This is a genomic window from Hydrocarboniphaga daqingensis, assembly GCF_900129825.1.
Taxonomy (GTDB): Bacteria; Pseudomonadota; Gammaproteobacteria; order Nevskiales; family Nevskiaceae; genus Hydrocarboniphaga; species Hydrocarboniphaga daqingensis.
In genome coordinates this window covers 399,051-512,140 of sequence record NZ_FQWZ01000001.1, presented here as the reverse complement: position 1 = coordinate 512,140, position 113,090 = coordinate 399,051, and the positions used below count along the sequence as shown (strand labels likewise).

Sequence of the window (113,090 nt, the reverse complement as noted above, 5' to 3'; positions counted from 1 at the left end):
GGCTGATGCGTCCGTCCTGCGGCAGTCGCTTTTCGGCGATGTCGAGCTTGGCCATCACCTTGATGCGCGACACCAGCCGCGGTGCCAGCGCACGCGGTGGCGACATGATCTCGCGCAGCACGCCGTCCACGCGGAACCGGACCGTCAGCCGGTTTTCAAAGGTTTCGACGTGGATGTCGGAGGCGTTTTCCTTGATCGCCTCCACCAGCAGGCCGTTGATGAACTTGATCACCGGCGCGTCGTCGCTGGATTCCAGCAGGTCCTGGTTTTCCTGCAGCTGGTGGGCGATGGCGTTGAGGTCGGTGTCTTCCTCGTCGTTCAGGCCGTCCATCAAGCTGGCGGTGGCCGCGGTCTGGCCCTCGTAGGTGCGCGACAGCAGCGCATCGAACTCCGCGACCGTGACGTTACGCAGCCGCACCGGTCGACCGACGAAGCGTCGTGTTTCCTGCAGCGCATCAACTTGCGCACCAGGGCGCGCGGCAATGACCACGTGATCGCCAAGGTCCTCGGTGACGATCAGGCCATGGCGCTTGGCGAACGCGAACGGCGGCCGACGCAGCATCGGTTCCATCGGCGATCAGGGCTGCGGCAGCAACGGGATGGGCTGCGTCGGCGTCGGCACGTTGTCGGGCTGCGCTGCTGGCGCGCCACCGGGCAATGCACCGGGCGCCGGGCTCGCCGGTAGGCGATCACGTGAGGCGGCGTCGAAGCCGGGCATCACCGGGCGAGTGCCGCCGATCAGCGGGATCGAGCCTGCGGTTCCGGTCAGCTGCGCTTCGCGTGCTGATTCGTACTTGCGCCGGGTGTAGTAGTCGCCCTCGCCCTGGGTGCGAACAATGGCCGGACGGATGAAGACCATCAGATTGCGCTTGGTCCGCTGCACCGAGCGGAATTTGAACAGCGAGCCGAGCAGCGGAATGTCGCTGATGAACGGTACGCCGGTGCGGCTGTCGTTCAGCGAATCGTCGATCAGGCCGCCGAGCACCAGGATCTGGCCGTCCTCGACGGTGACCGTGTTGCTAAGCGTGCGCTTGTTGGTCACCAGGTCGACCGCCGAGGTGGCGTTGGCAGCCAGGCTGGAAATCTCAAGCTTCAGCTTGAGCTTGATCGTATTGCCCTGGTTGATCTGCGGCGTGATGCCGAGCGTCAGGCCCACATCCTTGCGCTCGATGGTCTGGAACGGATTGACCAGACCGTTGTTGGTGTTGGCGCCGGCATTGCTGAACGAGCCGGTCAGGAACGGGACTTCCTGGCCCACCGAAAACTCGGCTTCCTGGTTGTCGAGCGTGGTCAGCGATGGCTGCGACAGCACATTCGTATTGCCGTCGCCCTTGAGCGCCTTGAGCAGCAGCGCGAAGGTCGTGCCGCCGCTGCTGATCGCGCCGCCGCCAATGTTCAAGCCCTGACTGACCAGGCCGGCCGCTGCTTCGGCCGTGCTGCTGGCCTGGGTGGCGCCGGCGATCGCCGTCAACGTCGCCGAATTCAGGATGCCGGCGGCGGCGATGCGATTGCCGTTGTAGACGGCCCAATCGATGCCCAGCTGGCTGGTCTTGTCGGCGCTGACTTCGGCGATGATGCCGTCGACGATGACCTGCGAGCGACGCACGTCGAGCTGGGCGACGACGTCGCGGATCAGCCGCATCGTCTTGGGAGGCGCCGTGATGATCAGCGCATTGGTTTCCTTGTCGGCCAATACGCGCGCCCCGGTGGCGCTGCTGCCGCCGGCGGGCGCCGCGGCCGGGGCTGCGCCGGTCTTGCCGTCCTGACTGACCTGTTGGGCATAGCCCTCCAGGATCGGCGCCAGGTTTTCGGCGCTGCCGTAGTTCAAGTAAACAACCTGGGTCGCCCCGCCTTCACCCACCTCGATATCGAGCTGGCGGATGATGTCGAGCATCTTCTGTCGGTCGGTCTTGTCGCCGCCGACCAACACGCTGTTGGATCGCTCGTCGGCCAGCACGATGGCCGGCTTGACACTCGGGTCCTGCGACTTGTCGCCTGCGGTCAGTGCGGTCAGCGTGCGCACCACCTCGGCTGCACCGGCATTCTTCAGCTTGACGATCTCGATCTCGCGATCGCTGGATTGGTCGATCTGGCGGATCAGCTTTTCGAGGCGGACGACGTTGGCGGCGCGGTCGGAGATGATCAGCATGTTCGACGGCGCGTAGGCGGCGAGGTGACCCCACTGCGGGACCAACGGGCGCAGGATCGGAACCAGCTGTGCCGCCGATACATTCTCGATGTTGTAGACGTGGGTGACGACCTCGTCGATGGCCAGTCCGGCGCCGCCGGAGTTGAAGCCGCCACCGTCCTGCCGGGCGTTGGTTTCCGGAACGATCTTGATCGAATCGCCAGCCGGAATCGCCGCAAAGCCCTGTACCTGCAGCACTGCCAGAAAGGTTTCGTAGACGCCCGAGGCATCCATCGGGCTGGACGACACCACGGTGACCTTGCCCTTCACGCGCGGGTCGACGATGAAGTTCTTGCCGGTGACCTCGCTCACCGTCGCGATCAGCGTGCTGATGTCCGCGTCTTTCAGATTGAGCGTGACCTGCGCCCAAGCGGGCAGGGTTGCGCCCAGCGAGCCGAGCAGGAACAGCATCGCGGCGCGAAGGCGCCGCGCATGGATCAAAGGCGTCATGAGTGTGTTGCCAAGCCCCGAGAGCGAGTCGTTGTGCAAAATGGGTAAGGATCTAGTGCCGCAGTGCGGGCGCCTTGGGCGCAGTGTTGTCGGTCTGCTCCGACCGGTCAATTCAGATTGACGGTGATCGCCTGGGGCGTACCGCCGCGTTCGACCATGACCGTCAGCGAATTTGCCGAGCTGAGCTCGCCCAGCATCTGCAGCGCCCGGGCCGGATCATCGAGTCCGACGCCATTGATCGACGTCACCAAGTCGCCCGGCCGCAGCCCAGCGCCATTGAACACCGAGCGGTCGCGCCCCGGATAGATGCGGTAACCACGTTGCTGTCCGTCGATGTTGGCGGGCTGGATGCGGATGTAATCTGATGCTTTGCTCGGATCCGTCAGCAGCTTGTCGCGGATGCTGGTCAGCATTTGCGCCGTTTCGGAGGTGTTGACGGCCGGAGCCGCGCCGACCGAGGCCCCGGCGGGAAGTGGTGCGCCCGCCTTGTCCTTGTCGAGCCGTAGGGTTTCGAGCTGGCCATCGCGGGCCAGGATCACCCGGTCGGCAAAGATCGCTTGCAGATTCACACCCCGTACCACGTCGTCACCGACCGAATAGGGCTTCTCGGCACCGTCCTGGGTGCCAATCAAAGCACGCGACTGCTTGTCGCCATCGGCCGCCAAGATGCCCAGTAGCGTCAGGCTCAAGCGGGTGTCGGGCGCTTTGCCCATCTGGTCGAGTTCTTGATTGGCCGGGGCCTGGTAGTCCCCGAACAGATGCGCCGATGCCACCAATTCGGCGTTCGGGCCTTTGTCGGCTGTCGGACTATTGGCAGATCCGACGGCCGGTGGCGCCGGTTTCCAGGCAGCTGCCGGTGGCGTCGGCACCAGCAACCACATTGTGCGAGCCAGCAGCTGCGCCAACCACAGTGCCAACAGCACTTTTGCCAGTGCGGGCGCCAGTCGACCGTGGCGTTCGTAAGCCAGCGCGAGCCGGCGGGGGAGTTGTTCGGCCAAAGACGTCATAGGACATCATAACCTGCTGTTTGTTACCGACAACAGCGCCACTTGCCGGAACAAATGTGCCGCTGTGTTGCTCTGTTGTTGCGGTCGTTCAACGATATGTCCCAGGTTTGTTTCCAGCCGGCTCTGGACACGGTGTCGCAGGTATTGGAACGCGATCTATTGAATCAGGCGAGGTCGGGGCCACAATCATCCCAGATGGCTTGAGTCCAGTTGCTGCGCGGGCCCGTAAAAGGTGTCATACATCGGCGCAGGAGTACTCGGCAGTGCCGGGTTTCCAATGATGCCGGGTTGATCCGGCATCGTGTCCGTCACATCGTTCGTACCAACTCGTCTTTTGCAGGCACAGCGCTACACTAGGACCATGAGCCGCAGCAGCAACCCACAACGCGACGACCTTCGCGACCTCGCAGTCGAGGAAGCCAAGCCGCGTCTTCAGCAGCCGCCGATGTACAAGGTGGTGGTGGTCAACGACGACTTCACGCCGATGGAGTTCGTGGTCCAGGTTTTGCAGCAGTTTTTTCACCACACCCGGGAGGCGGCGGTGCAGATCATGCTCCACGTGCATACCAAGGGGCGCGGTACGGCCGGCATCTTTCCGGTCGAGATCGCCGAGACGAAGACAGCGCAGGTCAATGCCTACGCTCGCAAGCACCAGCACCCGTTGCTCACCGTCATGGAGAAAGCTTAATGCTCAGCGATGAACTCCAGAAAGCGCTGGACGCCGCCTTTCTGGCCGCTCGTGGTGAAGGTCATGAATTGCTGACGGTCGAGCATTTGTTGCTTGCCCTGCTGTCGGACACCAACGTGTCCGAAGTGCTGACCGGCGGAGGCGCCGATCTCGAGAAGCTCGAACAAGCGCTTCGCGATTACATCCGGCAGAACATCCATTCCAATCGCGACTCGGCCGATCAAATCGAGGTCCAGCCGACGCTGTCATTCCAGCGCGTGCTGCAACGCGCTATCTACCATGTGCAGGCGGCAGGCAAGAAGCAGGTCACCACGCTCAACGTGCTCGTGGCGCTGTTTGCCGAAAAAGACACGCATGCGGTCTACCTGCTGAACGAGCAGGGTGTGACGCGACTCGACGTGGTGAATTTCATCAGCCACGGCATCGCCAAGAACAACAGCCAGGCGCCGCAGCCGGCGCCCGAGGCGTCTCAGGACAACGAAGACAAGGAAGACGGCAAGGCTAACGGCAAAACGGCTTTGGAGCAGTACGCCGTTAACCTCAACGAGCGCGCCGCGCGTGGCCAGATTGATCCGCTGATCGGCCGCGAGCACGAGATCGAGCGCGTGATGCAGACGCTGTGCCGCCGGCGCAAGAACAATCCCTTGCTGGTCGGTGAAGCCGGCGTCGGCAAGACCGCCATTGCCGAAGGCTTGGCGTGGCTGATCATCGAGGATCGCGTGCCCGATCTGCTTCGCGGCAGCGTCGTATACAGCTTGGACCTCGGCAGTCTGATTGCCGGCACGAAGTATCGCGGCGACTTCGAAAAGCGCTTCAAGGCGGTCATGCAGGAGTTGACCACGCAGCCCGGTGCGATCGTGTTCATCGATGAGATTCACATGATCATTGGCGCCGGTGCGGCCAGCGGTGGTGTGATGGACGCGTCGAACCTGCTCAAGCCGCTGCTGAGCTCGGGCGAACTACGCTGCATGGGTTCGACCACGTATCAGGAGTACCGGGGCATCTTCGAGAAGGACCGCGCTTTGGCGCGTCGATTCCAAAAGATCGATGTGACCGAGCCGACGATCGACGACACGGTCAAGATTCTCGAAGGGCTGAAGCTCCGCTTCGAAGAGCACCATCACGTGCAGTTCACGCGCGGCGCACTGCGCTCGGCCGTGGAGCTGTCGGTACGTCACATCACCGACCGCCACCTGCCGGACAAGGCGATCGACGTGATCGACGAAGCCGCAGCGCGGTTGCGCCTGCTGCCCGAGTCCAAGCGTCGTAAGACCGTTCAGGTCCGCGACATCGAAGAGACCGTCGCCAAGATCGCGCGCATCCCTCCGAAGAGCGTGTCTTCCAACGACCGCGACAAGCTTGCGACGTTGGAGCGCGATCTGAAGCTGACGATTTACGGCCAGGACGCCGCCATCGAGCAGTTGGCTTCGAGCATCAAGCTGTCGCGCTCAGGCCTTGGCAATCCGGATAAGCCGATCGGCAACTTCTTGCTGGCAGGCCCCACCGGCGTCGGCAAGACCGAAGTCACCCGTCAGCTTGCGCTGCAGTTGGGAATCGAACTGATCCGTTTCGATATGTCGGAGTACATGGAGCGTCACACGGTCAGCCGCTTGATCGGTGCGCCTCCGGGCTATGTCGGGTTCGACCAGGGCGGCCTGCTGACCGAGGCGGTCATCAAGCAGCCGCATTGCGTCGTGCTGCTCGACGAAATCGAAAAGGCCCATCCGGACGTGTTCAATCTGCTGCTGCAGGTCATGGACCACGGCACGCTGACCGACAACAACGGGCGCAAGGCCGACTTCCGCAACGTGATCCTGATCATGACGACCAATGCCGGCGCCGAAGAATCGTCGCGGCGGTCGATCGGTTTGGTCGAGCACAATCACACGATCGACGCGATGGAGGTTATCCGCAAGATGTTCACGCCGGAGTTCCGCAACCGTCTGGACGCGATCATCCCGTTTGCGGCGCTGGGTCCGGCTGAAATCTCGCGGGTCGTCGACAAGTTCCTGGTGCAGCTAGAGGAGCAGCTGGCGGCCAAGGGCGTGCAGCTCGAGATCGATGAAGACGCCCGTGCCTGGCTCGGTACGCGCGGTTATGACCCCAAGATGGGCGCCCGCCCGATGGCGCGGACGATTCAGGACGCACTCAAGCGTCCGCTCGCCGAGGAACTGCTGTTCGGCAAGCTGGCACAAGGCGGCCGTGTCCATGTAACCGTCAAGAACGACAAGCTCGATTTCGAGCTGGAAGCCCGCGAGAAAGCCGCGCAACTCGAGCCGGTCTGAGTCCGCTCCGCCCAATAAAAAAGCCCGCAGTGCGGGCTTTTTTATTGGGTGCTTCGATTTGATCGCCGGGGGCTACTTGTCGCGGAACGTGATGCGGCCCTTGGTGAGATCGTATGGCGTCAACTGTACCGTGACTTTGTCACCGGTCAGGATGCGAATGTAGTTCTTGCGCATGCGCCCGGAAATATGGGCGGTGACGACATGGCCGTTGTCCAGCTTCACGCGGAACGTGGTGTTCGGCAGCGTTTCGGCGACCGTGCCGGGCATTTCAATATGATCTTCTTTCGCCATTAGCGAGGGGTACTCGGGCATGCAGGATAGCCCGATATTATCCGCGTTCCGGTTGACAACCGCAATCGTTTCGTATCACTCGTCCAAGATTTGCCAGCCTGCGGAGGTCAAAACCTCAAGTGGCTTGAAGTTGCGCTTGTACTCCATTTTCTGGCTGCCCGGCACCCAATATCCCAGGTAGACGTGGTCCATCCCCAGTTCGCGTGCTTGGTTGACCTGTACCAAGACCGCATAGGTGCCGAGACTGCGGTCCGGCAGTTCGGTGTCGAAGAACGTGTACACCGCCGACAGCGCCTTGGGCGTGCGATCGACGACGGCGCAGGCGATCAGCTCGCCGGCGAGCCGCATTTCCCAGAACTCGGCAGTACCCCAGCCGCAGTCTAGAAAGTTATGGAAGCCGGGCTTGTCTTCCGGGTTCATGCCGCCGCCCGAATGCCGGCCGCGCAGATAGCGACGGTACAGGTCGAACTGCTCGTCGGTCAGTTCCTGGCGGACCTGTAGTTCGAGGTCGGCGTTGATCTTCAGACAGCGGCGCTGGCTGCGGTTGGGGCGAAAATCGCGGACCGCGATTCGAGCCGGGATGCAGGCAGAGCAACCGCTGCAACGAGGGCGGTAGACATGGTCACCACCGCGCCGGAAACCCTGCGACAGCAGCATCTCGTATCGCTGCGGATTGAGTGTGAAATCCGGGTCGACGAACAGGCTGCGCGCCGTCCGTTGCGGCAGGTAGCCGCAAGGGTGTTCGGTGCTGAGATAGAGCCGGATTCGATCCATGCGGCATCTTAACGAGGTAGGTGCACGCGTGGGGCTGGAGCGGCGATGTCGAAGTGCCAAGTGCCGGTGCGGCCGGGACGAACCACGGCCGGGCGCAGCAGATTGAGAAAGCGCTCGCGCGTAACGTCGATCGCGCCCAGTGATCGCAGATGATCCGAAGCAACCTGGCAGTCCAGCACTTCGTAGCCCCAGGCCTGCAATTGCTCGCAAAGCCAGTACAGCGCGATCTTCGATGCGTCTGTCATGTGGGAGAACATCGACTCGCCAAAAAAGGCCTTGCCCAGTGCCACACCGTACAAGCCGCCGACCAACTGTCCCTCGTTCCACACTTCGACCGTGTGCGAATAGCCGCGTCGGTACAACTCCTGATACGCCTGTCGCATATCACTGCCGAGCCAGGTGCCGCGGCTGCGCAGCCTGGGGCCGGCGCAGGCATCCAGAACGTCGCGATAGGCCATGTCGAGCGTCACGGCGTAGTGACCGCGGCGCAGCGCCTTGCCCAGTGAGCGCGACACCTTCATGCCGCCGGGCATCAGCACCGCGCGTGGGTCCGGGCTCCACCACAGGATCGGCTCGTCCGGGTTGTACCAGGGAAAGATTCCCTGCGAGTAGGCGCGAATCAAGCGGGTGACCGACAAGTCGCCTCCGATCGCGAGCAGCCCGTTGGGGTCGCGCATCGCCAGATGCGGCGATGGGAAGTTCTGGTGCGGATCTCGAGGATCCAGCCAGTGCAGGCGGATCGGATTGTCCATGGCTCAGGCGGTTGCGACGGCCTCTTGGCGATAGGGACTATGGTGCATCAGTTCATCTTTGCGCGATGCGACTAGGCGACGTTCGCGCGCCAGGAAGTGTTCGACGGCATCCCGCAGTCGCTGATCCGCGATCCAGTGAAACGACTGAGTCAGTACGGGCGTGAAGCCGCGCGCCAGTTTGTGCTCGCCCTGGGTTCCGGCGTCGTAGCGACGCAGGCCCTGTTGCAGGCACAACTCGATGCCCTGGTAGTAGCAACACTCGAAATGGAGGCTGTGGTACTGCTCTGCGGCGCCCCAGTGCCGGCCGTACAGCGTGTCGCCGCCTTGCAACGTCAGCGCAGCGGCGACCAACCGGGTGCCGTGATAGCCGAGAATCACCCGAAACGGGCTGCCGGCACGGCGACCATAGTGCATCAGGAATTCAGGCGTCAGATAGGGCGCCTGTCCGCGTTCCTCATATGTGTTGGCATACAGCGCATAGACTTGCGACCACTCGGATTCGTCGATCTCGTCGCCGCGGCGCGTCTCGAAGCGCAGCCCGGCATCGGCGACCCGCCGGCGCTCGCGCAACATTTTCTTGCGCTTGTCGCTGGAAAAGCGCGCGGCAAAGCTGGCGAAGTCGGCGTCGCCGCGATTGAACCATTGGAACTGCACGTCGTTGCGCTCGAGCCATTGTTGGCCTTGATAAGCCGCAGCGTCGTCACCCGTGGCGAACAGCGCATGTGCCGAGGAAAACCGCCCGCCATCGGTCAGGCCAGCAAGACGGCGGATCAGCGCGTCGCGAGTTGCCGCATCCTGCGCTCCGATGCGAGGCCCCATCGACGGCGTAAACGGCACCGCATTGAGCAGCTTGGGATAGTAAGGCTGCCCTAGACGATGGCTGGCCTCGGCCCACGCGAAATCGAACACGAACTCGCCGTAGGAGTGCAGCTTGACGTACAGCACGACAGCGCCGACCAGCCGATCGTCCTGATAGGCGAGCAGGTGTTGGGGAATCCAGCCGGTTCGGTTGCCGACGCAGCCGTATTCCTCAAGCGCCAGCAGAAATGCATGCGACGTGAACGGATAGGCGCTATCGAACAGCCGGTCCCAGGCCGAGGCATCGACCTGGGACAGCGATTCAGCGGTGGCAAACCGCAGCGTGCTCAGCGGACGTGACGGTGTGAGGATTAGTGGAACGTCGGGCCCACGCTGGGGCGATCGCGCAACACCCATTGGATGACGGCGTCGTGCTCAAAGCCACTGATCTGCTCCTCGGGCGCTGCCGGGCCGGCTTCGAGCAGGCGGCCATCATGATCGAAGCGAATGCTGGCCCCCGCGCTCTGGATGCGGATCTCATTGCCACTATCCTCATCAAGGATCAATTGCAGATAGCGGACGCGCTTGGCGGCAAATTCCGGCATGCGGCCGGCACCGGCCGCGACCAGCGCTGCTTGCTCCGGCGGCAACTCGCGAATGCGTCCGTCACCGGTCAGAACGAAATGCCGCACGTAGTTGCTCATGTCGGTCCTCGTCTGGGCAAGCCCACCCAACAACGATGGCTTGCATATGGCTTGAAACAGGTCGATCGGAACCCGGGTGGAGCGTGACCCTCCCGTCCTGTCTCCTATCTGAAGCTGTTGCCGCTGAAATCAAGAGCTGCGGCGGGCATCGTGCCACGGTGTTCGAGGGGCGCCTTGCTATACTGACCTGCCGCGCTGCTGCTAACGCTGAAAATTCAATTGGTTAAAAGCAAATCCCAAGCCACGGATGATCTCGCCAACGCGGGTTGGCTGGAACGGCTGCCGCGTGAAACGGTCTTGCTGGCCTGTGCCGGGCTGACCTTGTTCCTGCTGGTTGCATTGATCAGCTTCAATGCCGACGACGCCGGTTGGTCATCGTCGGGTACCGGCGGGCCGGCACACAATCTGGTGGGTGGAGTCGGGGCCTGGATCGCCGACATTCTGCTGAGCTTGTTTGGTTACGTGGCGTTCTTCCTGCCTTGGGCAGTGTTCGTGCTGGGGCTGCGCTACTACCGTGGACGCCCGGCAGCCAGCGGCATCCAATGGCCTCTGCGCGCGATCGCCTGGCTGATCCTGTTGCCCAGCTTCGCGGGCCTGTGCGCACTGCATGTCGGCACATTCCCGTCATTTCCACCGCAAGGCTCGGGCGGTATCGCGGGCCAGGCACTGGGTAACTGGCTGGTGTCGATGCTCAACCCCGTGGGCGCCAGTCTGTTGTTGCTGACGCTGACGCTGTCCGGATTGCCAGTGGCCCTAATGTTCTCGTGGGTGTCCGTGCTCGACAGCGTCGGCGCCATGGTGCTGCGGTTGTGGGCGCTTCGGCCCGAGATCGAACCCGCTGCTGCCGATGACGAACTCGATGCCGACGCCGATGCAGTGCCGGTGCTGGCGGAAGCTTCACCGCGAGAGCCGCAGCAAAGCGCACGCGGCAAACGCAGCGCGCCGACCTTGGCAGCGTCGATGTCGCCCGTCGCGGCGACGGCCGCGGAGGCCGATGCGGAAGACGATGACCTGCCATGGCTGAAGCGGCGCAAGCCGCCTCAGGTCAATGCGCGGCAGACGCCATCGCTGGGGCGGCCCGAAACCCAGCTGGACCTGCTGCCGGCGGCCGACGACCTCGACGAGCCCGTGGCGCCGGTATTCACGCCGCCGATCGAAATCGCCGAACTCGACGTGCCGGAAACCTTCGACGATCCGCCGGCGATGCGGGCCAAGCCCAAGCCGACGCGCAAGCCAGCCGCTGCAAAGCCAGACGCGCCGGCGGTCCCGCAGTTCGACGGCGACCCGATTCCGCCGTTCAGCTTGCTCGATATGCCGCGGCCGACCGGCAAGCGCTACACGCCCGAGGAGCTGGAGCGCTTGTCGCGCGATGTCGAAAACCATCTGAAGGACTTCGGCATCAAGGCGCAGGTCGTCAACGCGATGCCGGGCCCGGTGATCACCCGCTTCGAGCTGCAACCAGCGCCGGGCGTCAAGGGCGCCCAGATCACCAACTTGTCGAACGACTTGGCGCGATCGCTGAGCGTGTCGCGCGTGCGCGTGATCGAGGTCATCGAAGGCAAGCCTTATGTCGGCCTAGAGATTCCCAACACCAAGCGCGAGATGGTCTGGCTGCGCGAGATTCTCGATTCGCCGGGCTACAAGAGCAGCAGTTCGCCGCTGACGATGGCGCTGGGCAAGGACATTGCGGGCAATCCGGTATCGGTCGACATGGCCAAGATGCCCCACTTGCTGGTGGCCGGTACCACCGGCGCGGGCAAGTCGGTGGCGATCAACGTGATGATCCTGTCGATGCTCTACAAGGCAACCAAGGAGCAGGTGCGGTTCATCTTCGTCGACCCGAAGATGCTGGAACTGTCGGTGTATGCCGACATCCCGCATCTGTTGACGCCGGTGGTCACCGACATGAAGGACGCCGCCAACGCGTTGCGCTGGTGCGTGGCCGAAATGGAGCGACGCTATCGGCTGATGACCGCGATGGGCGTACGCAACCTGGCGGGCCTGAATCGCAAGATCGAGGAGGCCGAAGCCGCCGGCGAACCGATTCTCGACCCGACCAAGAACGCGCCCCAGCTGTTCGACGACGAGGGTTTTGCGCCCACGCCGGTGTATCTGAAGAACATGCCGCACATCGTCATCGTCATCGACGAGCTGGCCGACATGATGATGGTGGTGGGCAAGAAGGTCGAAGAGCTGATCGCTCGCATCGCGCAGAAGGCACGCGCAGCCGGCATTCACTTGATCGTCGCCACGCAGCGACCCAGCGTCGACGTGATCACCGGTTTGATCAAGGCGAACATTCCGTCGCGCATCGCGTTCCAGGTGGCGTCGCGGATCGACAGCCGCACGATTCTCGACCAGCAGGGCGCCGAAACGCTATTGGGTCATGGCGACATGCTGTATCGCCCGATCGGTGCCTCGACGGTGGCGCGCGTCCACGGCGCATTCGTCGACGACCACGAGGTCCACAAAGTCGTCGCTTACCTCAAGCAGGTCGGCCAGCCTGACTACATCGAAGACATTTTGGCCGACGAAGCGCCGGTCAACGCGCCGGGCAGTGGCGGCGGTGAGGACAACCCGGAATCGGACGCTCTCTACGACCAGGCCGTCGCCATCGTGCTCGAAACCCGGAAGGCCAGCGTCAGCTGGGTGCAGCGTCGCCTCAAGATCGGTTACAACCGCGCCGCGCGCATGGTCGAGCAGATGGAGGCGGCCGGCATCGTCGGCCCCAGCGGTCCCGGCGGCAACCGCGAAATCCTGGTTCCCGGCGGGCGCGATTGAGGCGTCCGCTTTGCGAACGTTTCAGCGCCCCGCAGGTCCCTAGTACCCGTCACTCACGGCACTCTCATGCTCAAGTCTTTTTTTCGTCTTTCGTCGTCGCTGATCCTCGGGCTGGCGGCGGCCGCTGCGCAGGCCGGTAGCGGCGAGGACGAGTTGCGCCGGTTCATTGGTGACACGCGCACCGTCACCGCGCAGTTCAGTCAGGTTCAGATCAACGATCGCGGCGAGAAGCTGTCCAGCAGTTCCGGGCAGATGGTGCTGTCACGGCCGGGACGCTTTCGGTGGAGCTACATGCTCCCGTATGAGCAACTGATCGTCTGCGACGGCGAGAAAATCTGGATGTACGACCCCGACCTGTCGCAAGTGACGGTGCGACCGGCGGCCGACACCTTGACCGGAACACCGGCCGCGCTGCTGGCGCAGCGTTCGACGCTCACCGAAGAGTTCACCGTCAGCGATCTGGGCAAGCGCAATCAGGCGCAGGGCGTGCTGCTCAAGCCGCGCAATATCGACGGTGATTTTGAAGCCGTCGAGATGTGGCTGCATCAGGGCGCACCGGAACGCATGGTGTTCCGCGACCGACTCGGCAATCGCACCGAGGTCGCCTTCACCGACGTCAAGGTCAACGCCAAGGTCGACGAATCGCAGTTGCATTTCACGCCGCCGAAGAACACCGAAGTGGTCGAGTCGTCGGCGACCACGGCTCCGGCAGGCCCGCCCAGCAAGCCATGAGTCGCACGGCCGCGACGCGGTCGACGGCGCCGCTGGCCGAGCGTATGCGGCCACGGCAGCTCGACGAAGTCGTCGGTCAAGATCACTTGTTGGCGCCGGGCGCTCCGCTTCGGACCTTGCTGGAAGCCGGTCGGCCGCCGTCGATGGTGTTCTGGGGACCGCCGGGCGTCGGCAAGACGACACTGGCGCGGCTGGTGGCCCAGCACGTCGATGCGCAGTTCATCAGCCTGTCGGCGGTTCTGGCGGGCGTCAAAGAAATCCGCGAAACCACCGCGCAAGCACTCGCGGCGCTGCAAGGGCTGACGCCGCGCCGCACCGTGCTGTTCGTCGACGAAATCCACCGGTTCAACAAGGGCCAGCAGGATGCGCTGCTGCCGTATGTCGAAGACGGCACCGTGGTGCTGATCGGCGCCACCACCGAGAACCCGTCGTTCGAGCTGAATTCGGCGTTGCTGTCGCGGCTGCGCGTCTTCGTGCTGCGCGCACTCGACGAGCCGGCGATCGGCCTGCTGTTGCAGCGGGCGCTGGTCGAGCCGCTGCGCGGACTGAATGAAGCGGCGTCGCTGCTGCCGGAGCGCTGGCTGCAGCGCATGGCCGAAGCGGCCGATGGCGACGGCCGTCGCGCATTGATTCTGCTGGAGACGGCCGTCGAGTTGTGGCGCGCCGAGCGCAGTCGCGATGCCGGCGCCGAAGCCAGCGACGCACTGCTCGAAAAGCTGCTCGGCCGCGGCTTCCGCCGCTTCGACAAGCAGGGCGAAAATTTCTACGACCAGATTTCGGCGCTGCACAAGTCGGTGCGCGGCAGCGATCCCGACGCCGCGTTGTACTGGTTCGCCAGAATGCTCGACGGCGGCGTCGATGCCGGCTACCTGGCGCGCCGGCTGGTGCGGATGGCAGTCGAAGACATCGGCCTGGCCGATCCGCGCGCTCAAGCGCTGTGTCTGGAGTCCTGGGACAGCTACGAGCGTCTCGGCAGCCCGGAAGGTGAACTGGCGCTGGCGCAGGCCGTGGTGTACCTGGCCGTCGCGCCCAAGAGCAATGCGGTGTACACCGCCTATAAAGCGGCGCGCGCGCTGGTCGACCGCACCGGCTCGCTCGAGGTGCCGATGGCGATCCGCAATGCGCCGACCGGCTTGATGAAGGACCTTGGCTATGGCGATGGCTATCGCTACGACCACGACGAGGCCGACGCGCACGCCTCTGGTCAGCAATTCATGCCCGATGCCTTGATCGGCACCGAGTTCTATCAGCCGACGCCGCGCGGCCTGGAGGCCAAGATCGGCGAAAAGCTGGCGCGGCTGCGGCAAGGCCGGCGCTCCGGCTGAGCGCGGCGGCGCGGGGCGGGGCCGCTATACTTCGCGCCGGTTTTTTGTGATGGAAAATTCCCGATGCTGGACCCCAAGCGCTTGCGCGCCAATCCCGAGGCCGTTGCCCAACAGCTGCTGCGCCGCGGCTTCGTTTTCGACACCGCGCGCTTCGTCGAGCTGGAAGCAGCCCGCAAGCAGTTGCAGACGCAGACCGAGCAGTTACAGGCCGAGCGCAACGCGGGGTCCAAGCGGATCGGCATGGCCAAGTCCAAGGGCGAAGACGTGTCGCCGATCCTGGCCGACATGGACCGGATCAAGACCCAGCTCGGCGCCAACGAACAGGCACTGGCGACCTTGCAGGCCGACTTCGAGGACTTTCTGCTGCGGATTCCGAATATCCCGCAGGACGGCGTGCCGGACGGGCGCGACGAGAACGACAACGTCGAGCTGCGCCGCTGGGGTACGCCGCGTCCCGCCGCGGGTGCCAAGGATCACGCCGACTTGGGCGAGGCACTCGGGCAGATGGACTTCGCCGCGGCCGCCAAGCTGACGGGCGCGCGGTTCACCGTGCTGCGCGGCGCGCTGGCGCGGATGCACCGCGCGCTGACCCAGTTCATGCTCGACGTGCACACCCAGCAGCACGGCTACGAAGAGTTGTACGTGCCATACATCGTCAACGCGGCCAGCCTGCGCGGTACCGGGCAGCTGCCCAAGTTCGGTGACGACTTGTTCGCGCTGAAGATGGACGCAGGCAGCGATGCCGACTGGCGTTTGATCCCGACCGCCGAAGTGCCGGTGACCAACCTGCTGCGCGACGAAATCCTGGCCGGTGAGTCGCTGCCGCGCAAATGGGTGGCGCATACGCCTTGCTTCCGCGCCGAGGCCGGCGCAGCGGGCCGCGATACCAAGGGCATGATCCGTCAGCACCAGTTCGAGAAAGTCGAGTTGGTGCAGGCGGTCGCGCCGGAGCATTCGGCGGCAGCGCTCGAACAACTGACCGGCCACGCTGAGGCAATTCTGCAAAAGCTCGGGCTGCCGTATCGGGTGATGGCGCTGTGCGCTGGCGACATGGGCGCCACGGCCGCGCGCACCTACGACATCGAAGTCTGGTTGCCGTCGCAGGACCGCTATCGCGAGATCAGCTCCTGCTCCAACTTCGAGGACTTCCAGGCGCGCCGCATGCTCGGTCGCTATCGCACAGCGGCCGGCAAGATCGAGCTACTGCACACGCTCAACGGCTCCGGGCTCGCGGTGGGTCGCACGCTGGTTGCCGTGCTGGAGAACTACCAGCAGGCCGACGGCAGCATCGAAATTCCCGAAGCGCTGCGCCCGTACATGGGCGGACAGACGAGCATCGCCAGCGCCTGACCCGGTGCTGGCGACGTCGCTATTGGGCTAGCGGAGCGTGGCTGCCGGGACGCAGCCGCTTGCGCATCGCCAGCAAGTTCGGCTGGTAGCTGGCGCTGAAGTCGGCAAAGGCGCCGATGCAAAGCGCCGGGTCCTGATCGCCGCGCAGCTGGTAGCTGTCGAAACCGCAGTTCTGCAGCGACTGCAGTTGGTCGCGCACCACGGCCTGGCCGGCAGCGCGGAGCTCTCCACGATAGCCCAGGCGCGCTTTCAGCAACCGGGCCTGTGAATACGCACGGCCATCGGCAAACGATGGGAAATCGAGCACCAGCAGCGGATGCGACTGCAGCTGTGACGCGTGCGCCACCACGTCCAGCGTATTGGGTAGACGCAGGCCGATCTGCAGATCGCCGGTCGGAATCTGGCCGTCGAGCGACAGCCAGCGCGCCCAAGACAGAATCACCTGTCCCGACGCGGGTAGATCAGCGTCGTCGGCGATTTCGATCCAGCGGTTGTCGAGGACTTCGCCCGGACGGATCAGCGCGCTCATGCGGCCTCCGTCGCGTACAGCTCGGCCTTGAACGGCGCCATACCAATGCGGCGGTAGCAGGCGAGGAAGGTTTCGTCCTCGCTATTCCGCATCCGCAGGTAGACGTCGATGATCTTCTGGACGGCCGGGGCGATCTCGTCGCGCGAGAACGAGGGGCCGGTACGGTCGCCGAGGCTGGCGTCGTTTTCGGCCGAGCCGCCGAGCGTCACCTGGTACCACTCCTCGCCCTTCTTATCGACGCCCAGGATGCCGATATGGCCGACGCTATGGTGGCCGCAACCGTTCATGCAGCCCGACATCTTGACCTTGATCGGGCCGATGTCGTGTTGATCGTCGAGGTTGTCGAACAGGTCGAAGATGTCCTGGGCCACGCCGATCGAGCCGGCGTTGGCCAGCGAGCAGAAATCCAGGCCCGGGCAGCAGATCAGGTCGGTCAGCAGGCCGATGTTCGGCGTCGCCAGCCCGAGGTCGCGCAGGCTCTGCCATAGCGGATACAGATCACCCTGGCGCACATCGGCCAACACCAGATTCTGGTCGTGGGTCACCCGCACTTCGCCAAACGCATAGCGGTCGGCCAGTTCGGCCACCGCGTCCATTTGCGTGTCGGTCATGTCGCCGGGCGCGATGCCCTGCGCCTTCAGTGACACGAATGCGACCTTGTAGCCGGCCACGCGGTGCGGCTGCAAGTTGCGGCGCGCCCACGCGGCGAACGCGCTGTCGGCTGCCAGATGCGCATCGAAGCTGGTATCGGAAGCGGCGGACGGGTCGTAGTCGAACGTATCGAACCGCGCGCGCATCGCATCCAGGTCACCGGGCTGCAGACGCAGTTCGCTGTCCTTGATCTGTTCCCACTCGGCTTCGACCATCTGGCGGAATGCGGCCAGGCCGGTTTCCTTGACCAGAATCTTGATCCGCGCCTTGTAGATGTTGTCGCGCCGGCCGAGTCGGTTGTAAACGCGCAGCACCGCTTCGAAGTACGACAGCAGGTCGGCCTCTGGCAAGAACTCGCGCACCATCGGACCGATGATCGGCGTCCGGCCAAGCCCGCCGCCGACATAGATCGTGTAGCCGAGTTCGCCCGCGTCGTTGCGGACAATCTGCACGCCGATGTCATGCACGCGAATCGCCGCGCGATCGCCGCCAGCCGCCGAAAACGCGATCTTGAACTTGCGCGGCAACCAGTTGAATTCCGGGTGGAACGTGGCCCACTGGCGGGTCAGCTCGCAATACGGGCGCGGGTCGAGCAGCTCGTCGGCGGCCACACCGGCCAAGTGGTCACTGGTGACGTTACGGATGCAGTTGCCCGAAGTCTGGATCGCATGCATCTGCACCGACGCCAGATCGGCCAGGATGTCGGGCACCCGCTCCAGCGCCGGCCAGTTGAACTGGATGTTCTGACGCGTCGTGAAGTGGCCGTAATGCTTGTCGTAGGTCCGGGCGATGTGGCCCAGCATCCGCAGTTGGCGGCTCGACAGCAGGCCGTAGGGAATCGCGATCCGCAGCATCGGGGCAAATCGCTGCACATACAGGCCGTTACGCAGCCGGAGCGCGCGAAATTCGTCGGCTGGCAGCTCGCCGGCGAGGTAACGGCGAGTCTGGTCGCGAAACTGGATGACCCGCTCGTCGACGAGGGTCTGATCGTATTGGTCGTAACGGTACATCGTGCGATCCGGCGGCAAAGGCCACAAACAGAAAGGGGCGCAAGGCTATCAGCCTGCTGGGAGCGCCCCAAGCCGTGGCGCGATATAAGCTAAGAACTAAAGAGAATAAAACTCACAGCAGATGCATCGAATCGATGACCTCGCGCGCCTTTCGCGAGCGGTCCTCATGATCGGGGACCGCGGCCACCGCATCGATCAGGTCGGATGACAAGTGCGAAGCGAAGGTCTGCATGAACTCATACATATAGCCACGCAAGAACAAGCCGCGGCGAAAGCCGATGTGAGTCGTGCTCGGTTCGAACAGGTGATCGGCGCGCAAAGACACCAGATCGGCGTCCTCCTTGGGATCGTAGGCCATGTCGGCAACGATGCCGACGCCCAGCCCAAGCCGCACATAGGTCTTGATCACGTCGGCGTCGGCCGCGGTCAACACGACGTCGGGTCGCAGGCCGTGAGCGGCGAAGGCCTGGTCGAGCTTGGAACGCCCGGTAAAACCAAACGTGTAGGTCACCACCGGGTGATCGGCGATATCTTTCAATTGAAGCTTGCTGATCTGTGTCAGCGGATGTCCCGGCTTGACCAAGATGGTCCGGTTCCAGTGGTAGCAGGGCAGCATCACCAGTTGCTCGAAGTGCTCCAGCGCCTCGGTCGCGATGGCGAAGTCCACTTGGCCCTCAGCCGCCATTTTGGCGATTTGCTGGGGTGAGCCTTGATGCAAGTGCAGCGACACGCGCGGAAACCGGGCTTTGAATCGCTGTATTACCGGAGGCAGCGCGTAACGGGCCTGGGTGTGAGTGGTGGCGATCGATAGATCGCCCCGGTCGGTGTCGCGGAACTCCTCGGCGATGCTCTTGATGTTCTCGACCTCGTTGAGCACCCGGTCGGTGTACTCGAGGATGCGCTTGCCGGCCGGCGTGATCTCGGACAGATGCTTGCCATTGCGGACGAAGATGTCGACGCCCAGTTCCTCTTCCAGCATCCGGATCTGCTTGCTGACGCCAGGCTGGGAGGTGTACAGCGCGTCGGCCGCAGCAGTGACGTTGAGGCCGCGGCGCGCCACTTCGTGGATGTAGCTGAGTTGACGCAGTTTCATACAGTCACCGGTGCGGTCGTTGTTCGGGCGGGCTTCCGACGCGATCAATTTGCCATATACGCGTAAGGCTTAAAAAGACTAGTTGGTTATTCTCATATGTTGTCCGCTTTATTCGTTTGTGGAATTAAGTTATGCGATAACGGTCCACGCAGGTCTTAAGCGTCCTTGTTAGGGTGCGGTCCTCCGTTCCTACGTCACACGACATGGACTTTGCTTTCTCTCTGGCCGGCTTGGTCGTCGGCATCGCCGTGGGCGCTACGGGCGTTGGCGGCGGCTCCCTGATGACGCCGATCCTGATCCTCTTCTATGGCGTCAGCCCATCGGTGGCGGTCGGGTCCGACCTGATCTACGCCTCCATCAGCAAAGCCTTCGGCGTCGGGCTGCACAGCCGCAATGGCTCGCTCGATTGGAAACTGGTGGGGTGGATGTCGGCGGGTAGCGTTCCAGCCGCTCTGCTGACCTTGGTATTGCTGCATCAGTTGCCGGCCGGGCCGCAGGTCGACCAACTGATCAAGATGACGCTGTCGATCGCCATCGTGCTGACCGCGGCCTTCACGATCTTCCAGGAGCCGATCACCCGCCTGCTGCCGCGTCCTCCGGTGACGCTGGCCGGCGATGGATCATTTCGCGGTCAGCGCACGCTCACCGTCGTCTGTGGCGCGCTGATCGGAGCGCTGGTGACGATATCGTCGGTCGGTGCCGGCGTCATCGGCATGATGATGCTGTTGCTGCTCTACCCTCGGCACGAGCCGATCCGGCTGGTCGGCAGCGACCTGGCGCATGCCGTGCTGATCACCGCGATCGCCGGTGCCGGCCATGCCGGGCTGGGCAAGGTGGACTGGCCGATGCTGGCGTCGCTGCTGGTTGGCGCGCTGCCCGGCATCTACGTCGGAACGCGTATCGGTTTCCGGCTCAATCCCCGCGTACTCAAGCGGGTGATCTCGGCCCTGCTGATTTTTGTAGGCGCGACAATGCTTTGGAAAGCGCTGAGCTGACAGGCGTGGTTGCCGGGACTCGTTAGATGACAGTGTCGCGGCCGCTGTCATCTAACTGTCATAATCCGGTAATACGCTGTGAACCTGCCAGCGTCATGCTGATCGCGCAACATTTACCGCCCGGGTACGCAATGAAACTCAAGACTCTCGTCGCCGTCGTCACCGCATCGCTTGGTTGTGCTGTCGGTACGGCCACCGCGAAGATCGACCCGACGCTCCCGGACTACAAAGCGGCTTCCGGCGTATCCGGTAACTTCAGCAGTGTCGGATCCGACACGCTGAACAATCTGATGACCTTGTGGGCCGAGGAATACAAGCGCCTGTATCCGAACGTCAATATCCAGATCCAGGGTGCTGGCTCGTCGACCGCGCCGCCGGCATTGACCGAAGGCACGGCCAACTTCGGGCCGATGTCGCGACTGATGAAGGACCAGGAAATCCAGGCCTTCGAACAGAAGTACGGCTACAAGCCCACGGCCATCGGCGTGGCGATCGACGCGCTCGCCGTGTTCGTCAACAAGGACAACCCCGTCAAGGGCCTGAGCCTGTCGCAGGTCGATGCGATCTTTTCGGCCACTCGCAAGTGTGGCGGCGAAAAGGACATTGCCCGCTGGGGCGACCTCGGCCTCACCGGCGCATGGGTGCAGAAGCCGTTGCAGTTGTACGGTCGCAACTCGGTTTCAGGCACCTACGGTTATTTCAAGGAGCACGCCCTGTGCAAGGGTGACTTCAAGAACAACGTCAACGAACAGCCGGGCTCAGCCTCGGTCGTGCAGTCGGTTTCCACTGGCTTGAATGCGGTTGGCTATTCCGGCATCGGCTACAAGACCTCCGGCGTGCGCGCTCTACCGATCTCGTCCAAGGATGGCGGAGAGTTGGAAGAAGCGACCGAAGAAAATGCGGTTTCGGGCAAGTACCCGCTGGCGCGCGTGCTGTACGTCTACGTCAACAAGGCGCCGAACAAGCCATTGAGCCCGCTCGAGCGCGAATTCTTCCGCATGGTGCTCTCCAAGTCGGGCCAGAGTGTGGTTGAGAAGGACGGCTACATTGCCTTGCCGGCCAAGCTCGCTGCCAAGGAACTCGCGAAGCTCGACTAGGCCACGCCGGTGGGCGGCAGCGGCCGCCATCGACCAGCCGCTCAGCCGGCTGAGCGCCAGTCCGGTGCGACAGTGGTTCTGTCGCATCGGACTTTTGTCAGTCGGCGTTTTCGCGTAGAAAGCGCTGCGGAATAACCGGCTGCGGGCGCCCGCCCGTCACTTGATGCCGAACTGAGCTCATGACCCAAGTCTCCCCAGCCGAAGCCCCCGACCGGAAGCCGCGCTCCATTGTCGCCGGCAGTGCTGGCTATCAGCCGCGCTACCTCAAGGATCGGCTGGCCAAGATCGTGGTGCTGATCGGCGGCATCGGCGTCATCGCCGCTCTGCTGCTGATCTTTGTCTATCTGTTGACCGAAGTCGCGCCGCTGTTTGCTGGCGCGGCCTTCGAGGCGCGCCCGGCGATCACGGTCCCCGACGACGGCAGCCCGGCCTTGTATGTGGCGGCCGAAGAGCAGGGCGAAGTGGGTACCCGGATCGGACAATCCGGTGTTCTCAACTTTTTCGATCTTCACTCGGGCGCGCTGCGGGCACAGGTTGCGCTGCCGGTAGGAGGTATTGCACTGCAGCGTGTGGTCGACGTCGCGCCTGAGCGCTCGGTATTGGCCGGCGGACTGGTCGATGGGTCGGTGCTGATCTTCCAGCTCGACTACAAAGTGACCTATCCCGACGACAAGCGTTTGATTACTCCTAGCGTGGTTTATCCGCGTGGCGAGGCGCCGTTGCCCTTCATGCCGCAGGCGCCGGTTCATCTGGCCGTGAGAAGCAGCGACGACGCCTTGATGCTGGCCGGCGCTGACGCCGACGGCAATCTGTATCTGAAATCGTTCGAAGTCACGACCTCGCTGATGGGCGACAGTGAAGTCACCGAGTCGGCGGTGCAGAAGCTGCCGGCGCCGGTCAAGCCTGACCTGCTGCTGCTCGAACCTGAAATGCGCTGGCTGTATGCGATCGACAAAGCGGCCGGCAAGATCGCTTTCTACCGCGTCAATGGCAGCGAAGCACCCAAGCTGATCGAAGTCGCCGATGCCGACGCGCCGATCGTCGATGCTCACTACCTCGCGGGCGGCATCTCCATCATCGTGGCGCATCGCGACGGCCGCCTGTCGCAATGGTTCCCGGCGCGGCAGCAGGGCGGCGCCAATGAAGGCGAGACCTACCTTGCCCACGTGCGCGACTTCCAGCTGGAGAACGGCGCCACGCCGACCGCGATCGGTGCCGAGCCGCGTCGTCGCGGTTTTGCCGTGGGCGACGACCAGGGTCGCGTTTCGCTGTTCTACGCGACGTCGGGCCGCTTGATCCACCAGCAGAAGCTGCTCGACACGTCGGTGGCGGCCCTGGCATTCAATCCGCGTGCGCAGTTGTTGTTGGCCTTGGGCACCGACGGCCGACTCGTTGCGACCGATGTACACAACGAGCATCCGGAGATTTCGCTGAGCGCACTCTGGGGCAAGGTTTGGTACGAGAGCTACGACGAGCCCAAGTTGCTGTGGCAATCGTCATCGGCCAGCGCTGATTTCGAGCCCAAGTTCAGCATGGCACCGCTGGCGCTGGGCACGCTTAAGGGCGCGTTCTACGCAATGATCTTTGCCGTTCCGATCGCGGTCCTCGGCGCGATTTTCACCGCCAATTTCATGTCGCCCGAGATGCGTCAGGTGGTCAAGCCGGCGGTCGAAGTCCTCGCCGCACTGCCGTCGGTCATCCTCGGATTCCTTGCGGGCTTGTGGCTGGCGCCGTTCGTCGAAAGCAATCTACCGGGCATGTTCCTGGCGTTATTGCTGTTGCCTCTAGCGGTGCCGACCTTCGGGTATCTGTGGATGCGCGCACCACAGCGCGTGCGCCAGAGCGTGCCGATGGGCTGGGAAGCTGCTCTGCTGATGCCGGTGATTGCGCTGATCGTCTGGTTTTGTTTCCTTGTCGCCAAGCCGATCGAAGCGCTGGCCTTCGGCGGCAACATGCAGGCCTGGATGGACCATGTGCTGGGCATCGGTTACGACCAGCGCAATGCGCTGGTGGTCGGCATCGCGATGGGTGTGGCGGTGATTCCGGTAGTTTTCTCGATCGCCGAAGATGCGATCTTCTCGGTGCCCAAGCATCTGTCGCTCGGCTCACTGGCGCTGGGTGCGACGCCGTGGCAGACGCTGATCGGCGTCGTGCTGCCGACGGCAAGCCCCGGCATTTTCTCGGCGATCATGATCGGCTTGGGTCGCGCCGTCGGCGAGACGATGATTGTGCTGATGGCCACCGGCAACACGCCGGTCACCGACTTCAGTCTGTTCTCCGGCATGCGCACCTTGGCGGCCAACGTCGCCGTCGAAATGCCGGAATCCGAAGTCGGCAGCACCCACTTCCGCATGCTGTTCCTATCGGGCCTGGTGCTGTTCTTGTTCACGTTCTTCTTCAATACCGTGGCGGAAGTGGTGCGCTCGCGCCTGCGCCGCAAGTACAGCAGCCTCTAATCTGGCGACGACGACAACATGGCCACTGCCCAGCAGGAAATCGCCGCTGCAATGCCCAAGACGCTGGTCGCGCAGGACACGCGCGGCGTCAACGCTTACATCAAGTCGGGCGCGCCCTACGTGTGGGTTACGGCGGCCGCGATATCGGTTGCGTTCATCATTACGCTGGCGTTGCTGGTCCTGACGGCCACACGCGGTCTGCCGCACTTCTGGCCGGCCGATCTGGTGCAGGGCCGGTACCAGCAACCGGAGCGCGACGCCGAGTCGCTGCTGGTCGAGATTCGCAGCGCCGAAGAGATCACGACCGCGCGACTGCGTGATGCCGGCTTGGCCGTGACCGATGACAAGCCACTGCATCAGCGACTGCTGGTCAAGCAAGCCAATCGCGACGTCAACGGTGTCGATTTCCGCTACTTGTTGTCGGACTGGCTGGTCGAGCGTAGCGAGCCGGCCGACGCGGTCGTGCTGGAGCGCACCGAGTGGGGCAACTTCCACGGGTTTCTTGCCGGAATCGACGAGGACGGCAAGCCGGTCGATTCGGGTGCTGACCTGTGGGCGTTGTTCCAACAACGCGTCGACCGCGCCAACGAACTTCGATCCAAGCTTCGCGCGATCGAGAAAGGTCGGATTGGCAGCATCAATTACGCGATCGAGCGCGTCCGTCTCGACCAGCGCCGGCTGCAACTCGATGGCCGCACGCCCGAGAACGACCCGGCGGCCTATGCCGAGCTCGATCAGCGTCGCAAAGAGCAGGAGGCCGCTTATCAGGGACTGCGCGGTGAACTCGATCTGATCAAGGCCGAGTTGGCGCGTGACACGGTGCGAGTGCGCACCGTCGACGGTAGCGAGGTGACGCTGCCGCTGGCCAAGATCCTCGACGCCTATCGCCCTAATGCGATGAACTTGCTGCAGAAGACCGGCTACTTCTTCCACCGTCTGTGGAAGTTCGTCTCCGAGGAGCCGCGCGAAGCCAATACTGAAGGCGGCATCTTTCCCGCGATTTTCGGCACGGTTTTGATGGTGCTGCTGATGTCGGTCGTGGTGATGCCGTTCGGTGTGTTGGCTGCGTTGTACCTGCGCGAGTACGCCCGGCAGGGCGTGGTGACCCAGTCGATCCGTATCGCCGTCAACAATCTGGCTGGTGTGCCATCGATCGTCTACGGCATGTTCGGTTTGGGCTTCTTCGTCTACTTCGTCGGTGGCAACATCGACCGGGCCTTGTATTCCGAGTCGCTGCCGGCCCCGACGTTCGGTACGCCCGGCATTCTCTGGTCATCGCTGACGCTGGCACTGCTGACGCTGCCGGTGGTGATCGTGGCCACCGAAGAGGGTCTGGCGCGTATCCCGCGCTCGCTGCGCGAGGCCTCGCTGGCCCTGGGGGCGACCAAGGCTGAAACGCTGTGGCGCGTCGTGCTGCCGATGGCATCGCCGGCGATGATGACCGGACTGATTCTGGCGATCGCCCGAGCCGCCGGCGAAGTTGCGCCGCTGATGCTCGTCGGTGTCGTCAAGCTGGCACCGTCGCTGCCGCTGGACGGCGACTTTCCGTACCTGCATCTCGAGCGCAAGTTCATGCACTTGGGCTTCCACATCTACGACGTCGGCTTCCAGTCACCCAACGTTGAAGCGGCGCGCCCCTTGGTTTACGCCACGGCGTTTCTGCTGGTGTTGGTGATCCTGGCGCTGAACCTGACCGCCATCAGCATCCGCAACCGGCTGCGCGAACGCTACAAGGCCCTCGAGGGCTAGACACCCGGGGCTTTCGCGCCGAGGATTCAACTTGGACCATCAAACCATGACCAGCGTGCAAACCAAGACCCAGTTGAGCCACGGCATCGACATCTCGTCGATGGAGCGCTCGCAGACCCCGACGCGGATCGAAGACGAGTCGATCGCCATCGAAGTCGATGCGCTCAACCTGTACTACGGCCAGAAGCGCGCGCTGCATAACGTGTCGATGAAGATCCCGCACAAGAAGGTCACTGCCTTCATTGGCCCTTCGGGCTGCGGCAAGTCGACGCTGTTGCGCTGCTTCAACCGAATGAACGACCTGATCGACGGCTGCCATGTCGAAGGCGGCTTGCGGCTCGACGGCAAGAACATCTACGACCGCGACGTCGATATTGCGATGCTGCGTCGTCGCGTCGGCATGGTGTTCCAGAAGGCCAATCCGTTTCCGAAGTCGATCTACGAGAACGTGGCCTACGGCCTGCGCCTCGCGGGCATCAACAAGAAGCGCGTCATCGACGAAACCGTGGAGTGGGCACTCAAGGGTGCCGCGCTGTGGGATGAGGTCAAAGACCGCCTCGACGATTCGGCACTGGGATTGTCCGGTGGCCAGCAACAGCGTTTGGTGATCGCCCGTGCCATCGCCATTCAGCCTGACGTGATCCTGCTCGACGAGCCGTGCTCGGCGCTTGACCCGATCTCGACGCTGAAGGTCGAAGAGCTGATCACCGAGTTGAAGAACAACTACACGATCGTGATCGTCACCCACAACATGCAGCAGGCCGCTCGCGTCAGCGACTACACGGCATTCATGTATGTTGGTGATCTGATCGAGTTCGGCAACACCGACCAGTTGTTCACCAAGCCGACCAAGAAGCAGACCGAGGATTACATCACCGGTCGATACGGTTGAGTCGTTGCGGAATGTCCGGTGGACGTTCCGCAGTGGCGAAAGCCCGGCCAACGATGGCGGCTACAGAACGGCAATACACGCAGCGACTTCGCAGCTTGATGTTCCAAGGTAAGAGCGACAGATGAATACGACCGGATACAAGTCGCATATCTCCAGCCAGTTCAACGCTGAATTGGAAGACGTACGCCAGCGCGTGCTGGCAATGGGCGGCTTGGTCGAGCAACAGCTGATCGATGCGACCAAGGCGTTGATGGAACTCGACACCGAGTTGGCCGAAGTCGTGTTCCGCACTGACGACAAGGTCGATCAGCTGGAAATGTACATCGACGAGGAATGCTCGCGGATTCTGGCGCGTCGCCAGCCGACGGCGAGCGACCTGCGTCTGGTGCATGCGGTGATCAAGACGATCACCGACCTGGAACGCATTGGCGACGAGTCGCACAAGATCGCCAAGATGGCCCATGAGCTGTCCACGCAGGAGCGGATGTACGAGAACATGGTCGAGACGCAGCATCTGTCTCGGCAGGTCTCGCAGATGGTCCGTGGCGCGCTCGACGCGTTTGCGCGGATGGACGCCGACGCCGCACTGGCGGTGGTCCGCGAAGACGCCGTCATCGACCGCGAATACGAGGCGCTGTTGCGCCAGTGCATCACCTACATGATGGAAGAACCGCGCACGATCGGCCGGGTGATTGACTTGATCTGGGCGGTACGGGCCATCGAGCGCATCGGCGACCACGCCAAGAACATCGCCGAGTACGTGATCTACTTCGTCAAGGGCAAGGACGTTCGCCACACGCCGCTGGAGCAGGTCGAGCGCGAAGTGCGCGGCGAATAAGCGCCGTCGACGCCGACGTCGCCGGGGTTTAGCCGCCCTCCGACGTCCGCATCCGGCGCCAAGCCGGTATGATGGCGCGCCATATGGCGCCCCCTGCCCGAAAATCCCGTCTGGTCATTCCCCGTTCGTTCGTTTACGGGGCTGCTGCCGTCGTTCTGGTGCTCGGCAGCATCGGCCTGATCGTGTTCTCGTTCTACCTGGTGTCGCTCGACAAGGACATCCGCACGCGGTTCGCCGGCGTGCGCTGGGCCTTGCCGGCGCAGGTGTTCGCCGCTCCGCTGGAGCTTTATGCCGGGCTCAACCTCGACGCCGGCGACCTGAAGCACGAGCTGGAGCGCCTCGGCTACCGTGATTCGGGCAGCCTAGAAGGACCGGGCACGTTCAGCCTGAATCGTCAGGGCGCCGACATTTACGTCCGCGCGTTCCACTTCTGGGACGGCCCGCGCGCCGAAAACCGAATCAGCCTCAAGTTCGACGGCGCCGGTGTCGCCAGCGTTTCCGACGCCGACAGCGGCGAGTCGCGCGACATCGTCCGCATGGACCCGATGCTGATCGGCAGCATCTACCCGCAGCAGCAGGGCGAGGACCGCGTACTGGTCAAGCTCGAAGAAGTGCCCGAGCTGCTGCGCGACGGTCTGCTGGCCGTCGAGGATCGCGACTTTTACGACCACTTCGGCATCAGCATCCGCGGCGTATTGCGCGCGATGTTCGTCAACCTGCGTGCCGGCCATGCGGTGCAGGGCGCCAGCACGGTCACCCAGCAGCTGGTACGCAACTTCTTCCTGACGCTCGATAGGACCTGGACGCGCAAGTTCAACGAGATGTTCATGTCGATCCTGCTGGAGCGTCACTACAGCAAGGACGACATTCTCGAGGCCTACATCAACGAGATTTACCTGGGCCAGGACGGCAACCGGGCGATCCATGGCTTCGGACTGGCCAGCTGGTTCTATTTCAACAAGCCGCTGGGCGAGCTGCGCGACCACGAAGTCGCACTGCTGGTCGGCGTGGTCAAAGGCGCGTCGTACTACAACCCGCGTCGCAACCCGGTCCGCGCCAAAGACCGTCGTGATCTGGTGTTGCGCGTGTTCAAGGAACGCGGCCTGATCGACGAGGCCGAGATGCGCGCCGCCATCGAGCGGCCGCTGTCGGTGGCGGGCACCAAGCAGGGCGGGGTCGAGCGTTACCCGGCGTTCGTCGACTTGGTCAAGCGCCAGCTGCGCGGGCAGTACAAAGACTCCGATCTGACCGACGAGGGCCTGCGCATCTTCACGACGCTCGATCCGCGCTCGCAGGAGGCGCTGGAACGCAACATCGCGCAGGGGCTGGCCGAGATCGAGAAATCGCGCAAGCTGCCGGCCGGCACGCTGGAGTCGGCGGGCGTGGTCACCAGCGTCGGCGGGGGTGACGTGCTGGGCATCGTCGGCGGCCGCGACGTGCGCTACTCCGGGTTCAACCGGGCGCTGGATTCACGGCGGTCGATCGGCTCGCTGGCCAAGCCGTTCGTCTACCTGACCGCTCTCGAACAGGGCGACCGCTACAACCTGCATTCGATGATCGACGACGAGCCGATCGAGTTGCGGCTGCCGACCAAGCAGATCTGGTCGCCGATGAACTACGACCGCAAGCTGCACGGCCCGCAGCCGCTGTACATGGCGCTGGCGCAGTCCTACAACCTGCCGACGGTCCGGCTCGGGCTGGAAGTGGGCGAAAAAGCGGTCGCCAACACGCTCAAGCAGGCCGGCTACACCGGCAACCCGGCGCTGGTGCCATCGATGTTTCTGGGCGCCGTCGACGTGGCGCCGGTGGAAGTCGCGCAGATGTACGGCACGATTGCGGCCGGCGGCTTCCAGAGCCCGCTGTCGGCGATCCGCGAAGTGACCACCAAGGAAGGCGAGCCGCTGAACCGCTATCCGATCCGGGTCAAGCAGACGCTGCCCGAAGGTCCGGTCTACCTGGTGACCTGGGCGATGACGCAGGTGATGCGCCTGGGCACCGGCCGCAGCGCTTACGGCATCGTGCCCGACACGATGACGCTGGCGGGCAAGTCGGGTACCACCGACGACCTGCGCGATTCCTGGTTCAGCGGCTTTACCGGCGACCGGGTTGCGGTGGTCTGGGTCGGCCGCGATGACTACAAGCCGATGGGCCTGACCGGGTCCAGCGGGGCGCTGTATATCTGGTCTCGCTTGATCCGAGACCTGAAGGCCAAGCCGCTCGACCTGATTCCGCCGCCTGATGTCGAAGAGCAGTTGGCCGATACCGTCACCGGGCTTAAGGCCGACGAGGGCTGTGACAGTCGCCTGCTGATACCCTACCTGCGCGGCTATGCGCCGCAGTCTTGGGCGCCGTGTGCACGCGCTGCAGAATCCCAGCCCATGCAATGGTTGCGCGAGATCTTCGAATGAGGATTGGCTACAAGGCCTGTTTTCCGGCGCGCTCGGCGCTGCCGGTGGTGCTGGCAGCATCATTGGGGCTGTCCGCTTGCGTGACGCCCACCGCTCAGCGCACTTCGTCCTGGCCCGACAACATCGGGCGCACGATCCCGGCGCCGACGGCGCCCGGCCCGGGGCAGAACCCGACGCCGGGTGCGAGCACGGCCCACACACCGACGCCGCTGTACTCGCCGCCGGTCGCGGTGGCACCGCCGCCCAAGGTGCTGCCGGCGTATCCGAAGTCGGCCGACGAGATCAGCAGTCAGGCGGTCCTGTCGCTGATGAAGCAGGCGCGCAGTGCTCGCGCGGCGGGTCAGTACGACCAGGCCAGCGGTGCATTGGAACGCGCGCAACGCATCGAGCCGCGCAACTACTTCGTCTGGTCGGCGCTGGGCCGCGTGTATCTGGACAAAAAGCTGTACGACAACGCCGAAAGCGTTGCGATGAAGTCCAACAGCCTGGCGCGCGGCAACGTCTACGTCGAGCTCGAAAACTGGAAGGTCATCGCAGCGGCACGCCAGGCGCAGGGGGATGCGATCGGCGCCCTGCAGGCGCAGGTCAAGGTCGACGAGATCCAACGCGACCTCGCGGGCGGCTGAGCCGCTGGCCGTCGTGAATGAGGTCGACGAACTGCTCGGCGACGGCGGCGTCCTCGCCCGGGGCTTGCCGGGCTTCGTGCCGCGCGCCGCGCAGCAGACGATGGCCGAGGCGGTCGCCGGCACGGTCGAGTCCGCCGGCACGCTGATCGTCGAAGCCGGCACCGGCACCGGCAAGACCTACGCGTATCTGGTGCCGGCGCTGATGGCCGGCAAGCGCATCGTCGTCTCCACCGGCACCAAGAATCTGCAGGACCAGCTGTACCGGCGCGACCTGCCGCGCTTGCTGACGGCATTGAAGGTGCCGGCCCGCACCGCCTTGCTCAAGGGCCGCTCCAACTACGTTTGCCTGCATCGCCTCGACCGTGCCCTGCAGACGCCGGGCTGGCGTTATGACGAGCGACTGACGCGCATCCGCGCTTGGTCGCGCGCCACCGACAGCGGCGAGCTGTCCGAGATCGGCGATCTAAACACGGACGATCCGCTGTATGCGCGCGTCAGCTCGACGGCCGACAACTGCCTGGGCGCCAAATGCCCGGACTTCGGCGAATGCCACGTGGTCAAGGCGCGCCGCGCCGCGCTGGCGGCGGATCTGGTCGTGGTCAACCATCACCTGCTGTTCGCCGACTTTCTGCTGAAGGAAGAAGGGTTCGGCGAAATCCTGCCGGGCTCCGACGCGGTCGTCGTCGACGAAGCCCACCAGCTGCCGGAACTGGCGACGCAGTTCTTTGGCGTGCGCGTGTCGACGCGCCAGTTCCGCGACATCGCCAGCGACGCCCAAGCCGAAGCCGAGGAATGGGGCGACTTGCCCGACTTGGTGGCGGCAGCCGAATCGATGACCGCCGCCGTGCTGCCGGTCGAGGCCGTGGTGGCGTCGATCAACGGCCGCTTGCGCTTCGAAGACCTGTTGCAGCGGCCGATGGTCGGTTCCATTCTGCAAACGCTCGACGAGCAGTTGTTCGCGCTGCGTCAGGCGCTGAAAGCCTACGAGGACCGCTCGCCGGTGCTGGCGTCGGTGTTCGAGCGCGCAGCCCAGTTGTACGACCGCTGGACCCAGCTGACGGCGCCGACGGCCGACACCGGACTGGTGCGCTGGGTCGAGACGCGCGGCCGCGGCGGCAGCTTTCACCAGACGCCGATCGAAGTCGCCGACAGCTTCGCGCGCCTGCGACAGACCCATGCTGGCGCCTGGGTGTTCACGTCGGCGACCTTGTCGGCCAACGGCGACTTCGGTCACTTCCAGCGCCAGCTCGGCTTGGCCGACGCGCAGACGCTGGCGCTGGACAGCCCATTCGATTACGCCGAGCAGGCGCGCCTGCATTTGCCGGCCGGTCTGCCCGAACCCAACGACCCGTACTACACGGCCGCTTTCATTGACGCGATCGTGCCGCTGATCGAAGCGTCTCGTGGCGGCGCGTTCGTGCTGTGTACCAGCCATCGCGCGCTCAAGCTGGTTGCGCAGACGCTCAAACAGCGTCTGACGCAAGCCTTGTACGTGCAGGGCGACGACGATCGCGCTCGGCTGCTGGAGCGCTTCACCAGCGATGGCAACGGCGTGCTGGTCGGCACCAGCAGCTTTTGGGAAGGCGTCGATGTGCGCGGCCGGGCGTTGCGGCTGGTACTGATCGATCGGCTGCCGTTCGCAGCGCCGGGCGACCCGGTGTTCGAAGCGCGCTTGAACGCGATCCGCCAGCGCGGCGGCAATGCGTTCTTCGACTACCAGTTGCCCGAGGCAGTGATGATGCTGCGCCAGGGCGCCGGCCGGCTGATCCGCGACGTCGGCGATCGCGGCTTGCTGGTGATCGGCGACCCGCGACTGCGGACCAAGCCGTACGGCCGCAAAGTGCTGGATGCGTTGCCGCCGATGCCGCGCGTCGACCGCGACGCGGCGCTGGCCTGGGCCGCCGACCTTTGAACCTGCTGCTGCCGAGATCCCGATGACGCTGCGTCTGCTTGCGATCGACACTGCCACCGAAGCCTGTTCCGCCGCGCTGTGGATCGACGGCGCCATCGTCGAGCGCCACGAGGTTGTCGGGCGCACGCACACTGAACGCCTGCTGCCGTTGGTGCACGCGCTGCTCGCCGATGCGGGGCTGCGGCCGGCGCAACTCGACGGCCTGATCGCCAGCATTGGCCCCGGTAGCTTCGCGGGCGTGCGCATCGGCGTCGGCCTGGTCAAGGGCATGGCGCTGGGGCTGGACCGTCCGGTGGTCGGCATCACGTCGCTGGCCATGCTCGCCCAAGCCGCGCTGGATCAGGGCGCCGAGCGGGTGCTGCCCTGCATCGATGCCCGGATGAGCGAGATCTACTGGGGCGCTTACGGCCGGGATGCGGCCGGATTGGCGTCGCCGTTGTGCGCCGATCAAGTCGTGCCGCCCGGCGCGGTCGATTTTTCGGCGCTGCCGGGCGGGGACTGGTCGGCGGTCGGCACCGGCTGGGGCACCTATGCCGACGTGCTGACGCCACGGCTGCCGCATCGGCTGCTGAGCGTCGACGGCGCGGCGCTGCCGCGGGCGCGCCACGCGCTGACGCTGGCGCTGCCGGTGTTTGCGCGAGGCGAGGCCGGGTCGGCCGATGACCTGGCCCCTGCATACCTGCGTGATCGGGTCGCGTTGACCTTGGTCGAGCAGCAAGCGGCGCGTGCGGCACGATCCAGCGGCTGAGCGACTCGGCAAAACCAGCGGCGATCAGCGATAATGCGGCTGGTCCGCGCCGGCCCTCCGCGACGGAAAGCCGTGAACCCCGCCAGGCCCGGAAGGGAGCAACGGTAGCGGTGATGCCGGGTGCCGGAGTCAGCTGGCGCGGACCTTCTCATTATTTTTCAAGGCGTTGTACCAGCCTTGAATCAATCGACCCTGCTTCTTCCAGCGTGCAATGCGCTGGTACAGATGGTTTGGTTGTTGCGTTGGCTTTGCAACGGAATCAATTTGCGCATCTTTTGTAACACCACCCCGATTTGCATGCTGGGACTGCGGCCCCATCATCGCGGTACGGCGGGTGTGAACGAGGCAGTCTGATGATGGAACCCTTCGAGCAAGGCCTGCTGGTCGGCTGGCTCCGCAATTTCTCGGTCAAGGTCGACCGCTACCGCTGGGCGCAAGACGGATTCACGCGCTTCGTCATCGACGAAGCCGAGCCGCTCGGGGTCGACCTGGGCGATGAAAGCCGCACGATCACGGGCGACATCATCGCCGAGGCGCTGCGCATCCGCGACGAGCAACTGGCCGGCGCCGAACCCAGCGTGCTCGAACAGAACCTGCTGGCCGTCGGCGAACTGCTGCGGCTGTCCGAGCAAGAGCAGCTGTTGATGGGCGCGTTGGTCCGCGCCAAGGTGCTACCGCTGGTCGAAGAACTGTTCGAGATGCTCGAACTCGACGAGATCCGCGCCGGTGACAGCACGACGATGGGCGTGCTGGCGACGCTGCTGGGCCTGACCCGCGGCGAGCTGCTCGACGCGATGTCGCCGCGCGGCCGGCTGCTGGCCAGCGGCCTGTTCACGATCGACTACCGCTCCGACTGCCAGCCGCTGCCGGCACTGACGCGCTTCCTGCAGGCTCAGGCCGAGCCGCTGAGCGACGTGCGCGCCGCGCTGCTCGGCGATCCGCTGCTGAAGTCGCTGGAATGGGAGGACTACGATCACCTGCGCGCCGACCGCGATCTGGCGGCGACGCTGCTGCAGCAGGCCGCCAGCCGCCAGGAGCGCGGCATCCACGTGCTGCTGTACGGCCCGCCGGGCACCGGCAAGACCGAATTCTGCAAAACCCTGGCTGCGCAGCTGGGCCTGAAGCTGTACGGCGTCGGCCAGGCCGACGAACGCGGCCAGGAGCCGTCGCGCGACGAGCGCGTCGGCAGCTTCCGGCTCAGCCAGAAACTGCTCGAAAACCAGAACGACGCGCTGCTGCTGTTCGACGAAGCCGAAGACCTGTTGCGCGCCGACGGCTACGACGAGTATCTGGCCGAGCGCCCCGGCGGCTACGGATCGCGCGTGTTCATGCACAAGATGTTCGAGGAGTCGCGCGTGCCAACGCTGTGGACGGTCAACGACCCGTCCGCGCTCGGCCCGTCGGTGCTGCGGCGGATGACCTTCGCCATCGAGATGAAAGTGCCGCCGGCCAAGGTCCGCGAGCGCGTCTGGCAACGGCTGCTCGATCGCGAGCAGGTGTCGATCCCGGCCGAAGACGTGCGGCGTCTGGCCGAAGACTTCGACGCGGCACCGGCGATCGCGGCCGGCGCGGTCCGGTCGGCGCGGCTGACCTCGGGCGGGTCGCAGGAAATCCGCCGTGCGGTTACGTCGATCGCCAAGGTGATGCGCGGCGCCGAATCGCCGCCGCGTCCGGTCAACAGCGTGTTGTACGACCCGCGTCTGATCAATGCCGACCTCGATCTTGCCAAGCTCGCGACGCGCCTCAGCGGCTTGGATACGCGTGCCTTTTCGCTGTGCCTGTATGGCCCGCCGGGCACCGGCAAGAGCGCCTACGTGCGCTGGCTGGCGCGCGAGATGGGCCTTGAAGTGATCCAGAAGCGCGCCTCCGACCTGCTGTCGAAGTGGGTTGGTGAAAACGAGCGCAACATTGCCGCCGCGTTTGCCGAAGCACGCGACACCGGCGCGTTTCTGGTGTTCGACGAAGCGGACTCGCTGCTTGGCGATCGCAAGTCGGCCAGCCAGGGCTGGGAGATCAGCCAGGTCAATGAAATGCTGACCTGGATGGAAAGCCATGAGTATCCGTTTGCCTGCATCACCAACCTGATGAGCCATCTCGACGAGGCGGCGCTGCGTCGCTTCTCGTTCAAGGTGAAGTTCGACTTCTTGAAGCCCGACCAGCGCGAACTGGCGTTTCAGCATTACTTCGGCGTGGCACCGCCGGCCGGCGTGCGCGAGATCGACTCGCTGACGCCGGGCGACTACGCGGTGGTGCGCAATCGCGCGCGGCTGCTGGGCGAACTCGAAAACGCAGCCGAACTGAAGAAAATGCTGGAAGCCGAAGTTGCCGTGAAGCCGCACGCGCGCAAGCCGATGGGCTTCAATACGCGGCTGAATTAACCCACTCGATCGAGCACGGTCGGCCGGCTGCCCGGCCGCCGCAGGCTCGCTACACCGGACAAGGACCGTCGATGCGCAACGTATTGCTGCTGTGCTGGGGTTTGATGGCGGGCTTGGCTGTCGCGGCGCCGTCGGCGCTGGCTGCTGACACACCGATGCAGTTGATGGGTCGCTGGGTCGAGCGCGGCATCAGCGGCTCGATCCGCTGGGACTTAGGCCCGGACTCGATCGCGGTCACGCCGATCGATGCGCAAGGCCGGCCGATGGCCGAACCGCAGCGGCTCGACGTGCTCTATCAACGCTCCGGCGACGGTTGGGCCGTCGTCGTGCGCGCACCCGATGGCCGCGCAATGGGCGAAGGCCGCGCCGAAGTGCGTGACGGCCGCATGATGCTGCTGTTGCCCGGCATCGGCTCGCACGAGCTGCAGCGCCAGTAGTCCACGCCGCCACGGGCGACGGCTGCCTTTCGGCTGCCGGGCGATTCCGCGACAATGCACGCCCGCTTCCGCCGCGATATTCCATGAGCTATCTCGCCCTCGCCCGCAAATGGCGCCCGCGTCGCTTCGACGACGTGATGGGCCAGAACCATGTCGTCAAAGCGCTCAGTCATGCGCTCGACGGCGACAAGCTGCATCCGGCGATTCTGCTGACCGGCACGCGCGGCGTCGGCAAGACGACGCTGGCGCGCATCATCGCCAAGGGCTTGAACTGCGAAACCGGCGTGTCGGCACAGCCTTGCGGCTTGTGCACCGCCTGCAAGGAAGTCGACAGTGGCCGCTTCGTCGACCTGCTGGAAATCGACGCCGCCAGCAACACCGGCGTCGACAACGTGCGCGAGTTGATCGACAACAGCGCCTATGCGCCGGCGCGCGGGCGCTACAAGGTTTATCTGATCGACGAAGTGCACATGCTGTCCAAGAGCGCATTCAATGCGCTGCTGAAGACGCTCGAAGAGCCGCCGTCGCACGTCAAGTTCATCCTCGCGACCACCGATCCGCAGAAGCTGCCGATCACCGTGCTGTCGCGTTGTCTGCAGTTCAATCTGAAGCGGCTGCCGATCTCGATCATTCGCGATCAGCTGGCGCTGGTGCTCGGCAACGAGAGCATCGAGTTTGAGCCGGGCGCCGTGCTCGAATTGGCACGTGCCGCTGACGGCTCGATGCGAGATGGCTTGTCGCTGCTGGACCAAGCGATCGCGTTCGCTGGAGGCGACACGCTGCGGCGCGAGCCGATCGCCGAAATGCTCGGCACGGGTTCGCGCCAGTTGCTGATCGAATTGCTGCGCGCACTGGCGGCCGCCGACGCCGCCTCGCTGCTCGACGCATTCCGCAAAATCGAAACCCAGGCGCCGGATTACGCTTCGATGCTCAACGACCTTGCGGCGCAGCTGCAGCGGATCGCGGTGTTGCAGATGCTGCCGGGTGCGCGCGACGACGATGACGACGAAGACCTCGTCGCACTGGTGCCCACCGTCAGCGTCGAAGACGTGCAGCTTTGGTATCAGATCGCCGTCGGCGGCCGCCGCGACTTGCCATGGTCGCCCGATCCGCGCCTTGGTTTCGAGATGACGCTGCTGCGGATGCTCGCGTTCCGGCCGGCCGACGGCGGCAGCGAATCACCACCGCCGCGTGCGACGACCAGCGCCAGTGGTTCCACTGGCCGCGGCAGCCCGATTGGCGCTGCGAGTGCGGCGCCGATCACGCCAACCACAGCGTCCGCCGCGAGTCCGGCTGCGCCGTCGATCGCCGTCACGCCAGCGCCGCCGCGCGCCGCCGTCGATCCGCAGCTCAAGCATCTGCCGTGGCCGCAGTTGATGGATCAACTCGGCCTCGAAGGTGCCAGCAAGCAGCTGGCACGTCAGTGCACCTGGAAGCAGCGCGCCGGTAACACGATCCATTTGGGCCTGGCGATGGACGCGGCGTTTTTGAATCACGACAGCCGCCGCGCGGCGCTGGAAGCGGCCCTGAGCCGCGTCTTCGGCGAGCCGCTGCAGGTGCAGATCGAGTTGACCGCCGAAGCGACGCAGACGCCGGCGCAGCTCGATGCACAAGCCGCGCGCGACCGCATCCGCGGCGCGATCGACGCGATCGAAACCGACCCGGTCGTGCGTGCGTTCAAAGAACAGTTCGGCGCCACCGTGCGGCCCAATTCCATCCAATCTCTCGATTCCTAGGAGTCAGCAATGAAAGGTCCCCTCGGACAACTGATGCGCCAGGCGCAGCAGGTGCAGGACAACCTCAAGCGTGCGCAGGACGAAGTCGCCAAGCTCGAAGTCACCGGCGAATCCGGCGCCGGCATGGTCAAGGTCACACTCGACGGCAAGCACCAGGCGCGTCGTGTCGAAATCGCACCGGCCGCGATGCAGGAAGACAAAGAGTTCCTCGAAGACCTGATCGCCGCGGCGATCAACGATGCCTCGCAGAAGCTCGACGTGCTCAGCAAGGAAAAGATGGCCGCGGCGACCGGCGGCATGCAGTTGCCACCCGGTCTGAACCTCGGCCTGTAAGCCGGGTACGCGCCATGACGCCGACGGCGAAGTGGCCTTATTTCCCGGTATTTCTGCGCCTGACCGGCCGTCGCGTGCTGGTCGTCGGCGGCGGTGAAGTCGCCGCGCGCAAGCTGCGCCTGCTGGGCAAGACTGAAGCGCAGCTCGACGTCGTCGCGCGCGACCTCAACGACGAGCTGACGCAGGCCGCGCAAGCGGGCTTGATCCGCCATCTCGCCACGGCGTTCGAACCCGCCCAGCTCGATGGCTGCACGCTGTGCATCGCTGCCACCGACGACGCCGCACTGAACCGGCAGGTCGCCGCTGCGGCCGATGCGCGCGGCATCGCGGTCAACGTCGTCGACGATCCGGCGCCGAGCAGCTTCGTCACGCCGTCGATCGTCGATCGTTTCCCGCTGATCGTCGCCATCGCCACCGGCGGCCAAGCGCCGGTACTCGGTCGCCGCTTGCGTGAGCGGATCGAAACGCTGCTGCCAGCGGCTTACGGCCGGCTGGCGGCGTTCATGGGCAGCCGCCGCGAGCAGGTGCAGCAGCGGCTGCCGCAAGCGGCGCGGCGCGGCTTGTGGGAAGGCTTTCTCGACGGCCCTGGCGCCGAGGCGATCTTCAGCGGCAACGAAGCGGCTGCTGATGCGCAGTTGCAAGCACTGCTCGACGGCGACCCGCGTCGCGGCGAGGTCTATCTGGTCGGCGCCGGTCCCGGTGATCCCGATCTGCTGACGTTTCGCGCGCTGCGGCTGATGCAGCAGTGCGACGTGGTGCTGTACGACGCACTGCTGCCCGACGCGATTCTCGATCTGGTGCGGCGCGACGCCGAGCGCATCTATGTCGGCAAGCGCCGCGCGCGGCACACGCTGGCGCAAGAGCAGATCAACGCCGAACTGGTACGTCTGGCGCGCGAAGGCAAGCGCGTCCTCAGGCTCAAAGGCGGCGATCCATTCGTGTTCGGCCGCGGCGGCGAGGAGATTCAAGAGCTGGCGGCAGCCGGCATTCCATTTCAGGTCGTGCCCGGCATCAGCGCTGCCAACGGCTGCGCCGCGTATGCCGGCATTCCGTTGACGCACCGCGACCATGCTCAGGCCTGCATCTTCGTCACCGGGCATCAGCGCGCCGACGGCACGCTGGCCTTGCACTGGGATGCGCTGGCGCGGCCCGGCCAGACCGTGGTGATCTACATGGGCTTGGCCACGCTGCCGCACTTGTGCGCGCAGTTGATCGAGCATGGCTTGTCGCCGGACTGGCCGGCAGCGGTGATCGAGCAGGGCACCTCGCCGCAGCAGCGCGTCATCGTCGGCACGCTGGCGAGCTTGCCGTCAGCGGTGGTCGATGCCGCGGTCGGCGGCCCTAGCCTGGTGATCGTCGGCAGCGTGGTGACGCTGCGCGACCAGTTGCGCTGGCGCGGCTGAGCGGCGCAGCGGCGCGCCGGCTCAGGCCTTGCGCGCCGACTCGTTGATGTCCAGGTCGCGTGCGCGCAGCCGCTTCTGTACCGAGCGCAGGATGCCGGCGACATCCAGGCCGCACTGCGTCAGCAACTCCTCGCGCGTGCCGTGCTCGATGAACGCATCGGGCAGGCCCAGGTTCAGCACCTGCACCTTGTGGTGCTGCGCGACCAGCACTTCATTGACCGCACTGCCGGCGCCGCCCATCCGGGCGTTGTCTTCCAGCGTGACCAGCAGATCGTTTTCGTTGGCCAGTTCCAGCACCAGTTCGGCGTCGATCGGCTTGACGAAGCGCATATCGGCGACCACGGCGTCGAGGATGTCGGCGGCGCTCAGCGCTGGCTGCACCATGCAGCCGAACGCCAGCAGCGCCACGCGCGGACGGCGCCGGCCGCGCGCATCGCGGACGATGCGGCCGCGACCGATCGGCAGCGGCTTGTATTCGGGCTCAATCGCGAGCCCCAGGCCGTTGCCGCGCGGGTAGCGCACCGCGCTCGGGCCGTTTAACGCCATGCCAGTGGCGAACATCCGGCGGCATTCGTTTTCGTCGCTCGGCGCCATCACCACCAGGTTCGGGATGCAGCGCAGATAGCTGAGGTCGAACGCGCCGTGGTGCGTGGCGCCGTCGGCGCCGACCAGGCCGCCGCGATCGATCGCAAACAGCACCGGCAGATTCTGGATCGCCACGTCGTGGATCAGCTGGTCGTAGCCGCGCTGCAGGAACGTCGAGTAGATCGCGCAGACCGGCTTGAGACCTTCGCAGGCCAAGCCGGCGGCGAAGGTCACCGCATGCTGTTCGGCGATGCCGACGTCGTAGTAACGCTGCGGGAAGCGCCGCGCATAATCGACCAGACCTGAGCCTTCACGCATCGCCGGCGTGATCGCCACGACGCGCGGATCGCGCTCGGCGGCCTCGCACAGCCAGTCGCCGAACACTTGGGTGTAGGTCGGTGCGCCGGCCGCTTTCTTGGCCGGGAACGCGCCAGTGACCGGGTCGAACTGGGTCACGCCGTGATACTTGATCGGGTCGGCCTCGGCCGGCTCGAAGCCCTTGCCCTTGGTCGTGATCACGTGCAGCAGCTGCGGGCCGCGCGCGTCCTTGATCGCGTCGAGGATCTGCGTCAGCGCGTCGAGGTCGTGGCCGTCGACCGGTCCGTGATACGTGAAGCCGAACGTGCGGAACAGCGCGCCCGGGTTGTCCAGGTGTGTTTCGACCGCCTCTTCGCCGTCCTGTGGCAGCCGCACCAAGTGCGGCGCGACCAGACCGAGCTTCTGAACCAGCCGTGCCGAATGATCACGCAGGCCGCCGACGTTCTCGCTGATCGACATGTCGTTGTCGTTATAAACCACCAGCATGTCGAGCCCGGCGTGGCCGGCATGGTTCAGCGCTTCGAAGGCCATGCCGCCGGTCATGCCACCGTCGCCGATCACCGCGACCGCGCGGCGCTTGCGCTGCTGCACGCGAAACGCGGCGGCCATGCCGGCCGCGGCCGAGATCGAGGTGCTGCTGTGACCGACGCCGAAGGCGTCGTATTCGCTTTCGGCGCGGTGGTTGAACGGCGCCAGCCCACCCAGCTTGCGGATCGTTTCGAGCCCGGCGCGGCGGCCCGTGATGATTTTGTGCGGATACGCTTGATGGCCGACGTCCCAGACGATGCGGTCGTCCGGCGTGTTCAGGCAGCGGTGCAGTGCCAGCGTCAGCTCGACGGTGCCGAGGTTGGCGGCAAAGTGCCCGCCGATGCGGCCGAGGGTTTCGATCAGGAAACGACGCAGTTCCACCGCCAGATGCGGCAGGTCTTCGCTGCGCAGGTTCCGCAGGTCGGACGGTGTGTTCACACCGCCGAGCAAGGAGTAGCCCGGAATGTCGGTCATGGGGATGGCTTCAAAAATTGTTCATGATTATCGGCCAACTGGACAGGGCGGTCATGTTGCGCGCGCCCGTTGTCGCTGGCGGGCTCGTCAATGCCGACGGCCCTGAATGTGGTCGGCCAGCCACAGCAGCGGCGGGGCGCGGTCGCCGAACGGCGCCAGCACCGCGCGCGCCTCGTCGAACAGTTCGATCGCCCGTTGTTTGGCGGCCTGCAAGCCCATCACGGCCGGGTAGGTCGACTTTTGCGCGACCAGATCCTTGCCGGCGGTCTTGCCCAGCTCGCCAGCGGCGCCTTCGATATCGAGTACGTCGTCCTGGATCTGGTAGGCCAGACCGATCAGCTTGCCGTAGCGGTCCAGCGCGTACTGCTGATCCGGCGTCAGCTCGGGGCTGGCGTCGCAGGCCATCAGCAGGCAGGCGCGGATCAGCGCACCGGTCTTGTGGATATGCAGTGATTCGAGCTCCGGCAGGCTCAGCGTCTGGCCTTCGGACGCCAGATCGACCGCCTGGCCGCCGACCATGCCGCGAGAGCCTGAGGCGTCGGCCAGCCGCTGGATCATCTTCAGCCGCGCGCCTTCGGGCAGTGCCTCGGCGTGGGCCAGTACGCCGAACGCCAGCGCCTGCAGCGCATCGCCGACCAGAATCGCCGTCGCTTCGTCGTACTGCCGGTGGCAGGTCGGCCGGCCGCGGCGCAGGTCGTCATCGTCCATTGCCGGCAAGTCGTCATGCACCAGCGAATAGGCGTGGATCAGTTCGATCGCGCAGGCCGGCGCGTCTAGCGCGTCGGCCGGCAAGCCCAGCACTTCGCCGGCGCCATAGATCAGCAGCGCGCGCAGCCGTTTGCCGCCATCGCAGCTGTAGCGCATCGCCTCGTGCAGCCGGGCGGGGTAGGCGTCGGCGGGCGGCAGGCAGCGGTCGAGTGCCGCCTGCAGCCGGCGGCGGTAGAACTCCAGGCGATGCGAAAAGTCGATGCTCACGCGGCGGCGTTCAGCGGCCGGCGTCGTCGGCAGCCGCGTCGGCCGCCAGCAGGTTTTTGACCTTCAGCTCGGCCGTGTCCAGCGAGCTGCGGCACTGACGGGTCAGGCCGACGCCGCGCTCGAACAGCGCCAGCGACTCTTCCAGCTTCAGGTCACCGCGTTCCATTTTTTCGACAATGCTTTCGAGCTCGCCGAGCGCATCTTCGAAGCGCGCCACGTCGTCGCCCGGCGGCGCGGCCTGCACGGCATCGGCAGTGCTCGCGTCGCTGGCGAAGAGCCCTGATTTGTCAGTGGTTTTTGGCATTTCGGAGCGGCATTCAGCAGCAAACGGAGCCGCAGTCTATCGCGGTTGCGGCGCTGCGGTTCATCCGCTACCTTCGCGCCGCTCTCCGCGCCGGGTCCGATCGCGATCCTGGCCGCTCCCTTGCTTTGTCCATTGCCCGTCAAGCCGAGCTTCCATGGCCGCTCCTCAATCCAGAACGCCGAACGACTCCAGTTACAACGCCGCCCAGATCGAGGTGCTCAGCGGCTTGGACCCGGTGCGCAAGCGGCCCGGCATGTACACCGACACGACGCGGCCGAATCACCTGGCCCAGGAAGTCATCGACAACTCGGTCGACGAGGCGCTGGCCGGCCACGCCAAGAAGATCGACGTGATCGTGTTCGCCGACGGCTCGGTCCAGGTGTCCGACGACGGCCGCGGCATGCCGGTCGACATCCACCCCGAGCACGGTGTTAGCGGTGTCGAGCTGATCCTGACCAAGCTGCATTCGGGCGCCAAGTTCTCGAACAAGGCCTACGGCTTCAGCGGCGGCTTGCACGGCGTCGGCGTGTCGGTCGTCAACGCGCTGTCCAAAAGGCTGGAAGTGCGCGTGGCCCGCGGTGGCACCGAGTACGCGATCGACTTCGCCGACGGCGAAAAGAGCGTCGACTTGCGTCCGATCGGCACGCTGCCGAAGTCGCGCAGCGGCACCACGGTGCATTTCTGGCCCGATGAGAAGTATTTCGATTCGCCCAAGGTGTCGGTCACCAAGCTCAAGCAGGTGCTGCGCGCCAAGGCCGTGCTGTGCCCGAACCTGCGGGTCACGCTCGACGACCAGATCGCCGGCGAGCAGACCGTCTGGCAGTACGAAAACGGCTTGGTCGATTACTTGAAGGACGCGCTGGGCGGCGCCGAAACGGTGCCGGCCGAGCCCTTCGTGGGCAAGTTCGCCGCCAAGCGCGAAGAAGCCGAGTGGGCGCTGGTCTGGCTCAACGGCGGCGGCGAGGCGGTGGCCGAGTCCTACGTCAACCTGATTCCGACCGCGCAGGGCGGCACCCACGTCAACGGCTTGCGCACCGGCCTGACCGAAGCGATCCGCGAATTCTGCGAGTTCCGCAATCTGCTGCCGCGCGGCATGAAGCTGGCGCCTGAAGATGTCTGGCAGGGCTGCAGCTACGTGCTCAGCGTCAAGATGCTCGACCCGCAGTTTGCCGGCCAGACCAAAGAACGGCTGTCGTCGCGTGAAACCGCGGCCTTCGTCCAAGGCGTGGTCCACGACAGCTTCAGTTTGTGGCTGAACCAGCATCCGACCGAAGGCGAACAGCTGGCGCAGTTGGTGATCGCCAACGCCAACGCGCGGATGAAGCTGGCCAAGCAAGTCGTCCGCAAGAAGATCACCAGCGGCCCGGCGCTGCCCGGCAAGCTCGCCGACTGCGTGCTGACCGACTTGAACCAGACCGAGCTGTTTCTGGTGGAAGGCGATTCGGCCGGCGGCAGCGCCAAGCAGGCGCGCGACCGCGACACGCAGGCGATCATGCCGCTGCGCGGCAAGATCCTGAACAGCTGGGAAGTCGACGCCAATGAAGCGCTGGCCTCCGACGAAATCCACAACATTTCGGTGGCCATCGGTGTTGATGCTGGCAGCCCGGACTTGACCGGCCTGCGCTACGGCAAGATCTGTGTGCTGGCCGACGCCGACTCCGATGGACTGCATATCGCCACGCTGTTGTGCGCGCTGTTTCTGCGCCACTTCCGGCCGCTGGTCGCCGCCGGCCATGTCTACATCGCGATGCCGCCGCTGTTCCGCATCGATGCCGGCAAGCAAGTGTTTTACGCGCTCGACGACTCCGAGCGCATCGGCATCCTTGACCGGCTGCAGGCCGAGGGCAACAAGGCCAAAATTTCGGTGACGCGCTTCAAGGGCTTGGGTGAGATGAACCCGATGCAGCTGCGCGAAACCACGATGAGCCGCGATACGCGCCGCCTGGTGCAGCTAACGTTGGACGAAGCGCCCGTCGCCGTCGTCGCCGAGGGCGACACGGCGCCGGCGGCCGTCACCACCGATATGCTGATGGACATGCTGCTGGCCAAGAAGCGCGCTGGCGACCGCAAAGCCTGGCTGGAGGAAAAGGGCGACCGCGCCGAGGTTTGACGCCGATATCGCCGGCGCTGCGCCGCCCGTGTCTGAGCGCCGCTGCCTGCTGCGACGCGTCCGCGGCGCGGCGGATGCCAACCGATCTTTGGACCGCGAGCCACTCGTCGCGGCCCTCGACCACCTGATTCTGGGAATTTGATGAACCCCGTGGAAATCACCGAAACCGAACGCCTGCCGCTGCGCGTTTTTGCCGAGAAGGCCTACCTCGATTATTCGATGTACGTCGTGCTCGACCGTGCATTGCCGAACATCGCCGACGGCTTGAAGCCGGTGCAGCGCCGCATCATCTATGCGATGAGCGAGCTGGGCTTGTCGTCGACCAGCAAGCCGAAAAAGTCGGCGCGCACCGTCGGCGACGTGATCGGCAAGTTCCATCCGCACGGCGATACCGCTTGCTACGAAGCGATGGTGACGATGGCGCAGCCGTTCAGCTATCGCTATCCGCTGGTCGACGGCCAGGGCAACTGGGGTTCGGCCGACGACCCCAAGAGCTTCGCCGCGATGCGCTACACCGAGGCCAAGCTGACGCCGTATGCCTCGACGCTGCTGACCGAGCTGGAAATGGGCACTTCGGACTGGGTGCCCAACTTCGACGGCACGATGACCGAGCCGCGGCTGCTACCGGCGCGCTTGCCGAACATCCTGGTCAATGGCACGACCGGCATTGCCGTCGGCATGGCCACCGACATCCCGCCGCACAACTTGCGCGAGCTGGTGGCGGCCTGCCAGGTGCTGCTGAAGAACCCCGACGCGACGCTGGCCGAGGTCATCGAGAAAGTGCCGGCGCCGGATTTCGCCACCGGCTGCGAGATCATCAGCGACCCGACCGAGCTGCGGAAGCTGTATGAAACCGGCAACGGCATGGTGCGGATGCGCGCTCGCTGGGAGCGTGAGGACGACGGCCCCAGCGGCTTGCAGATCGTGGTCACGCATTTGCCGCAGCAAGTGTCGCCGGCCAAGATCCAGGAGCAGATCGCCGAGCAGATGCGCGCCAAGAAGCTGCCGCTGGTCGACGACTTGCGCGACGAGTCCGACCACGAGCACCCGACGCGGATCGTGATCATTCCGCGCAGCAACCGCATCGATGTCGAGGCGCTGATGGCGCATCTGTTCGCCACGACCGACCTCGAAAAGTCGGCGCGCGTGAACCTCAACATGATCGGCCTCGACGGCCGGCCGCGGGTCAAGAACCTGCGCGAAATCTTGGCCGAATGGCTGGTGTATCGCGGTGCCACCGTGCGTCGCCGGCTCGAACACCGGCTCGGCAAGGTCAACGAACGCCTGCATATCCTCGACGGCTTGTTGATCGCGTATCTGAACATCGACGAGGTGATCCGCATCATCCGCTTCGAGGATGATCCGCACGCCGAACTGATGCGCCGCTTTGGCCTGTCGGAGATTCAGGCCAATGCGATCCTCGACCTGAAGCTGCGTCACTTGCAAAAGATCGAAGAGATGCAGATTCGCGGCGAGCAAGCCGAGCTGGCCGCCGAGCGCGATCAGCTGCAGGACCTGCTCGCATCCGAAGCCAAGCTCAAGAAGCTGGTCGGCAAGGAGTTGGACGAAGACGCCAAGAAGTTCGGCGACGCGCGGCGTTGCCCGATCGTCGCGCGTGCGGCGGCCGTGGCGCTCGAAGCTTCCGAGATCCTGCCGGCCGAGCCGATCACCGTGGTGCTATCGAAGGCGGGCTGGATCCGCGCCGGCAAGGGCCACGAGCTGGACCCCACGGCGCTGTCGTACAAGAGCGGCGACGAATACTTTGCGCACGCGATCGGCAAGACCAATCAGCTGCTGATCCTGCTCGACAGCAAGGGCCGCTGCTACACGCTCAACCCACGCGAGCTGCCGTCGGCGCGCTCGCAGGGCGAGCCGGTGACCACCAAGCTCGACTTGCAGGACGGTGCGCGGATCGTCGCGCTGCTGATGGGCGACGAGGCCGATCGCTATGTCCTCGGGTCGACCGAAGGCTATGGCTTCCAGACCCGCCTCGGCGACATGCAGGCTCGCAACAAGAGCGGCAAGGCGATGATCACGCTCGACGGCGCGCCGCTGCCGCCGGCGCTGACGCGCGCCGCCAGCGACCGGCTGGCGCTGGTCACGGCCGAGGGCCGGCTTCTGGTGTTTCCGGTGGCCGAGCTGCCGGAGCTGGCCAAGGGCAAGGGCAACAAGCTGGTCGCGCTCAAGGGCCAAGACCGCATCGTCGCCAGCTGCGTCGCCGCCGAGGGTACGGCGCTGGTGCTGACCTGCGGCAAGCGCACGCTGACGCTCAAGCCGTCCGACGTCGCGGCCTACACGGCCGCGCGAGCCGGACGTGGCAACCATCTGCCGCGCGGTTACCAGACCGTCGACCGGATCGCGCCACTGGCTTGATCGGCCGGCGGCGTGCCGCTTGATTTCGACCGCGTCAGCCCCAGAATTCGTCTGTCACCGACCTGAACCTGCCTTCCGATGAAACGCATCTTTCTGTTCCTGCTGACCAACATTGCCGTGATGCTGGTGCTGTCGATCGTCGCCTCGCTGCTCGGCGTCGACCGCTTCCTGACGGCCAACGGACTCAACCTCGGCGCGCTGCTGGCATTTTCGGCGATCTTCGGCTTCGGCGGCTCGTTCATCAGCCTGCAGATGTCCAAGTGGATGGCCAAGCGCTCGACCGGCGCCCACGTCATCACCGAGCCGCGCAATTCGGCCGAAATGTGGCTGCTGAACACCGTGGAGCGTCAGGCGCGCGCAGCGGGCATCGCGATGCCGGAAGTCGCCGTCTACGACGCACCCGAGCCCAACGCGTTTGCCACCGGCCCGAGCAAGAACAACTCGCTGGTCGCGGTCAGCACCGGCTTGATGCGCAGCATGAGCCAGGACGAAATCGAAGCCGTGCTCGCTCACGAAGTCAGCCACGTCGCCAACGGCGACATGGTCACGCTGACGCTGATCCAGGGCGTGGTGAACACCTTCGTGATGTTTCTGTCGCGCGTGGTCGGCTATGCGATCGACAAGGCCGTGTTCCGCAGCGAGCGCGACGAGCCCGGCATGGGCTATTTCATCAGCGTGATGGTGCTGCAGATCGTGTTCGGCATCGGCGCGTCGATGATCGTCGCCTGGTTCTCGCGCCAGCGTGAATTCCGCGCCGACGCCGGTGCCGCTCACTTGGCCGGCAAGCGCAAGATGATCGCCGCGCTGCAGCGCCTGGGCGGCGCGCAAGCCGCGTCGTCGCTGCCGCCGCAGCAGATGGCCTTCGGTATCGCGGGCGGCGCGCGTGAATGGTTCTCGACGCATCCGCCGATCGAAGCGCGCATCGCGGCGCTGCAGGCCGGCAAGTAACTATGGCATCAGGTCCGGGCCGGTGTAGCGGTCCGGACGCAAAAAAAGGGCAGGCCCATGGGCCTGCCCTTTTTCATGCGCGCAGCAGCCTACGGCCGGGCGAACACGATCTCGATTTCAACCAGCATGCCCGGCGCCGCCAGGCCTGCGACCTGCACGGCCGAACGTGCCGGCAGCTTGGGCTGATCCTTGGTGCCGAAGAACTGCGTGTAGCCCTCCATCATGCCGGCGAAGTCCATCGGCGCGCCCGGCGTCGGACCGACCAGGAACACGGTCATCTTGACGGCGTCGCCCATGCTCAGCCCCATGCTCTCGACCGAGGCCTTGGTCTTGGCCAGTACCGACAAGGTCTGCGCCTTGGTGTCGCCCCAGTATTCGGGGCTGAACTTGGGTGCGTCGGGCTTGGCCGGGTCGGGCGTCATGCCGCTGTGAAACACCAGCGTCTGCTTGCCGGGGACTTCGACCGCGCGTGCGATCGGAAACGTCGAGCCGACCAAGGCGTGGCGCGTGACGTCGGCCTGGGCCAGCGTGGCGCTGCCGGTCAGGACGGCGGCGGTGGTCAGCAGCATCAGGGCTTTTTTCATCGGGTGGATCTCCTCGGAGGATGGGGCTCGGGTCACGCTCGGACCGACACGCGGCGCATTCCGTAGCGAATCTTGTGCCGCCATGCGCTGCAGGCCGATGCCCGCATTGCACTCAGTTGCCGCGGATCGGCGTCGTCGACAGCAGCACCGCTTCGGGCTCCTGCACGTGATAGCCCTGAATGTAGTTGATGCCCAGCTGCCACATCCGCGCCATCACGTTGGCATCCTCGACGTGGCTGGCGATCGTGCGGATGCCGCGGCGCCGGGTGATCGACAACAGATCGGCCATCTTGCGCTGCGTGGCAGCGTCGCTGAAGTTGCGCGTGTAGCTGGCGTGGAACTTCACGAAGCGCGCTGGTAGTTGTTCGAGCAATGCACTCGAATGCGTGCCGATGCCGAAGTGCTCGATCGCCAGCCCAACGCCGAGCTGTTCCAGTGCTTGGGCCAGCGCCAGCGTCTTGCGCAGATGGTTTTGCACCGACAGTTCCTGGACGGCCAAACACAACTCGCGCTGCCGTAGCGGATGGGTGGCGAGCTGTTCGCGCAGTGTCGCCAGCAGCCGTTCGGTGTCGCGCAGGCTGTCTTCCGAGATCTTGACGAACAACACCGGTGGTTCGTCGCTGCGCTCGCGCTTGGCGAGCACCTTGATCGCTTGGCCCAGCACCCAGCGGTCGACGGCTCGCATCAGGCCGAACTGCACGGCCGCGTCGATGAATTCGCCGGCATGCCGCTCTTGCCCCGATTCGTCGACCATCCGCACCAGCACGTCGAAATGCTGTCGCGCCTCACCTTCGAGGCTGGCGATCGACTGATACGCCAGATGCATGCGGTCGTGGTCCAGTGCGCGCTTGAGTTGCGCCGCGCGGCGTGCGTTTTCGCGCGCGTCGGCCTGTGCCTGTGCCGTCGGGCCGGTGACCAGCGCGCGGCCGCCACCCTCGGCCGATGCGCGCCGTGCTTCGCGCACCAGCGGGTCGATCGCCTGGGTTGCCGCTTCGCTGGCACCGATCGGGTAGGCGGCCACCGTCAGGCTGACGCGGGTTTCGTGCGTGCCGGCGGTGAACACCTGCTGCGCCAGTTCGCGGCACAGCCGATCGGCCAGCGCTTCGAACTCAGCCGCGGTGGCGCGTGACACGACGGCAACCCATTCGTCGGTCGAAAAGCGATACAGCGCAGCGGCCGCGACCGGCGCGACCGTGCTGCCGGTCGCCGGCGGGGCCCCGATGCGCGTCTGGATCGCCGCGGCGACCTGGGTCATCAGCAGCTCGGCGTCTTCAAGCCCGACCCGCGCTTCCAATGACGCAAAGCCATCGGCGATGAACAGCATCACAGCGCGTGGGCGGGCGTCGGCAGCCGGCTGTGCCAGCGCGCGGAACAGTGCCAGGCGATCCTGCAACGCGCCGCCGCCCGCGTCGGCCGCGACCCGGCTGCCTGCATCGGCGGCGGGTTCGGTGGTTGCCGCCTCCGCTTCGACCCGGATCAGCCATTCGACGAACGACTGACGCCCCACCGTGCCCTGCGTCAGGTGCACGTCGACCGCCACCGGCTGCCCGTCGGCGCGCAACAGCACGGTCGGGAATGGGCCGTCGCTGGCCTTGCCGCGTGCCAGCTGGCGCAGCTGGTCCTTGATGCGCGGCTGCTGGTCGGGCGCGACCAAGTCCATCAAGGAACTGCCGACCAGCAGGTCGGCCGGCTTCTGCAGCAGCGCAGCAAAAGCGTGATTGGCGCGCGATACAACGCCGTCTTGTACGTGGATCACTGCGTCGCTGATGTCGTCGAGCCGCTCGCGGTGGCGGGTCTCGAACGCGGCCATCCGTGTCCGCGCCTGGATCAGTTCGCGCTCGCTGCGCAGGCGGCTGCTCTCGCGGCGCACGACGTGACACAAGTGATGAAGATCCGCCTCGGTGCCGGCGCAGATCCGGTCGCGGGCGCCCAGTCTCAGCGCCAGATTGGTCGCGGCCAGATCGTGCGTGGCGCCCAATTCCAGCACCGGCAGTTCGGGTGCGACCGAGCTGCATACCGCCAGCACGGCGGCCAGCGACGCGCGGCTGCCGGTCTCGGCGGCACAGACGATCAGGTCGGCGCCGCCGCGACGCAGTGCCTCGTCGAGCTCTTCGAGGTCGGCGATCCACGCCGCCCGCGCGGCGAAACCGGACTGTCGCAGCGCCGTTTCCAGACCGCGCGCGCGGTCTTCGCTGCCGCCGATCAGCAGCAGCAGGCTGCCGGCTGCGACCGTATCGGGGGCGTCGGCTAGCAAGGGCTCACCACGGCGCTACCACGCCACGATCTCTTTGGCCGGCTGCCCGGCCGTCTCGCGCGCCAGGCGCGGCAGCAGATAGCCCGGCAGTCGCGTCGACAGCTCGCGCATCAACCGCCGCGCCGTGTCCTCGTCGACTTCGAAATGCGCACTGCCTGCGACGCGGTCGAGCAGATGCAGGTAGTAGGGCAGCACGCCGCAGTCGAACAGCCGCTCCGACAGGGCCTGCAAGGTGTCGACATCGTCGTTGACACGGCGCAGCAGCACCGCCTGATTCAGCAGGCTGACGCCGGCCTCGCGCAGCGCGCCCAGCGCCATCGCGACGCTGCCGTCCAATTCGTTGGCATGGTTGGCGTGCAACACCATCGCGGTGCGCAGCCGCGTGCGCTGCAGCAAGGCGAGCAGCCCATCATCGACCCGCTCGGGCAGCACGATCGGCTGGCGCGTGTGGATGCGCAGCCGGCGCACATGGGCGATACCGTCGAGCCCGTCGAGCAGTTCGCCGAGCTTGTCGTCGGACAGCGACAGCGGATCGCCGCCGGACAGAATCACCTCGCTGATGCTGCCGTCGGCTGCGATTTGCGCCAGGGCTTCGCGCCAGTGATCGCGGCCGGCCAGCGCGTCCGAATACGGAAAATGTCGGCGGAAGCAGTAGCGGCAATGGACGCCGCAGGCGCCGGTGGCCATCACCAGCACGCGATGCTGGTACTTGTGAACGATGCCGCCGGGCTTGAGCTTGAGCTTGTCGCCCACCGCATCCAGGCCGAAGCCATCGACATTGAGCGCCTCGGCTCCAGCCGGCCAGACCTGCAGCAGCAGCGGGTCGGCCGCGTCACCCTTGCGCATCCGCGCCGCAAAGCCCCGCGGCACCCGCAGCGGAAAGTTGCCCAATACGGCGGCCTCCAGATGCGGCGTCGCCGGGTCCAGGCCTAGGTAGGCCAACAGATCGGCTGGCTGCTTGAACGCCTCGCGTAGAGCGTGTTGCCAGGCTCGTGCTTGGCGGGCCTGTTGGGTTTTAGGGCTAGGGGTTATCATCTGCGCCCATTTTCGCTGGGCGATCGGTGGCGGGGCAAACCTATTAGCCACCGTTCCACGCCCCGAAACAACCCCTCAATCCAATAGATCCGACAATGGCCACTGTCAGCACCAACGAAATGAAGTCCGGCACCAAGGTACTGGTGGACGGCGAACCCTATTCCGTCGTCGACAACGAGTACCGTAAGCCCGGCAAGGGCCAGGCGACCAACACGATCAAGATCCGCAACCTGAAGAACGGTCGCGTGATCGACCGGACGCTCAAGTCCGGCGACACCTGGGAAGTCGCGGACATCGAAGAAGTCGATATGCAGTACCTGTATAACGACGGCGAGTTCTGGCACTTCATGAACCCCGAGAGCTTCGAGCAGGTCCAGGCCAGCGCGACCGCCGTGGCCGAGTGCTCCAAGTGGCTCAAGGGTGAAGAAGCCTGCAAGGTGTTGTTCTTCAATGGCGTGCCGCTGTCGGTGACGCCGCCGAACTACGTGATCCTGACGATCACCGACACCGATCCGGGCCTGCGCGGCGACACCAGCGGCAGCGGCGGCAAGCCGGCGACGCTGGAAACCGGTGCCGTGGTTCGCGTGCCGCTGTTCGTGCAGCTGGGCGAGACGATCAAGGTCGATACGCGCACCGGCGAATACCTGGGTCGCGTCGGCAAGTAATGACGCAGCGCTGGCGTCCCGACGCGAGTCTGGCGACGCTCAAGGCGCGGGCGGAGCTGAATCGCTCCGTCCGCGCCTTTTTTGTTGAGCGTGGCGTGCTCGAAGTGGAAACCCCGCTGCTGTCGACGCATGCCACCGTCGACCGCCATATCGACAGTTTCCAAACCCGCGACGGCCGCTGGCTGCAGACCTCGCCCGAGTTCGCGATGAAGCGCCTGCTGGCGGCCGGCAGCGGGCCGATCTACCAGATCGCACGCGTGTTCCGGCTCGAAGAACAAGGTCGCCATCACAACCCCGAGTTCACGATGCTCGAGTGGTACCGACCGGGGTTTTCGATGCACGCGCTGATGGACGAGGTCGAGGCGCTGATGTGCCGTCTATGCGACCTCACGGCGGGTTTCGAGCGGCTCAGTTACTGCGAGGCGTTCGAACGCCATGCGGGCTTCGATCCCCATGCGGTCAGCGCCGCGTCAATGCGCGCCGCCGCGGTGGCGGCTGATCTGGTGTCGGCCGCCGACTTTGCCGATGAGCCGGCCGACTTCTGGCTCGACCTGTGGATGTCGCGCTGCGTATCGCCGGCACTGGGTACCGCGGCGCCGGCCTTCGTCTACGACTTTCCGGCCCGTCAGGCGGCTCTGGCCCAAGTGCGGCCAGGCAACCCGCCGCTGGCCGAGCGTTTCGAATTGTTCTGGCGTGGCATTGAGCTGGCCAACGGCTTCCACGAACTGGCGGATGCCGCCGAGCAACAACGGCGCTTCCAAGCTGATCAGCAGGCGCGGCGCGAGGCCGGGCAGGTGGTGCCGCCCTATGACGTGCATCTGATCGATGCCTTGGCTGCCGGCATTCCGGACACCAGCGGCGTCGCACTGGGCTTGGACCGCGTGCTGATGCTCAAGCTCGGGCTGCCGGATCTGGCGCAGACGCTGGCCTTTGCTGCCGACCATGCTTGAGCGCGCCGGCTAGCCGCGCGTACTCCACACGTCGTAGCCCAGCCGCAGGATCAGCAGGCCGACGACGACGATGAACATGCCGCGGACGAAGCCGGCGCCGCGCGCGATGGCCATCCGCGTGCCGAGCAGCGACCCGCCGACGTTGCACGCTGCCATCGGCAGCGCGAACTGCCACAGCACCGAGCCGTGGCTCAGGAAGTAGGCCAGCGCGGCGAAGTTGGTGATCACGTTGACCGCCTTGGCCGACGCCGACGCATGCAGGAACGAAAACCCGAACAGCCCGACGAAGGCCAGCACCAGAAAGCTGCCGGTACCGGGCCCCAGAAATCCGTCGTAGAAACCGATGCCGGTGCCGGCGATCAAGCCGACCAGCACCTGCTGCGTCGTCGACAGCTTGGGTGCATGCAGCTTGCCGAAGTCTTTCTTCCACAAGGTGTAGGCCAGCACGACGACCAGCACGACCAGAATCACGGGCTTGAGCAGCGCGTTGTCGAGGTGACTGACCGCCGCGGCGCCGGCAAAGCCGGCGACCAGCGCCGCCAGCGCCATCGGCAGCACGCTGCGCCATGGCGTCTGGATGTGCCGCGCATAGCGCCAGGTGGCCACGGCCGTGCCCCAGATCGACGCGGCCTTGTTGGTGCCGAACAGCGTCGCGACCGGGTACTGCGGCAGCAGCACCAGCAGCGCTGGCACCTGGATCAAACCACCACCGCCGACCACGGCATCGACAAAGCCGGCCAGGAAGGCAAAGCCGCATAGCGCGGCAATCAGCTCGGGCGTCATGGCATCACCAGTAGAATGGGCGGATCGCTGCATGCCAAGTCCGTACCGAGACGTTCGAACCCATGTCCGTTTATTCGCCCCGCCTGGCCCGATTGATCGATGCGTTGCGCCGCCTGCCGGGTGTCGGTCCCAAATCGGCTCAGCGCATGGCGTTCCAGCTGCTCGACCGCGAGCGCGGCGCCGCGCGCACGTTGGCCCAGGCACTGACGGATGCACTCGAACATATCGGCCGCTGCCCGAGTTGCCGCATGTTCTGCGAAGGTGGCGACTGCCGGTATTGCACGCCGGCGCGTACCGCCAGCGGCCATCTTTGCGTGGTCGAAGGTCCGGCCGACCTGATGGCGATCGAAGCGGGCACGCCGTATCGCGGCCGCTATTTCGTGCTGATGGGTCGGCTGTCGCCGCTCGACGGCATCGGCCCGGACGAACTGGGTCTGGATCAGTTGCAGGCGCAGTTGGCTACAGGGGACGTGCGCGAACTGATCATCGCCACCAATCCCACCGTCGAAGGCGAGGCCACCGCGCATTGCCTGGCCGAGATCGCGCGCGCGCAAAACGTTGCGGTCAGCCGTATTGCGCACGGCGTGCCGGTCGGGGGCGAGCTGGAGTATGTCGATGGCGGCACGCTGGCCCACGCGCTCAGCGGGCGACGCCAGGTCTGAGCGCCATTGCCGGCCGGCTACTTGCCGTCTGCCAGTCGGTCGACCTTGGCGGCGCAGATGAAGTCGTTTTCGCTTAGACCATCGACTGCGTGGGTCCACCACGTGATCGTGCACGCGTTGTAGCCAAAGCTGATGTCCGGGTGGTGGTCTTCCTGCGCGGCCACGTAGGCGACGGCATTGATGAAGGCCATCGTCCGGAAGTAATCGCGGAACGCGAACTGGGCGCTGATCTGTCGGGCATCGGCTGACAGGGTCCAGCGCGACTCCAGCTTGGCCATCAGTGCTTCAGCGGCGGTCGCGTCCAGTGCTGGGATTCCGCCTTCGCACGGGCTGCAGGTTTTCTCGGCCAAGGTGCTCATCGACGCTTCTCATCCACGGTGCGGGCGCGGATGCTGGCCCGATGCCGCGCCGATGTAAACCCCGCGCGGCCTCGGCGCTGCGGGCTCAGCGAAAGTAAACCGGATAGGCCGATACGACCGTGGTGGCCTTGGAGGCTGGAAAGCTCAGGCGCTCGATCACCCGCGTCAGTGCCTGCGCGAAGGCCGGGTTGTCGAAGTCGCTGCGGACCAGCCGTACCGACTGCGGCAGCCCGTCCGGCGTGACGATGAAGCTCACCTGGACGTTGCCGGCGCCCGGCCACTGCTGATTGGCGAGCATGACCAGCGCTTCCATCTGGCGCTCGATGCTGGCCTGAACTTGCCAGGGCTCCAGCGCGCCGTGCACGGTCGCCGGGACCGATCGGGCCCGGATGTGGCCCGTCGACGATTGCTGCGCTGCACAAGCGCTCAGACACACCCAACTGATGCCGGCCAGTACGCTGGCCAATGCCTTGAACTGCATGCAGTGATCCCCTTGGTCGGCACGGTGGCCGGCTGGCGAGCCGTCGGCCCACCCCTGGGCCGCTCGGTCGTACGCCGGGTCGCTGCGCCGTCTGCGCACGCGTCCCGAACGAAGCGTCATCTTCGGTGTGGGCCCGGCCGCCAACAAGACCGGATTCCACCCAGAGGCCGCTGGGAGAATCAGCCCAAGCGGGCAAGCCTGTCGTTTGGAGGCTGCGCAGGTGTAGGCTCTGCGGCCCCGTTCCCGGCGCACACCATGACCGTCAGTCCCAGCAACCTCATCTGGATCGATCTCGAAATGACCGGGCTGGTGCCCGAACGGCATCGCATCATCGAGATTGCGACCGTCGTCACCGACGTGCATCTGAACGTGCTGGCCGAGGGTCCGGTGCTGGCGGTGCAGCAGAGCCATGACGAGTTGTCGGCGATGGACGACTGGAACACCAAGCAGCACGGCAAGTCAGGGCTGACCCAGCGTGTCCGCGACAGCCGCATCACCGAAGCCGAGGCCGAGCGTCTGACGCTGAGCTTCTTGAGCGACTGGGTGGTGCCGGGCAAGTCGCCGATGTGCGGCAACTCAATCTGCCAGGATCGGCGATTCCTGGCGCGCTACATGCCGCAACTCGAGCGCTTCTTTCACTACCGCAATCTCGACGTCAGCACGCTCAAGGAGCTGTGCCAGCGCTGGTCGCCCGATCTGGCGAGGGGCTTCAACAAGGAGTCCTCGCATCTGGCAATGAGCGACATCCGCGACTCGATCGCCGAACTGCGCTACTACCGCGACCACTTTCTGCGCCTGCCCAGCTAAGCGGGCTCGGTTCGTAAGCGGGCCGCGGTCGTCGCCGATCCGCTTATCGCGCGGCCAGCGTGCGGCGGAAGAAGTCCCAGGCGGCCTCGCCGGTGTCGACGTCGAGATTGGCGCCGCCCAGATACATCGACAGCATCGGGCTTTTGATCGGCAGTCCCGGCCAGACATGACCGGCCTCGCTGAACACGTACTGTTCGGCCGTGGCGCCGCCATTGCAGCGGCGCACGCGCTTCTCGACGCTGCCGCCGATCCGGCTGATCTGCGCCTCGGGGGTGCAGCCGGCGCGCTGAGCCAGGAATTGGAACGTGGCATCGGCCGACAGCAGCGCCGGCTGTGGTTCGCCGCGTCGCTCCTCGCCCTCGGCCATGCCGGCGAACGGCACCAGCGGGTCGCGAACCCCATTCATCGACATCCACGGCAGCGGCTTGGGTGCCGGCTTGCACCGACGAGCCTCGGCGGTGGGCAGTGTCGAGATCACGTTGGCACCAGCCCGCAGCGCGTCGGGCGCCTGGCAGGCGAAATGCAGCGCCATGAAGCCGCCGTTGGACGCGCCGATCACAAACACCGACCGCGCATCGGCGCCGTCGCGCAGCACCAGGTCGGCAATCACCGCCCGAAGAAAGGCCACGTCATCGGCTGTCGACGGCGCATCGCCTGCGAGGGTGCTGCCCCGGCCATCATTCCAGTGCTTGTTGACGCCTTGCGGTGCCGCGACGATGAAACCGTCGCGCGCGCCGAGCGTCGGCAGGCTGGTTTGTCCCCAGACCGCCTCGGCTGTTTCGGTGCCACCGTGCAACACCAGCACCACCGGCAGCGGCTTGCGGGCGGCAGCCGGTACTTGGACCCAGTAGCGCCGCTGCAGGCCGCCCGATATCAAGGTGCGTGGCTGTGCGCTGTCGATCTCGCCTTTTGCCGGAAAGCGTTGTTCGGCCTGATGGGCCTCGATCATCAATGGCACGCGTGCCACCAAGCATCCGGCGAGGCTTGTGGAAAGCATGACCAGCGCAGCACAGCGGAACAGCGTCATCGGGAAGCGGCTCAAGGCATTACGTGGGCGCATATCAGCAGACCTGCAGCAGGTGGAAATAGGGTGGGGCCTGTTAGCCAGGCAAACGGACGGTGACGCGGGCGCCGCCAAGATCAGACGCGCCGAGCAGCAGTTGCCCCTCATAGGCGCGCACCAGGTCGTAGACCGCCGCCAAGCCGATGCCTTGACCGGGCTTTTTCATGTCGGCGCGCACGCCGCGTTCCAGTAGTTCTTCGGCATCGTCCGGAAAGCCGGGCCCGTTGTCGGCGACTTCGATCAGGGCCGTGCGGCCTTCGTGATGCACCGACAGGCGCACCAGCCCGTTGCCGTACTTGGCCGCGTTGTCGAGCAGGTTGCCGATCAGCTCGAACATGTCGCCGCTCTCGGCGCGAAGCCGCAGACGCGGATCGATCAGCAGTTCGAAGCGGGCGTTCTTGTCGGCGTAGACCTTGACCAGTGCATTGACCAGTTTTTCGCATAGCGGCCGGATCAGCACCGGCTCTGCCAGCGTGCGTCGGCCCGCTGCCGCCGCCTTGCGCAACTGGTAGCCGGTGATCTGCTGCATCGACTGCACTTGTTCGCCGAGCGTGCTGCGCAGTTGCGGCGGCATGTCGTGGTCTTCGGTGATGCCCTGTACGACGGCCAGCGGCGTCTTGAGGCTATGCGCAAGGTCGCCGAGCGCGTTGCGGTAGCGAGTCTGCTGATTGCGCTCGTTCTGGATCATCGCGTTCAAGCCTTGCGTCAGCGGTCGCAGCTCGTCTGGATAATCGGCGCGGATATCCTGCTGTTCACCCAGCTCGATCCGGCGCAGCTCGGCGATCAGCTTGCGCAGCGGCGACAGTCCCCATTGCAGTACCAGTACCTGCACACCAAGCAGGCCCAGGCCGCAGACCAGCATCCAGGTCCACAGTGCGCGCCGGTACGCCTGCAGCTGGGCCCGATAGCTCGATGCGTCCTCGATGACCATTACCGTGTAGCGCCGTGGGTCGTCGGCCAAGTCGATCCAGCGCAGGCCGAAGCTCATCGCGAATGCGTCGGGCTCGTCCAGGTACTGGAAGTTCCATTCGCCGACGGCCGGCATCTGTGGCGTCGGCAGGTCGACATAGTTCACTGATCGCCAGACGGCGACGCCGTCTTCGTTGAACAGCGCGGCTTGCAGGCTCGACGCGGCGCTCTTGAGCCGCGCGTCGGGGACCGTCGCCGTTGCAATGGTCAGCTCACCGCTGGCACTGGGTCCGAGCGCGCTCAGCAACGAATAGACGATGCCTTCGAGCTTGTCGCGCTGTGCCTGCTGGGCGCTGTCACCGAAGGCGCTCTCCAGCGCAAAACCGGTGATGACGAAGAACGCGGTCAACACGACCGACGCGGCCAGCAGCAGGCGCGTGCGCAGCGACTGCGGACGCAGCCGCGTGTAAAGCGGGCCCACGCCGGGCGCAGCCAGCATCCGGACGCGCCGTGCGCCCTGTTCCAGCCAACGCTGCGGCGGCAACGGCGCGCCCAGTGGGGACGCCCGTGTCAGTTGTCGGAGGGAGCCGGCGACGGCCCACGCGGCAGATCCCAGCGATAGCCGCTGCCACGCAAGGTGGTGATCGGATTGAGCGTGGCGTCGGGATCGAGCTTGCTGCGCAAGCGGCGGATGAAGACTTCGATCACGTTGCTGTCGCGCTCCTCGTCTTCGGCATACAGGTGCTCGGCCAGCGTGGCCTTGGACACCACTTGTCCCGCGTGCAGAATCAGGTACTCCAGCACTTTGTATTCGTAAGCCGTCAGATCGACGCTGTTGTCGCGCACGAACACGGTTTTGGCCGTGGTGTCGACCGCGATCGGGCCGCATTCAAGCCGTGGCTGGGCCCATCCGCCGGATCGGCGCAGCAAGGCCCTGACGCGGGCCAGCAGCTCTTCGCGGTGGAACGGCTTGACCAAGTAGTCGTCGGCGCCGGCTTCCAGCCCTTCAACCTTGGTCTGCCAACCATCGCGGGCGGTCAAGATCAGAATCGGGTACTTGCGGCCCGCCTTGCGGGCGCGGCGGATGATTTCCACGCCGCTGATGCCGGGCAGCCCCAGGTCGACGATCGCGATATCGACCGGAAATTCCTCGGCCATGTACAAGCCGTTCTCGCCGTCACCAGCAACGTCCACGGCAAACCCTTCATCGGCGAAGTACTGGGATACCAGTCCCCGCAGATGCGGATCATCCTCGATCACGAGAGCGCGCATTGAAATCCTTTTATGGTCGGGTCAGGGGCGCCGGCTAGTCGCGCGGCACGTAAACAATCCGGACGTTGCCGTCCTTGAGCAGCTTGACGCGATACCCTCGATCACCGGGGTCGACCGACAACACGCGGCCACCGCCGTTTTGCTGCTGCGCCACGCGGGCGGCGTCGCTTGGCGACAGGCCCCGGTCGTAGGGCCGTGCCGTGAGTCCGGCTGGCGGAAGGCCGAGCTGGGCGCCCAAGCCGCGGTCGCGCGCATCGGCGGCGCTGGCGCCTGCGAGCAACACAGCGGCCGCGACCCCCATCGACAAGCGTGCCGCCGTCAGCCGCATGGTGGACGTCCGAGTGCTCCGATCAGTAACGGATCGGACGGATGCTGACGTCCACGGCGATGCGTTCGCCCGGGTCGTAGGGCATCGTCGTGTGATAGGTGCGACCCTGGTAGCGATAGGTCACGTCGTAGCCGTCGATCCGGCGCTCGTAACGTACATCGTCGTAGTTCTGGCATTGGCGCTCATAGCCGGTGCGGATGCTGCGGCCGCCATCGTAGCCGCCATAGCCGTCATAGCTGTAGTCGCCGGCACGGCTGCCGATGTTGGCGCCGACCACGGCGCCGACGCCGGTGGCCACGGCGCGGCCAGTGCCACCACCAAACTGGTTGCCGACGACGCCGCCGATGATCGCGCCCACCACGGCGCCCGCCGTGTTGTCACCGGCACGGCGCGTGCGTTCGCGGTACTGAACCGGCTGGTCGTAGCACTCACGACGCGGCTCGTTAACGGCAACCTGGCTGTAGATCGGGCGTACGTCGACCACGTCTGCAAAATCGGTCCGAGGGCTGTCGTCGTCCCGCTCGTATTCGCTGTAGCGCTCGTAGCGATCGTGATGGCCGGCCGAGGCCGGTGCAGCGACCAACAGTGCGCCGATCGCAGCTGAAGCGGCGACCGCGGTTCGGATCCAGATACGACGCTGACTGACGGCAGGGGAAGGCGCCGGTTCACGCATGAGGCTCTCCTTAAGAGCAACGCGACCACCACGTCGGATGGCGTGCGTTCAGATTAGGGGCGATACCTGAATTCGCCCTTAACTTTTTGAATCTCGGGAGCTAGTCGGTGCTGGGGCGGCGATCGGCGGCAAGGTCCCGCTGCACTGATGGCCAGTCGATCGCCGGAGCCCGGTCCGACATCGGCGTGGCCGGTCGACCTTCCAGTCGTTGACGCAGACGGGCGATCCGCTCCGGCGTTGCGGGGTGGCTCGATAACCAGCCCGGCGGTGCGGCTCCGTTGCCGGGGCTGGCGTCGAGTTTGGCGAACAACCGCAGCATGCCGTCGGCGTCGAACCCGGCGGCCAGCAAGCGGTCCAGGCCCTGTTCGTCGGCTTGGCGCTCGCTGTCGCGCGAGAACTTCAGCCCACCCAGTTGCCCGGCCCAGTCGCCGATTACGCCCACGTCGCCGACCACGGTCGACAGCAGCAGACGCAGCCCCGTTTGCTGCACCAACGCCTTGAGGCTGTGGCGCTGTTCGACGTGCTCGACTTCGTGTGCCAGCACGCCGGCCAGTTCGCTGGCATCGGCGGCCGCGCTGATCAGGCCGCTGTGAACGACGACGATGCCGCCGGGAATCGCGAACGCGTTCAGGCTCGGGTCGCGTGCGACATGCCATTGGTAGCGATAGCGGGATCCGCGAGTCAGCCGTTCGCCGATCTGCTGCACGGCGTGTTGCGCGGCGCCGTCGTCCAGCAGCTGCAATTGCCGCTGCTGGTGGGCGAACACGGCTTCGCCGAGTTGCTGCTCGTAGCGCACAGGAACCCAGCCGGCGACCCAGCCTGCGATCGGTCGTGCTGCCGCCAGCAGCAGCAACAGCGCGATCAGTGCCAAAGCGACCCACAGCACGACCGCCGACACAGCGATCCGCTGGTAGAGGCCGTCACGGCGCCGCTGCCGGTGCACGGCTTCACCCTGGCCACGCAGCGACGCGGGTGCTTGGGTCAGCAGTGTTTCGACGGCGGCCGGATCCTCGACCAGCAGCGCGAAGCGGCCTGCGCCCTCGGTCCAGCTGATTTCGAGCTGCCGTTGATCGAAGCCCGCGCGGCGCAGGCTCAGCTGTGACAGCAACGCCGAACGCGTGTCGTCGCCGCTGCCGATGCGCAGCTGCAGCGCATCGAGCCGGGCTTCGACGGGAACGCCGGCGCCGGGCAGGCCCGGACCGTACAGCCGGCCCGGCAGCGACAGCATCACGGCTTACTCGTCGTCACCGAGGATGCCGCCGAGCAGACCGCCGGCCGCGACACCACCGAGCAAGGAGCCTTGCTCGCTGCTGCGTCCGCCGATGGCCGGCGCCGCCATGACGATGCGGTTGGCCATCCGCGACAGCGGCAGCGATTGCAGCCAGACCTTGCCCGGCCCCTGTAGCACGGCGAAGAACAAGCCTTCGCCGGAGAACAGCGCCGACTTCAGGCCGCCGACGTACTGGATGTCGTAGCTGACGCTGCGCGTCAGCGCGACGATGCAACCGGTATCGACGCGCAGGATTTCACCCGGCTGCAAGTCGCGCTCGTACAAGGTGCCGCCGGCGTGGATGAACGCCAGGCCGTCGCCTTCGAGGCGCTGCATCACGAAGCCTTCGCCGCCGAACAAACCGACGCCGAGCTTGCGCTGGAACTCGATGCCCAGCGACACGCCCTTGGCGGCGCACAGGAACGAATCCTTCTGGCAGATCAGCGTGCCGCCGACGTCGGGCAGGTGCACCGGGATCAGCGTGCCGGGGTAGGGCGCCGCGAACGCGAGCTTGCGCTTGCCGTTGCCCTGATTGCTGAACACCGTCGTAAACAGGCTTTCGCCGGTCACCAGACGCTTGCCGGCGCCGACCAACTTGCCCCAAAAGCCGCGCTGCTGCGACGAGCCGTCACCAAAGACGGTGTCCATCGCAATGCCGTCTTCCATGTACATCATCGCGCCGGCTTCGCCGACGGCCGCTTCGCCTGGGTCCAGCTCGACTTCGACGAACTGCGTGTCGTTACCAAAGATCTTGTAGTCGATGATGTCCATCGCCATGGAACCGCTCCTTCGTGATTCGAATCGGGTGGATTGGGTGTCAGGCCGGAAGCGCGGCGCCCTTCTGCAGCAGTGGCGCGAATGTGCGCAGCGCCTCGGGCGTGGCGTACGCACGGAACAGCGTTCTCGCGAGTACGCGGGTCATGCTGTGCACCTCGTCGGGCTCCTGATGACGCAGCGGCAGGATCGCCGCTTCCATCAGCGAAATGATGGCTTGCGACATGTCTTCAAGATCTTCGCCGAGGTCGAAATGACCTTGGCGCGAGCCCGCCGCCAGCACGTCGCGGATCGTGGCTTGCGACGCGACTTCGAATGCGCGCTGTTCGGCGACCAAGCGCTGTGTTTCCGGCGTTGACGGTACCAGCCAATAGCCGGCGACGCCGTTCTGCACGCGGGGGTCGCGCAGCAGTTTTTCGAGCCCGCTGAACATCGCCAGGATCGCCATCATCGAGTCGTTCTGCGCGCGCATCGGCTCGATCACATGCTCGGTGAAGATCGCATGCAGGCGGCGCAGGCATTCGAGAAACAGCTCCTCCTTGCCGGCAAAGTGCCAGTACAGCGCCCCCTTGGAGAGGCGCGCGGCCTTGGATATGTCACCGATCGACACGCCTTCGTAGCCGTAACGGCCGAACAGTTCGAAGGCGCGGTCCTGCAGCGCGGACAAGGTGTCGAACTGCTCGTGTGCGGGTTTGCGCGGCATGCGGCGTCTGCGGGTCGGGAAGACCCGATTATGCGGCTTTCACCGTGGGCCGCGCTGTCCCGGCGGGCGTTCTGCTCAGGCTTGGCCCTCGAGTTTGCGCAGCTCGCGGCGCAGCTCGTAATCGTTGGAAGTGACGCAGTCTTCCATGCTGCTCAGCCGCTGGTCGAGCCTCGAGAACCGGGCTTTTAGGTCGGCACTGGACATCGGCCCGCGCGGGGCGCCAGCGTCGTGATAGGCGCGGTCAGCGTAGGCACCACCGCTGCCATCACCGCCACCGTTGCCGCGATAGCGGCTGCGATACGCACCGTCGTCCGATGGTGGCAGCAGCGACGGCTTGCCGCGGGTTTCTTCCATCACGTACCACAGCAGGCCGTAGACCAACACGATCGGAAAAAAGCCGCCGAAGATGAAGGTCAGCACCGCCAGCGCGCGGATCAGCCGGACGTTCCAGCCCAGGAAGTCGGCCACGCCGGCGCAGACGCCGCCGATGTAGCCATCGTCCGGATAGCGGCGGAAGCGCGACGAATGAAATGACGACAGCTTAGCCATGGTGACGGCTCCTCCAATTGGGTGCTTCGGCGTCGAGGATTTTTTCCAGCGCCTCGACGCGCCGCTCCAGCCGGTCGGCCAGACGCAACAGATCGGCGTCGGCCTCATGGCTGCTGAGGTTTTGTTGTGCTTTCCAGCGCCGCTGCCGGTCCGCGAACCACATGCCCATGCCGGGCAGGATCACGAACAGGCAGACGATCGCTAGCAGCGGAACCAGTTCTTCCACGAAAGGATCCCCTTAGACCTTCCTGACAAATCGATACGCACCGATCGCGGCGCGCCCCTGGGCCTTGCTATTCCTTGCCTGGCTCGCCGGCGGCGGGCGTCTTGCCGAGCTTGGCACGCAGCCGGCTCAGTTCGTCTTCCACCTTGTCGTTGCTGGCCAGTTGCGCGAACTCGTCCTGCAGCGAGCGGGTGCCCAGATCGTAGGCTTCCAGTTCGGCTTCCATGCGGTCGATCTTGCCCTCGTACTGCTCCATTTTAAGCATGGCGTCGTTCATCTTCGTATCGTGGATCGTCGACTTGACCCGCAGACGCGAGCTGATCGACTGCGACCGCAACACGATGGCCTTCTGACGCTGGCGCGCATCGGCCAGCTTGGCCTTGAGCTTGCCGGTGTCCTCGTCGAGCTTGCCGATCTCGTCTTCGACGTGCAGCAGCTCCTTTTCGTACATCGCGAACTGTTCCAGCGCGCGGTTCTTGGCGCCGAGCGCACCACGCGCCAGGTCTTCGCGGTCCTTGCTCAGGGCCAGCTCGGCCTTGCTGCCCCAGTCGTTGGCTTCGTTCTGCAATTGGCCCAGCAGGCGCTGCAGTTCCTTCTTGCGGGCGATCGTTCGGACGCTGGTCGAGCGCACTTCGACGAGCGTGTCTTCCATTTCCTGGATGATGAGGCGAACCATCTTCTCCGGGTCCTCCGCCTTGTCGAGCATGGCGTGGATGTTGGAGTTGATGACGTCGGAAAGGCGCGAAAAGATGCCCATGAAAAGACTCCGGTTCGGTGAGCGTGCGGCGTTGGGGATGGGGTGGGCGTACTACAGCGACTGCTTCGGCGCGCCGGCGGCCGGGGCCGGCGCCAGGTCGTTGCCGACCTTGTGTGCGGGCGACTCGGCGGCCATCGGCGCGTCGCCGGCCGGCAACAGCGGCTTGAGGCGGTCGACCAGGTCACGCTTGAGGTCCTGCTGCAGTTCCTGCAGCGCGGCGTTGCCCTGGGCGGCGATCCAGCGGCCGACGTTGCTGCCGACACGGCTGCCGATGCCGTCGGCGGCCTGCGCCGCTCCAGTGCTGGCGGCGATCAGCGTCAGCGCGATCAGAGCCTGGGCGAGGGGGCGGTGCTGGTTCATGGGTCTCTCCTTGATGTTCGATGTTCGATTGGTGCCCCAGTCCTATTGCCAGCCTTGTGCCAAGTTGCTGGCTCATCGCAAGTACATGAAATATAGAGAAATAATGTCGGGGCCACAGTGGCGCTGTCGAGCCGCGTCGGCGACCTCCGCAAACTTGTGGTAGAAAACGCCACCGAGTGACCTGACCGACGAAATCCGCCCGAATGGCCCAGCGCGACATCCCCGATCCGATCCTCGGCCAGTCCGACAACTTCCTGGCCGTCCTCGAAAAAGTGTCGCGCGTGGCGCCGCTGAGCAAGCCGGTGCTGATCATCGGTGAGCGCGGTTCCGGCAAGGAGCTGATCGCCGCGCGGCTGCATTTTCTGTCGGAGCGCTGGCAGCGGCCGTACGTGAAGTTCAATTGCGCGGCCTTGAATGAGGAGCTGCTCGAATCCGAGCTGTTTGGGCACGTATCCGGCGCCTACACCGGCGCCACGCGAGCGCGCGTCGGCCGCTTCGAGCTAGCCCATGGCGGCACGCTGTTTCTCGACGAGTTGGCCAGCATGAGCCTGCGGCTGCAGGAAAAACTGCTGCGCGTGATCGAATACGGCGAGTTCGAGCGCCTGGGGTCCAGCGAGACGATCAGCGTCGACGTGCGGCTGGTCGGCGCCGCCAATCAGGACCTGCCGGCGCTGGCGCGGGCCGGGCGCTTTCGCGAAGACCTGCTCGACCGGCTGTCGTTCGACGTGGTGACGGTGCCGCCGCTGCGCGAGCGGCGCGACGACATCGTGCTGCTGGCGCAGAAGTTTGCCGAGAACATGGCCAAGGAGCTGGGCCGCGAATACTTCGCCGGCTTCTCGCCGGCCGCGGAGCGGCAGATGCTGGCGCACGACTGGCCCGGCAATGTCCGCGAACTGCGCAACGTCGTTGAGCGCTCGGTCTACCGGCTCGAACACGCGCGCCGCGTCGTCGAGCAGCTGGAGCTGGACCCGTTCGCGTCACCGTACCGGCCACGCGGCGTGCTGCCGACCGGCGCTGTCGAAGCCGGCGTGTTGCCGACGCTGGTCGCCACGACCGCGGCCGCAGCGGCGCCGACGGCATCGGCAGGTGCCGACGAGCCGCGCTACCCGCTGGACTTCGAGCGCGAAGTGGCCGAGTTCGAAACGCGGCTGCTCAAGGGTGCGCTCGATGCGGCGCGCTACAACCAGAAGCGCGCGGCCGAGTTGCTCGGCCTGACCTATCACCAGTATCGCGGGCAGCTGCGCAAATACGGCCTGCTGCGCGCCGACGACACCAACGCCTGACCCGACCATGACCCCGACGACGCTGATCGCATCCACGCTGCTGGCCCTGATGGCCGGCGCCGCCCTGGCCTGGCTGATCGCCCAAGCGCGCTCGCGCGCGCTGCTGGCGGTCGAACAGACCCGCAACGCCCACTTGCAGCAGCAACTCGCTGAGCAGCAAAAGCTGACGCAGCAGCGCGACGCCGACCTGGCCGCGCAGGCACGCAGCTTGGGCGAGCAGCAGGTGCGCGTCGCCGAACTGCAGACGCAGCTTGCCGAGGAACGTCGCCAAGGCCAGGAGCGGCTCGCCAGCTTCGAAGAGGCGCGGCACAAGCTCGAAGAATCGTTCAAGGCGCTGTCGGCCGATGCGCTGCAAGCCAGCCAGGAGGCGTTCATGCGGCTGGCCGGTGCCACGTTCGAAAAGCTGCAGGCGCAGACCGACGGTAAGCTCGAACAGCGCGAGCAGGCGGTCAAAGCCCTGGTCGAGCCGATCAGCAAATCGCTTGACGGCGTGCGCACCAAGATCGACGAGCTGGAAAAGTCGCGCGCCGAAGCCTACGGCTCGCTCAGCGCTCAAGTGCGCTCGATGATCGTCACGCAAGACCAGCTGCGGCTCGAAGCCGGCAACCTCGTCAAGGCGCTGCGCGCGCCGCAGACGCGCGGCCGCTGGGGCGAAATCCAGCTCAAGCGCGTCGTCGAAATGGCCGGCATGCTCGACTACTGCGACTTCGAGCAACAGGTGTCGATGACCACCGACGACGGCCGCCTGCGGCCCGACCTAGTCGTGCGCCTGCCGGGCGGCAAGCGCGTGGTCGTCGACGCCAAGGCGCCGCTGCAAGCCTATCTGGACGCAGTCGAAACCACGGACGACGCGCTGCGGCTGACGCACCTCGCCGGCCACGCGCGGCAGCTGCGCGACCACGTCAACAAGCTCAGCGCCAAGAGCTACTGGCAGCAGTTTGAGCCAACGCCGGAATTCGTCGTGATGTTTTTGCCTGGCGAATCGTTCTTCAGCGCGGCGCTCGAACAGCAACCGGGCTTGATCGAAGACGGCGTCAAGCAGGGCGTGATCGTCGCCACGCCCACCACGCTGATCGCGCTGCTGCGCGCTGTGTCCTACGGCTGGCGCCAGGAAAAACTCGCCGAAAACGCGCAAGCGATCGCCACTCTGGGTCGCGATCTGTACGAGCGCGTCGGCAAGCTCGCCGAACACTTCGCCAAACTCGGCAAAAACCTCGGTACCGCCGTCAACACCTACAACGACGCGGTCGGCACACTCGAGTCGCGCGTGCTGCCCGCTGCACGCCGCTTCAAGGAACTGGGCGCCGGTACTGGCGACATCAGCCCACTCGACAGCCTGCAGCAAGCGACTCGGCAACTGCAGGCACCGGAGCTGGTTGCGGGTGATCTGCCGCGGGGTTGAGTGATGAAGCGCAGTATGAGGGCTGCGAGTCAGCGGGCCGTCATCGTGCTGCTGCCTCATAGGGCCACCGTAAGCCACAGCGGACGGAGCGGCAAAGTGAGGGTAGCCAAGATAGTGAAACTGGCGGGCGCAAGTACAAACGCACTGGCGCCAAAACCCATGGCTGCCAGCAACGCCGCCGGAATGAGCGAGGCGACCGCAAGCATCACGAAAAGCGCTTTATAGAAGCGCTGCCGCGTTAGACCCTGCCTTTTGTAGAGATGCCATCCGACCAGGGGAAATGCGATGGCTACGAACGCGATGGCGGCAAGCAGGTGAGCGAGGATCATGGCCAAGCCTTGGGCCTCTGACGCATCGACCGGAGGTCCATGCTGAACGTCGTATATAGCGTAGAGCATAAAGGCTGCCGGAATGGCCGAGGCAGCCAAAGTTGAAATGGCTGTCGCCCGCAGGTAGCGAGGAGCCGGTGAAGTGCATGTTTTATCTCGAGGCATAATGCACGGATTAATGTGGAGACTCGCCGGGGTGCAGGGCCGTCGCGGCTTCGCCGGAGGCGGAGACGTCGCACTGGAGCACGTAGCTAGGACGCACGACCCTCAATCGTTAGCCAGCCTTTTTCGGCGCAGTACGCAGCGACGGCTGCATAGGGTTCTGTTACCCACATTTCGTTGGGGTGATCGTGGAAGCCTAGTATTGACTCCGATCCGTCGCGAATCTCGAAATCAATGCAGGACCGAATACTCTGTTGTGTCAGCGGCCCCTGCTCTGAAAAATCGGTCACCGGCTTTCGGTTCATGAGGACGACAGGCGCAGAAGCTATTCCAATGGCGTGAAGCGCAATGCTCCGGTAGTTCTTTGGCAAGACCGGAATCCACTTATGTTTCGACATATTCTTAAGTCCTAACGCCAGCTTAAGCGGCGTCCCTGCCGCAGCGAAGCGGCGGTGGGGACGTCGGCCTTGAAGCGATAGCTATACCTGTAGCCCACTGCCAAGGACTCGTGTGGATATACGGCGCTCGTTTGCGCTTATCGCGCCGACAATATTGAAGAGATTGTTTGCCTGAGCTTCTTCGAGCGCCAAAGCTCTGCTTACCACCTTGCCGTAAGCGCCGAAGTCGGACCAAGGCGCCTCCTCAGGCTCTTGCACCGTGTAGATGATGTTTCCGCTATCAATGCGTACGGAAACAGCCACAACGCCGCCGTCTTCGACTGGTTCGCCTTCGCCGTCTCGGAATGCGATAGCCAGATTGAAAAGCCCTTGATGGCCCGCGGGCCAGCGATACCAGTAGTCGGCGATGCCGACACTCTCAGCTTTAAGCTCACCGTAGCCACTGTAGATCGGGCGGCCACAGCAGGAGCATGAACTTAAGTGTTCTTCCCCTTCTGGCACCGCAATCACGTCGACTGTTTCCATCAGGCCTAACGCCAAAAGTAACGCGCGGACCAGCCGGAGGCGGGGCCGTCGGGTTGAATGCCTTGTTCGGCCTGGTCCGTGCCATCTAAGAGACGGCGAACAAATTCTTTGGTTGCTTGATCGGGGTTACGCTCAGCGAGTGACATAAGTCCCGCCCTGACCGCAGCATCGTTTGCGACGTACTCCGCAAAGTACAGACCCGCTTCTTGCCCCCCAGTGCCATCGTTCGCGCGGAGCAGCCGCCCAACGCCAGACGCGTACTGCGCTGGAGCATCGACGATGGATATTTGCACTGCGTCATCAAAGCCGCCGGGACCCTGAGTTAAAACTTTGTAGTACATGCTTAGCTGGATGGCGCGTATAGGCGCCTCGTAAGCTGCCGGGACCAGTACACAGGCACAGCCCACGAGCTTTGCAAGCAAGAAGAGCGTCCCGAACTTGGCTATCTCAATCACGGGATTCCTTTGAGCCGAACGTTTGAAGTCACCGGCCGCCGGAGGCGGTCCGGTGGGATGAATTGTTAGGTGTCGGTGGTAACGTCATCCCACGGTAAGCCGCCATAGCCGATGATCCAGTTGATCGCATGATGCCTCTCATGAATTATTCCGATATCGAGGTTTGCAGGCATAGGTTTGCTATTAATGCGCGCATCGCGCGCTTCCCAATGAGAATCCAGCAATTCGTTCGCCATTTCGAACAGCTCATCATCTGAGCGGCGCTGTGCAGATGAAATGAACTCATTGACAGTCACAGTCGCGAAGGGTGGCAAGACCCTCTGGAAAGCTCCCACATCGCAGTGCTCTGCTAAGCCCGGAAGTTCATTAACGACACCGATCGACCAAAGGAGCATGAGCAATGCCTCGCTACGCCAAGATCCGTTAGTCCGCTGCCGCTCGGTCGGTTCCAAAGTAGAGACGAACTTCAGCTCTTCGGGTGAAAGCTCATCCCACAGTGATTCGTCACGTAATCACGTGAGAGTTGTCTCCTTGGGCGCGCCTAACGCGAGGCCAACAACCGCGAATAACGCGAGCGCTCGTCTGGCAATCTCAGACGCGTCGCGCACCTCCTCTTCGGGCAATATTTCCTCGCTTTCGATGTGCATCGCGAAACCTAACGCCCCAGCTAACTGACATCGACGTGCGCAGCACGTCGATGTCCAGTTGAACGCCGAGTTGGGCGAGGGATAGATGATTGCTTGGATGAGCGAGTCACGGTTTCGTACCTGTTGCGTGAGTTCAGACAATTGCGGCAAGGTTTGTGCGCGCTTGTGTTTCATAGCGCTCATTGAAATGTCTGGTGCTATAAATGTAGGGCCGATTCAGGAATGACCGGAGCACGTCTTTACGCTTCATGTTGTACAAGAAACCTGGCACCCAACTGTACTCTGCACGCACCTGCCGGTCGTACTCAGCAAAACGCTCGGGCTTGGCACCCAGGATCGAAAGGTCGATGTCAACGAGCAGTTGTTCGTCGCTACGTGTTGGCGTGGCGTCATGCTTGGTGGCCATGATCAACTGTTTAACTCGCTGTTGAGTGACTTCGTGGCCACTACTCGCTTGCAGCACTCGAAGAGCCCAGTCTGCACTTTGCTGTTCGTTCGATTTGCCCCGCACGTCGTAGATTGCATCGTGAAACCACAAAGCAATTGCGACTTCTCCGGGGTGCTCCGCTAGATGTCGGGTCTGACCGAAGTGATCCAGGCATTCAGCTAGGTGCTGCTGTGAGTGGTAGTGGCGCTGAGGTTCGCTGTAGGCACTAAGCAGTGCGTCGAATAGGTCCGGCGGCGCAGTTAAACCAAGGTCTGCCCAGGCTTGTGTCCAAGATCGTTCGAACGCGCTCATTTGAGAGGCCTAACGCTGAGCTAACCGGAGTGACCGGCTTTTCGGGTGCTTCCGGTTGAGCGCCGGGTTAGCCATATGTTTCAGCTAACGCCATTGATGCCCTTAGAAGAGCAGGACGGAACCGTGCCTCTAACTCCACCAACCGAGCATCGAAGTTGAGCAATAACTCGATAGGCCATCTGAGACGTGCTATGCCAAGCGGGATGTCTTTGGAGATTGCATCATAGAACTGCTCGAACACCTCATACCCGGCCGGCGCCTCGTTCTCCATGACCCGCAGCGCTTGGCTAATATTTCTCGATGCAGGAACAAGCCCGAGATCACCAGTAACGAGCGCCCGCGCCGAAGACGCGAGCCTTCTCTTACGGGCTGTGAGTTGCTCTGGTGTCATATGGCTAACGCCTAAGTTAAGCGGCGCGGCGAAGCCGCGTCCGCTTGAATGTATTTTGGGGCGCGACGTTGCCAAGCAGTCGTGACGCCGTTAGACGCGAAGATGGCAAAGGAAGTAAACGCTCTGTTTGCGACCTTGATGTTTGATCTGCACAGGTGCTTGGCAATGAGTGCCGATGCTTCGCTGAAGCTAAGGCAGCCGCCAATGGAACGATGGACCTCAACCAGTAATGGCTCGGCCTCGAAATGAGTTTTGAGGTAAGACTCGATCGCTTTTGTTTCATCGGAACCCGAGCCATCACAGAAGTAAAACCACTGCGCGGGAGTCTCTTGAGAGAACCTACGCAACATCAATTGGTGCACCGTTCGGGGGCTCATTTCTTTACGCCCAACGCCCGGCTAACTCGAGGACCGGCAGGAGGCCGGGACTTCGGGTTGAACCACTAGTTGGACTAGCTTGACCGGCTTCCTGCACATACGTCGCCTTGCTGGACGTATACCCAGCGTGCAAGTTGCTCTATGCGAGCGTTAACGAGAGCCAGTTGCTCTCCGCACCGACACATCGGCTCTGCTGAACCTCGTTGATAGTCCTCCGGGTAAATGGCGCCCAACTCGGCTTGAACATAGGACAGCCAAGCGGCTTGTGATCGCTTGATTGCAGCAACTAGCTTTTGATCGCCTTCATTGAACTTTAGAGCCTTTGCGTAGAGTTCGGCCAGCCGACTTTCAGCCTGCCGATACTCATTGCAGCTGCTCGCCGTTAAATCTGCCTGCGGCTGGCCGGCTGCCGTCGCTGAAAAAAGAATGAGAACAATCCAGAGGTCGCGGATAGAGAGTTTCATGAAGCCCAACGCCCGGGTTAACCGGCAAAAATGCGGAGCATTTTTGTCCGCGTTGAACCTACAGTTAGGCTGGTGACAGATGCGGAAAACGTTGAGTCTTTCATAACTTGGCTCCATTAGCGCCAACCAGCAACGCCATTTGCGTCTGTGCATCTGAGCCTTCAGCTAGAAGACCTTGTGCTACCGATTGCTGATTCTGCGTTGGTTGGTTCTGGCTGACCTTCCACTTCCCGTGCATGCGATTTATCTTGAGCTCAATGCCAACGATGTTGCCGACAAGCCTATCGGTGAACTCGATCGGCGCATCAGTGACGCGCCAAGGGTGGGACTGAGATGCTTCGTGCTGGTCAGTCAGTTTTGTAATGATTTCCAGCGCCTGCTGAGGATCATGAATTGCTTCAAGTGTGCAGGAGGCATGAACGACTGCGTAGTTCCAGGTCGGCACAACCTTGCCGGCATCACGTTTGGTGGCATACCAATTCGGCGAAATGTAGGTTGACGGGCCTTGAAAGACGACAAGCAGTTCTTGACCAGCGGAGAGTTGCCACAGAGGATTGTTCTTGGCGACATGGCCAACAAGCTTGCCCGAAGCGCCCAACTCACCCTCGTACATCAGAGGTATGTGATCTGCCACTAAGCCAGAAGGCCCATTGCAAATGATGGTTGCCAAGGGGAACTGTTCAATCAGGGTGATTAGCTGTGGGAGCCTGTCTTCTTGGAAGTGTGCAGGGCAGTACATATGGTTTTTAAAAAGCCTAACGAATTGAAAAGGCGCGTATTTGCGAAAAGCCTAACGCCTAGCTTCAGCCGCGGCCGCGCCGGAGCGCAGCGGAGGCGTGGACGTCGGCTGGAAGCGCTTGTTGGGCATTTCTAAAATAGGCCGAAGTTCTTCTTTGCCGAGTTTCGCCGCGATGGGTCGACTATGTCATTTACGTTGGTTTTGTCGAATCTGTTCAGTAACGCATCTGATCCTGACCGCAACTTCAATCTCATCTCCTCTTCGTAAAGAGGGACGATAGAAAAGAAGGTGATCTCCTTATCTTGGTCGATGCGTAGCTTGTGAAAGCCCTCCGGAACTGTGACAGAGGGCAGCAGGATTGCTCCGCAAAGCTTTGTACTCGACGCGTACGGCTCAGCTGGGTCTCCGTTGGGAACTGTATGTCCCCAACCCAGCCATGTCTTGTGCTTGTGAGGTAGCCTGGCAAGCCCTTTCATTAGCCGTATCGGCCAATACCAATGCTCATCACTTAAAGAGTCTTGATCGAGTTTCCAGTTCCCAGGAAGGGTCATTAACACCTCAACGAACTTTGGCACATCGGAATCTTCTGGCGCCGACATTGGTAGGTCGCTCATGCCGGATGTCACCAATCTGACGAACGGAAAAGTCTCAGTCGCTTTTACGAAATGGACATCGATATGAACGGTGTCGGACACGATCTCATGAAATACAGTTTCAATTTGTCCGAGGTGCGCTTCAATGTGGTCTGAGATTTGTTCGATGCACTCTTCGCCCTGCGGACCCTCAAAAGGAGCAGCTTCGCTGTGGCGAAGGATCGGGCTGCCGCTCATAGAAACAACAGCGGACTTTTCTGCAGAACTCATTGTCACTCTCTCCAAAATGCCCAACGCTTGTGCTCAGGCGCGGCGAAGCCGTCGCCTGCAGCCCCTTGTTGGACGCAATTGATCATAGGGACTCAGCGAACCCGGTGATCTGGCCTTGCCCATCCGTTGAGAGGCACACGTTCCAATGCTTGGCACCACTCGGCTCGATGCTGCGGATTCCGAGTCGCACATTGAAGCCCGCATATTCATGTGGCTGATCAATTACTCCGACAACCTCAGATTCGGAAGCCCGCAGCACTAGGACTGAGAACGGCTCCGGCACTGCAACTGATGTTTTGCCTGGACCCTGGAACCATCCCCAGCCATATATGGGCTTGAAACTAGGCATGCGCGCTTTTACGCCCAACGCCGGAGCTAACGCGCGGCCCGTTTACGGGCCGTCGCGTTGAATGCCTGGTTGGGGCGGCTACACACCGCTATGCGTGATGACATACAGGAACCAAGCAGCAGAGAGCAGAGCCGCACCGAGAATGATACTGCCAGCAAAAGCCAAACCACTTTTAGCTGTGCGGACTCGGACCAGATAGACCGCTTGAGTAGCGATGGCAAGCATACCGACCCAGAGGCTTGCCTCTCCGAGTAGCGAGCCACCGTAGCGATAGTAAAGCTCGCCTGCATAACTGAGCTTGATGAACAGCGACACCAAGCCAAGCACGAATAGAGCTAGTGCGACGAGCCACAGGCGCAGAGACCAAGGTGCGAACGCAGTTTTGAGCTGCTGTTTCATGTGCCCCAACGCCGTGGTTCAGCCGCGGCTCTGCCGGAGCGCAGCGGAGGCAGAGACGTCGGCTGGAACCGCCTGTTGGGCGCGCCAGGCTCTCCTATTGAGAACCGCTCCGAACGCGCCGCCCGCGACCACACAGCCGACCTCTGCCAAGAGAGCGGCAAAATACTTGATGCCTTGCTGATGTAGCACTGCCTCTCTCATATGCCTTTCCTCCCAAAGCCCATACACACCAACAGCTAGCAAGAGAGCCCAGCCTGCCGCAATGAGGGCGAGCCACCAGCGGAGCCTTGAAACGGCGAAGGCGATTGCGGCCGCAATTGCACCTTGAATGAGAACCTCAGGAATGGTTGCCATTTTGTCTGAAACTTCCGCTACCGCAACGCTCGGTAGAAGAAGCAACAGCAACGATGACATTCGTTTCATAGTGCCCAACGCTTAAGTTAAGCGGCGGGCGAAGCCCGTCCGCTTGAATGCCTGGTTGGGCGACATTGCTAGTGCGAGCAGAGCCACCACAGCCCCCAAGCAAATGCCCCGCCTACGACCAGACTCAAGACGACAAAAACTGCTTGCATAGTTGGTGATGGACGCGACAGCGCACGCCCGATGCGCGACGACCAGAGCCACTCTGCTGCGGACTCACCAAGAACATAGAGGGGCGGACCGAAAGCGATGAATGCCACCCAGCCAGCTTTTGACTCTGGCAGGTGCGGCCAAAATTGAAGCGCGAGCAAAACGGCAACAAATAGCCAAGCAATTGCGCCCCAGAAAATGACGCTTCCCACTCTGACAAACGCGCTCATGTGTTTATGACGCCCAACGCCGAAGCTCACCCGACCCCGCGCCGAAGCGAAGCGAAGGCGTGGGGGTCGGGTGCAGCGCCTTGTTAGACGCGCTGCTGTTATGCCGCTTGCTGTGCATTACGGATGGTTTCATAGACGCTGCGCGCCCCTTGGATTTGGTCAAAGTGCGGGCCAAGCTGACTGCCCATGCCGGGCGAGCTTGAGAAGCCCCGAAACATGAACGAGAAGGGCGAGCCGCCGCCAAAGAAGATGGAACCGTAGTCGGAACTACCCTCCGACAGCGAAAGGTCTGAAAGCGTGCGCAGATTGAGTGACTTGACGCCACGAGAGAACAACCCTGAAACGATGATGATTCTTTGGGTTGTAACTGCGTAATGGGTGCTGGCTCGCTGCTTTGCCTCTACGACAAAGCGGCCAAAGATGAGGTAGAGGCCAATGACGACAAAAGGTATGCCGAAAAAAGCCATGAACAATGGAGCATTGGGTGAAGTAATAACCGAATACTCCCAGAAGATAGCGAAGCCGCCCCAAAGAACACTAAAGGGAACAAGCATGATGTCTGCGCCACGCAGATAAACACCCTGCCGGGGCTGACCCGACCAGAGAATACGCTCTCCTGGGCCAAGCTCTTTCTTAATTGGTTCGGAAGGTAGATTCATAGAGCTTTTGAGCGCCTAACGCCTAAGTTAAGCGGCGCGGCGAAGCCGCGTCCGCTTGAATGTTTTGTTGGGCGCGACTTTGCCAAGCAGTTGTGACGCCGCTAGACGCGAAGATGGCAAAGGAAGTAAACGCTCTGTTTGCGACCTTGATGTTTGATCTGCACAGGTGCTTGGCAATGAGTGCCGATGCTTCGCTGAAGCTAAGGCAGCCGCCAATGGAACGATGGACCTCAACCAGTAATGGCTCGGCCTCGAAATGAGTTTTGAGGTAAGACTCGATCGCTTTTGTTTCATCGGAACCCGAGCCATCACAGAAGTAAAACCACTGCGCGGGAGTCTCTTGAGAGAACCTACGCAACATCAACTGGTGCACCGTTCGGGGGCTCATTTCTTTACGCCCAACGCCCAGGTTAAGCCGCGGACCCGCCGGAGGCGGGGCCGTCGGCTTGAACCGTTGGTTGGGCATGACCGCTGTTAGCCATCTGCTCCTCGAATGCTTTTATTGCGGGCTGAACCTGCGGATGCGCCCGCACCCAGGCTTTTCCTAGAAAGTCTGTAACGGAACTGCCCCGAAGCACGGACTGCAAAGAGCCATCTTTGGCGCTGCTAAGAAGATCGTGGCTGTTGTGCATGACTTCTTCGCTGACGCCGGCACTTGGCTCACCCAACTCGGCGTCCCACTGTTGCTGAACAGCCAAGATCAACTTACCTGCAGCTCGCTCTAAGGGTGTGCGCTGTTTTGTCATGCCCAACTAGTATTGGGCCTTATTCACGACAGCCAGAGACTGCTTTCTCAACGGTTTGCCCCTTGGCTGCAATGGCGACGTAACAGCTACACGACCCAAACTTAGCTTCCAGCATGTCCGGATAGCGCTGGAGACGCGCCCCACGCGCGCTGTTGATTCCTTCAATAACCTTTGCTTCGGGAAGCCCGAGCTTGAAGCCATTGCATAGGTCCTCTGCCCGCATAGCGGAGGACAAAGTATCGTGAATGAGCCATGCAACGTAACCGCCAAAAAGTAAAACAACACCCGCGATCAGCTTCGCGATGCCACGAGCAGTGGAAGCCTTCTTCACGAGGCCCAACTAGTATTCGGCCTCAAAAATGACGGCTGTCACGCCGCCACCCTGTGCCGTTCTTATTCAGGTTGTTGCTCGTCTCCATGATTTCCCTTCTCTAGTCCTTGAAGCGATTCCTGTGCCGGGCTGACGAAAGCGTCAAAGTCCCCGTTGCGCAATGAAAGGATCAACTACGTTACCGGATCCACTTTGTTGCATTAAACGTGCGAACCGGAGTGACGCGCGTTAACGGGATAAGCGGTTATCGGGATAGCACGACAAGCAGGCTGAAAGTGTGACGAAGTTGGCGAAAGTGCAGCCATCATCTGCGGGCCTGCCGTCGTTCTTAGTATTTCGGCCGGGATCTTGATCCACTGCTTGGCGTTGTAACGAGTTGCGTCGCAGGCGATGTAGCGCCCCGCGGGGTAGGCCCGTAGCCCTGATGCCGGCGCTGGTTGAGCGTACGGTTCGTCGTCTGTCGCGACGGTAGGTGATGACGCGGCCGCTGAGGCCGTCGTGGATGCCTGGAGTGCGATGCCGGTGGTTTGCACGGCAGCTGTGCGACGCGCCGGTGCAAGGAATTCGACGCTGGTTGTTAGGCCGATCGGCGCTGGCGCGCTGCTGCGCTACGCCGGCTTGGCGGCCTTTGGCTTCCAGGCCGGGACGGCCAGCGAGATGAACACCATCTGGCGCTCGGCGCGGCGGACGATTTCCGCTTCGGCGGCGGCGTCGTTGGCCGGGGCTTCCAGAATCTGCTCGGCGATCGACACCATGGTGTTGACCATCAGCGTCGTCAGCATCTGCACGCTCTCCGGGTCCCAGCGGTTCAGGATCGGGAACTGCGCCAAGTCGGTCGCGAGGTCTTGTCCGAAGGCGTGGATTTCGTCACGGATCGACGCGCGAAGGCTCGAGTAGCCGCCGAAGCGCTCGCGGGCGATGAACTGGAAATGCAGCCGGTTGGCATGGATGTGCTGCACCAGCACCTGCACCGTGCCTTGGATCATGTTGCCGCTGCTGGGCAGGCCGTCGGTGCGGACCGAGCGGATCATCTGGCGCAGCGTCCGGAAGGAGTCGGCAACCAGATCCTGGCCCAGTTCTTCCATGGTCTGGTAGTGACGGTAGAACGCGGTCGGCACGATGCCGGCCTCGCGCGTCACCTCACGCAGGCTCAGGCTGCTGAAGCTCTTGTCGTGGCCGAGCAAGCGCAGCGCAGCTTCCTGCAGCCCGAGCCGGGTACGCTGGCCGCGGCTTTCACGCCCAGACTGGATCTGGTCGAGTTTGTCGGTGATCGAGTCGGGTGCCGGCATGACGGGGCGAGGGGAGGGCGAGGCGCGAGTATACGCAGCGCGGCACCGGCTGACGTAAGGCATGTGTACAAGTGTTGACATTCACCGAGGCGGCCGCCTAGGATGTGTACACACGTTCACTAACACCGCCTGCGCCATGAACCCTTCGATCCTCAGCAACCTCGACCGCGTCCTGACTTCGCCGCTGGTTGCCGCGCTGACCGCCCCTTACGGCGTCGACCGCTTTCTGGAGCCGTTCAACCCGATGTGGTCGGCGACCCAGGTCCGCGGCCGCATCGAGGCCGTGCAGCGCCAGACGCGTGACTCGGTGACGATCACCGTGCGGCCGAACCGCCACTGGCAGGGCTTCGTCGCCGGCCAGTATGCCCGTATCGAAGTTGAAATCGACGGCGTGCGCCGCAGCCGCTGCTATTCACTGGCCAGCGCCGCTCCGGGCCGTGACGGTGCCGTCGAGTTCACGATCAAGCAGCAGGATGGCGGCTTGGTGTCGACCTTCCTGTACGCCTACGCCCAGGTCGGCATGGTGCTGGGCCTGTCGCAGGCCGAGGGCGAGTTCGTGCTGCCCGAGTCGCCCACGACGCCGCTGCTGCTGGTTGCCGGTGGCAGCGGCATCACGCCGGTGATGTCGATGCTGCGCACGCTCGACGGCCGCGTCAGCAGCGCGCCGGTCAGCATGCTGTATTACGTTCGTACTGCTGCCGACGCGATCTACGGCGACGAGCTGGCCGCGCTGTTTGCACGCCATGCCAGCTGGCAGCTGCGCGTGATCCACACCCGCGACGGCGGTAGCCATTTCAGCCCGGCGCATGTCGACGCGCTGGTCGCTGATCTGGCGGCCGTTGATACCTACGTCTGCGGCCCGGCGGCATTGATCGATGCGCTGATCGCGCTGTCCGCCGAGCGCGGCTGCGAGGCGCGGCTGCGCCACGAGCGCTTCACGGCGCCGGTGAGCACGGCCGTGATCGACCCGAACACCGTCAGCGGCGAACTGCGCTTCATCCGCAGCGAGCGTCTGGCCACCAACGACGGCCGCAGCCTGCTCGACCAAGCCGAAGCGGCTGGGCTGCGCCCCGAGGCCGGCTGCCGCATGGGCATCTGCCATAGCTGCACCTGCCGCAAGACGTCCGGGGTCGTCCGCGACCTGCGCAGCGGCAAGCTGTCATCCGACGGCGAAGAAGACATCCAGATCTGCGTCAGCGCCGCCGTTGGCGACGTGACGCTCGATCTTTAATCCGATACCCCCTTTCCAGACTGTCAGCAGGAGCCCGCCATGGCCCGTAGCCGTTCCTTGACCAAGACGCCGAACCCGAGCATTCGGTCGGCCCCGCAGCAGCCGTCCAAGCCGCTGACCGCCAACACGCTGTCGCTGACCCCGGCGCAGATCGAAGCCTTCGGCAAAGAGATGGATGCGATCCGCGAGCGCGTGCTCGGCGATCTGGGCCAGCGCGACGCCGACTACATCCGCGACATCGTCAAGCTGCAGCGCGGACTCGAAATCGCCGGCCGCGCAATGCTGCAGTTCGGCTGGCTGCCGCCGGCGTTCGTCGGTGGCGTGGCGGCGCTGGGTGCGTCCAAGATCCTCGACAACATGGAGATCGGCCACAACGTCATGCACGGTCAGTACGACTGGATGCAGGACCCGCAGCTGAACTCGCGCAAGTACGACTGGGACACGGCTTGCCCGGCCGACCAGTGGCGCCATTCGCACAACGTGATGCACCACACCTACACCAACGTGTTGGGCGTGGACCGCGACGTCGGCTACGGCTTGCTGCGGATGGACGAAAACCAGCCCTGGCACCCGATCTTCCTGGCCAACCCGGTGTTTGCGTTCCTGCTGGCGTCGCTGTTCCAGTACGGCGTGGCGCTGCACGACGCTGAGTTCGATCGCATCTTGTCGGGCGAGCGTCCGCTGAGCGAGGCCATGCCGCTGCTCAAGGGCATCTGGAAGAAAACCCGTGGTCAGTGGCTGAAGGACTACGCGCTGTTCCCGCTGCTGGCCGGTCCGGGCGCGCCGATCACGTTCGTCGGCAATGCGATGGCCAACCTCGTCCGCAACTACTGGACGTTCACGATCATCTTCTGCGGCCACTTCCCGGCCGACGTGCAGACCTTCGACAAGAGCACGCTGGCCAACGAGACGCGTGGCCAGTGGTATCTGCGCCAGTTGCTGGGCAGCGCCAACATCGAAGGCGGCAAGTGGTTCCACATCTTCAGCGGCAACTTGAGCCACCAGATCGAGCACCACTTGTTCCCTGATCTGCCGGCGCACCGCTACGCGGAAATGTCGGTGGAAGTGCGCAAGGTCTGCGAGAAGTTCGGCCTGCCGTACAACACCGGCTCGCTGCGCAAGCAGTTTGGCAGTGTCGTCGCCAAGATCTTCAAATTGGCACTGCCGCCGCGTTCTGCGATGCTGCCGGTCACCGCCTGAACCCGGACCGCGCAATGCCCCGCAAGCTGGAAGTGATCAAGGATGTGCTGCAAGTGGCTGTCGACAGTGGCGCCGAGCGCGTCGGTCGTATTACCAGCGTCATCACCGGCGCCGTGCGTGACGTAACGCGCGAAGTCGGTGAGTGGGCCAGCGACGTGCTCGAAGTGGTCGACGCCGGCCGTAATGCGCCCCGCGATTCGACGCTGCCGCGCAGCAAGTCCAAGCGCGACGACGGCTGACGTCCAGCGCTGACGGCCCAAGCCGTCCGTCGTCATCAAGGCCCGGTTAATCCGGGCCTTTTTTGTGGCCGGCGACGCCGGGCCAGCGCCGGCAGAAACCGGTGGACCGGGGTCGCCTCTGCTCGGCCTCGTTCAGCGCGTCGAACCTCGATCGCCGCTACCCGATATCCGGCTGCCTCTGGCGCGTCGGCGATCCGCAGCGGTGGCGGATCACCCCCGGTCCACGCGACTTATTGCATGCGAATAATTCTCATGTAGAATCGCGTTCAGCAACATCGGGTACGGAAGCCAAAGCGACGCCCTCGACGGCGGCAGCGATCAGCCACCGTCTTTTTGCGATCGCAATACAAGACAGGGAGAGGTTTGGATGACGATGTTTCGTATGACGCCGCTGGCGGCGGCGGTGCTGGCTGTGTACGCCGTTCCGGGGATGGCGCAAGCCGCTGAGCCGTCCGCTACCGCCGAGCGTGCCGTCGCGCTGCCGGCGGTCAAGGTCGAAGATTCGGTCGAGACGCCTTACAAGGCCGACAAAGTACAGTCGCCCAAGTTCAGCGAGCCGCTGGTCAACACGCCGCAGACGATCACCGTCATCAAGAAGGAGCTGATCCAGGAGCGCGTTGCCACCACGCTGACCGAGGCGCTGCGCAATACGCCGGGCATCACGCTGCAGCAGGGCGAAAACGGCAACTCCACCAGCGGCGATGCGATCAGCATGCGTGGCTTCGACACGCAGAACAGCATCTTCATCGACAACATCCGTGACTTGGGCACGGCGGTGCGCGACACCTTCAACATCGAGCAGATCGAGGTGGTGAAGGGGCCATCAGGCGCCGACAACGGCCGTGGTGCCACCTCGGGCTACATCAATCTGTCGAGCAAGCTGCCGTCGCTGGAAGACTTCCGTGCCGGCACGATCAGCTATGGCAGCGCCGAGCGCCGTCGCGTGACGGCCGATTTGAATCAGAGCATCGGCAGCAACAGCGCGGTGCGGCTCAATCTGCTCGGCCAGGACGGTGGTGTCGCCGGCCGCGACCATATCGAGCGCCAGAGCTGGGGCGTGGCCCCGTCGATCGCGTTCGGCTTGGATACGCCGACGCGCGTCTATCTGTTCTCGCAGCACATTCAGCAGAACAACACGCCCGACGGCGGCGTGCCCACCGTCGGACTGTCGGGCTACCGGTTCTCCAACTCGGTGCCGCAGCCGATCCAGCAGACGCTGGATGCAGCCGACCGCGACGTCGCCGCGCCCGATTCGAAGAACTTCTACGGCTTTGCGCAAGACTTCGAAGACATCGACGCCAACATGTTCACCGCCAAGATCGAGCACGACTTGGCGCCGGGCGTGGCGGTGCGCAATACCGCGCGCTACGGCAAGAGCGAGCAGCAGCGCGTGCTCACCGGCGTCAATGCGGTCACGGTCACCGACGGTGCCTTCGGCCAGAACGCCGATCCGGCCGCCAATCCGCCGCGCCCCGAGCCGACACCGCCACCTGACGGGCTCACGCTGCGCGATCCGTCAGCGTATACGGTCGCTCGCTCGGTGCAGGCCACCGGTCGCACTAACGAGATCATGACCAACCAGACCAACCTGACCGGCACGCTAAAGACCGGCATCGTCGAGCACGCGCTCGGCGGCGGTCTGGAGTTCATCTACGAAAAGCAGTTCACGCCGGCTTATGCCGTCGTCGGCGACGCCACCCCGACCGCCAATCTGCAGGCCAATCTGTACAACCCCGATCGCAACGCGACTCGCGCCAACTACGCCCGCAACGGCGCGTACACCGACGGCCAGACGATCACCACCGCGGTCTACCTGTTCGACACGCTGCACATCACCGACCGCTGGCTGGTCAACGGCAGCCTGCGCTGGGAGCGCTACGAAACCGAGACGCAGACGGTGGCGGCGCCGGTGGCCCCGGCAACGTCGGGCTTGGCGACGCGGCTGGAAGCCGCCGACAACCTGCTGAGTTGGAAGACCGGCGTCGTCTACAAGCCCACTGCGATCAGCAGCGTGTACGTGTCGTACGCCAATTCGTTCCAGCCGCCGGGCGGCGCAAATTTTTCGCTGTCGGCGACGAGCACCAACATCGCCAATCCGAATCTCGATCCGACCGAAGCGACCAACGCCGAAGTCGGCACCAAGTGGGATCTGTTCGGCGGCAAGCTGGCCGCAACCGCAGCGCTGTTCCAAAGCACCAACAAGAACGAGTTGGCTCGCGCCGGCGACAACCCCGACCAGGTGATCCAGTTCGGCAAGCGCGAGGTCAAAGGCGTGGAACTGGCGCTGGTCGGCGAAGTGCTGCCGAACTGGAACGTCAGCGCTGGCGTGACGCGGCAGGATGCCGAGATCACCGAAGGCACCGAGACCTCTGATGGCGCCGGTGCGCGCTTCACACCCGAGTGGAACGCTACGTTGTGGACCACGTATCGGGTGGTTCCGTATCGCTTGCAGTTCGGTGTCGGTGCGCAGTACGTCGATTCGCAGGTGCGCAGCGAAACCAATAACCCCAACGGGTCGGTGTCGGCAACGACGGGGCAGGTGGGCCTGACCAATCTGTACAAGGTCGACGGCTACACGCTGATCGATGCGATGGTCGCCTATGAAGCGACGAAGAACCTCACGGTGCAGCTCAATGGCTACAACCTGTTCGACGAGGACTACATCGCCGCGATCAACAACGGCGGTTCGCGTTACCTGCCCGGTACGCCTGCGTCGTACTTGCTGAGCTTGAACCTGAAGTTCTAGGCCCGCGTTCGCTGATCGCCCATCGCTGTTTTCCACCCGAGCCCGCCGATGCTGCTGCACATTCCCAAGGTGTTGACCCCCGAACAAGTCGCGCAGATGCGCGACGTGCTCGACCGCACCGACTGGGAAGACGGCCGCAACACGGCAGGGCCGCAGGCCGCACGCGTCAAACGCAACCAGCAGCTGACCGAGGAACATCCGGTGGCGCAGCAACTGGGCGATACCCTGCTCAAGGCGCTGGGCCGTAACGAGCTGTTCCTGTCGGCCGCGTTGCCGCACCGGGTGTTTCCGCCGTTGTTCAATCGCTATTGCGACGGCGGCGAGTTCGGCATGCACGTCGATACCGCCGTGCGCGATGTCCGAGGCAAGGGCATCCGCGTGCGTACCGATCTGTCGGCGACGCTGTTTCTGAGCGAGCCGCACGAGTACGACGGCGGCGAACTGGTGATGGATGACACCTATGGCGCCCATGCCGCCAAGCTGCCGGCCGGCGACATGGTGTTGTATCCGTCGACCAGCTTGCATCGGGTCAACGCAGTGACGCGCGGCGCACGCGTCGCCGCCATCTGCTGGGTGCAGAGCCTGGTTCGCGAAGATGCGCAGCGCACGCTGCTGTATGAGATGGACACGGCGCTGCAGGCCTTGAACCGGTCGGTACCCGAGCATCCGTCATTGCTGCAGCTGACCGGCGTGTATCACAACCTGCTGCGTCGCTGGGCCGATCTGTGACAGCGACTGCAACGACGACGGTGGCGGCAGCGGCGCGTCGCGCGCAGTGGCGTGCGTTTTGGCTGCGGCAGTTGTACCAGTGGCACTGGATCAGTGCCGCGCTGAGTCTGGTCGGCATGCTGCTGTTCGCGATCACCGGCATCACGCTCAACCACGCCTCGCAGATCAAAGCGCAGCCGCAGGTGCAGCGGTTTCAGGCCGTGCTACCGCCGGCGTTGTTGTCGGCATTGACCGCCGATCACGCGGCCGATGCCGGCGAACTGCCGCCAGCGCTGCAACGCTGGCTGACGCAGCAGTGGTCGGTGACGACGGCCGGCGTTGTGCCGGAATGGTCCGACGACGAGGTGTATCTGTCGCTGCCGCGGCCGGGCGGTGACGGCTGGCTGTCGATCGAGCGAGCCAGTGGCGCGGTCGAATACGAACGCACCGATCGCGGCTGGGTGTCGTATCTCAACGACCTGCACAAGGGTCGCCACACCGGTGGCGTGTGGACCGCGTTTCTCGACGTGTTCGCGATCGTCTGCCTGGTGTTCTCCATCAGCGGCCTGCTGTTGCTGCAGATGCAGGCGGCGCGACGACCCAGCACATGGCCGCTGACCGGCCTCGGGCTGCTGATTCCGCTGCTGCTGGCGCTGTTGTTTATCCACTGATCCATTGAGTCTCCACACCCATGAAACTGCCTTCGATGCGCAACCCGTTTTCCGTCGCGCTGTGCGGGCTGACGGCGACGCCGGCGCTGGCCGCCGATCTGAGCGTCACGCTGCAAGTGCCGCCGATCGATACCGCCGAATACCACCGTCCATACGTCGCTGTGTGGCTGGAGCGCGAGGATCGCAGCGTCGCCAGCCAGTTGGCGCTGTGGTACCAGCAAAAGCGCGGCGGCCCAGCGGCCGCAGCGCCGCCGATGGGGCCGGCTGCCGAAGGCGGCACCAAGTGGCTGCCCGACCTGCGCCAGTGGTGGCGTCGCGGTGGCCGTGAAATGAGCCTTCCCGCCGATGGCGTCAGCGGCGCGACGCGTGCTGTCGGCGAGTACGAGCTGAGCTTCAGTCAGGGCAGGGCGCCGCTCGGCGATCTGGCGCCGGGCGCGTACAAGCTGGTCGTCGAAGCGGCGCGCGAGGATGGCGGCCGCGAAGTGCTCGATATCCCGTTCCAGTGGCCGGTCAAGACGACAACCCCGCTCAAGGCTCAGGGCAAGAGCGAGTTGGGCGCCGTGACGCTGCTGCTCAAACCCTGATCGCGCTACGCCGATCCCACGAACCGGACCCGCTCATGACATCCCGCAAACACTCGATCAAGACTCAAGCGCTGCTGACCGCCGCTGCGCTGCTATTGCCGTTGGCTGCGCAAGCGCACAAGCCGTGGCTGGCGCCGTCCAAGACCGTGCTCAGCGTCGGCCAGTGGGTCACGGTCGATGCTGCCGCCTCGACGGTCCCGTTTGTACGCGATCACAACGCGATGCGCTTGGACAATCTGGCGATCACCGCGCCCGACGGCCGCAGCGTCGCGCCCGACAACACCGCGTCCGGCAAGCTGCGCAGCACGTTCGACCTGCAACTGACGCAGCCCGGTACCTATCGGATCGCGATGCTCAACGGCGGCATCAGTGCCAGCTGGCAGGACAACGGCCAGACGCGGCGTTATCCGCCGCGCGGCCAGCCGTTCAACACGGCCGAGTTTGCGAACGCGGTGCCGGCTACGGCGACGGGCCTGAAGGTCAGCCAGTCGATCGGGCGCCTGGAAACCTATGTCACGGCCGGCAAGCCCAGCGTCGGAGCGCTCAAGCCGACCGGCCGTGGCTTGGAGTTGGCGCCGGTGACCGCGTTCAACGACTTGTACGTCGGCGAGCGCGCGACGTTCCAGCTGCTGATCGACGGCAAGCCGGCGCAGGGCGTCGAGGTCGAGCTGATTGCTGACGGTGCGCGTTATCGCGACGCGGTTGGTGAAGTGATGCTGAAGACCGATGGCAACGGACAGTTCAGCGTCGAATGGCCGCAGCCGGGCTTGTACTACCTGTCGGCGTCGATCACCGACGACAAGGCCGAAAAGCCCGCCACCGAGCGCCGCAGCAGCTACGCCGGCGTGTTCGAGGTGCTGTCCCCCTGAGTACCGTCGTCGCCGCACCGTCGGCGCCACCGCGTCGCGTGCTGATCCCGCGGCAGTTCAGCGCCGCGACCGAAGCGGGTCCGCAAGCCGGCACTGCCGTGCACTCGCTGCAAGGCCGCACGATGGGCACGGCTTGGAGCCTGCGCTGCGTGCTGCCGGCCGGTGCCGATCCTGCAGCCGCGATGCCGCTGTTACAGGCGGCGATTCAGGCCGCGCTGGATCGTGTCGTGGCGCAGATGAGTCACTGGGATCCGGCATCCGAGCTGTCGCGCTTCAATGCGGCGCCAGCCGGCAGCTGGCATCGGCTCAGTGACGACTTCTATAGCGTGCTCGACGCGGCTCAGCGCCTGGCACAACAAACCGACGGCGCCTACGACGTCACCGCCGGTGCGCTGGTCAATGCCTGGGGCTTTGGTCCGCTGCCGGCGAGCCGCAGCCCTGACGACGCCGAGGTGCGCGCGGCTTTGCAGACCGTTGGTTGGCAGCGACTGCAACTCGACGCGGCGAACCGCTCTGCGCGCCAGCCGGGCGGTCTGCTGCTGGATCTGTCGTCGATCGCCAAGGGCTTTGGCGTCGACCGCATGGCCGCCGTTCTCGATCGCGCCGGTGTGCTGCATTACATCTGCGAAATCGGCGGCGAGTTGCGCGGCCAAGGCTGCAAGCCCGACGGCTCGCCGTGGTGGGTCGAGCTGGAAGCGGTGCCCGATGCGCGTGGTCCCTTGCAACGCTGGTTGCTGGCGCTCGATGAGCTGTCGGTAGCCACATCCGGCGACTATCTGCGCTATTACGAGCGCGGCGCCCACCGCGACGCGCACACGCTCGACCCACGCAGCGGTCGGCCGCTGCGCCCGGCGCCGGCATCGGTCAGCGTGATCCATCGCGACTGCATGCAGGCCGATGCGCTGGCCACCGCGCTGACCGTGCTCGGCTTGCAGGACGGCATGGCGTACGCCGAGCGTCACCAGATCGCCGCGCTGTTCCAAATCCGTCGCCGCGACGATTCGGCGCTGATCGACCAACACCCCAGCAGCGCGCTGCTGGCGATGCTCGACTGAGCGTCACATGAGCGCGCGTCGCGTCCCGTTGTTTGCCGTCGGCACGGGTCTGCTGTTGCTGCTGTTGGCAAGCGCAGCTGTGGCCCTGGCGCTGTGGCAGCCGGAGGGCCTGCGCTGGCGCAATCCCGGCGTGCAACGCTGGATCCAGGCGGGTTCGGCTGTGCTCGGCTATCTGCTGCTGATCATGGCCGGCCGATGGCACAGACGCGATCGGGTTGCGCGTGCGCAGGGCGACGACGACTGCGATGACGCGGTGCTGGTGATTCATTCGAGCCAGAGCGGTCATGCGGTTCAGTTGGCGCAGCGCACGGCCGCCGCGCTGCAAGCCGCCGGACGAGCCGCGAGCGTGGTGGCGATCGACGCGCTCGATGCCGCACGCCTGATCCGCACGCGACGCGCGTTGTGGATCGCGAGCACCACCGGCGACGGCGATCCGCCGGATGGCGCGTTGCGCTTCATTCGCAGCGTGATGGCGCAGCCGCTGTCGATGGCGACGCTGGAGTACGGCGTGCTGGCGCTCGGCGACCGACGCTATCCGCAGTTCTGCGCCTGGGGCCGGCAGCTCGATCAGTGGCTGCGCGAGCGAGGCGCACAAGCCTTGTTCGAACGTATCGACGTCGACAATGCCGACGCCGCCGCGCTGGAGCGCTGGCATCAGCAGCTGTCGCGCTTGGCCGATGGCGATCCGCTCGACGGCTGGCAGGCGCCGCCGCTGCGCGAGTGGCAGCTGGTTGATCGCCGCTTGCTCAACGCGGGCAGCAGCGGCGCGCCTTGCTTCCATGTGGCGCTGGTGCCGGTGGGTGGCGGTGGCGCCGATTGGCAGGCCGGCGATGTGTTCGCGCTGCAGCTACCAGGCGATTCCCGCGTGCAGCGCGATTACTCGATCGCCTCGCTACCGGCCGACGGCGCCGTACACCTGCTGGTGCGCCAGACGCGCCGCGATGACGGCAGCCTGGGCTTGGGCTCGGGCTGGCTGACGCAGCACGGCGCGATCGGCGACCGTCTGCCGGCACAGATTCGCGCCAATCCGCGCTTCCATCTGCCGGACGATGCGCGGCCGCTGATCTTGATCGGCAATGGCACCGGGCTTGCCGGCTTGCGTGCCTTGCTCAAGGCGCGCATCGCGCGCGGCCATGACGACAACTGGCTGTTGTTCGGCGAGCGCCACGCAGCCTACGACGTTCATTACCGCGCCGAGCTGATGCAGTGGCAGGCGCAAGGCGCGCTGCGCCAGCTCGATCTGGTGTTTTCGCGCGACGGCGCCAGCGCTGAATACGTACAGCACCGTTTGCTGCGCGACGCTGCGTTGCTGCGCGACCGAGTGCAGCGCGGTGCGGCGATCTACGTCTGCGGCAGCGCACACGGCATGGCCACCGGCGTCGACGAGGTGCTGCGCCGCGTGCTGGGCCATGACGGCATCGAACAACTGATCGAAAGCGGTCGTTATCGGCGCGACGTGTACTGAGGCGCTGTGCAAACCGCGCAACGACGAACCTCGCCGCGCGTGACGGGCGCCGCGACGGCGCGCGGCAGTATCAGCGCGCGACCGGCTCGGACACGAAGCCGAGCTTGCTGACACCGGCACGCGATGCAGCGGCCATCACCTCGGCCAGCACTTGATAGCGCGTGTCGCGATCCGCGCGCACATGCAGCTCCGGCGTCGGCGTCTGCTGCCCGGCTTCGACTAGCCGTGCGGTCGCCTGGTCCATCGTCACCGGCTCGCCATCCCAGAAGATCTGTCCCTGGTCGTTGATCGCGAAATCGATCTTGCGCGGCTCGGTCTGCGTCGGCGCCGAGCTGGCTTGCGGCAGGTTGATCTTCACCGAGTTGGTCAGCAGCGGCGCAGTGATGATGAAGATCACCAGCAGCACCAGCATTACGTCGATCAACGGCACCATGTTGATCTCGGTCATCGGGGTCGAGTTCGGCTTGTGGCCGAAGCTGCCAAAGGCCATGTCAGGCTCCCTTGCCGATCGGACGCACCGTGGTTTGCGGCGTCGCGGCGAACTGCGTGCCGGTGGTCAGGAACGCGTACAAGTCGTGGGCGAACGTGTCGAGACGTGCCAGCAGCACACGGTTGGAGCGCACCAGGAAGTTGTAGCCGAGCACGGCCGGTATCGCGACCGCCAAGCCCACGGCGGTCATGATCAGCGACTCGCCGACCGGGCCGGCAACCTTGTCCAGCGAGCCGCTGCCCGATAGGCCAATCGCGACCAGCGCGTGGTAGATCCCCCAGACCGTGCCGAACAAGCCCACGAACGGCGCGGTCGACCCGACCGAGGCCAGAATCGTTAGGCCGTTTTCGACTTTCGCGGTTTCCTCGTCGATGACCTTGCGCATCGTCCGCGTCAGAAAGTCAGCCGCGCTGCCGGCTTCTTCGAGCCGGCTGGCGCCGAAGCGCGCGTGATGTTCGCGGGCAAAGATCGCGTGATGCGCCAGGTGCGAGAACGGCTCTTCGGCATGGTGCTTGACGACACGCTCCTGTACTTCGAGCAGGTCTTTGGCGTTCCAGAAAAAGTCGAGGAAGGCCGAGCTGCGACGGCGCTCGATCGCATTGCGCACGTTCTTGCTGATGATCAGATACCAGCTGGCGATCGACATCACCAGCAGCACCAGCAACAGAAACTTGGCGACACCGTCGGCCTGACCGATGAAGTGACCGATGCCCAGCGTCTGCGTTTCCATGCGGCTTGTGTCCTGATCAAGTGATGGTGGTGGGGAACAACAGCAACGTTCGGCGCTCAGGCCGATTTTTTCAGCGCGAAGACCAGCGGCACCATGGCCACGCCTTCGACCGGCGTGTCGCCGCGCCGCGACGGTACGAACTTCCACTTCTGCACCGCGCGCCGCGCTGCATCGTCGAGCCGGGCAAAGCCGCTGGACTGCGCCACGTCGACGCTCAGCGCTTCGCCATCGGCGCTGACGCGCACGCGCAGCAGCACGGTGCCTTCCTCGCGCAGCTTGCGCGACATCGCTGGGAACGTTGGCTGCGGGTTGCTCAGGTATGCCATGTCGAAGCGCGGCGGCTCGGGCTCGGCGGCGCTGGCGTCGTCAGCCGGTATCGAGCGATAGGCGGTCACCGGCTCGGGTGCCGGCTCGGCATCCGCGGTCGGCGGTGGCGGCGGGGTCTGGATCGCATCGGCGACCGGTTCGGCGCGCGCCGCGCTGATCAGCGGCCGCGGCTTGGGTGCCGGCGTGACCACCGGCGGCGGTGGCACCGGCGTGGCCGGCAACGGCGTTGGCGGCTGTTCGGCCGGGGCCAGAAAGCTGACGGCCAGCACCGCCGGCACCGAGGGTGTTTCCGGTTGCTGGACCCAGGCCATCGCCAAACCCACGGCCAGCAGATGCAGGCCGACCACGCTGGTCAGCGCGAGGGCCTTGAGCGGGCGGTAGTCGGGTGAGGGGGCAGCGACGGCGGCCATCGGCGTGGCAGGCGAACCAGTAACTGAGAATGATTCGCAGTATAGGCGTGCCGGTCGGGCGCTTCAACGCACCGCGTGGGTGCCGGCGCGGCGGCCCGAGGCCGCGCGCCGGCTGACGTCAGGCGTTGGCCAATGTTCGGATTTCGGCGCGCAGCAGGCTGGCGCCTTGGCGGCCGTAGCCTTGGGCGTTCAAGCCCAGTGCGGTGGCGCCGGACTGGCGACGCGCAGCTTGCAGGTTCATCAACACGCCGTTGGCGCGGTTCTGGTCCTGGCAGCGGTCGAGCAGTTCGACCAGTTCGTTGGCCGGCAGATGCGCCGGCCAGGGGCGCTTGCGCAACTCGGCCAGAAGCGATTGCAGGCTCATCAGCCCGGCCGCTTTCTCGTCGCTCAGATGCTTGACCGCGATCGCGTCGCCGCGTCGCAGCGCCGCATGTTCGGCGTCGAGCAAGCCCAGCATGCCGTGCAGACTGCGCACCGAGCGCTCGATCAGCGCCGGCAGCGGATCGTGTGACGGGTCGTTGCGGTGGCTGCCAGAGGTGTTCATGGCGGCTTAGGCCAGCGCCTTGTCACTGTCGATCATCTTGGACGCGATGCGTTCGGGATTGACCTGGTAACGGCCGTCGGCGATGGCGGCTTTGACGGCGGCGACGCGCTCGGCGTCGAACGAGGTGCTGCCGGACAGCGATTTTTCGAGGCTTTGCATCTGCATGGCATCCCCCGTGATCTGCACGGTGTCCGTGCTGCGCTTGCCGGCCACCGTGTTGTCGCTGGCGGCGCTGCCGTAGGCGGCGCTGGCGCTGCGGGCGGAGCCGAGTTTGTCCATCGCAGAGGGCATGCTCATCGGCATGCCCGGGTTGGCGTCGATTTTGGTGCTCATGGTCTGCTGGCTCGAATTGGCGGGCGGTTTGCCCTGATGAACTCGGTATCGGCGGCTCCGCGTCAAACTTTAGACGCGCTTTTTTGGGTCCGATGAACGGTAATCCGTCACGGCCACAGCCGATCACCGCTGGCGAGGTAGCGGCAGCCCGGCGCCGAACTAAAGCGACGGCGAGATCAGAGCGGAATCTCGACCGTCCCGTCGGCTGCGACCTGGCCTTGGACGATGCGTCGCGAGCTGTTGTTTTCGACCGATAAACGCTCGCCGGGCGCGGCATTGGCCAGCGCCTTGCCCTGACCGCGCACCTCGAAGCCGCCGCTACGACTGACCAGCGTCACCAGGTCGCCCCGCCGCACGACCGCCGCCTGCGCCAGTCCGGCTGGCGTCAACGACGTCCCTGCGGCCAGTGGCCGGCTCAGCACCTGGCCGACGACCTGCGCTGGGTCGCCGACGTAGCCCTGACTCAGGCTGCCGGTATCGCGCACTTCGACGCGCAGGTCGGCCGCCGACAGCACGCTGCCAGCCGGTAGATCCCGGGCGGCCACGACCACCGCGGCACGCCGCACGACGCGCACCGGCACATAGACGGCCCAGGCTTGAGGCGCGGTACAGCGGACGCTGACGGTCCAGCGCGCGCTGCCGCCACCGCCGTTGGTGCTGCTGGTGTCCAGAGGCGCTGCACAGGCCGGCAGCCGCATGCGCGCGTCGATGCTATCGGCGACGACATCGGCTCCCGCGCCGGCCTGTGCGCGTACGAAGGCTTCGGCCGCCTGCCGCAGGCTGTCGACCGGTTGGAAATCGGCTGCCTCGGCTGATCGTTCTGCCGCGCCGGCGAGCAAGCCGATCAGCAGCAGTGCCGAAATCGCGATGCGGCGACGCCGGCTGGGTACGGGAGATTCCGTGTTCAGGTTCATCGGGCAGGCACGCCATTCGGGTTCATTGCCGTCTTGGCAAGCGCTGTGCCCGCGACATGCCTTCAAGTTGTGGCAGCCGGCGCCGATAGCAGACCGATCCCCTCGGAAACCTCAGCGAGTCGTCAACGCCATGGCTGGTTTGCTTGAACGAATCGAAGCGCAAACGCGGCTGGCCGGCTTCAATCGGCTGGCTTTGCTGCTGTTCCGCCTCGACGAGCGTCAAATCTTTGGCATCAACGTGCTCAAGGTCGTCGCCGTGCAAAAGCGGCCCGCACTGACGCACATGCCCAGCTCGCATCCATTCGTGGCCGGCGTCGCCGACGTCCGCGACATGGTGATTCCGGTGATCGACATGTGGAAGGCGCTCGATCGCCCCAGCGATGTCGAACCCGAACACATCATCGTGTCCGAGTTCAATCGCTCGACCCAGGCCTTCCTGGTGCGCTCGGTTGACCGCATCGTCCATGTCGACGTCGACCGCGTGCGGCCACCGCCGGATACCGCAGGCGGGCCGTCGTATCTGACCGCCGTCACCGAGATCAACCAGCAGTCGATCGAGATCATCGACGTCGAGCGCATCCTGTCGGAGATCGTCGGTGAAGTGGCGGCCATTGCCGAAACGGTGACTGACCCGACGCTGGTGCAGGGCGCGTTGCGCGGTCGCAGCGTGCTGGTGGTCGATGATTCGCGCGTCGCGCGCGGTCATATGCAACGCGTGCTCGACCAACTGAACATCCCGGCGATCATGCTCAACGACGGTCGTCAGGCCCTGACCTTCCTGCAGCAGATGGCGCTGCGTCCCGGTGCGATCGAGAACGAGCTGCTGATGGTGATATCCGACGTCGAAATGCCCGATATGGACGGCTACCGGTTGACGACGGAAATCCGCCGCGATCCGCGCTTGGCTGGCCTGTACGTGCTGCTGCATTCGTCGCTGTCGGGCATCTTCAACCAGGCGATGATCAAGCGCGTCGGCGCCGATCATTTCATCGCCAAGCTCAATGCCGACGAGCTGGCGCAGTGTGTCCTGAGCCGCTTGAACGTCGCCGCCGCCGCGTAGCGGGGTGCTGACGCTGGGCAATTGGGGAGCGTGACGGAAGCCCGCCACGTAGCCCTGGCACAGCGCTTGGAGGATGCCGGTGTCTGTATTCGACCCGGAGCCCTTCCATGGCACTCGATCCGCTATTTGGCCTGCACGCCGCAGCACTGTCGGTGCAGCGTCAACGCATGGACGTGCTCGCCGGCAATATCGCCAACAGCGACACCCCGAACTTCAAGGCGCGTGACGTCGACTTCGCGGCCACGCTGCGCCAGACGCTCGGCGGCTCGCCGGCTGAAGCGGGCGGTGCGCTCAAGCTGGCGGCGCCTCGCGGTGCCTCGTCCGGCAGTGCCGACACGACGCTGACCGCCGGCGCCATCGACGGCGGCGCCATTCCAGGACTGGTGTGGCGCGTGCCGACCCAGAACAGCGTCGACGGCAACACTGTCGATGCACAAGTCGAACAAGCCAAGTTCGCCGACGCGGCGCTGCATTACCAAGCGAGCCTCAACTTCGTCGACGGCCGCGTCAAAAGCATGCTGACCGCGATCACCGGCCAGTAAGCCGGCGCATCGTCACAGGAGTCGATCCGTCATGAGCTCATTCCGCATTTTCGACATTGCCGGCTCCGCGCTGTCGGCGCAGTCGACCCGACTCAATACCGTGGCCAGCAATCTGGCCAACGCCGACAGCGTCGCCGGCGATCCGACCCAGGTCTACCGCGCCCACATGCCGGTGTTCGAAGCGTCGGCCGAAGCCGGTGGCGAGAACATGCCCGGCGTCAAAGTCACCGGTATCAACGAAAGCCAGGCCGAGCCGGAAAAGCGCTACGAGCCCGGCCATCCGCTGGCCGATGCCGAAGGCTACATCTACGCGCCCAAGATCAATGTCGTCGAACAGATGGTCGACATGATCTCGGCCTCGCGCGCTTATCAAAGCAACATCGAGATGTTGAACACCGCCAAGGATCTGACGATCCGCACGCTGTCCGTAGGACGCTGATCATGACCACACCGCTAGGTTCCACCACGAGCAGCGAGAGCCTGTATTCATCGCTGGGCCTGAGTTCGTCGCAGAGCAGCAAACAGCAGACGCTGGGGCAGCAGGATTTCCTGAAGCTGATGACGGTGCAGATCCAGAATCAGGACCCGCTCAAGCCGATGGAGAACACCGAGTTCTTCAGTCAGATCGCGCAGTTCTCCACCGTCTCCGGCATCGAAAAGCTGCAGGGATCGTTCAGCACGCTGGCAAATCAGCTGACCTCGAGTCAGTCCTTGCAGGCCGCGGCGCTGATCGGCCGCGACGTGCTGACACCGAGCAAAGTCGGCGTGCTGTACGACACCGGTCTGGAAGGCGCGATCGACGTGCCGTCCAGCGGCGCGGTCAAGCTGGAAGTACGCGACGCCGACGGCGCGCTGGTCCGCACGCTCAACCTGGGCACGCAGCCGGCCGGCCAGATCAGCTTCAACTGGGACGGCATCGGCGCCAACGGTGCGGCATTGCCTCCGGGCCGGTATCAGATCGCGGCGACGGTACAAGGTGCAGGCACTGCGGCGATCGCGGCGAAAACGTACGCACTCGACCGCGTTGCCAGCGTGTCGACCGGTGCCAGCGGGCTCAGCGTACAGATGCTCAACCTCGGTGAAGTCGCGTTCGGCGACGTCACGCGGATCCAGTAGATCCATTCCCCCATTGTCCACCGCTGCGCCGGTCACGTCGGCCGGCCCTGAAACGGAGCCACACCATGTCATTCAATGTCGCGCTGTCCGGTCTCAACGCCGCCACGATCGATCTGGGCACCTTGTCGAACAACATCGCCAATTCGAACACCACCGGCTTCAAGTCGTCGCGTACCGAATTCGGCGACTTTTACCGCGTGTCCTCGTTCGATCTGTCGGAAGCCAACACCGGCTCCGGTGTGCGCGTCGAGCGCCTGACACAGCAGTTCACGCAGGGCACGATCAACAACACCGGCAATGCGCTCGATCTGGCGATCAGCGGCGATGGTTTCTTCACGCTGTCGGATAACGGATCGGCGGTCTATACCCGCGCCGGTGCGTTCTCCACCGATCGCGCCGGCTATGTCGTCAACAACGCCGGCCAGCGACTGCAGGTGTATCCACCGATCGGCACCGGCGGCACGTTCAACACCGCAGCACCGAATGACCTGCGCATCTCCAGCAATACCAATCCGCCATCGGCCAGCAAGCTGATCGAAGCCGGCGTCAATCTGCCGGCCACCGCTGCGGTACCGGTTACGTCGACGTTCTCGCCGGATGATGCCAGCAGCTACAACAAGACCACGTCGCTGACGGTGTACGACTCGCTGGGTACGCCGCACACGGCCTCCCTGTATTACGCCAAGACCGCCAACCCGGGCGAGTGGAATCTGCATGTGACCGTCGACGGTGGCGAAGTCGGCACGGGGTCGACGCTGACCTTCGACAACGCTGGCCTGCTGACGACGCCGGCCGACGGCAAGCTGACGCTGGCCGGCTACAGCGTCGGCAATGGATCGGCGCCGCTGGAGATGGTGTTCGACGTCAGCAAGAGCACGCAGTACGGCGACGGCTTTTCCGTCGGCACGCTGTCGCAGGACGGCTATGCGGCCGGTGAACTCAGCGGCCTGACGATTACCGAAGCCGGCGTCGTGCAAGCGCGCTACACCAACGGGCAGCTGACGCCGATCGGTCAGATCGTGATGACGATCTTCCCCGACCAGCAGAACCTGCAGCAGCTCGGTGCTAGCACGTGGGCCGAAACCTTCGCATCCGGCCAGCCGATCAGCGGCGTAGCGGCCACGGCCAGTTACGGCAGCATCCAGTCCGGTGCGCTCGAAGCGAGCAACGTCGACCTGACCGAGCAGCTGGTCAACATGATGACCGCGCAGCGCAACTATCAAGCGAACTCGCAGGTGATCTCGACGACGGATGAGTTGCTGCAAACGATCATGAACCTGCGCTAAGCGGAGCGATAAACCATGGACCGCGCGCTCTATGTCGGCATGACCGGCGCCAAGCAGACGATGCAGGCGCAGACCGTCAACAGCCACAATCTCGCCAACGCCAGCACGATCGGCTTCAAGGCGCAGCTGGTCGAAGCCGAAGCGGTGGCAGTGCAGGGCGCCGCCTATGCAACGCGCGTCAATGTGCGCAGCGGCGACGGCGGCTGGGACGCCAGTAGCGGCACGCTGCAGCAGACCGGCCGCGACTTGGACGTTGCGTTCGCCGACGGTACTTGGTTGGCCGTGCAAGCACCGGATGGCAGCGAGGCATACACCCGCCGTGGCGATCTGCAGATCGATGCCGTCGGCCGATTGCTGACCGGTGCCGGGCAGCCGGTCATGGGTGACGGCGGCCCTCTGTCGGTGCCGCCCGCCAGTTCGATCAGCATCGCCGCCGACGGCACGATTTCGATCATCCCTCAAGGTCAGGGCGCCGAAGCACCCGCTACCGTTGGGCGACTCAAGGTGGTCAGCGCCTCGGCCTCGCAGTTGCAGCGCGGCAACGACGGACTGATGCGCGCCACGCCGGGTACGACGCTGGAGCCGTCGGCAGGCGCCGCTGTCAGTGCGGGTGTGCTGGAGAGCAGCAACGTGAATCTGGCGGATGCGATGGTGAACATGATTTCGCTGGCGCGGCAGTTCGAGTTGCAGACGCAGTTGATGAAGAATGTGGATCAGAATGCGCAGGCGTCGTCGGGGATCATGAAGATGTCGTGAGGCGGCTTGCTTTGCGTTGTTTGTTTGATTCGTCGCTGCCACTGCGAAGCGGTGATGTTGTTGATTGAACTGTGCGCTGGCTCGGAGTGTTGGCCTCGCCGGCCGGGCGTTACTTCTCTTTGCTTGTGCAAAGAGAAGTAACCAAGAGAAAGCACACCCTGGAGAAGCGCCGGCTGCGCCGGTTCCCGAGATCGATGACGTGCTCGGGGTCGGACGAACTCGACGTCCTGTCTCATTTCGTCCTCCGCTGGCCATCCTGGCCAGCGGACCCCTGCGCGCGCCATCGATCTCGGCGCTTCTCAAGGGGCCCAGAATCAAAAGCAAAAGCAGAAGCGACTGCACGCCGTCGCTGCGCTCGGCTTTGGCTTTGGCTTTGGCTGTTGCCGTTCAATCCCTTGAGAAGCGCCGGTCGTGGCGGCGCGCGCAGGGGACTGCTGGCCAGGATGGCCAGCAGAGGACGAAATGAGACATGGATGTCGAGTTCGTCCGGCCCCGAGCACGTCGTCACGACCGGGCACCGGCGACAGCCGGCGCTTCTCCAGGGGGTGCTTTCTTTGGTTACTTTCTTTGCACAAGCAAAGAAAGTAACGCCCGGCCGGCGAGGCCCAAGCTCCACGCAAGTGCACGGTTTAATCAACAGTGCTGAGTCACGCCCGGCCGGCGAGGCCAACACTCCGAGCCAGCGCACCGCCCAATCAACTGACCCGATCAAATCCCGCCGCAAGCGCAACGCCGATTTGCGTCAAAACCCCGTCACCTGACCGCCACCACCCCCTGGCCCGCGACTTGTAAGCACGCTGCAAACGCCAAACCTTCGGCGTGCGGAGCAAACCAATGAATTCAGCATTGTGGGTCGCCAAAACCGGGCTCGATGCGCAGCAGACGCGGATGGCCGTCGTGTCGAACAACCTCGCCAACGTCAACACCACCGCGTTCAAGCGCGGCCGTGCCGACTTCGAGGATCTGCTGTACCAGAACGTGCAGACCGCGGGTGCGCAGACCAGCACGCAGACGCAGTCGCCGACCGGGTTGGCGATCGGCACCGGCGTGCGGATCGGCGCAACCGAAAAGTTGTTCACGCAAGGCAACATGTCGCTGACCAACAACTCGCTCGACATTGCGATCAACGGTCGTGGCTTCTTTCAGGTGCTGCAACCCGACGGCACGATGGCCTACACGCGTGACGGCAGCTTCCAGGTCGACAGCCAAGGCCAAGTCGTCACCGACAAGGGCTATGCCGTGCAGCCGGGCCTGCAGGTGCCGGCCGGCGCACAGAATCTGACGATCTCCGCCGACGGAATCGTGTCGGTCACGCTGGCCGGGCAGACCGCGCCGCAGCAGATCGGCACGCTGACGGTGTCCGACTTCATCAATCCCGCCGGCCTGATGGCACGCGGCGAGAACCTGTACATCGAAACCGCCGCCAGCGGCACGCCGCAGTCCGGCACGCCGGGCCTCAATGGGCTGGGCTCGCTGGTGCAGGGCTCGCTGGAAGCCTCGAACGTCAACGTCGTCGAGGAAATGGTCAACATGATCGAAACGCAGCGCGCCTACGAGATGAACTCCAAGGCGATCTCGACGACCGATCAGATGCTGCAGTTCCTGACGCAGAACCTGTAATGAAACGCGCGATCTTCACTCAGGCGCTGATCGGCACGACGCTGATGCTGACGCTGTGCGGCTGCAGCTCGCTGGCACGGATCACCGGCGATGCCGCGCCGGTGGCGCCGGCGTTGCCGTCGATGCAGATGCCGGTGGCGCAGTCGGGCGCGATCTACGCCGAAGGCGGCAGCATCGCGCTGTTCGAAGACAACCGCGCACGCAACGTTGGCGATCTGCTGACCGTGGTGCTGGTGGAAAGCACGCAGGCCAAGAAATCGGCGGCGACCAACACCAGCAAGAACCAGGACACCAGCCTCGGCGACATCAGCGTGTTCGGCAAGAAGATCAATTACGGCGTTGGCTTTTCCGGTGATCGCAGCTTCGCCGGCAAGGGCGATACGAGCCAGAGCAATTCGCTCAGCGGCAGCGTCACCGTCACCGTCGTGCAGCGGTATCCGAACGGCAATCTGCTGGTGCGTGGCGAAAAGCTGCTGGAGCTCAATCAGGGCTCGGAAGTGGTCAAGCTCGAAGGCATCGTGCGCTCGGCCGACATCAGCACCAGCAACAGCATCTCGTCGGACCGCGTCGGCAATGCCCGCGTCACCTATGCCGGTCGCGGTGCGCTGGCCGACTCCAACGCGCAAGGCTGGTTGTCGCGCTTCTTCAATTCCCCGTGGATGCCCTTCTGATGAATACGATCCGGCGTGTGGCGTCGAGCGTGGTCTGGATGCTGTGTGGTGTCGCCGCGATGCCGGCGTACGCCGAGCGCGTCAAGGATCTGGCCAGCGTGCAAGGCGTGCGCAGCAATGCGCTGGTCGGCTACGGTCTGGTCGTCGGCCTCGACGGTAGCGGCGACCAAACCGCGCAGGCGCCGTTCACGATCCAGAGCTTGAAGAGCATGCTGGCGCAACTCGGCGTGACGATCCCGGCCAACGTCAATCCGCAGCTGAAGAACGTGGCCGCGGTTGCGATTCACGCTGAGCTGCCGCCGTTCTCGAAACCCGGCCAGATGATCGACGTCACCGTGGCATCGATCGGCAACAGCGGATCCTTGCGTGGTGGCTCACTGCTGATGGCGCCGCTGAAAGGCGCCGACGGGCAGGTCTATGCGATCGCGCAAGGTAACGTGATCGTCGGTGGCCTCGGCGTGTCCGGCAAGGACGGCTCGCGGGTCAGCGTCAACGTTCCCAGTGCCGGCCGGATTCCGGGCGGCGCATCAGTGGAACGTGCGGTTGCCACTGCATTCGAAGGCAGCGGCGATTTGCTGCTGAACCTGCACACGCCGGACTTCACCACGGCCGCGCGGCTGGCGCAGGGGATCAACAAGGCGATGCAATCCGATGTAGCGCGGGCCGTCGATCCAGTGACGGTCGCCGTGCAGGCGCCGCAGGACAGCAATCAGCGCGTGATGTTCATGGCCTCGCTGGAGAGCATCGACGTCAGCCCCGGCGATGCGCCCGCCCGCGTGATCATCAATTCGCGCACCGGTACCGTCGTCATCAGCAGCAAGGTCGAAGTGATGCCGGCCGCGGTGGCGCACGGCAGCTTGTCGGTGACGATCACCGAGCGTCCTCAAGTCAGCCAGCCTGCGCCGTTTTCGCAGGGCCAGACTGCCGTGGTGCCACAGTCGTCGATCGAAGTTACGCAGACCGGCGGGCAGATGTTCAAGTTTCCTGCCGGTGTGAACCTCGACGACATCGTCCGCGCGGTCAACCAGATCGGTGCTTCGCCCGGCGACTTGGTCGCGATACTCGAAGCGCTGAAGCAAGCCGGCGCGCTGCGCGCCGAGCTGGTGGTGATCTAGTCCCATGAACGGCGTCCCGGCCACCGCGGCATCGCTCGATGCGATGGATCTGCGCCAGCTGCAGAGCTTGCGCACGGCCGCTCGTGCCGACGACCCACAAGCGCTGCGCAAGAGCGCGCAGCAGTTCGAAGCGCTGTTTACGCAGATGATGCTCAAGAGCATGCGCGATGCGCTGCCGGGCGACAGCTCGCTGGGGTCGCAGGGCGAGTTCTATCAGGGCATGTACGACCAGCAGCTGTCTTTGAGCCTGTCCAGCGGCAAGGGAATGGGCCTGGCCGATCTGCTGGTACAGCAGTTGACGCAGTCGCGCTCGGCGGCGGCTGCATCGGGCGATGGCGCGGCGCAGTCACTGCGGCAGCTGAGCTTGCCAGCGTCGTTGTCGTCGCGCGCCACTACGCGCAGCAACGTCGGTGCCGACGACGGCGCCTGGCCTCCGCGCGATGCGCAGGACTTCATCGACCAGATTCGTCCGCATGCGGAGAAAGCCGCCAAGGCACTCGGCGTACCGGCTCGCGCGATCATGGCCCAAGCCGCACTCGAAACCGGCTGGGGCCAGCACATCAGCCGCGATGCGGCCGGCAAGCCGAGCTACAACTTGTTCGGTATCAAGGCCAGCCGTGGCTGGAGCGGCGAACGCGTCAGTACACAAACGCAGGAATTCCGCGACGGCGCCTTCAGTACCGAGCGTGCCGACTTCCGCGCCTACGACTCGCTGGCGGCGTCGTTTGACGACTACGTGAGCTTTCTGCAGGACAACCCGCGCTATCTGGATGCCTTGCGCGCCGACACGGTCCAGGGGTTCGCACACGGCTTGCAGAAGGCGGGTTACGCGACCGACCCGCAGTACGCCGGGAAGATCGTCGACCTGGCCTATGGCCGCAACATCAGTGATGCGCTGGCGCAGCAGAACGCGCCGACGCAGCAGAGTTTGTAGGAGTACCGCGCAAATGGCAGACATACTCGGCATCGGCAGTAGCGGCCTGTTGGCGTATCGCAGTGCGCTCAATGTCGTGGGCCAGAACATTGCCAACGCCAATACCGAAGGCTACAGCCGCCAGCGAGTGAATCTCGAAGCGCGGCCGCTCAGCGGCGGCAGCGTGCCCAGCGGTAACGGCGTCACCGTGCGCGATGTGCAGCGGATCAGTGACCAGTTCGTCGTCAACCGGCTGACCGGACAGGACAGCAGCTTGGCGCGGGTCAACACGATGGCCACGCAGACGGCGCAGCTCGACACCTGGCTGTCGGGTACGGATACGGGCTTGTCAAAGTCGCTGCAGGGTTTTTTTGACGCGGTGAATGGGCTCAGCGCCAACGCGTCGTCATCGGCCACGCGTCAGGTCGTGCTCACCGGAGCCTCGGCGCTGACCGCACGCTTCAATACGTTGCAGAACAGCTTCAACGAGCTGGACCAGGATATCGATGCGCGCATTGGCGAAGCAGCGACGCGGATCAGCGAGCTGTCGCGGCAGATCGCCGAACTCAACGACAGCATCGCGCAAGCCACGTCGAAGAATGCCGGACAGTTGCCCAATGACTTGATTGATCAGCGCGAGTTGGCGCTGCGCTCGCTGGCTGACCAGGTTGGTATCGAGACTTCGCTGAGCGAAGACGGATCGATTAACGTGTCGCTCGGTACTGGCCAAGCGCTGGTGCTCGGCGGCCGTGCCAGCAGCGTCGTCATCGGTCCCGATTCGTTTGGCCGGATGCGCGATATCCGGCTCAGCAGCGGCGCGGCGTCGGTGTCGGTCACCACCCAGTTGTCGGGTGGCACGATGGGCGGCTTGCTCGACTTCCGGCGCGAAGTGCTGGAGCCGGCCGTCAATGAGCTGGGCAGTATCGCGGTGGCCTTGTCGACCGCTGTCAACGCGCAGCATGCCAAGGGTATGGATCAGTACGGCCAGCTCGGCGGCGCGCTGTTTTCGACGCCGTCGGGTACCGTCACCCCGGCACGCGGCAATACCGGAACGGCGACCATCACGACCCAGGTCAGTGATGCTGCCGCGTTGACGATGCAGGACTACACACTGCGCTTCGACGGCGGCAGCTGGCAGATGACCAGCACCCGCACCGGCGAAAACGTCGCACTCTCCGGCAGCGGCAGTCAGGCGGATCCGTTTCGCGCTGCCGGTCTGTCGATCGTCGTGACCGGCAGCCCGGCGGCCTCTGACCAGTACCTGCTGCAGCCGACTCGTGATGCCGCAGGGCAAATCAAGCTGGCCATTACCGATACGGCGCGCATTGCGGCTGCCAGCCCGCTGCGTACCTCGGCAGCGTCGACCAACAGCGGCCTGTCGCGCTTGAGCCCGCCCGAAGTGCGCGACGGCGCCAATCCGCAATTGCTGCAGACGGTGGCGATCCGCTTCACGGCCGCCGATCGCTACAGCATCGACGGTGCCGGCGATTACGCGGTGTCGGCCGATGGCAGCATCGACTTGAACGGCTGGCGCGTCAGCGTCGGCGGTGTGCCGGTGGCCGGCGACACGTTCACTTTGAGTCGTAACGACGGCGCATCCGGCGACAACACCAATGCGCTGGCCTTGCTCGGCGTGGCCGAGCAGAACCTGCTGTCGGGCGGACGCACCACGCTGTCGTCCGCCAACAGCGCATTGGTGTCGCGTGTCGGCAGTCAATCGGCGCAGGCCAGCGCGCAGCTCGACGCGCAGACCGCGCTGAGCACGCAGACCCAAGCCGAGCGTGACTCGGTGTCGGGCGTCAATCTCGACGAAGAAGCCGCCGACCTGATCCGATTTCAGCAGGCCTACCAAGCGGCCGCGCAAGTCGTATCCACGGCCAACACGCTGTTCGACTCGCTGCTGTCGGCGATCCGTTCCTGATCGCCGTCGCCCTCTCGCGGAGCCCTACGATGAATTTCAGAGTCACGACCGCCAGCGTGTTCGCGCAAGGCGTGCAGGCCATGCAGAAGCAGAGTCAGGAGCTGGTCAAGGTTCAGGCACAGATGGCCAGCAATCAGCGCTTTTCGCGCGCTGGCGAAGCGCCGATCGAAGCCGGTCGCGGCTTGAACATCGACAAGGCGCTGGCCGACAGCACGCAGTGGCAGGCCAACATCGGTGCCGCACAGGATCGATTGAATCTTGAAGAGGCGGCGCTGGGCACGGTGTCGTCGGCGCTGTCACGAATTCGCGAGTTGGCGGTTCAAGCCAATTCCGCTGCCATTGGCGATCTCGACCGCAAGTCGATCGCCGCCGAGATGAAGGAGCGCTTGACCGAGGTGCTCGATCAGGCGAACACCCGGGACGGGCAGGGCGGCTATTTGTTTGCCGGCAGCCGCGTGCAGTCAACGCCCTTCGAGAACGTCGGCGGCACGGTCCGCTACCAGGGCGACGCGATGGTGTCCCTGGTCAACATCGGCTCCAGTCGTCAGATCCTGATGGGCGACTCCGGCGCCGACGTCTTTGTTGCCGTCAACAGCGGTGACGGCCGGGTGGATGTCGGCGTCGACTCTGCGAACAAGGGCGGCGCGGCGATCAAAGGCGTCAGCTTCACCGATTCCAGCCAATGGGATGGTGGCACCTACCGGCTGCAACTCGACGGCGGCGATTACCGCGTCGTCGATGCCGACGACAACGTGGTCAGCAGCGGCCGCTATGTCGACCAGCAGGCGATCCAGTTCCGTGGCGTCAGCGTCACCGTGTCCGGACAGCCGGCCGATGGCGATGCATTCACGATCAAGGGCAGCGAGCAGCAGGATGTGTTCACGACGGTGCAGAAGCTGATCGACGTCGTGGCGGTCTATGGCCGCTCGCCGGCGCAGTCGGCGCAGGACCAGACGCGCTTGTACAGCGCGATGCAATCGCTGGATACGGTGATCGGCCATGTCAGTGACGTACGCGGATCGGTCGGCGCCCGACTCAATGCGCTCGACGATGCGTCGAGCCAACTCGACGCGCGCTCGATCCAGCTCAAGGAGTCGCTGGCCGGCATTCGCGAAGTCGACTACGCCGAGGCCGCGTCGAGGCTGTCGCAGACCTCGACCGTGTTGCAGGCCGCCCAGCAGAGCTACATGAAAGTGCAGGCCTTGAGCCTGTTCGACTACCTGCGCTGATCGGCAGGCGGATCCAAGGGCCCGGTCAGCAGCATCAGCAGACCGGCAATCAACAAACAGCCGAGCAGGTCGGCCAGCAGGAACCACAGCATTTCGTTCATCGCATCGTCCTTCGATCCAGTGGAAAGGAGGGCTTGCAGCAGCTGGCCACCGGGTCATCGTAGATGAGAGTCACTCTCATTTACAAGCCATCGTTCAAGGACACAGCAGTACCGGTCGCACGCTGAAGAGTTGCCGTCGAAATTCGGTCGCTGTCATCTCCAAGCCTCAAGTTCTGATGATGGATGCCGATAAGTTGCTGGTTAGATGTAAAAAATAGTTCTGGACAAACACCGATTAAAGTTTTTTGCAAACGTTCCGTTAACCCCTACAGCAGCGGCGAAGTTCCCAATCACGGGTCTGGCGCCGAAGCATCCCAGCAGGACACGACAGCCACGCCGGGAACCCAACCACTCAAGGAGTCATAGTCATGGCACAAACTATCAACACCAACGTGGCGTCGCTCAATGCACAGCGCAACGTCAACAACTCGCAGATGCAGTTGAACACCGCGATGCAGCGTCTGTCCTCGGGCCTGCGCATCAACAGCGCCAAGGACGACGCCGCCGGCCTCGCGATCTCGCAGCGCTTCACGTCGCAGATCAAGGGTCTGAACCAGGCTTCGCGCAATGCCAACGACGGCATCTCGCTGGCGCAGACGGCGGAAGGCGCGCTGGTGGAAGTCACCAACAACCTGCAGCGTATTCGTGAACTGGCCGTGCAGTCGTCCAACGCGACCAACTCGCAGAGCGATCGCGACGCGCTGCAGACCGAAGTCACCAGCCTGAAGGCCGAAGTCGAGCGCGTCGCCAACACGACCGCCTTCAACGGCGTCAAAGTGCTCGACGGCAGCTTCACTGGCGCTGTGTTCCAGGTCGGTGCCAACGCTGGTGAAACGATCACCGTCAACACCATCGCCGATGCCAACCTCGCCGCACTGAGCGATGTCAGCACCGCGTCGACGGCCTCGACCCAGGTTGCCACGTTGGGCACCGGCGCTGCTGCTGCTGGCTCGCTGACGATCAACGGCACCGACATTGGTGCGCTGGCCGCCGTCGGCAGCGCCTCCGAGCGCGGCGCTCAGTTGGTCGATGCGATCAACAACGTGTCCACGACCACCGGCGTCAATGCCTATGTCGACTCCACGACCAACCAGATCATGCTGACCTCCGAGTCCACGATCACGCTGGCCGGTACCGACGACGGCACGCTGACCGGCTTCGACGGTGCGGGTGGTGTCACGGCGACGGCGACCAACCAGACCGGTCTGACCACGCTCGACGTGTCCAGCTACGCCGGTTCGCAGCTGGCCATCAAGCAGATCGACAGCGCGTTGAGCCAGATCAACACGGCTCGCGCCTCGCTCGGTGCGGTGCAGAACCGCTTCAGCTCGGTGGTCTCGTCGGTCGACACGACCGCTGAGAACCTGTCGGCCTCACGTAGCCGCATCCAGGACGCTGACTTCGCGCAGGAAACGGCCAACTTGAGCCGCGGCCAGGTGCTGCAGCAGGCCGGCATCTCGATGCTGTCGCAGGCCAACAGCTCGGCCCAGGGTGTGCTGAAGCTGCTGCAGGGCTAAGCAAACGGCGACACGCCGGCGTACTGACCCATCATCGGTATGCCGGCGGGTCTCTTTTAGGTCCACTTCTGCTGGCAGAAAGCCATGCTCGTCAATCCCATATCCGCCTCGGCCTCGACACCCGTCGACGCCGGGGCTCGCGTCGTCCCGGCGGTAAACCCGCTAACCCGAGTCGCTGCGGCCGACGGCGATGCCGCGCGACAGCGACAAGAAACCGACGCATCGGAACCCAATCAGGCCGATCGCGATGCCGTACAAAAGGCGGCAGAGAGCCTCAACGAACACATGCTGCTACGACGTGCCGAACTGCATTTCCACGTCGACGAGGAGAGCCGCCGGCTGGTGGTCACGGTCACCGACTCGCGCGATGGAACGGTAATCCGGCAGGTGCCAAGCGAAGAAGCCTTGCGGCTGGCGCAGGCCTTGCAGAACGAGACGCCGCAGTTGTTCAAGCAGACCGCTTGAGCCGGCATAGATAGCGGAAGTTGCGGGGTATCGATCATGGCCAGCACGATCACTTCATCCGGTTTGGGCTCCGGCCTCGACGTCGATTCAATCGTCACCAAGTTGGTGGCGGCGGACCGCAGCGCGCAGGACACCCGGCTCAATACGACCAAGGCCAAGGCGGATTTGCAGATTTCCGGCTTGGGCGCGCTCAAGTCGGCGATGAACACCTTGCAGCAGTCGCTGGCCAAGCTCACATCGGGTGGTGACTTAGGCAAGCGCACGGCGTCGGTATCCGACGCCAGTATTTTCACGGCGACCGCGTCCAAATCGGCCCAGCCCGGGCAGACGCAGATCGAAGTGCTGTCATTGGCCCGCGCACAGAAGCTCGGCTCGGATGCGTTCGCATCCAGTTCGGCTCTGGTCGGCGCCGGCGACATGACGTTCACGGTCGGCAGCAATTCGTTCACGGTGACTGCGACGGCGACGACCACCGTGGCGCAGCTGCGCGACGCGATCAACAGTGCGAGCGGCAATGTCGGTGTCGGTGCAACGCTCGTGGCCGAAGACGGTGGCACGCGCATGGTATTGACCGCGCGTAACACCGGCACCGCCAATGCCGTCGGTGTCAGCACGTCGCTGACCAACTTCAGCGAGCTGCAGAGCGCGACCGACTCGCAAGTCAAAGTCGACGGCTACACCCGCACCAGTGCCTACAACTACGTGTCGAACGTGGTCGACGGCGTCAGCATCAGCTTGAACAAGGCCTCGGTCGGAACCAAGGTCACCGTCACCGTGGCGGCCGATGACAGCGCCGCCAACACGGCCGTCAACAACTTCGTCGAGGCCTACAACACGCTGGTTCAGACCTACAGCAGCCTCACCGGCTACGACGCGGCCAGCAAGACGGCCGGCGCACTGATGGGCGATGCGGCATTGCGCAGCACCTCGCTGGCAATGCGGTCGATCATCGGCGCCAGCGTCGAATCAGGCACGTTCGATACGCTCACCGATATCGGCATCACCACCAACATCGACGGGACGCTGAAGGTCGATGCGGCCAAGCTGGCCACGTCACTGACTGACGACAATACGTCGATTCAGAACATGTTCGGCAGCACGTCCGGTATTGCAACGCGGATGAACACGCTGGTCGAAGGCTATATCAAGGCCGACGGTCCGATCGACAACAAGCTTGATGCGCTGAACAAAGTACTGAGCCGGATCGACATCGACCGCGAAGCACTCGACGCGCGGATGGCGCAGAAAGAAGCCTTGTACAGGACCCAGTTCAATTCGCTGGATGCCATCGTCAGCAAGTACAAGAACGTGGCGACGTATCTCGATCAGATGGATAACGAGCGCTACAACCAGCGCGCGAACAGCTAGCGGATGCGGCGATTGCAGGCGGCGGCGATCGCTTACCGCCGAGTCGCCGTCGACGCATCGCAGGGGCATTCGATGGGTTGAAATATCCTGATTGAATGCTGGCGGAAACGCTCAAGAAACCGCTTTATTTGCCGATGTTATTGATATCGCAGGCAACATCAACCGGTTCAAATCCAATGGCTCCTTCCACTGCTTCGGCCGCTCGTATGCGCTACTACACCGACACGGCGTCGGCGACGATTTCGAGCGAGGCCAGCCCGCATCGACTGATCTCGATGCTGTATGACGGTGTTCTTGAACGGCTCGCGATCGCACGCTCGTCGATCTCGCGCGGCGATGTCGGTGCCAAGCTCAAGGCGATCAACGGCGCGATCCAGATCGTCGAGCATCTGCGGGTCGTACTCGACCACGATGCCGGTGGGTCCTTGGCCGAGCGGCTCGATGCGCTCTATGACTACTGCCTCCGGCGCATGACGCTGGCCAATGCCAAAAACGACCCCGACATCCTGGCCGAGGTTTCCAAGCTGATCGTGACGATCAAGAGCGGCTGGGACGCGATCGACCCGATGCAGCGTTGATGGACCCGAGACGCAGCCGGCGCCTACGATGTGCCGACGGCGTCGCCCTGGAGATATCCGATGTCCGACCATGACCAAGCGGCTCTGAGCTATCGCCTCGAAGCGCCGATGCGCTGGCTGGCCGTGGCCGGCTTCGAGCCTGGCGACATCGAGCATGCCGGCGAGGTCAACCTGCGGGCCTTGTCGCAGATTGCACAGTTCGAAGAGCGCACGCCGCCGATCGAGCAACCCACGCCGCAGGACGTCGAGATCCAGCGCTTGCACGCCAAGCTCGACCTGCTGCTGTCGGCCGTCAGCGAACTGGCACCGCATTTTCTGAAGCGGCCGGCGCGTGTCGGCTTGCAGATGTTTTGGGATCACTTGCGCTGGCCGCGAGCCGAGTCGACAGCCGATGCCGGTACGCTGGGCTGGATCGAGATCTATCTGCATCCGATCGTGCAGCAGCCACTGCGCTTGCCGGCGCGGATGCTCGACGGCGACGCCGCATTTGCCGAAGCCGAGTTTCTGCCGATGGCCGATGCGGCGCAGCAGGCGCTGGAGCGTCACGTGTTCCAGCAGCACCGCCGCGCGATCGCCGCAGCGCGCCGCAGCTGAGGCAGCCGTTACACTGGCGTGATGCCAACCGCACGCGCCTCCCGCAAAACCCAACAGTGGTTCGAAATCCCCGCCAGCTACGTTCAGGAGCAGGGCATGCTGTTGCTGCGCGCTCCGGCCGGCACCGCCGTGCTCAAGCTGGCGCAGCAGCTGGCCGACGGCGTCTACGATCGTCCATTCATCGTCGATGATGGTGAGCAGCGCCGGCTGCATTTCGATCTGCGCTATGTACAGAGCGCGATCAACCTGAAGGACCCAGACGAGCTGGTATTTGCCTATACGCAGGCGATGATGGCCTTCATGCTGTTCGATACCCAGCCGCGGCAGATCGTCGTCGTCGGCCTCGGTGGCGGCTCGCTGACGCGCTTCTGCCACCAGCAGTTGCCGCGCGCGCGCGTGACGACGCTGGAGATCGACGCCGACGTGATCGCGCTGGGTGAGATGTTCCTGATGCCGCCGGCCACGGTCCGGATGCCGATCCTGCACGTCGATGCCGCCGACTACTTCGCCGACCCGTCGGGCGACATCGCCGACGTGGTGCTGATCGACGGCTGCGACCGGCTCGGCATCGCGCCGACATTTGCTGACCCGCTGTTCTATCAGCGGCTGCAGCGCAGGGTGCGCACGGGCGGCATCGTCGTCGTCAACCTGATCGGTGAGGCCAGCCGCTCCGACGCGATCGAGACCTTGGTGGCCGATACGCTCGGCGGCGCCACGGCCTCGCTTGCGGTCAAGGGCGGCAACCGCGTGCTGTTCGCCTGGGTGGGTGACACGCCGGCGCCGGACTGGGCCGGGCTCCGGACGCGTGCCGAGCGGCTCGAACAGCAGACCGGCCTGGACTTCGTCAGCTACCTGCGGCGCCTCAAGCGCAGCTACCGACGCTACCGCTGACCGCCGCACGGGGGTTGGGGCTGGTACGCGGCTTGTAAGCATGCCGGCGTGAATACCAAAACCGTCTCCTCACCGTCGTTGTTCCAGCTGATCAAAGGTGGCGCCTCCAGTGGCTTGGGTGCGCCGCTGGTGCTGCTGGCGATTCTCGGCATGATGGTCGTGCCGCTGCCGCTGTTCCTGCTCGATCTGCTGTTCACGTTCAATTTGGCGCTATCCATCGTGATCGTGCTGGCCGTGATCTACGTGATGCGGCCGATGGAGTTCAGCGCGTTCCCGACCGTGCTGCTGATGGCCACACTGCTGCGCTTGGCGCTGAACGTGGCGTCGACGCGCGTCGTGCTGCTGCACGGTCACGAGGGCACTCATGCGGCCGGCAAGGTGATCGAGGCCTTCGGTGAATTCGTAATCGGGGGGCATTACACGGTCGGCCTGATCGTGTTCATGATCTTGACGATCATCAACTTCGTCGTCGTCACCAAGGGTGCCGAGCGCGTGTCCGAAGTGTCCGCACGCTTCGTACTGGATGCGCTGCCGGGCAAGCAGATGGCGATCGACGCCGACATGAATGCCGGATTGTTGACGCGCGACGAGGCCAAACTCCGTCGCGACGAAGTGCGCGAGGAAGCCGACTTCTACGGGTCGATGGACGGTGCCAGCAAGTTCGTCCGCGGCGACGCGGTCGCCGGGCTGCTGGTGCTGTTCATCAACGTCATCGGCGGCTTGCTGGTCGGCACGATGGAGCACGGGCTGGGCATCGGCGACGCGGCGCGGATCTACACCTTGCTGGCGATCGGCGACGGTCTGGTGGCGCAAGTGCCGTCGCTGCTGCTGTCGACCGCCGTGGCCGTGTTGGTCACGCGGATGAGCAAGTCGCAGGACATGAGCAAGCAGCTCGCTGGCCAGATCTTCGGGCAGGCGCGCGCGCTGGGCATCGCCGCCGTGGTCATGGGCCTGCTCGGCATGATCCCCGGCATGCCCAACCTGGTGTTTCTCGGGCTGGCTGCCGGCTGCGCGTATCTGGCGTGGCGGATGAGCAGCGGCCGTGCGGTGTCGGAAGCCGCCAAGGCCAAGGCCGAGCCGGCTGCGGCGCCGCCGAACAAGCCGGCCGAGCTGACCTGGGAAGATGTCGCGGCCGAAGACTCGCTCGGGCTTGAAGTCGGCTACCGGTTGATTCCGCTGGTCGACGTCAAGCAGGGCGGCGAACTGATGGCGCGGATCAAGGGCGTGCGCAAGAAGCTGACGCAGGATCTGGGCTTCCTGGTCGCCCCGGTCCACATTCGCGACAACCTGGAACTGGCACCCAACGGCTACCGCGTCACACTCAATGGCGTGCCGTTGGCCACGGGCGCGGTCCATGCCGACAAGTTCATGGCGCTCGACTCGGGCCGCGCGCTCGGGCCCATCGTCGGCGTTGCCGGCAAAGATCCGACCTTTGGTCTGGATGCGACCTGGATCGAACGCGGTGCGCGCGACCACGCGCAGTCGCTCGGCTACACGGTGGTCGATCCGGCGACCGTGATCGCCACGCATCTGTCGCATCTGGTCGGCAGCCACGCGGCCGACCTGTTCGGTCACGACGAGGCCCAGGCATTGCTCGGCAATCTGGCCAAGACCTCGCCGAAGCTCGCCGAAGACCTGGTGCCCAAGGCGATGAGCATGGCGGTGTTCGTCAAGGTGATGAAGAGCCTGCTTGCCGACCGCGTGCCGATCCGCGCGCTGCGTACGATCGCCGAGACGCTGGCCGAGGTCGCGCCCAAGACGCAGGACCCGACGATGCTGGCGTCGGCGGTGCGCGTCGCGCTGGGTCGGCAGATCGTCCAGGACATCAACGGCATGGACGACGAGTTGCCGGCCTACACGCTGGCACCGGCGCTGGAGCGTGTGCTGCAGGACAGCTTGTCCAGCGGCAACGTCGCGCTGGAGCCGGGCTTGGCCGAACGCATGCAGCAGTCGATCGCCGACGGCGTGCAGAAGCAGGCCGCGCTCGGCCAG

General features: G+C 64.6%; 113 protein-coding genes and 1 other RNA gene (2 of these 114 cut by a window edge). 60 read left to right on the top strand and 54 right to left on the bottom strand.

Going from position 1 to position 113,090, the window contains the following annotated elements; genetic code table 11:
• The 3 genes from gspE to gspC form a co-directional block, all read right to left on the bottom strand.
• A protein-coding gene (gene gspE / locus BUB09_RS02300) for a type II secretion system ATPase GspE (RefSeq protein ID WP_072893505.1) crosses the window boundary here: on the bottom strand, positions 1-571 show its start. 917 nt of this gene lie to the left of the window's left edge; the window shows 571 of its 1,488 coding nt (coding positions 1-571); it begins with the start codon at positions 569-571; its stop codon lies off the left edge, out of view.
• Between the two features lie 6 nt (positions 572-577).
• Positions 578-2,638, bottom strand: a complete 2,061-nt coding sequence (gene gspD / locus BUB09_RS02295; RefSeq protein WP_072893503.1) for a type II secretion system secretin GspD — start codon at positions 2,636-2,638, stop codon at positions 578-580.
• Positions 2,639-2,745: 107 nt separating this feature from the next.
• Complete coding sequence (gene gspC / locus BUB09_RS02290; RefSeq protein WP_072893500.1) at positions 2,746-3,645, bottom strand: type II secretion system protein GspC; 900 nt, start codon at positions 3,643-3,645, stop codon at positions 2,746-2,748.
• A 361-nt stretch (positions 3,646-4,006) separates the two neighbouring features.
• On the opposite strand from gspC, the gene clpS reads away from it, so the two are divergent.
• Both clpS and clpA read left to right on the top strand, forming a co-directional pair.
• Positions 4,007-4,333, top strand: a complete 327-nt coding sequence (gene clpS, locus BUB09_RS02285) for an ATP-dependent Clp protease adapter ClpS (RefSeq protein WP_072893497.1) — start codon at positions 4,007-4,009, stop codon at positions 4,331-4,333.
• Positions 4,333-6,618, top strand: coding sequence for an ATP-dependent Clp protease ATP-binding subunit ClpA (gene clpA, locus BUB09_RS02280; RefSeq protein ID WP_072893494.1), 2,286 nt, complete (start codon positions 4,333-4,335; stop codon positions 6,616-6,618). The genes clpS and clpA overlap by 1 nt, the downstream gene beginning before the upstream one ends.
• Positions 6,619-6,690: 72 nt before the next feature.
• Here clpA and infA read toward each other — a convergent pair whose 3' ends face one another.
• The 5 genes from infA to BUB09_RS02255 form a co-directional block, all read right to left on the bottom strand.
• Positions 6,691-6,909 carry a translation initiation factor IF-1 gene (gene infA / locus BUB09_RS02275; RefSeq protein ID WP_007186111.1) on the bottom strand — a complete coding sequence of 73 codons (219 nt, stop codon included), beginning with the start codon at positions 6,907-6,909 and terminating at the stop codon, positions 6,691-6,693.
• A gap of 75 nt (positions 6,910-6,984) precedes the next feature.
• Entirely contained in the window at positions 6,985-7,683 is a 699-nt protein-coding gene (locus BUB09_RS02270) for an arginyltransferase (protein ID WP_072893491.1), read from the bottom strand.
• A gap of 8 nt (positions 7,684-7,691) precedes the next feature.
• Entirely contained in the window at positions 7,692-8,435 is a 744-nt protein-coding gene (gene aat, locus BUB09_RS02265; protein WP_072893488.1) for a leucyl/phenylalanyl-tRNA--protein transferase, read from the bottom strand.
• 3 nt (positions 8,436-8,438) lie between these two features.
• Positions 8,439-9,650: a GNAT family N-acetyltransferase gene (locus BUB09_RS02260; RefSeq protein WP_084083094.1), complete on the bottom strand. Its 1,212-nt coding sequence runs from the start codon at positions 9,648-9,650 to the stop codon at positions 8,439-8,441.
• Entirely contained in the window at positions 9,605-9,937 is a 333-nt protein-coding gene (locus tag BUB09_RS02255; protein WP_072893484.1) for a hypothetical protein, read from the bottom strand. The genes BUB09_RS02260 and BUB09_RS02255 overlap by 46 nt, the downstream gene beginning before the upstream one ends.
• Before the next feature lie 219 nt (positions 9,938-10,156).
• On the opposite strand from BUB09_RS02255, the gene BUB09_RS02250 reads away from it, so the two are divergent.
• The 4 genes from BUB09_RS02250 to serS all read left to right on the top strand — a co-directional run bounded on the left by BUB09_RS02250 (position 10,157) and on the right by serS (position 16,125).
• On the top strand, positions 10,157-12,718 hold the full coding sequence (locus tag BUB09_RS02250; protein ID WP_245793062.1) for a DNA translocase FtsK: 2,562 nt from the start codon (positions 10,157-10,159) through the stop codon (positions 12,716-12,718).
• Positions 12,719-12,784: 66 nt separating this feature from the next.
• On the top strand, positions 12,785-13,450 hold the full coding sequence (gene lolA, locus BUB09_RS02245; RefSeq protein WP_072893480.1) for an outer membrane lipoprotein periplasmic chaperone LolA: 666 nt from the start codon (positions 12,785-12,787) through the stop codon (positions 13,448-13,450).
• Positions 13,447-14,775, top strand: a complete 1,329-nt coding sequence (locus tag BUB09_RS02240; RefSeq protein ID WP_072893477.1) for a replication-associated recombination protein A — start codon at positions 13,447-13,449, stop codon at positions 14,773-14,775. Before lolA ends, BUB09_RS02240 begins: the two co-directional genes overlap by 4 nt.
• 63 nt (positions 14,776-14,838) lie before the next feature.
• Positions 14,839-16,125, top strand: coding sequence for a serine--tRNA ligase (serS, locus tag BUB09_RS02235; RefSeq protein WP_072893475.1), 1,287 nt, complete (start codon positions 14,839-14,841; stop codon positions 16,123-16,125).
• A gap of 19 nt (positions 16,126-16,144) precedes the next feature.
• On the opposite strand, the gene BUB09_RS02230 is transcribed toward serS, so the two are convergent.
• The 3 genes from BUB09_RS02230 to cysB all read right to left on the bottom strand — a co-directional run bounded on the left by BUB09_RS02230 (position 16,145) and on the right by cysB (position 19,408).
• A complete protein-coding gene (locus BUB09_RS02230) occupies positions 16,145-16,654 on the bottom strand; it encodes a DUF934 domain-containing protein (RefSeq protein WP_072893472.1) in 510 nt (169 codons plus the stop codon).
• Complete coding sequence (locus BUB09_RS02225) at positions 16,651-18,315, bottom strand: nitrite/sulfite reductase (protein WP_072893470.1); 1,665 nt, start codon at positions 18,313-18,315, stop codon at positions 16,651-16,653. The genes BUB09_RS02230 and BUB09_RS02225 overlap by 4 nt, the downstream gene beginning before the upstream one ends.
• A 112-nt stretch (positions 18,316-18,427) precedes the next feature.
• The gene (cysB, locus tag BUB09_RS02220; protein WP_072894052.1) at positions 18,428-19,408 is read right to left on the bottom strand and encodes an HTH-type transcriptional regulator CysB; all 981 of its coding nucleotides are present in this window, start codon (positions 19,406-19,408) and stop codon (positions 18,428-18,430) included.
• A gap of 203 nt (positions 19,409-19,611) precedes the next feature.
• Here cysB and BUB09_RS02215 point away from each other — a divergent pair, with 203 nt between their 5' ends.
• The 11 genes from BUB09_RS02215 (at position 19,612) to ffs (ending at position 33,272) form a co-directional block, all read left to right on the top strand.
• On the top strand, positions 19,612-20,403 hold the full coding sequence (locus tag BUB09_RS02215; RefSeq protein WP_072893467.1) for a sulfite exporter TauE/SafE family protein: 792 nt from the start codon (positions 19,612-19,614) through the stop codon (positions 20,401-20,403).
• A gap of 131 nt (positions 20,404-20,534) precedes the next feature.
• The gene (locus tag BUB09_RS02210; RefSeq protein ID WP_072893464.1) at positions 20,535-21,500 is read left to right on the top strand and encodes a PstS family phosphate ABC transporter substrate-binding protein; all 966 of its coding nucleotides are present in this window, start codon (positions 20,535-20,537) and stop codon (positions 21,498-21,500) included.
• Positions 21,501-21,679: 179 nt separating this feature from the next.
• A complete protein-coding gene (locus tag BUB09_RS02205) occupies positions 21,680-23,956 on the top strand; it encodes an ABC transporter permease subunit (RefSeq protein WP_072893461.1) in 2,277 nt (758 codons plus the stop codon).
• Positions 23,957-24,007: 51 nt separating this feature from the next.
• Positions 24,008-25,705 carry a phosphate ABC transporter permease PstA gene (gene pstA / locus BUB09_RS02200; RefSeq protein WP_072894049.1) on the top strand — a complete coding sequence of 566 codons (1,698 nt, stop codon included), beginning with the start codon at positions 24,008-24,010 and terminating at the stop codon, positions 25,703-25,705.
• Positions 25,706-25,751: 46 nt separating this feature from the next.
• A complete protein-coding gene (gene pstB / locus BUB09_RS02195) occupies positions 25,752-26,597 on the top strand; it encodes a phosphate ABC transporter ATP-binding protein PstB (protein ID WP_072893458.1) in 846 nt (281 codons plus the stop codon).
• A 121-nt stretch (positions 26,598-26,718) separates the two neighbouring features.
• Positions 26,719-27,435 carry a phosphate signaling complex protein PhoU gene (phoU, locus tag BUB09_RS02190; protein ID WP_072893455.1) on the top strand — a complete coding sequence of 239 codons (717 nt, stop codon included), beginning with the start codon at positions 26,719-26,721 and terminating at the stop codon, positions 27,433-27,435.
• A gap of 83 nt (positions 27,436-27,518) precedes the next feature.
• Positions 27,519-29,843, top strand: coding sequence for a penicillin-binding protein 1B (gene mrcB, locus BUB09_RS02185; protein WP_084083130.1), 2,325 nt, complete (start codon positions 27,519-27,521; stop codon positions 29,841-29,843).
• Positions 29,840-30,469: a tetratricopeptide repeat protein gene (locus tag BUB09_RS02180; protein WP_072893452.1), complete on the top strand. Its 630-nt coding sequence runs from the start codon at positions 29,840-29,842 to the stop codon at positions 30,467-30,469. The genes mrcB and BUB09_RS02180 overlap by 4 nt, the downstream gene beginning before the upstream one ends.
• Before the next feature lie 13 nt (positions 30,470-30,482).
• Positions 30,483-32,381: a DNA repair helicase YoaA gene (gene yoaA / locus BUB09_RS02175; protein WP_072893450.1), complete on the top strand. Its 1,899-nt coding sequence runs from the start codon at positions 30,483-30,485 to the stop codon at positions 32,379-32,381.
• A gap of 22 nt (positions 32,382-32,403) precedes the next feature.
• Positions 32,404-33,129 carry a tRNA (adenosine(37)-N6)-threonylcarbamoyltransferase complex dimerization subunit type 1 TsaB gene (tsaB, locus tag BUB09_RS02170; protein ID WP_072893447.1) on the top strand — a complete coding sequence of 242 codons (726 nt, stop codon included), beginning with the start codon at positions 32,404-32,406 and terminating at the stop codon, positions 33,127-33,129.
• 46 nt (positions 33,130-33,175) lie between these two features.
• Positions 33,176-33,272, top strand: an RNA gene (gene ffs, locus BUB09_RS02165) — signal recognition particle sRNA small type.
• On the opposite strand, the gene BUB09_RS17290 is transcribed toward ffs, so the two are convergent.
• On the bottom strand, positions 33,259-33,450 hold the full coding sequence (locus BUB09_RS17290) for a hypothetical protein (protein ID WP_139250070.1): 192 nt from the start codon (positions 33,448-33,450) through the stop codon (positions 33,259-33,261). The two genes, ffs and BUB09_RS17290, sit on opposite strands and share 14 nt — an antisense overlap.
• A gap of 32 nt (positions 33,451-33,482) precedes the next feature.
• Here BUB09_RS17290 and BUB09_RS02160 point away from each other — a divergent pair, with 32 nt between their 5' ends.
• The 5 genes from BUB09_RS02160 to cysG all read left to right on the top strand — a co-directional run bounded on the left by BUB09_RS02160 (position 33,483) and on the right by cysG (position 39,416).
• Positions 33,483-35,507 (top strand): AAA family ATPase, encoded by a 2,025-nt coding sequence (locus tag BUB09_RS02160; protein ID WP_084083091.1) that lies wholly within the window; start codon positions 33,483-33,485, stop codon positions 35,505-35,507.
• 71 nt (positions 35,508-35,578) lie between these two features.
• Complete coding sequence (locus BUB09_RS02155) at positions 35,579-35,944, top strand: hypothetical protein (RefSeq protein ID WP_072893424.1); 366 nt, start codon at positions 35,579-35,581, stop codon at positions 35,942-35,944.
• Between the two features lie 83 nt (positions 35,945-36,027).
• Positions 36,028-37,680: a DNA polymerase III subunit gamma/tau gene (gene dnaX, locus BUB09_RS02150; protein WP_072893421.1), complete on the top strand. Its 1,653-nt coding sequence runs from the start codon at positions 36,028-36,030 to the stop codon at positions 37,678-37,680.
• Between the two features lie 9 nt (positions 37,681-37,689).
• Positions 37,690-38,013 carry a YbaB/EbfC family nucleoid-associated protein gene (locus tag BUB09_RS02145; protein WP_072893418.1) on the top strand — a complete coding sequence of 108 codons (324 nt, stop codon included), beginning with the start codon at positions 37,690-37,692 and terminating at the stop codon, positions 38,011-38,013.
• 14 nt (positions 38,014-38,027) lie between these two features.
• Positions 38,028-39,416, top strand: coding sequence for a siroheme synthase CysG (gene cysG, locus BUB09_RS02140; protein ID WP_072893416.1), 1,389 nt, complete (start codon positions 38,028-38,030; stop codon positions 39,414-39,416).
• Between the two features lie 21 nt (positions 39,417-39,437).
• Here the strand turns inward: cysG and dxs are convergent, their stop codons facing one another.
• The 3 genes from dxs to BUB09_RS02125 all read right to left on the bottom strand — a co-directional run bounded on the left by dxs (position 39,438) and on the right by BUB09_RS02125 (position 42,600).
• Positions 39,438-41,321: a 1-deoxy-D-xylulose-5-phosphate synthase gene (gene dxs / locus BUB09_RS02135; RefSeq protein ID WP_072893414.1), complete on the bottom strand. Its 1,884-nt coding sequence runs from the start codon at positions 41,319-41,321 to the stop codon at positions 39,438-39,440.
• Between the two features lie 87 nt (positions 41,322-41,408).
• Positions 41,409-42,296, bottom strand: coding sequence for a polyprenyl synthetase family protein (locus BUB09_RS02130; protein WP_072893411.1), 888 nt, complete (start codon positions 42,294-42,296; stop codon positions 41,409-41,411).
• Between the two features lie 10 nt (positions 42,297-42,306).
• Positions 42,307-42,600: an exodeoxyribonuclease VII small subunit gene (locus BUB09_RS02125; protein ID WP_072893408.1), complete on the bottom strand. Its 294-nt coding sequence runs from the start codon at positions 42,598-42,600 to the stop codon at positions 42,307-42,309.
• Positions 42,601-42,754: 154 nt separating this feature from the next.
• Between BUB09_RS02125 and parE the strand changes: the two genes are divergently transcribed.
• The 3 genes from parE (at position 42,755) to htpX (ending at position 48,031) form a co-directional block, all read left to right on the top strand.
• Complete coding sequence (gene parE, locus BUB09_RS02120; protein WP_072893406.1) at positions 42,755-44,710, top strand: DNA topoisomerase IV subunit B; 1,956 nt, start codon at positions 42,755-42,757, stop codon at positions 44,708-44,710.
• A 141-nt stretch (positions 44,711-44,851) separates the two neighbouring features.
• Complete coding sequence (gene parC / locus BUB09_RS02115) at positions 44,852-47,083, top strand: DNA topoisomerase IV subunit A (protein ID WP_072893403.1); 2,232 nt, start codon at positions 44,852-44,854, stop codon at positions 47,081-47,083.
• Between the two features lie 78 nt (positions 47,084-47,161).
• Positions 47,162-48,031 carry a protease HtpX gene (htpX, locus tag BUB09_RS02110; protein WP_072893400.1) on the top strand — a complete coding sequence of 290 codons (870 nt, stop codon included), beginning with the start codon at positions 47,162-47,164 and terminating at the stop codon, positions 48,029-48,031.
• Between the two features lie 89 nt (positions 48,032-48,120).
• On the opposite strand, the gene BUB09_RS02105 is transcribed toward htpX, so the two are convergent.
• From BUB09_RS02105 to epmB, 3 genes are all read right to left on the bottom strand, one after another.
• Positions 48,121-48,615, bottom strand: a complete 495-nt coding sequence (locus BUB09_RS02105) for a RidA family protein (protein ID WP_072893397.1) — start codon at positions 48,613-48,615, stop codon at positions 48,121-48,123.
• 112 nt (positions 48,616-48,727) lie between these two features.
• Positions 48,728-50,869: an EAL domain-containing protein gene (locus tag BUB09_RS02100; protein WP_072893395.1), complete on the bottom strand. Its 2,142-nt coding sequence runs from the start codon at positions 50,867-50,869 to the stop codon at positions 48,728-48,730.
• A gap of 15 nt (positions 50,870-50,884) precedes the next feature.
• Positions 50,885-51,904, bottom strand: a complete 1,020-nt coding sequence (gene epmB / locus BUB09_RS02095) for an EF-P beta-lysylation protein EpmB (protein ID WP_072893393.1) — start codon at positions 51,902-51,904, stop codon at positions 50,885-50,887.
• Between the two features lie 95 nt (positions 51,905-51,999).
• On the opposite strand from epmB, the gene efp reads away from it, so the two are divergent.
• The gene (gene efp / locus BUB09_RS02090) at positions 52,000-52,569 is read left to right on the top strand and encodes an elongation factor P (protein ID WP_072893390.1); all 570 of its coding nucleotides are present in this window, start codon (positions 52,000-52,002) and stop codon (positions 52,567-52,569) included.
• On the top strand, positions 52,569-53,519 hold the full coding sequence (gene epmA / locus BUB09_RS02085; protein ID WP_072893387.1) for an EF-P lysine aminoacylase EpmA: 951 nt from the start codon (positions 52,569-52,571) through the stop codon (positions 53,517-53,519). The genes efp and epmA overlap by 1 nt, the downstream gene beginning before the upstream one ends.
• Before the next feature lie 9 nt (positions 53,520-53,528).
• On the opposite strand, the gene BUB09_RS02080 is transcribed toward epmA, so the two are convergent.
• Positions 53,529-54,302, bottom strand: a complete 774-nt coding sequence (locus BUB09_RS02080) for a sulfite exporter TauE/SafE family protein (RefSeq protein ID WP_072893384.1) — start codon at positions 54,300-54,302, stop codon at positions 53,529-53,531.
• Between the two features lie 62 nt (positions 54,303-54,364).
• Here BUB09_RS02080 and recR point away from each other — a divergent pair, with 62 nt between their 5' ends.
• Positions 54,365-54,964 carry a recombination mediator RecR gene (recR, locus tag BUB09_RS02075; protein ID WP_072893381.1) on the top strand — a complete coding sequence of 200 codons (600 nt, stop codon included), beginning with the start codon at positions 54,365-54,367 and terminating at the stop codon, positions 54,962-54,964.
• Positions 54,965-54,981: 17 nt separating this feature from the next.
• On the opposite strand, the gene BUB09_RS02070 is transcribed toward recR, so the two are convergent.
• Entirely contained in the window at positions 54,982-55,323 is a 342-nt protein-coding gene (locus tag BUB09_RS02070) for a 4a-hydroxytetrahydrobiopterin dehydratase (protein WP_072893378.1), read from the bottom strand.
• 85 nt (positions 55,324-55,408) lie between these two features.
• The gene (locus BUB09_RS02065) at positions 55,409-55,804 is read right to left on the bottom strand and encodes a hypothetical protein (RefSeq protein ID WP_072893375.1); all 396 of its coding nucleotides are present in this window, start codon (positions 55,802-55,804) and stop codon (positions 55,409-55,411) included.
• 255 nt (positions 55,805-56,059) lie between these two features.
• Between BUB09_RS02065 and orn the strand changes: the two genes are divergently transcribed.
• Positions 56,060-56,611: an oligoribonuclease gene (gene orn / locus BUB09_RS02060; protein ID WP_072893373.1), complete on the top strand. Its 552-nt coding sequence runs from the start codon at positions 56,060-56,062 to the stop codon at positions 56,609-56,611.
• Positions 56,612-56,654: 43 nt separating this feature from the next.
• On the opposite strand, the gene BUB09_RS02055 is transcribed toward orn, so the two are convergent.
• The 12 genes from BUB09_RS02055 to BUB09_RS02000 all read right to left on the bottom strand — a co-directional run bounded on the left by BUB09_RS02055 (position 56,655) and on the right by BUB09_RS02000 (position 65,492).
• Entirely contained in the window at positions 56,655-57,671 is a 1,017-nt protein-coding gene (locus BUB09_RS02055) for a CE1 family esterase (protein WP_175550084.1), read from the bottom strand.
• Positions 57,672-57,711: 40 nt separating this feature from the next.
• Entirely contained in the window at positions 57,712-59,082 is a 1,371-nt protein-coding gene (locus tag BUB09_RS02050; protein WP_072894044.1) for an ATP-binding protein, read from the bottom strand.
• Positions 59,083-59,153: 71 nt separating this feature from the next.
• The gene (locus tag BUB09_RS02045) at positions 59,154-59,855 is read right to left on the bottom strand and encodes a response regulator transcription factor (protein WP_072893369.1); all 702 of its coding nucleotides are present in this window, start codon (positions 59,853-59,855) and stop codon (positions 59,154-59,156) included.
• Positions 59,856-59,889: 34 nt separating this feature from the next.
• Complete coding sequence (locus tag BUB09_RS02040; protein WP_072893367.1) at positions 59,890-60,183, bottom strand: hypothetical protein; 294 nt, start codon at positions 60,181-60,183, stop codon at positions 59,890-59,892.
• A gap of 22 nt (positions 60,184-60,205) precedes the next feature.
• On the bottom strand, positions 60,206-60,856 hold the full coding sequence (locus tag BUB09_RS17545) for a glycine zipper 2TM domain-containing protein (protein ID WP_072893365.1): 651 nt from the start codon (positions 60,854-60,856) through the stop codon (positions 60,206-60,208).
• Between the two features lie 100 nt (positions 60,857-60,956).
• Complete coding sequence (locus BUB09_RS02030; RefSeq protein WP_072893362.1) at positions 60,957-62,084, bottom strand: M48 family metallopeptidase; 1,128 nt, start codon at positions 62,082-62,084, stop codon at positions 60,957-60,959.
• 6 nt (positions 62,085-62,090) lie between these two features.
• A complete protein-coding gene (locus tag BUB09_RS02025; protein ID WP_072893360.1) occupies positions 62,091-62,903 on the bottom strand; it encodes a TIGR00266 family protein in 813 nt (270 codons plus the stop codon).
• A gap of 40 nt (positions 62,904-62,943) precedes the next feature.
• Positions 62,944-63,603 carry a TetR/AcrR family transcriptional regulator gene (locus BUB09_RS02020; protein ID WP_072893357.1) on the bottom strand — a complete coding sequence of 220 codons (660 nt, stop codon included), beginning with the start codon at positions 63,601-63,603 and terminating at the stop codon, positions 62,944-62,946.
• 75 nt (positions 63,604-63,678) lie between these two features.
• Positions 63,679-64,152 (bottom strand): PspC domain-containing protein, encoded by a 474-nt coding sequence (locus BUB09_RS02015; protein ID WP_072893355.1) that lies wholly within the window; start codon positions 64,150-64,152, stop codon positions 63,679-63,681.
• On the bottom strand, positions 64,145-64,378 hold the full coding sequence (pspB, locus tag BUB09_RS02010; RefSeq protein ID WP_072893353.1) for an envelope stress response membrane protein PspB: 234 nt from the start codon (positions 64,376-64,378) through the stop codon (positions 64,145-64,147). The genes BUB09_RS02015 and pspB overlap by 8 nt, the downstream gene beginning before the upstream one ends.
• A gap of 67 nt (positions 64,379-64,445) precedes the next feature.
• Positions 64,446-65,132, bottom strand: coding sequence for a phage shock protein PspA (pspA, locus tag BUB09_RS02005; protein WP_072893351.1), 687 nt, complete (start codon positions 65,130-65,132; stop codon positions 64,446-64,448).
• Between the two features lie 51 nt (positions 65,133-65,183).
• On the bottom strand, positions 65,184-65,492 hold the full coding sequence (locus tag BUB09_RS02000) for a hypothetical protein (protein ID WP_072893349.1): 309 nt from the start codon (positions 65,490-65,492) through the stop codon (positions 65,184-65,186).
• A gap of 203 nt (positions 65,493-65,695) precedes the next feature.
• Between BUB09_RS02000 and pspF the strand changes: the two genes are divergently transcribed.
• Together pspF and BUB09_RS01990 are read left to right on the top strand one after the other, a co-directional pair.
• The gene (gene pspF, locus BUB09_RS01995; protein WP_072893347.1) at positions 65,696-66,775 is read left to right on the top strand and encodes a phage shock protein operon transcriptional activator; all 1,080 of its coding nucleotides are present in this window, start codon (positions 65,696-65,698) and stop codon (positions 66,773-66,775) included.
• Between the two features lie 7 nt (positions 66,776-66,782).
• Positions 66,783-68,177 (top strand): DNA recombination protein RmuC, encoded by a 1,395-nt coding sequence (locus BUB09_RS01990; RefSeq protein WP_072893346.1) that lies wholly within the window; start codon positions 66,783-66,785, stop codon positions 68,175-68,177.
• A gap of 56 nt (positions 68,178-68,233) precedes the next feature.
• On the opposite strand, the gene BUB09_RS01985 is transcribed toward BUB09_RS01990, so the two are convergent.
• The 15 genes from BUB09_RS01985 to BUB09_RS01925 all read right to left on the bottom strand — a co-directional run bounded on the left by BUB09_RS01985 (position 68,234) and on the right by BUB09_RS01925 (position 78,839).
• Complete coding sequence (locus BUB09_RS01985; protein WP_139250069.1) at positions 68,234-68,512, bottom strand: hypothetical protein; 279 nt, start codon at positions 68,510-68,512, stop codon at positions 68,234-68,236.
• 635 nt (positions 68,513-69,147) lie between these two features.
• Entirely contained in the window at positions 69,148-69,591 is a 444-nt protein-coding gene (locus BUB09_RS01980; protein ID WP_072893342.1) for a hypothetical protein, read from the bottom strand.
• A gap of 520 nt (positions 69,592-70,111) precedes the next feature.
• A complete protein-coding gene (locus BUB09_RS01970) occupies positions 70,112-70,543 on the bottom strand; it encodes a DUF4272 domain-containing protein (RefSeq protein ID WP_217650224.1) in 432 nt (143 codons plus the stop codon).
• Between the two features lie 283 nt (positions 70,544-70,826).
• Positions 70,827-71,432 carry an HD domain-containing protein gene (locus tag BUB09_RS01965; RefSeq protein ID WP_072893337.1) on the bottom strand — a complete coding sequence of 202 codons (606 nt, stop codon included), beginning with the start codon at positions 71,430-71,432 and terminating at the stop codon, positions 70,827-70,829.
• Between the two features lie 402 nt (positions 71,433-71,834).
• The gene (locus BUB09_RS16860; protein WP_139250068.1) at positions 71,835-72,185 is read right to left on the bottom strand and encodes a hypothetical protein; all 351 of its coding nucleotides are present in this window, start codon (positions 72,183-72,185) and stop codon (positions 71,835-71,837) included.
• Positions 72,186-72,274: 89 nt separating this feature from the next.
• Positions 72,275-72,664, bottom strand: coding sequence for a lysozyme inhibitor LprI family protein (locus BUB09_RS01955; protein ID WP_072894041.1), 390 nt, complete (start codon positions 72,662-72,664; stop codon positions 72,275-72,277).
• A 100-nt stretch (positions 72,665-72,764) separates the two neighbouring features.
• Positions 72,765-73,403, bottom strand: coding sequence for an FMN-binding negative transcriptional regulator (locus BUB09_RS01950; protein ID WP_072893331.1), 639 nt, complete (start codon positions 73,401-73,403; stop codon positions 72,765-72,767).
• Positions 73,404-73,534: 131 nt separating this feature from the next.
• Positions 73,535-74,266, bottom strand: a complete 732-nt coding sequence (locus BUB09_RS01945; RefSeq protein ID WP_072894039.1) for a suppressor of fused domain protein — start codon at positions 74,264-74,266, stop codon at positions 73,535-73,537.
• A gap of 427 nt (positions 74,267-74,693) precedes the next feature.
• Positions 74,694-75,014, bottom strand: coding sequence for a hypothetical protein (locus BUB09_RS01940; protein WP_072893329.1), 321 nt, complete (start codon positions 75,012-75,014; stop codon positions 74,694-74,696).
• Between the two features lie 18 nt (positions 75,015-75,032).
• Complete coding sequence (locus BUB09_RS01935; RefSeq protein ID WP_139250067.1) at positions 75,033-75,428, bottom strand: hypothetical protein; 396 nt, start codon at positions 75,426-75,428, stop codon at positions 75,033-75,035.
• Positions 75,429-75,912: 484 nt separating this feature from the next.
• On the bottom strand, positions 75,913-76,473 hold the full coding sequence (locus BUB09_RS01930) for a PH domain-containing protein (protein ID WP_072893325.1): 561 nt from the start codon (positions 76,471-76,473) through the stop codon (positions 75,913-75,915).
• 22 nt (positions 76,474-76,495) lie between these two features.
• On the bottom strand, positions 76,496-76,846 hold the full coding sequence (locus BUB09_RS16855; RefSeq protein WP_139250066.1) for a hypothetical protein: 351 nt from the start codon (positions 76,844-76,846) through the stop codon (positions 76,496-76,498).
• Positions 76,847-76,883: 37 nt separating this feature from the next.
• Positions 76,884-77,171 carry a hypothetical protein gene (locus BUB09_RS16710; RefSeq protein ID WP_217650208.1) on the bottom strand — a complete coding sequence of 96 codons (288 nt, stop codon included), beginning with the start codon at positions 77,169-77,171 and terminating at the stop codon, positions 76,884-76,886.
• Between the two features lie 67 nt (positions 77,172-77,238).
• Positions 77,239-77,550 carry a hypothetical protein gene (locus BUB09_RS16850; RefSeq protein ID WP_139250065.1) on the bottom strand — a complete coding sequence of 104 codons (312 nt, stop codon included), beginning with the start codon at positions 77,548-77,550 and terminating at the stop codon, positions 77,239-77,241.
• Positions 77,551-78,158: 608 nt separating this feature from the next.
• On the bottom strand, positions 78,159-78,839 hold the full coding sequence (locus BUB09_RS01925; protein WP_072893323.1) for a TetR family transcriptional regulator: 681 nt from the start codon (positions 78,837-78,839) through the stop codon (positions 78,159-78,161).
• A gap of 136 nt (positions 78,840-78,975) precedes the next feature.
• Between BUB09_RS01925 and BUB09_RS01920 the strand changes: the two genes are divergently transcribed.
• From BUB09_RS01920 to BUB09_RS01875, 10 genes are all read left to right on the top strand, one after another.
• Entirely contained in the window at positions 78,976-80,070 is a 1,095-nt protein-coding gene (locus BUB09_RS01920; protein WP_072893321.1) for a ferredoxin reductase, read from the top strand.
• A 39-nt stretch (positions 80,071-80,109) separates the two neighbouring features.
• Positions 80,110-81,270, top strand: a complete 1,161-nt coding sequence (locus BUB09_RS01915) for a fatty acid desaturase family protein (RefSeq protein ID WP_084083085.1) — start codon at positions 80,110-80,112, stop codon at positions 81,268-81,270.
• A 14-nt stretch (positions 81,271-81,284) separates the two neighbouring features.
• Positions 81,285-81,509, top strand: a complete 225-nt coding sequence (locus BUB09_RS01910; RefSeq protein WP_072893319.1) for a hypothetical protein — start codon at positions 81,285-81,287, stop codon at positions 81,507-81,509.
• Between the two features lie 367 nt (positions 81,510-81,876).
• On the top strand, positions 81,877-84,255 hold the full coding sequence (locus tag BUB09_RS01905) for a catecholate siderophore receptor Fiu (protein WP_072893317.1): 2,379 nt from the start codon (positions 81,877-81,879) through the stop codon (positions 84,253-84,255).
• Positions 84,256-84,303: 48 nt separating this feature from the next.
• On the top strand, positions 84,304-84,984 hold the full coding sequence (locus tag BUB09_RS01900) for a Fe2+-dependent dioxygenase (protein WP_072893315.1): 681 nt from the start codon (positions 84,304-84,306) through the stop codon (positions 84,982-84,984).
• Positions 84,981-85,634 (top strand): PepSY-associated TM helix domain-containing protein, encoded by a 654-nt coding sequence (locus BUB09_RS01895; protein ID WP_245793056.1) that lies wholly within the window; start codon positions 84,981-84,983, stop codon positions 85,632-85,634. The genes BUB09_RS01900 and BUB09_RS01895 overlap by 4 nt, the downstream gene beginning before the upstream one ends.
• A gap of 20 nt (positions 85,635-85,654) precedes the next feature.
• Entirely contained in the window at positions 85,655-86,218 is a 564-nt protein-coding gene (locus BUB09_RS01890; protein ID WP_084083084.1) for a DUF2271 domain-containing protein, read from the top strand.
• Positions 86,219-86,274: 56 nt separating this feature from the next.
• Positions 86,275-87,087: a DUF4198 domain-containing protein gene (locus BUB09_RS01885; protein WP_072894031.1), complete on the top strand. Its 813-nt coding sequence runs from the start codon at positions 86,275-86,277 to the stop codon at positions 87,085-87,087.
• Between the two features lie 38 nt (positions 87,088-87,125).
• Positions 87,126-88,142, top strand: coding sequence for an FAD:protein FMN transferase (locus BUB09_RS01880; RefSeq protein WP_217650206.1), 1,017 nt, complete (start codon positions 87,126-87,128; stop codon positions 88,140-88,142).
• Between the two features lie 184 nt (positions 88,143-88,326).
• On the top strand, positions 88,327-89,607 hold the full coding sequence (locus BUB09_RS01875; protein WP_436232900.1) for a sulfite reductase subunit alpha: 1,281 nt from the start codon (positions 88,327-88,329) through the stop codon (positions 89,605-89,607).
• A 70-nt stretch (positions 89,608-89,677) separates the two neighbouring features.
• Here BUB09_RS01875 and BUB09_RS01870 read toward each other — a convergent pair whose 3' ends face one another.
• From BUB09_RS01870 to flgA, 6 genes are all read right to left on the bottom strand, one after another.
• On the bottom strand, positions 89,678-90,097 hold the full coding sequence (locus BUB09_RS01870) for an ExbD/TolR family protein (protein ID WP_072893310.1): 420 nt from the start codon (positions 90,095-90,097) through the stop codon (positions 89,678-89,680).
• Between the two features lies 1 nt (position 90,098).
• The gene (locus tag BUB09_RS01865; RefSeq protein ID WP_072893307.1) at positions 90,099-90,827 is read right to left on the bottom strand and encodes a MotA/TolQ/ExbB proton channel family protein; all 729 of its coding nucleotides are present in this window, start codon (positions 90,825-90,827) and stop codon (positions 90,099-90,101) included.
• A 56-nt stretch (positions 90,828-90,883) separates the two neighbouring features.
• A complete protein-coding gene (locus BUB09_RS01860) occupies positions 90,884-91,564 on the bottom strand; it encodes an energy transducer TonB (protein WP_072893305.1) in 681 nt (226 codons plus the stop codon).
• 118 nt (positions 91,565-91,682) lie between these two features.
• Positions 91,683-92,108, bottom strand: a complete 426-nt coding sequence (locus BUB09_RS01855) for a hypothetical protein (protein ID WP_072893302.1) — start codon at positions 92,106-92,108, stop codon at positions 91,683-91,685.
• A 6-nt stretch (positions 92,109-92,114) separates the two neighbouring features.
• Positions 92,115-92,441 carry a flagellar biosynthesis anti-sigma factor FlgM gene (gene flgM, locus BUB09_RS01850; protein ID WP_084083082.1) on the bottom strand — a complete coding sequence of 109 codons (327 nt, stop codon included), beginning with the start codon at positions 92,439-92,441 and terminating at the stop codon, positions 92,115-92,117.
• Positions 92,442-92,617: 176 nt separating this feature from the next.
• The gene (flgA, locus tag BUB09_RS01845; RefSeq protein WP_072893299.1) at positions 92,618-93,355 is read right to left on the bottom strand and encodes a flagellar basal body P-ring formation chaperone FlgA; all 738 of its coding nucleotides are present in this window, start codon (positions 93,353-93,355) and stop codon (positions 92,618-92,620) included.
• 130 nt (positions 93,356-93,485) lie between these two features.
• Between flgA and BUB09_RS01840 the strand changes: the two genes are divergently transcribed.
• From BUB09_RS01840 to flhA, 19 genes are all read left to right on the top strand, one after another.
• Entirely contained in the window at positions 93,486-94,415 is a 930-nt protein-coding gene (locus BUB09_RS01840) for a chemotaxis protein (protein WP_072893296.1), read from the top strand.
• Positions 94,416-94,522: 107 nt separating this feature from the next.
• On the top strand, positions 94,523-94,957 hold the full coding sequence (gene flgB, locus BUB09_RS01835) for a flagellar basal body rod protein FlgB (protein ID WP_072893294.1): 435 nt from the start codon (positions 94,523-94,525) through the stop codon (positions 94,955-94,957).
• Between the two features lie 31 nt (positions 94,958-94,988).
• Positions 94,989-95,396 carry a flagellar basal body rod protein FlgC gene (flgC, locus tag BUB09_RS01830; RefSeq protein ID WP_072893291.1) on the top strand — a complete coding sequence of 136 codons (408 nt, stop codon included), beginning with the start codon at positions 94,989-94,991 and terminating at the stop codon, positions 95,394-95,396.
• Positions 95,397-95,398: 2 nt separating this feature from the next.
• Positions 95,399-96,073 carry a flagellar hook assembly protein FlgD gene (locus BUB09_RS01825; RefSeq protein WP_072893288.1) on the top strand — a complete coding sequence of 225 codons (675 nt, stop codon included), beginning with the start codon at positions 95,399-95,401 and terminating at the stop codon, positions 96,071-96,073.
• A 65-nt stretch (positions 96,074-96,138) separates the two neighbouring features.
• A complete protein-coding gene (flgE, locus tag BUB09_RS01820) occupies positions 96,139-97,359 on the top strand; it encodes a flagellar hook protein FlgE (RefSeq protein ID WP_072893285.1) in 1,221 nt (406 codons plus the stop codon).
• 15 nt (positions 97,360-97,374) lie between these two features.
• A complete protein-coding gene (flgF, locus tag BUB09_RS01815; RefSeq protein ID WP_072893283.1) occupies positions 97,375-98,115 on the top strand; it encodes a flagellar basal-body rod protein FlgF in 741 nt (246 codons plus the stop codon).
• 834 nt (positions 98,116-98,949) lie between these two features.
• The gene (gene flgG, locus BUB09_RS01810) at positions 98,950-99,735 is read left to right on the top strand and encodes a flagellar basal-body rod protein FlgG (RefSeq protein ID WP_072893281.1); all 786 of its coding nucleotides are present in this window, start codon (positions 98,950-98,952) and stop codon (positions 99,733-99,735) included.
• Entirely contained in the window at positions 99,735-100,406 is a 672-nt protein-coding gene (flgH, locus tag BUB09_RS01805; protein WP_072893278.1) for a flagellar basal body L-ring protein FlgH, read from the top strand. The genes flgG and flgH overlap by 1 nt, the downstream gene beginning before the upstream one ends.
• Positions 100,406-101,521 (top strand): flagellar basal body P-ring protein FlgI, encoded by a 1,116-nt coding sequence (locus BUB09_RS01800; RefSeq protein ID WP_072893275.1) that lies wholly within the window; start codon positions 100,406-100,408, stop codon positions 101,519-101,521. The genes flgH and BUB09_RS01800 overlap by 1 nt, the downstream gene beginning before the upstream one ends.
• A 4-nt stretch (positions 101,522-101,525) precedes the next feature.
• A complete protein-coding gene (flgJ, locus tag BUB09_RS01795; protein ID WP_072893272.1) occupies positions 101,526-102,455 on the top strand; it encodes a flagellar assembly peptidoglycan hydrolase FlgJ in 930 nt (309 codons plus the stop codon).
• A 13-nt stretch (positions 102,456-102,468) separates the two neighbouring features.
• Positions 102,469-104,355 (top strand): flagellar hook-associated protein FlgK, encoded by a 1,887-nt coding sequence (gene flgK / locus BUB09_RS01790; RefSeq protein WP_072893269.1) that lies wholly within the window; start codon positions 102,469-102,471, stop codon positions 104,353-104,355.
• Between the two features lie 29 nt (positions 104,356-104,384).
• On the top strand, positions 104,385-105,584 hold the full coding sequence (gene flgL, locus BUB09_RS01785) for a flagellar hook-associated protein FlgL (protein WP_072893267.1): 1,200 nt from the start codon (positions 104,385-104,387) through the stop codon (positions 105,582-105,584).
• 469 nt (positions 105,585-106,053) lie between these two features.
• Positions 106,054-107,202: a flagellin gene (locus BUB09_RS01780; protein ID WP_072893264.1), complete on the top strand. Its 1,149-nt coding sequence runs from the start codon at positions 106,054-106,056 to the stop codon at positions 107,200-107,202.
• A gap of 84 nt (positions 107,203-107,286) precedes the next feature.
• The gene (locus tag BUB09_RS01775) at positions 107,287-107,667 is read left to right on the top strand and encodes a flagellar protein FlaG (RefSeq protein ID WP_072893261.1); all 381 of its coding nucleotides are present in this window, start codon (positions 107,287-107,289) and stop codon (positions 107,665-107,667) included.
• 36 nt (positions 107,668-107,703) lie between these two features.
• Complete coding sequence (gene fliD / locus BUB09_RS01770; RefSeq protein WP_072893258.1) at positions 107,704-109,035, top strand: flagellar filament capping protein FliD; 1,332 nt, start codon at positions 107,704-107,706, stop codon at positions 109,033-109,035.
• Between the two features lie 176 nt (positions 109,036-109,211).
• The gene (gene fliS / locus BUB09_RS01765; RefSeq protein WP_084083080.1) at positions 109,212-109,613 is read left to right on the top strand and encodes a flagellar export chaperone FliS; all 402 of its coding nucleotides are present in this window, start codon (positions 109,212-109,214) and stop codon (positions 109,611-109,613) included.
• Between the two features lie 60 nt (positions 109,614-109,673).
• On the top strand, positions 109,674-110,207 hold the full coding sequence (locus BUB09_RS01760) for a PilZ domain-containing protein (protein ID WP_072893253.1): 534 nt from the start codon (positions 109,674-109,676) through the stop codon (positions 110,205-110,207).
• Between the two features lie 21 nt (positions 110,208-110,228).
• Positions 110,229-111,098, top strand: a complete 870-nt coding sequence (locus tag BUB09_RS01755; RefSeq protein WP_139250063.1) for a spermine/spermidine synthase domain-containing protein — start codon at positions 110,229-110,231, stop codon at positions 111,096-111,098.
• 78 nt (positions 111,099-111,176) lie between these two features.
• Positions 111,177-113,090: the 5' portion of a flagellar biosynthesis protein FlhA gene (gene flhA / locus BUB09_RS01750; protein WP_072893250.1), read on the top strand. Its footprint extends 141 nt past the window's final position; only the first 1,914 of its 2,055 coding nucleotides appear in the window; its start codon is at positions 111,177-111,179; the stop codon falls past the right edge of the window.

Coding starts and splice junctions, on each gene's coding strand:
- gspD (WP_072893503.1), bottom strand. CDS start 2,638: ATGACGCCTTTGATCCATGCGCGGCGCCTTCGCGCCGCGATGCTGTTC.
- gspC (WP_072893500.1), bottom strand. CDS start 3,645: ATGACGTCTTTGGCCGAACAACTCCCCCGCCGGCTCGCGCTGGCTTAC.
- clpS (WP_072893497.1), top strand. CDS start 4,007: ATGAGCCGCAGCAGCAACCCACAACGCGACGACCTTCGCGACCTCGCA.
- clpA (WP_072893494.1), top strand. CDS start 4,333: ATGCTCAGCGATGAACTCCAGAAAGCGCTGGACGCCGCCTTTCTGGCC.
- infA (WP_007186111.1), bottom strand. CDS start 6,909: ATGGCGAAAGAAGATCATATTGAAATGCCCGGCACGGTCGCCGAAACG.
- BUB09_RS02270 (WP_072893491.1), bottom strand. CDS start 7,683: ATGGATCGAATCCGGCTCTATCTCAGCACCGAACACCCTTGCGGCTAC.
- aat (WP_072893488.1), bottom strand. CDS start 8,435: ATGGACAATCCGATCCGCCTGCACTGGCTGGATCCTCGAGATCCGCAC.
- BUB09_RS02260 (WP_084083094.1), bottom strand. CDS start 9,650: ATGGGTGTTGCGCGATCGCCCCAGCGTGGGCCCGACGTTCCACTAATC.
- BUB09_RS02255 (WP_072893484.1), bottom strand. CDS start 9,937: ATGAGCAACTACGTGCGGCATTTCGTTCTGACCGGTGACGGACGCATT.
- lolA (WP_072893480.1), top strand. CDS start 12,785: ATGCTCAAGTCTTTTTTTCGTCTTTCGTCGTCGCTGATCCTCGGGCTG.
- BUB09_RS02240 (WP_072893477.1), top strand. CDS start 13,447: ATGAGTCGCACGGCCGCGACGCGGTCGACGGCGCCGCTGGCCGAGCGT.
- serS (WP_072893475.1), top strand. CDS start 14,839: ATGCTGGACCCCAAGCGCTTGCGCGCCAATCCCGAGGCCGTTGCCCAA.
- BUB09_RS02230 (WP_072893472.1), bottom strand. CDS start 16,654: ATGAGCGCGCTGATCCGTCCGGGCGAAGTCCTCGACAACCGCTGGATC.
- BUB09_RS02225 (WP_072893470.1), bottom strand. CDS start 18,315: ATGTACCGTTACGACCAATACGATCAGACCCTCGTCGACGAGCGGGTC.
- cysB (WP_072894052.1), bottom strand. CDS start 19,408: ATGAAACTGCGTCAACTCAGCTACATCCACGAAGTGGCGCGCCGCGGC.
- BUB09_RS02215 (WP_072893467.1), top strand. CDS start 19,612: ATGGACTTTGCTTTCTCTCTGGCCGGCTTGGTCGTCGGCATCGCCGTG.
- BUB09_RS02210 (WP_072893464.1), top strand. CDS start 20,535: ATGAAACTCAAGACTCTCGTCGCCGTCGTCACCGCATCGCTTGGTTGT.
- BUB09_RS02205 (WP_072893461.1), top strand. CDS start 21,680: ATGACCCAAGTCTCCCCAGCCGAAGCCCCCGACCGGAAGCCGCGCTCC.
- pstA (WP_072894049.1), top strand. CDS start 24,008: ATGCCCAAGACGCTGGTCGCGCAGGACACGCGCGGCGTCAACGCTTAC.
- pstB (WP_072893458.1), top strand. CDS start 25,752: ATGACCAGCGTGCAAACCAAGACCCAGTTGAGCCACGGCATCGACATC.
- phoU (WP_072893455.1), top strand. CDS start 26,719: ATGAATACGACCGGATACAAGTCGCATATCTCCAGCCAGTTCAACGCT.
- mrcB (WP_084083130.1), top strand. CDS start 27,519: ATGGCGCCCCCTGCCCGAAAATCCCGTCTGGTCATTCCCCGTTCGTTC.
- BUB09_RS02180 (WP_072893452.1), top strand. CDS start 29,840: ATGAGGATTGGCTACAAGGCCTGTTTTCCGGCGCGCTCGGCGCTGCCG.
- tsaB (WP_072893447.1), top strand. CDS start 32,404: ATGACGCTGCGTCTGCTTGCGATCGACACTGCCACCGAAGCCTGTTCC.
- BUB09_RS17290 (WP_139250070.1), bottom strand. CDS start 33,450: ATGATGGGGCCGCAGTCCCAGCATGCAAATCGGGGTGGTGTTACAAAA.
- BUB09_RS02160 (WP_084083091.1), top strand. CDS start 33,483: ATGATGGAACCCTTCGAGCAAGGCCTGCTGGTCGGCTGGCTCCGCAAT.
- BUB09_RS02155 (WP_072893424.1), top strand. CDS start 35,579: ATGCGCAACGTATTGCTGCTGTGCTGGGGTTTGATGGCGGGCTTGGCT.
- dnaX (WP_072893421.1), top strand. CDS start 36,028: ATGAGCTATCTCGCCCTCGCCCGCAAATGGCGCCCGCGTCGCTTCGAC.
- BUB09_RS02145 (WP_072893418.1), top strand. CDS start 37,690: ATGAAAGGTCCCCTCGGACAACTGATGCGCCAGGCGCAGCAGGTGCAG.
- cysG (WP_072893416.1), top strand. CDS start 38,028: ATGACGCCGACGGCGAAGTGGCCTTATTTCCCGGTATTTCTGCGCCTG.
- dxs (WP_072893414.1), bottom strand. CDS start 41,321: ATGACCGACATTCCGGGCTACTCCTTGCTCGGCGGTGTGAACACACCG.
- BUB09_RS02125 (WP_072893408.1), bottom strand. CDS start 42,600: ATGCCAAAAACCACTGACAAATCAGGGCTCTTCGCCAGCGACGCGAGC.
- parE (WP_072893406.1), top strand. CDS start 42,755: ATGGCCGCTCCTCAATCCAGAACGCCGAACGACTCCAGTTACAACGCC.
- parC (WP_072893403.1), top strand. CDS start 44,852: ATGAACCCCGTGGAAATCACCGAAACCGAACGCCTGCCGCTGCGCGTT.
- htpX (WP_072893400.1), top strand. CDS start 47,162: ATGAAACGCATCTTTCTGTTCCTGCTGACCAACATTGCCGTGATGCTG.
- BUB09_RS02105 (WP_072893397.1), bottom strand. CDS start 48,615: ATGAAAAAAGCCCTGATGCTGCTGACCACCGCCGCCGTCCTGACCGGC.
- epmB (WP_072893393.1), bottom strand. CDS start 51,904: ATGATAACCCCTAGCCCTAAAACCCAACAGGCCCGCCAAGCACGAGCC.
- efp (WP_072893390.1), top strand. CDS start 52,000: ATGGCCACTGTCAGCACCAACGAAATGAAGTCCGGCACCAAGGTACTG.
- epmA (WP_072893387.1), top strand. CDS start 52,569: ATGACGCAGCGCTGGCGTCCCGACGCGAGTCTGGCGACGCTCAAGGCG.
- BUB09_RS02080 (WP_072893384.1), bottom strand. CDS start 54,302: ATGACGCCCGAGCTGATTGCCGCGCTATGCGGCTTTGCCTTCCTGGCC.
- recR (WP_072893381.1), top strand. CDS start 54,365: ATGTCCGTTTATTCGCCCCGCCTGGCCCGATTGATCGATGCGTTGCGC.
- BUB09_RS02070 (WP_072893378.1), bottom strand. CDS start 55,323: ATGAGCACCTTGGCCGAGAAAACCTGCAGCCCGTGCGAAGGCGGAATC.
- BUB09_RS02065 (WP_072893375.1), bottom strand. CDS start 55,804: ATGCAGTTCAAGGCATTGGCCAGCGTACTGGCCGGCATCAGTTGGGTG.
- orn (WP_072893373.1), top strand. CDS start 56,060: ATGACCGTCAGTCCCAGCAACCTCATCTGGATCGATCTCGAAATGACC.
- BUB09_RS02055 (WP_175550084.1), bottom strand. CDS start 57,671: ATGCGCCCACGTAATGCCTTGAGCCGCTTCCCGATGACGCTGTTCCGC.
- BUB09_RS02050 (WP_072894044.1), bottom strand. CDS start 59,082: ATGCTGGCTGCGCCCGGCGTGGGCCCGCTTTACACGCGGCTGCGTCCG.
- BUB09_RS02045 (WP_072893369.1), bottom strand. CDS start 59,855: ATGCGCGCTCTCGTGATCGAGGATGATCCGCATCTGCGGGGACTGGTA.
- BUB09_RS02040 (WP_072893367.1), bottom strand. CDS start 60,183: ATGCGGCTGACGGCGGCACGCTTGTCGATGGGGGTCGCGGCCGCTGTG.
- BUB09_RS17545 (WP_072893365.1), bottom strand. CDS start 60,856: ATGCGTGAACCGGCGCCTTCCCCTGCCGTCAGTCAGCGTCGTATCTGG.
- BUB09_RS02030 (WP_072893362.1), bottom strand. CDS start 62,084: ATGCTGTCGCTGCCGGGCCGGCTGTACGGTCCGGGCCTGCCCGGCGCC.
- BUB09_RS02025 (WP_072893360.1), bottom strand. CDS start 62,903: ATGGCGATGGACATCATCGACTACAAGATCTTTGGTAACGACACGCAG.
- BUB09_RS02020 (WP_072893357.1), bottom strand. CDS start 63,603: ATGCCGCGCAAACCCGCACACGAGCAGTTCGACACCTTGTCCGCGCTG.
- BUB09_RS02015 (WP_072893355.1), bottom strand. CDS start 64,152: ATGGCTAAGCTGTCGTCATTTCATTCGTCGCGCTTCCGCCGCTATCCG.
- pspA (WP_072893351.1), bottom strand. CDS start 65,132: ATGGGCATCTTTTCGCGCCTTTCCGACGTCATCAACTCCAACATCCAC.
- BUB09_RS02000 (WP_072893349.1), bottom strand. CDS start 65,492: ATGAACCAGCACCGCCCCCTCGCCCAGGCTCTGATCGCGCTGACGCTG.
- pspF (WP_072893347.1), top strand. CDS start 65,696: ATGGCCCAGCGCGACATCCCCGATCCGATCCTCGGCCAGTCCGACAAC.
- BUB09_RS01990 (WP_072893346.1), top strand. CDS start 66,783: ATGACCCCGACGACGCTGATCGCATCCACGCTGCTGGCCCTGATGGCC.
- BUB09_RS01980 (WP_072893342.1), bottom strand. CDS start 69,591: ATGGAAACAGTCGACGTGATTGCGGTGCCAGAAGGGGAAGAACACTTA.
- BUB09_RS01965 (WP_072893337.1), bottom strand. CDS start 71,432: ATGAGCGCGTTCGAACGATCTTGGACACAAGCCTGGGCAGACCTTGGT.
- BUB09_RS01955 (WP_072894041.1), bottom strand. CDS start 72,664: ATGAAACTCTCTATCCGCGACCTCTGGATTGTTCTCATTCTTTTTTCA.
- BUB09_RS01950 (WP_072893331.1), bottom strand. CDS start 73,403: ATGTACTGCCCTGCACACTTCCAAGAAGACAGGCTCCCACAGCTAATC.
- BUB09_RS01945 (WP_072894039.1), bottom strand. CDS start 74,266: ATGAGTTCTGCAGAAAAGTCCGCTGTTGTTTCTATGAGCGGCAGCCCG.
- BUB09_RS01940 (WP_072893329.1), bottom strand. CDS start 75,014: ATGAAACAGCAGCTCAAAACTGCGTTCGCACCTTGGTCTCTGCGCCTG.
- BUB09_RS01935 (WP_139250067.1), bottom strand. CDS start 75,428: ATGTCATCGTTGCTGTTGCTTCTTCTACCGAGCGTTGCGGTAGCGGAA.
- BUB09_RS01930 (WP_072893325.1), bottom strand. CDS start 76,473: ATGAATCTACCTTCCGAACCAATTAAGAAAGAGCTTGGCCCAGGAGAG.
- BUB09_RS01925 (WP_072893323.1), bottom strand. CDS start 78,839: ATGCCGGCACCCGACTCGATCACCGACAAACTCGACCAGATCCAGTCT.
- BUB09_RS01920 (WP_072893321.1), top strand. CDS start 78,976: ATGAACCCTTCGATCCTCAGCAACCTCGACCGCGTCCTGACTTCGCCG.
- BUB09_RS01915 (WP_084083085.1), top strand. CDS start 80,110: ATGGCCCGTAGCCGTTCCTTGACCAAGACGCCGAACCCGAGCATTCGG.
- BUB09_RS01910 (WP_072893319.1), top strand. CDS start 81,285: ATGCCCCGCAAGCTGGAAGTGATCAAGGATGTGCTGCAAGTGGCTGTC.
- BUB09_RS01905 (WP_072893317.1), top strand. CDS start 81,877: ATGACGATGTTTCGTATGACGCCGCTGGCGGCGGCGGTGCTGGCTGTG.
- BUB09_RS01900 (WP_072893315.1), top strand. CDS start 84,304: ATGCTGCTGCACATTCCCAAGGTGTTGACCCCCGAACAAGTCGCGCAG.
- BUB09_RS01890 (WP_084083084.1), top strand. CDS start 85,655: ATGAAACTGCCTTCGATGCGCAACCCGTTTTCCGTCGCGCTGTGCGGG.
- BUB09_RS01875 (WP_436232900.1), top strand. CDS start 88,327: ATGGCCGGCCGATGGCACAGACGCGATCGGGTTGCGCGTGCGCAGGGC.
- BUB09_RS01870 (WP_072893310.1), bottom strand. CDS start 90,097: ATGGCCTTTGGCAGCTTCGGCCACAAGCCGAACTCGACCCCGATGACC.
- BUB09_RS01865 (WP_072893307.1), bottom strand. CDS start 90,827: ATGGAAACGCAGACGCTGGGCATCGGTCACTTCATCGGTCAGGCCGAC.
- BUB09_RS01860 (WP_072893305.1), bottom strand. CDS start 91,564: ATGGCCGCCGTCGCTGCCCCCTCACCCGACTACCGCCCGCTCAAGGCC.
- BUB09_RS01855 (WP_072893302.1), bottom strand. CDS start 92,108: ATGAACACCTCTGGCAGCCACCGCAACGACCCGTCACACGATCCGCTG.
- flgM (WP_084083082.1), bottom strand. CDS start 92,441: ATGAGCACCAAAATCGACGCCAACCCGGGCATGCCGATGAGCATGCCC.
- flgA (WP_072893299.1), bottom strand. CDS start 93,355: ATGAACCTGAACACGGAATCTCCCGTACCCAGCCGGCGTCGCCGCATC.
- BUB09_RS01840 (WP_072893296.1), top strand. CDS start 93,486: ATGGCTGGTTTGCTTGAACGAATCGAAGCGCAAACGCGGCTGGCCGGC.
- flgB (WP_072893294.1), top strand. CDS start 94,523: ATGGCACTCGATCCGCTATTTGGCCTGCACGCCGCAGCACTGTCGGTG.
- flgC (WP_072893291.1), top strand. CDS start 94,989: ATGAGCTCATTCCGCATTTTCGACATTGCCGGCTCCGCGCTGTCGGCG.
- BUB09_RS01825 (WP_072893288.1), top strand. CDS start 95,399: ATGACCACACCGCTAGGTTCCACCACGAGCAGCGAGAGCCTGTATTCA.
- flgE (WP_072893285.1), top strand. CDS start 96,139: ATGTCATTCAATGTCGCGCTGTCCGGTCTCAACGCCGCCACGATCGAT.
- flgF (WP_072893283.1), top strand. CDS start 97,375: ATGGACCGCGCGCTCTATGTCGGCATGACCGGCGCCAAGCAGACGATG.
- flgG (WP_072893281.1), top strand. CDS start 98,950: ATGAATTCAGCATTGTGGGTCGCCAAAACCGGGCTCGATGCGCAGCAG.
- flgH (WP_072893278.1), top strand. CDS start 99,735: ATGAAACGCGCGATCTTCACTCAGGCGCTGATCGGCACGACGCTGATG.
- BUB09_RS01800 (WP_072893275.1), top strand. CDS start 100,406: ATGAATACGATCCGGCGTGTGGCGTCGAGCGTGGTCTGGATGCTGTGT.
- flgJ (WP_072893272.1), top strand. CDS start 101,526: ATGAACGGCGTCCCGGCCACCGCGGCATCGCTCGATGCGATGGATCTG.
- flgK (WP_072893269.1), top strand. CDS start 102,469: ATGGCAGACATACTCGGCATCGGCAGTAGCGGCCTGTTGGCGTATCGC.
- flgL (WP_072893267.1), top strand. CDS start 104,385: ATGAATTTCAGAGTCACGACCGCCAGCGTGTTCGCGCAAGGCGTGCAG.
- BUB09_RS01780 (WP_072893264.1), top strand. CDS start 106,054: ATGGCACAAACTATCAACACCAACGTGGCGTCGCTCAATGCACAGCGC.
- BUB09_RS01775 (WP_072893261.1), top strand. CDS start 107,287: ATGCTCGTCAATCCCATATCCGCCTCGGCCTCGACACCCGTCGACGCC.
- fliD (WP_072893258.1), top strand. CDS start 107,704: ATGGCCAGCACGATCACTTCATCCGGTTTGGGCTCCGGCCTCGACGTC.
- fliS (WP_084083080.1), top strand. CDS start 109,212: ATGGCTCCTTCCACTGCTTCGGCCGCTCGTATGCGCTACTACACCGAC.
- BUB09_RS01760 (WP_072893253.1), top strand. CDS start 109,674: ATGTCCGACCATGACCAAGCGGCTCTGAGCTATCGCCTCGAAGCGCCG.
- BUB09_RS01755 (WP_139250063.1), top strand. CDS start 110,229: ATGCCAACCGCACGCGCCTCCCGCAAAACCCAACAGTGGTTCGAAATC.